Origin of the sequence: Flavisolibacter nicotianae, from assembly GCF_003628535.1 — a bacterium.
In the GTDB taxonomy this organism is placed as follows: Bacteria; Bacteroidota; Bacteroidia; order Chitinophagales; family Chitinophagaceae; genus Flavisolibacter; species Flavisolibacter nicotianae.
On record NZ_RBCI01000005.1, the window covers coordinates 230,687 to 346,029 of the forward strand.

Annotated in this window: 67 protein-coding genes (1 of these 67 cut by a window edge); 51 read left to right on the forward strand and 16 right to left on the reverse strand. The window is 50.8% G+C overall.

Annotated features, from left to right (window positions below; all coding sequences use genetic code 11):
* The first annotated feature begins 153 nt into the window (after nt 1–153).
* Both D6024_RS15720 and D6024_RS26760 read left to right on the forward strand, forming a co-directional pair.
* Complete coding sequence (locus tag D6024_RS15720) at nt 154–402, forward strand: hypothetical protein (protein WP_121355595.1); 249 nt, start codon at nt 154–156, stop codon at nt 400–402.
* Between the two features lie 22 nt (nt 403–424).
* Nucleotides 425–595 carry a hypothetical protein gene (locus D6024_RS26760; RefSeq protein WP_162944797.1) on the forward strand — a complete coding sequence of 57 codons (171 nt, stop codon included), beginning with the start codon at nt 425–427 and terminating at the stop codon, nt 593–595.
* A 351-nt stretch (nt 596–946) separates the two neighbouring features.
* On the opposite strand, the gene D6024_RS15725 is transcribed toward D6024_RS26760, so the two are convergent.
* Nucleotides 947–1,480, reverse strand: coding sequence for a hypothetical protein (locus tag D6024_RS15725; RefSeq protein ID WP_121355596.1), 534 nt, complete (start codon nt 1,478–1,480; stop codon nt 947–949).
* Nucleotides 1,481–1,803: 323 nt separating this feature from the next.
* Here D6024_RS15725 and D6024_RS15735 point away from each other — a divergent pair, with 323 nt between their 5' ends.
* The 31 genes from D6024_RS15735 to D6024_RS15890 all read left to right on the forward strand — a co-directional run bounded on the left by D6024_RS15735 (nt 1,804) and on the right by D6024_RS15890 (nt 48,930).
* Nucleotides 1,804–2,043: a two-component regulator propeller domain-containing protein gene (locus D6024_RS15735; RefSeq protein ID WP_121355598.1), complete on the forward strand. Its 240-nt coding sequence runs from the start codon at nt 1,804–1,806 to the stop codon at nt 2,041–2,043.
* Between the two features lie 210 nt (nt 2,044–2,253).
* On the forward strand, nt 2,254–2,400 hold the full coding sequence (locus D6024_RS26765) for a hypothetical protein (protein ID WP_162944798.1): 147 nt from the start codon (nt 2,254–2,256) through the stop codon (nt 2,398–2,400).
* Between the two features lie 123 nt (nt 2,401–2,523).
* Nucleotides 2,524–3,336 (forward strand): SDR family oxidoreductase, encoded by an 813-nt coding sequence (locus D6024_RS15745; protein WP_121355600.1) that lies wholly within the window; start codon nt 2,524–2,526, stop codon nt 3,334–3,336.
* A gap of 31 nt (nt 3,337–3,367) precedes the next feature.
* Entirely contained in the window at nt 3,368–4,198 is an 831-nt protein-coding gene (kduI, locus tag D6024_RS15750; RefSeq protein ID WP_121355601.1) for a 5-dehydro-4-deoxy-D-glucuronate isomerase, read from the forward strand.
* Nucleotides 4,199–4,274: 76 nt separating this feature from the next.
* Entirely contained in the window at nt 4,275–5,486 is a 1,212-nt protein-coding gene (locus D6024_RS15755; protein ID WP_162944799.1) for a DUF4861 domain-containing protein, read from the forward strand.
* 208 nt (nt 5,487–5,694) lie between these two features.
* Nucleotides 5,695–7,050: a Gfo/Idh/MocA family protein gene (locus D6024_RS15760; protein WP_121355603.1), complete on the forward strand. Its 1,356-nt coding sequence runs from the start codon at nt 5,695–5,697 to the stop codon at nt 7,048–7,050.
* Nucleotides 7,051–7,124: 74 nt separating this feature from the next.
* Nucleotides 7,125–8,192: a phosphotransferase enzyme family protein gene (locus D6024_RS15765; protein ID WP_240410053.1), complete on the forward strand. Its 1,068-nt coding sequence runs from the start codon at nt 7,125–7,127 to the stop codon at nt 8,190–8,192.
* A gap of 454 nt (nt 8,193–8,646) precedes the next feature.
* On the forward strand, nt 8,647–9,861 hold the full coding sequence (locus D6024_RS15770; protein ID WP_240410054.1) for an ROK family protein: 1,215 nt from the start codon (nt 8,647–8,649) through the stop codon (nt 9,859–9,861).
* 43 nt (nt 9,862–9,904) lie between these two features.
* Nucleotides 9,905–13,246 (forward strand): SusC/RagA family TonB-linked outer membrane protein, encoded by a 3,342-nt coding sequence (locus D6024_RS15775; RefSeq protein ID WP_205573294.1) that lies wholly within the window; start codon nt 9,905–9,907, stop codon nt 13,244–13,246.
* A gap of 33 nt (nt 13,247–13,279) precedes the next feature.
* Nucleotides 13,280–14,860, forward strand: coding sequence for a SusD/RagB family nutrient-binding outer membrane lipoprotein (locus D6024_RS15780; protein ID WP_121355606.1), 1,581 nt, complete (start codon nt 13,280–13,282; stop codon nt 14,858–14,860).
* A 245-nt stretch (nt 14,861–15,105) separates the two neighbouring features.
* On the forward strand, nt 15,106–16,587 hold the full coding sequence (locus tag D6024_RS15790) for an alpha-L-fucosidase (protein WP_121355608.1): 1,482 nt from the start codon (nt 15,106–15,108) through the stop codon (nt 16,585–16,587).
* A 134-nt stretch (nt 16,588–16,721) separates the two neighbouring features.
* Complete coding sequence (locus D6024_RS15795; RefSeq protein ID WP_240410055.1) at nt 16,722–17,750, forward strand: N(4)-(beta-N-acetylglucosaminyl)-L-asparaginase; 1,029 nt, start codon at nt 16,722–16,724, stop codon at nt 17,748–17,750.
* Nucleotides 17,751–17,903: 153 nt separating this feature from the next.
* Complete coding sequence (locus D6024_RS15800) at nt 17,904–18,635, forward strand: copper homeostasis protein CutC (RefSeq protein WP_121355609.1); 732 nt, start codon at nt 17,904–17,906, stop codon at nt 18,633–18,635.
* 103 nt (nt 18,636–18,738) lie between these two features.
* Entirely contained in the window at nt 18,739–21,687 is a 2,949-nt protein-coding gene (locus D6024_RS15805; protein ID WP_121355610.1) for a GH92 family glycosyl hydrolase, read from the forward strand.
* A 65-nt stretch (nt 21,688–21,752) separates the two neighbouring features.
* Nucleotides 21,753–23,081, forward strand: coding sequence for an alpha-L-fucosidase (locus tag D6024_RS15810; RefSeq protein WP_121355611.1), 1,329 nt, complete (start codon nt 21,753–21,755; stop codon nt 23,079–23,081).
* Between the two features lie 112 nt (nt 23,082–23,193).
* Nucleotides 23,194–24,276 (forward strand): alkaline phosphatase family protein, encoded by a 1,083-nt coding sequence (locus D6024_RS15815; protein WP_121355612.1) that lies wholly within the window; start codon nt 23,194–23,196, stop codon nt 24,274–24,276.
* 286 nt (nt 24,277–24,562) lie between these two features.
* Nucleotides 24,563–25,294 carry a glucosamine-6-phosphate deaminase gene (locus D6024_RS15820; RefSeq protein ID WP_162944800.1) on the forward strand — a complete coding sequence of 244 codons (732 nt, stop codon included), beginning with the start codon at nt 24,563–24,565 and terminating at the stop codon, nt 25,292–25,294.
* Nucleotides 25,295–25,296: 2 nt separating this feature from the next.
* Nucleotides 25,297–26,154, forward strand: coding sequence for an ROK family protein (locus D6024_RS15825; protein ID WP_240410056.1), 858 nt, complete (start codon nt 25,297–25,299; stop codon nt 26,152–26,154).
* A gap of 48 nt (nt 26,155–26,202) precedes the next feature.
* The gene (locus D6024_RS15830) at nt 26,203–27,936 is read left to right on the forward strand and encodes a GMC oxidoreductase (protein WP_121355613.1); all 1,734 of its coding nucleotides are present in this window, start codon (nt 26,203–26,205) and stop codon (nt 27,934–27,936) included.
* Nucleotides 27,937–28,009: 73 nt separating this feature from the next.
* Nucleotides 28,010–28,606: an AAA family ATPase gene (locus D6024_RS15835; protein ID WP_205573295.1), complete on the forward strand. Its 597-nt coding sequence runs from the start codon at nt 28,010–28,012 to the stop codon at nt 28,604–28,606.
* A 101-nt stretch (nt 28,607–28,707) separates the two neighbouring features.
* On the forward strand, nt 28,708–29,574 hold the full coding sequence (locus D6024_RS15840) for a restriction endonuclease (RefSeq protein ID WP_121355614.1): 867 nt from the start codon (nt 28,708–28,710) through the stop codon (nt 29,572–29,574).
* Nucleotides 29,575–29,678: 104 nt separating this feature from the next.
* Nucleotides 29,679–31,259 carry a gliding motility-associated C-terminal domain-containing protein gene (locus tag D6024_RS15845; protein WP_121355615.1) on the forward strand — a complete coding sequence of 527 codons (1,581 nt, stop codon included), beginning with the start codon at nt 29,679–29,681 and terminating at the stop codon, nt 31,257–31,259.
* A 141-nt stretch (nt 31,260–31,400) separates the two neighbouring features.
* Complete coding sequence (locus tag D6024_RS15850; protein WP_121355696.1) at nt 31,401–33,023, forward strand: carboxylesterase/lipase family protein; 1,623 nt, start codon at nt 31,401–31,403, stop codon at nt 33,021–33,023.
* Nucleotides 33,024–33,133: 110 nt separating this feature from the next.
* Nucleotides 33,134–34,786, forward strand: coding sequence for an alpha-L-rhamnosidase-related protein (locus D6024_RS15855; protein WP_121355616.1), 1,653 nt, complete (start codon nt 33,134–33,136; stop codon nt 34,784–34,786).
* Nucleotides 34,787–34,818: 32 nt separating this feature from the next.
* Nucleotides 34,819–35,694, forward strand: coding sequence for an alpha/beta hydrolase (locus tag D6024_RS15860; protein ID WP_121355697.1), 876 nt, complete (start codon nt 34,819–34,821; stop codon nt 35,692–35,694).
* 105 nt (nt 35,695–35,799) lie between these two features.
* The gene (locus D6024_RS15865) at nt 35,800–36,825 is read left to right on the forward strand and encodes a nucleoside hydrolase (protein ID WP_121355617.1); all 1,026 of its coding nucleotides are present in this window, start codon (nt 35,800–35,802) and stop codon (nt 36,823–36,825) included.
* Nucleotides 36,826–36,857: 32 nt separating this feature from the next.
* On the forward strand, nt 36,858–37,871 hold the full coding sequence (locus D6024_RS15870; protein WP_121355618.1) for an amidohydrolase family protein: 1,014 nt from the start codon (nt 36,858–36,860) through the stop codon (nt 37,869–37,871).
* A gap of 145 nt (nt 37,872–38,016) precedes the next feature.
* Nucleotides 38,017–39,957: a gliding motility-associated C-terminal domain-containing protein gene (locus D6024_RS15875; protein ID WP_121355619.1), complete on the forward strand. Its 1,941-nt coding sequence runs from the start codon at nt 38,017–38,019 to the stop codon at nt 39,955–39,957.
* Nucleotides 39,958–40,168: 211 nt separating this feature from the next.
* Nucleotides 40,169–41,017, forward strand: a complete 849-nt coding sequence (locus D6024_RS15880) for an NAD(P)-dependent oxidoreductase (RefSeq protein ID WP_121355620.1) — start codon at nt 40,169–40,171, stop codon at nt 41,015–41,017.
* Between the two features lie 325 nt (nt 41,018–41,342).
* Nucleotides 41,343–43,535 carry a glycoside hydrolase family 3 C-terminal domain-containing protein gene (locus tag D6024_RS15885; RefSeq protein ID WP_240410057.1) on the forward strand — a complete coding sequence of 731 codons (2,193 nt, stop codon included), beginning with the start codon at nt 41,343–41,345 and terminating at the stop codon, nt 43,533–43,535.
* 592 nt (nt 43,536–44,127) lie between these two features.
* Nucleotides 44,128–48,930 (forward strand): PKD domain-containing protein, encoded by a 4,803-nt coding sequence (locus D6024_RS15890; protein WP_162944801.1) that lies wholly within the window; start codon nt 44,128–44,130, stop codon nt 48,928–48,930.
* Between the two features lie 159 nt (nt 48,931–49,089).
* Here D6024_RS15890 and D6024_RS15895 read toward each other — a convergent pair whose 3' ends face one another.
* Together D6024_RS15895 and D6024_RS15900 are read right to left on the reverse strand one after the other, a co-directional pair.
* Nucleotides 49,090–49,503 carry an EamA family transporter gene (locus D6024_RS15895; RefSeq protein ID WP_121355622.1) on the reverse strand — a complete coding sequence of 138 codons (414 nt, stop codon included), beginning with the start codon at nt 49,501–49,503 and terminating at the stop codon, nt 49,090–49,092.
* A 378-nt stretch (nt 49,504–49,881) separates the two neighbouring features.
* Nucleotides 49,882–51,060: a TIGR03118 family protein gene (locus tag D6024_RS15900; RefSeq protein WP_121355623.1), complete on the reverse strand. Its 1,179-nt coding sequence runs from the start codon at nt 51,058–51,060 to the stop codon at nt 49,882–49,884.
* A 239-nt stretch (nt 51,061–51,299) separates the two neighbouring features.
* Between D6024_RS15900 and D6024_RS15905 the strand changes: the two genes are divergently transcribed.
* The 3 genes from D6024_RS15905 to D6024_RS15915 all read left to right on the forward strand — a co-directional run bounded on the left by D6024_RS15905 (nt 51,300) and on the right by D6024_RS15915 (nt 54,968).
* Nucleotides 51,300–52,121, forward strand: coding sequence for a ThuA domain-containing protein (locus tag D6024_RS15905; RefSeq protein ID WP_121355624.1), 822 nt, complete (start codon nt 51,300–51,302; stop codon nt 52,119–52,121).
* Between the two features lie 132 nt (nt 52,122–52,253).
* Nucleotides 52,254–53,486 (forward strand): MFS transporter, encoded by a 1,233-nt coding sequence (locus tag D6024_RS15910; RefSeq protein ID WP_121355625.1) that lies wholly within the window; start codon nt 52,254–52,256, stop codon nt 53,484–53,486.
* Between the two features lie 393 nt (nt 53,487–53,879).
* Nucleotides 53,880–54,968: a fatty acid desaturase family protein gene (locus D6024_RS15915; protein WP_121355626.1), complete on the forward strand. Its 1,089-nt coding sequence runs from the start codon at nt 53,880–53,882 to the stop codon at nt 54,966–54,968.
* A gap of 195 nt (nt 54,969–55,163) precedes the next feature.
* On the opposite strand, the gene D6024_RS15920 is transcribed toward D6024_RS15915, so the two are convergent.
* Entirely contained in the window at nt 55,164–55,622 is a 459-nt protein-coding gene (locus D6024_RS15920) for a molybdopterin oxidoreductase (protein ID WP_121355627.1), read from the reverse strand.
* A gap of 2 nt (nt 55,623–55,624) precedes the next feature.
* The gene (locus D6024_RS15925; protein ID WP_121355628.1) at nt 55,625–57,991 is read right to left on the reverse strand and encodes a molybdopterin oxidoreductase family protein; all 2,367 of its coding nucleotides are present in this window, start codon (nt 57,989–57,991) and stop codon (nt 55,625–55,627) included.
* A gap of 261 nt (nt 57,992–58,252) precedes the next feature.
* Between D6024_RS15925 and D6024_RS15930 the strand changes: the two genes are divergently transcribed.
* Both D6024_RS15930 and D6024_RS15935 read left to right on the forward strand, forming a co-directional pair.
* Nucleotides 58,253–58,720, forward strand: coding sequence for a hypothetical protein (locus D6024_RS15930; protein WP_121355629.1), 468 nt, complete (start codon nt 58,253–58,255; stop codon nt 58,718–58,720).
* Between the two features lie 10 nt (nt 58,721–58,730).
* Nucleotides 58,731–60,863, forward strand: coding sequence for an ATP-binding protein (locus tag D6024_RS15935; RefSeq protein ID WP_121355630.1), 2,133 nt, complete (start codon nt 58,731–58,733; stop codon nt 60,861–60,863).
* Between the two features lie 221 nt (nt 60,864–61,084).
* Here D6024_RS15935 and D6024_RS15940 read toward each other — a convergent pair whose 3' ends face one another.
* From D6024_RS15940 to D6024_RS15985, 9 genes are all read right to left on the reverse strand, one after another.
* Nucleotides 61,085–62,515: a TolC family protein gene (locus tag D6024_RS15940; RefSeq protein WP_121355631.1), complete on the reverse strand. Its 1,431-nt coding sequence runs from the start codon at nt 62,513–62,515 to the stop codon at nt 61,085–61,087.
* A complete protein-coding gene (locus tag D6024_RS15945; RefSeq protein WP_121355632.1) occupies nt 62,508–65,702 on the reverse strand; it encodes an efflux RND transporter permease subunit in 3,195 nt (1,064 codons plus the stop codon). The genes D6024_RS15940 and D6024_RS15945 overlap by 8 nt, the downstream gene beginning before the upstream one ends.
* Before the next feature lie 27 nt (nt 65,703–65,729).
* Nucleotides 65,730–66,812 carry an efflux RND transporter periplasmic adaptor subunit gene (locus tag D6024_RS15950; RefSeq protein ID WP_121355633.1) on the reverse strand — a complete coding sequence of 361 codons (1,083 nt, stop codon included), beginning with the start codon at nt 66,810–66,812 and terminating at the stop codon, nt 65,730–65,732.
* Nucleotides 66,813–66,983: 171 nt separating this feature from the next.
* The gene (locus D6024_RS26770) at nt 66,984–67,214 is read right to left on the reverse strand and encodes a hypothetical protein (RefSeq protein ID WP_162944802.1); all 231 of its coding nucleotides are present in this window, start codon (nt 67,212–67,214) and stop codon (nt 66,984–66,986) included.
* Between the two features lie 577 nt (nt 67,215–67,791).
* Nucleotides 67,792–72,060 carry a hypothetical protein gene (locus D6024_RS15965; protein WP_121355636.1) on the reverse strand — a complete coding sequence of 1,423 codons (4,269 nt, stop codon included), beginning with the start codon at nt 72,058–72,060 and terminating at the stop codon, nt 67,792–67,794.
* A 57-nt stretch (nt 72,061–72,117) separates the two neighbouring features.
* The gene (locus D6024_RS15970; RefSeq protein WP_121355637.1) at nt 72,118–77,442 is read right to left on the reverse strand and encodes a hypothetical protein; all 5,325 of its coding nucleotides are present in this window, start codon (nt 77,440–77,442) and stop codon (nt 72,118–72,120) included.
* A 281-nt stretch (nt 77,443–77,723) separates the two neighbouring features.
* Nucleotides 77,724–80,912 carry a phospholipase D-like domain-containing protein gene (locus D6024_RS15975; RefSeq protein WP_121355638.1) on the reverse strand — a complete coding sequence of 1,063 codons (3,189 nt, stop codon included), beginning with the start codon at nt 80,910–80,912 and terminating at the stop codon, nt 77,724–77,726.
* Between the two features lie 15 nt (nt 80,913–80,927).
* The gene (locus D6024_RS15980) at nt 80,928–84,758 is read right to left on the reverse strand and encodes a hypothetical protein (RefSeq protein ID WP_121355639.1); all 3,831 of its coding nucleotides are present in this window, start codon (nt 84,756–84,758) and stop codon (nt 80,928–80,930) included.
* Nucleotides 84,759–84,776: 18 nt separating this feature from the next.
* A complete protein-coding gene (locus D6024_RS15985; protein WP_121355640.1) occupies nt 84,777–91,769 on the reverse strand; it encodes an OmpA family protein in 6,993 nt (2,330 codons plus the stop codon).
* A 300-nt stretch (nt 91,770–92,069) separates the two neighbouring features.
* On the opposite strand from D6024_RS15985, the gene D6024_RS15990 reads away from it, so the two are divergent.
* The 5 genes from D6024_RS15990 to D6024_RS16010 all read left to right on the forward strand — a co-directional run bounded on the left by D6024_RS15990 (nt 92,070) and on the right by D6024_RS16010 (nt 99,639).
* The gene (locus D6024_RS15990; RefSeq protein WP_121355641.1) at nt 92,070–93,332 is read left to right on the forward strand and encodes a 3-dehydroquinate synthase; all 1,263 of its coding nucleotides are present in this window, start codon (nt 92,070–92,072) and stop codon (nt 93,330–93,332) included.
* A gap of 8 nt (nt 93,333–93,340) precedes the next feature.
* Entirely contained in the window at nt 93,341–94,582 is a 1,242-nt protein-coding gene (gene eboE, locus D6024_RS15995; RefSeq protein ID WP_121355642.1) for a metabolite traffic protein EboE, read from the forward strand.
* Nucleotides 94,575–95,927: an alkaline phosphatase family protein gene (locus D6024_RS16000; protein WP_121355643.1), complete on the forward strand. Its 1,353-nt coding sequence runs from the start codon at nt 94,575–94,577 to the stop codon at nt 95,925–95,927. The genes eboE and D6024_RS16000 overlap by 8 nt, the downstream gene beginning before the upstream one ends.
* Before the next feature lie 213 nt (nt 95,928–96,140).
* Nucleotides 96,141–97,892 carry an ABC transporter ATP-binding protein gene (locus D6024_RS16005; RefSeq protein ID WP_121355644.1) on the forward strand — a complete coding sequence of 584 codons (1,752 nt, stop codon included), beginning with the start codon at nt 96,141–96,143 and terminating at the stop codon, nt 97,890–97,892.
* Nucleotides 97,876–99,639, forward strand: coding sequence for an ABC transporter ATP-binding protein (locus D6024_RS16010; protein WP_121355645.1), 1,764 nt, complete (start codon nt 97,876–97,878; stop codon nt 99,637–99,639). Before D6024_RS16005 ends, D6024_RS16010 begins: the two co-directional genes overlap by 17 nt.
* Before the next feature lie 109 nt (nt 99,640–99,748).
* Here D6024_RS16010 and D6024_RS16015 read toward each other — a convergent pair whose 3' ends face one another.
* Nucleotides 99,749–103,504, reverse strand: a complete 3,756-nt coding sequence (locus tag D6024_RS16015; protein ID WP_121355646.1) for a ThuA domain-containing protein — start codon at nt 103,502–103,504, stop codon at nt 99,749–99,751.
* Between the two features lie 308 nt (nt 103,505–103,812).
* Here D6024_RS16015 and D6024_RS16020 point away from each other — a divergent pair, with 308 nt between their 5' ends.
* Nucleotides 103,813–106,899 carry a PVC-type heme-binding CxxCH protein gene (locus tag D6024_RS16020; RefSeq protein ID WP_121355647.1) on the forward strand — a complete coding sequence of 1,029 codons (3,087 nt, stop codon included), beginning with the start codon at nt 103,813–103,815 and terminating at the stop codon, nt 106,897–106,899.
* Between the two features lie 27 nt (nt 106,900–106,926).
* The gene (locus D6024_RS16025) at nt 106,927–107,835 is read left to right on the forward strand and encodes a TIM barrel protein (protein WP_121355648.1); all 909 of its coding nucleotides are present in this window, start codon (nt 106,927–106,929) and stop codon (nt 107,833–107,835) included.
* Between the two features lie 133 nt (nt 107,836–107,968).
* Here the strand turns inward: D6024_RS16025 and D6024_RS16030 are convergent, their stop codons facing one another.
* Nucleotides 107,969–108,346, reverse strand: a complete 378-nt coding sequence (locus D6024_RS16030) for a transmembrane 220 family protein (protein ID WP_240410058.1) — start codon at nt 108,344–108,346, stop codon at nt 107,969–107,971.
* A 172-nt stretch (nt 108,347–108,518) separates the two neighbouring features.
* On the opposite strand from D6024_RS16030, the gene D6024_RS16035 reads away from it, so the two are divergent.
* From D6024_RS16035 to D6024_RS16065, 6 genes are all read left to right on the forward strand, one after another.
* On the forward strand, nt 108,519–109,370 hold the full coding sequence (locus D6024_RS16035; protein ID WP_240410059.1) for an EboA domain-containing protein: 852 nt from the start codon (nt 108,519–108,521) through the stop codon (nt 109,368–109,370).
* A 44-nt stretch (nt 109,371–109,414) separates the two neighbouring features.
* Entirely contained in the window at nt 109,415–110,368 is a 954-nt protein-coding gene (locus D6024_RS16040; RefSeq protein WP_121355649.1) for a TatD family hydrolase, read from the forward strand.
* Between the two features lie 6 nt (nt 110,369–110,374).
* Nucleotides 110,375–111,280 (forward strand): UbiA-like protein EboC, encoded by a 906-nt coding sequence (eboC, locus tag D6024_RS16045; RefSeq protein ID WP_240410060.1) that lies wholly within the window; start codon nt 110,375–110,377, stop codon nt 111,278–111,280.
* A gap of 647 nt (nt 111,281–111,927) precedes the next feature.
* Complete coding sequence (locus tag D6024_RS16055; RefSeq protein ID WP_121355651.1) at nt 111,928–112,602, forward strand: DUF4395 domain-containing protein; 675 nt, start codon at nt 111,928–111,930, stop codon at nt 112,600–112,602.
* Nucleotides 112,603–112,866: 264 nt separating this feature from the next.
* On the forward strand, nt 112,867–115,185 hold the full coding sequence (locus tag D6024_RS16060) for a PSD1 and planctomycete cytochrome C domain-containing protein (protein ID WP_121355652.1): 2,319 nt from the start codon (nt 112,867–112,869) through the stop codon (nt 115,183–115,185).
* 2 nt (nt 115,186–115,187) lie between these two features.
* Nucleotides 115,188–115,343, forward strand: the beginning of a protein-coding gene (locus tag D6024_RS16065) for a DUF1501 domain-containing protein (RefSeq protein ID WP_121355653.1). It continues 1,293 nt past the right edge of the window; the window shows 156 of its 1,449 coding nt (coding positions 1–156); its start codon is at nt 115,188–115,190; its stop codon lies off the right edge, out of view.

Here is a 115,343-nt window from a genome sequence, read left to right on the forward strand (position 1 = left end):
ATCTTTGTATCGTCACGAAGAAAAAGAAGTAGAAGTATAAAAGAACGGACGAAGTTTCATGATTGCCTGCTATCTCGGTAGCAGGCATTTTATTTCCGGACAGGTGAAATGCCAACAGGAAAGAAAGATTCGATAACCATCAAAACAAGACCTATGAACAGTCATTTTTTTGAAAGCAGTAAACGCAGTCGCTACGATAAACATTCCGTAGGATTTACGAGTGTGCACCCGCCGGGTGGCTTTGTAGCCTGGCCGGACGGACGAACATCCAGGATCGGTAAACGACAGATGGGACATACACTCGCCATGCACGTAGCGAAAAAGCGGGAAGCCTTTGTCGCGTGGCCCGAAAACGACGCCTTTTGGCGCGGGCCTGAACAGCATCACCACGAAAAATTTTAAACGAATCAAACAAGAAATAACTATGAAACAAGTATTTGAACAAACAAGTCGCGGCCAGCGTTCCGCCACCCAAATCAGCGCAAGTCAGGAAGTTGAAAACCAATTGTATAACCTTCTCTTTGCCGGGAAAATTTCGCTGAAAGAATACCTGCAGCAATTAAAACAGGAAAGACTGCATCGGGCAGCAGCCTGAAGTTTTTGTGCATAGGAGAGGGATACCGGTAATTGCCAGGTGATTCCTCTTTTCAATTGTTCAGTAAAGTGGATTTGGTCGAATGACGAATGGCTTGCGGTTAAAAGCAAGCCATTTGTCTTTTATCACCCGGCGACGCCAAAAGAGAATGCATTGGCTGCCCTTCGCTCGAGGCAATTGATTTGTTGAATTGGCGGGAGAACGCAGCTTGCCTGGATTCGCGTCAACAAAGACCGTTAAATTCAGTTGAGCAGATCAAGGCCTTTTTAACTGCGCAAATCTAATGATAGGCTTTTGCCTTTAACAAAAACGAAGAGGAGCATCGGGTAAAAGAGAGATCATTTAATGCCGCTAAAACAGCTCTGGCTGCATCACCCGTTTTTCCAGGTTTTTGCAAACGATCGATGCGATTTCACGGTTGATGATCGCATCTGTGCGGACCGAACTGGCTTCCCATACACCCGTCCTTCGTATATCAAAATAATAATCGCCTTTGTAAAAAACGCTGTAATGATCGGCCTTGAAAACAAAGGGTACCACCCATACATTAAAGGATTCTTTTTCACTTTTCAGCCGGATACAGAGCGGGGGGCGGGAGGGAAGAAAACCGCAGAAAGCGTTGAGGTCATCAGCGATGGCTATTGCGTAGGGAGAAGCCAGGTTTTTATCCTGCCACTTGCCGCCTTGCACCGGCGCTACGAACGAAGCCGCATAGCCATCACTAAACGAAATGCGGTAAATAAACTGCTCACCGTTGTCTTCCACATGCGTGATTTTTGCCATGAGCTTTTTCCCTTCGACAATGCACTCGAAGGCAATGGAAGGTTCAATTTTGGCTATTGAATCACAATCGACGGTCAAATGACTGAGAAGTGCTGGCTGCATACTGGTTCGGTTTTGTCGGATAAAGATAAGATGAATTGCGAAATAATTTAGCAAACTGTGCTAATAATTTTGTCTGTTGATATGTATTTGTAAAAAGCGGCCGGCAGGAAATTGTATTGTCCCGTACATGTATTTCACACATAGGAAGACAACTGAATCCTTGCTTCGTAACAGTTTTAAGGAAGCGGGTTTCCCTATCTTTAGCTGGTCATGCATGTGAGGTTTCATCGGCGGTTCTGCTATGTCATGTTGAGAAGGATTATGAATACGGTTGTCAGGCCCGGCGTTCTGACTTTTTTTGCTGTCCTGCTTCATCTTTTTCCTTGTCTGCGGCGGGCCTTCCGCCACTGGGACACCTGGGAATCGAGCAAGGGCTGTCCAACAATTCAGTCAAGGCCATTTATCGCGACCATCGCGGCTTTCTTTGGTTTGGCACCTTCAATGGCCTAAACCGCTACGACGGCTGTGAGTTTAAAATTTTTCGGAACCGGCTTAATGACTCTACTTCACTTCCGCACAATTACATCTATGCCATTACCGAGGATTTGCAGAACAACCTGTAGGTCAGCACCGGCCAGTAATTTGCATCTACAATAATCTTTCTGCGAAATTTCTGCCTGCCTAGTACTGGAAGACCACGACCACCAGCTTTGGGCCACGACTTTTTCGAACGGGAAACTGTACCGCTATAACCGAAGTCTTGACAAATTTGAAATGTTTAGCACTGAGCTGAACGACATGGTAGCCTTAAATGAACACAAAGCAGGTGCCCTATGGGGAGGCAATTCACACCGACTGGCAAAGACCACATCCTGTACGAGATTGGAAAACCTGTTCGTGCCATCTTTTTGCTTTACCGAACCGGCATGTTCCTTTGCGCTATCCCGGGTCAATACGACCACCAACGCTGCCAGGATTGACAGCAAAAGCCGGTTTGGACAATCTGATTTTTTTGCTGTGATAAACTGCGGTGTGCCGACAGTTTTGACATTTTTCGGTAATGTTGCGCAGCCATCAGCCATTTTCAATTCTAAACAAGTAACATGGAAGCATTTTCACTGAAAGGGAAGACGATTATAGTCACAGGAGGCACAGGCATATTAGGCAATGCGTTTGTGGAAGGGATCGTGGAAGCCGGCGGCGCTGTTGGCATTTTGGGTCGCAATGCCGCAATAGCCGAACAACGGGCCGATGCCATCAACAAGCGTGGCGGGCAGGCCCTACCGCTCATTGCCGATGTGCTGGATGAAGCGCAGCTCCGGTCAGCCAAAGAAAAAGCGGTTGCACATTTCGGCAAGATTGATGGACTGGTAAACGCCGCAGGCGGCAATATGCCGGAAGGCGTGCTGCAACCCGAAGACGATATTTTTTCCATGAACATGGACGGTATGAAAAAAGTAATGGACGTAAACCTGTGGGGTACCCTTTTGCCGACGCAGGTTTTTGGCGAAGCCCTTGCACAAACCGGCAAGGGAAGCATCGTCAACATTTCGTCCATGAACTCCAAGCGGGCCATCACAAAAGTGCTGGGCTACAACATGGGCAAGGCAGCCGTGGATTGTTACACACAGTGGTTTGCTGTAGAACTGGCCAATCGTTATGGCGATAAAATCCGCATGAACGCACTGGCACCCGGCTTTTTTCTCACTGAACAAAACCGTTCTTTGCTCACAAGGCCAGAAGGTGGCTATACTGAAAGAGGGGAAAAGGTGATCCGCCAAACGCCGTTCAAACGGTTTGGACATGCCGACGAATTAAAAGGTGCACTGGTTTGGCTGTTGAGCGATGCCTCGCAATTTGTTACCGGCGCAATGATTACCGTTGATGGAGGCTTCTCTATTTTTGGCGGTGTCTAAACCAATTTTTAACCATTCCGAAAACAACAAAATGGACGTACGATTTGAAAGCAGTCGCAGGGAAACAAGCCGCATGAACACACAGGAGTTGCGGGAAAATTTCCTGGTGGAGCGCTTGCTGGTAAAGGACCAACTAAAGCTCGTTTATTCGCATTACGACCGCGTCATCATTGGCGGGGCACTTCCTGTTGCCGAACCCCTGACATTGGAAACACATCCCGAGCTGCGTGCTGAATATTTTCTTGAACGAAGGGAGATGGGTGTCATTAATGTTGGCGGCGATGGAGAAGTGGAAGCCGACGGGCAAAAATATCCGCTGCAAAAACTGGATTGCCTTTATCTTGGTAAAGGTGTCCGCAGTGTCCAGTTTACCTCCCAAAACAGCGATAACCCGGCTGTTTTTTATTTGCTTTCGGCACCGGCGCATCAAAGCTATCCCACACGAAAGCTCACAAAAGAAGAAGCGTCTCCGGCTGTGATGGGCAACCAGAAAACGGCCAACCGGCGAACCATCTATAAATACATCCATGCGGATGGAATTAAAAGTGCACAACTGGTTATGGGACTGACGATTTTAGAGCAGGGCAGCGTTTGGAATACCATGCCGGCACACACCCACACAAGGCGGATGGAAGCCTATTTTTATTTTGACGTACCGCAGGACCAGCGGGTCTTTCATTTCATGGGGGAGCCGCTGGAAACAAGACACCTGCTTGTGGCCAATCACGAAGCCATCGTTTCACCACCCTGGTCCATACATTCAGGTTGCGGTACCTCCAATTATGGTTTTATCTGGGGCATGGCCGGCGAAAACTATACCTACACCGACATGGATCCTGCACCCATTCACGAACTGCGTTAAGAGGAAGGGAATGCTTGGGAAAAAAATTCGGCTTTTTGTTTTTTTGTTTCTGTTCAGTGTTCAGGCAGATTTTGCGATGGCGCAAAAGCCTGTGCAATTGATCCTGTCAAATACACTCCCGCTTGCGAGGCCGGACGAGTTGGTTGTCCTGAAACGGGCTGATATAGAAAAAAAGCTTGGTTCCATCACTGGTTACCTTGGGGCGACAGTCAAAGGGAAACCAGTGGCCGTTCAGCACGACGATCTCGATCGGGATGGCCGGTGGGACGAAGCCGTACTGCTGCTTTCCTTTGCATCGAACGAAACAATTGCAATTACCATTTTAAAAAAAGCAACTGCCGGCGACGTTGCAATGGTGCAACGGGCACATGTTCGCCTGCGAAAACAAAATGGAGAGGGCGCTTGGGGACAAAGTTTACCTGTTGAAGACATGCCTTTGCGAAACCCGGCCACGGATTTCAGCAAACAGGCCTTGCCGCTTTACCTTACCGAAGGTCCTGCCTGGGAAAACGACAAGGTGGGATTTCGACTTTATTTCGATGTTCGCAACGGCAAAGATATTTGGGGCAAACGTACATCGCGGATGGTGCTCGACAGCGTGGGTACCAAAGCAAGCCCAAGCTACCATAATTTCAGTGACTGGGGCATGGACGTTTTGCACGCCGGCAAATCGCTTGGCGCTGGTTCACTTGCACTGCTGGTACAATCGGATAGTGGCGCCGATACATTAATCCGACTTGGCGGCAAGGAAGTCATGCACGAAACCTACCGGCAACTGGCAGACGGCCCGCTTCGTGCCGTTTTTCAAATGGACTATCACTGGCAAATCAACGGCAAGCCCCTGGCACTTACAGAGCAGGTTTCGATCTGTGGTGGCCAATATTTTTACGAAAGCAAGGTGTGGGTGAACAACGCACCGAAGAATGCCAAACTGGTTGTGGGCATTGCCAGCTTTTACGACAATGTTTTTCAGTCGTACCAGTCAAATAAAACAAATGTTTTGTTCAGTTATGGCAGGCAGTCGGAAAACAAGGACAACCTCGGCCTGGCCGTATTGGTTCCGTCGCGGCTTTTTGCATTTGCCGCATCGGCACTGCATACAGGGTCCGACGTGCTGGATAGTTACCTCAGTGCGCAAACGATCACAGATGAAGAGCCTTGCCGGTTTCGTTTCGTTGCCGGTTGGGAAAAGTCTGACCAGCGTTTTGCCACTTTTCATGGCTTTAAAAATTATCTCGACGGGGAAGCCGGCAAAATGGCCGAATCCATACGCGTTAAATGGCAATAGACGAAACAACCACCACGTCCATTTTTCTGCAGGTTTTATTCAAAGAAGCAGTAGTATTCCCACTTGCATTTTTGTTTTGCCCGTTCATGTTCTGAAAGGGTAAACCACTCTTACAATTTTCAGCAACAGTCGTATGCGAAAAAATGTGCAAACGGTTGCACTGGGCTCCTTTGGTTTAACAGCTTATTTTTAGTTTTCAATCCAGCACATGAACAGAAAGGAATTCATCAAAAACACCGGCCTGACCGTGGCCTCATTTGCCATCCTTCCATCGAATTCTCTTTTCGCGAAAGACGCGGATAACAGGGTGCGTATCGGCATCATCGGCGTTGGCCTGCGTGGACAAAACCACCTGGAACTCCTGCTTCGCCGATCGGATGTAGACCTGGTGGCCATCTGCGATGTCAGCGATACCATGCTGTCCTCGGCCAGGCAGATCATCTCGAAGAGCGGCAAGAAAATGCCACAGGTTTATACCGGCAGCGACTACGCCTGGAAAACCATGCTGGAGAAAGAAAAGCTCGACGGCGTGGTCATTGCCACGCCCTGGGAATGGCACAAACCCATGATCATCGGTGCGCTGGATGCGGGTGTGAAATACGTGGGCAGTGAAGTGATCCTGGGTATTTCAATGCAGGATCACTGGGATGTGGTGAAGGCCGCTGAAAAGTACAACGCCAACGTCATGATGCTGGAAAATGTTTGTTATCGCCGCGACGTCATGGCAGTGCTCAACATGGTCAGGCAGGGCCTGTTCGGTGAATTGATTCACCTGCAGGGCGGCTACCAGCACGACCTGCGCGAAGTAAAGTTCAACGACGGCGAACACCCCTATGGTCATGGCGTTGAATTTGGCGAGAAAGGTTTTTCCGAAGCCAAATGGCGTACGAACCATTCGGTTCACCGCAACGGCGACCTTTATCCAACACATGGAGTCGGTCCGCTTGCACACTACCTCAACATCAACCGGGGTAACCGTTTTGTTTCCTTAAGTTCATTTTCGACCAAGTCAAGAGGACTGCATAACTATATTGTCAAAAACGGCGGTGAAAATCATCCCAACGCCAAAGTGCGGTTTTCCCTGGGCGATATCGTGACTACGCAGATTGGTTGCGCCAACGGCGAGACGATCCTTTTGCAGCACGATACCAATCTGCCGCGGCCGTATTCGCTGGGCTTCCGTGTGCAGGGCACAGAGGGATTATGGATGGACGTGAACAAAGGTGTTTATATCCAGGAAAAATCGGCCAAGCCGCACCAGTGGGATGATGCCAATACCTGGCTGGAAAAATACGATCATCCCCTGTGGGCCCGCTGGAGCAAGGAAACGGAAGGCGCCGGGCATGGCGGGATGGACTTTTTTGTCATCCATTCCTTTATTGAATCGATAAAGCGAAAGCAACCCACGCCGATGGATGTGTATGACGCCGCAGCCTGGAGTGCCATTACACCGTTAAGCGAGCAGTCGATCGAATTGGGCCACCAGACCGTGGAGTTCCCGGACTTCACCGGGGGGCAATGGATGTACCGCAAACCGGTATTTGCACTGACCAACGACTATTGACAGGCGAACGGCCATCATTTGTATTGGCGTTACTCAAAAACGGTGAACCATTTTTCTTTACCAAACATGTTTACGTGCTAACGACATTCAGTGCTTTAGCGCCGGTGATAGAAGCGTATGGCTTTACAGCGGACGGCATTTCCATCGAATCATTCGGCACCGGTTTGATCAACCGGACCTGGAAAGTCGTTTCTGCGGGCAAGGAATATATCTTACAAAAGATCAACCAACGCGTTTTTACCCAACCCCATAACATTGCGCACAACCATCAATTGATCGCCGCTTACCTAAAAGAGCATGCTCCCGGCTATTTGTTTGTGGCCCCGCTTCCAACCTTGAACGGCGAAGCGTTGGTCTATCATGAGGGAGAGGGCTATTACCGGCTGTTTCCCTTTGTCGGTGGCTCTCATTCCAAGGAGGTGGTCACAACTCCCGGCGAGGCCTTTGAAGCTGCCCGGCAGTTTGGCCAGTTTACCCGTCTGCTCTCCGGGTTTGATGTAACCAGCCTGAAAACGACCATTCCGTCCTTTCACGACCTTTCCTTGCGCTACCGTCAGTTTTTGGATGCCCTGGCAAATGGCAACAAAACCCGAATGGCCGAAGCTAAAGAAGAAGTGGACGGTCTGCTTGCGCAGAAGGGGATCGTGGAGCAATACGAACGCCTCATCCATAACCCCGATTTTAAGCGGCGGGTGACGCATCACGACACAAAAATCAGCAACGTTCTTTTTAATTCGCAAAACAAAGGCCTGTGTGTGATAGACCTTGATACGGTGATGCCGGGTTATTTTATCAGCGATGTCGGCGACATGATGCGCACCTATCTTTCGCCGGTGAACGAGGAAGAAAAAGAATTTTCCAGGATTGAAGTCCGGGACGACTTTTATAAGGCCTTGGTGGAAGGCTATTATTCGGAAATGCAAAGCGAACTGACGGCGACAGAGAAGCGCCATTTTTTCTTTGCCGGTCAGTTTATGATTTATATGCAGGCCTTACGCTTCCTTACGGATCACCTGAATGATGATGCCTATTACGGTGCCCGCTACGAAGGGCATAACCTGGTAAGGGCGAAAAACCAACTGGTGCTTCTTCAACGGCTTCTTGAAAAAAAGGAGATCCTTCAGCAGGTCATTTCATTCTAGGGCCAAACGGTTTGCTGCAAACGCAACTCAATTGATCGAGCGATAACGTCTTTCGGGATGTTTTTTTGTCTTGCAAATTTTGGTTCTTCGCGGTACTACGAACAGAAATCCAACCGCTATCCCGATGAAAAGATCGTTGGAATTCCAAGCTCGTCTATCTGCCAACTGTCATCCGTCATCTCCACCACATAAAAGCTACCCAACCTAAATCCAGCCTTGAGGCGGGATACTAAAGCCGGCATTCGTCTCCTTCATCAATCTTCTTTTTCACGCCAATTCGAGTTAGCTACTTTTTTTACCAGACTTCAGCCAGCTTTCTCCCGGGTTTAGGTCAATTAATTCACATTTCGTCCACACTTACATAAAAATTAAAAAAACTTTTTAAAGTTTTAGTGAAAGTATTTTATCTTGTCTCAAAATTTTAGAAAGAAACTTTCTATTTTAAATACTGCCTGTGACGAAGCAAGCTGCGTATAAACGAAAATTAATCAAACAGCTCTATTTCGGCGGAATGCTGTCTTGCACGGATTTGAGTGTGCAGACAGACAAAAGCCTGCCGGTTACCACGAAAGCCCTGAACGAGTTGATTGAGCAGGGACAGGTGGTCGAAACCGGCTACGCAACGTCGACGGGTGGCCGGCGGCCGGCCATGTATTCGTTGCGTCCCGACCTGATGTACGTGGTGTCCGTAGCCATGGACCAACTGATCACCCGCATGGCTATTATGGACATGCAAAACAAGGTGGTTGGCAAGATCGAGAGCGTGGAGCTAACTCTTCCGAACAATCCCGATGCGCTGGAAGGATTGAAGCTGCACATTGAAAAATTCATTGCCGCATCGGGGATATCCAAACAAAAAATTGCCGGCATCGGCATTGCCATGCCGGGTTTTGTCGATGTCAAAAAAGGGATCAACCATTCGTTCCTGAGAACGGAAGAAGGCAGCATTGTCAGTTATATAGAAGCAGGCGTGGGTCTCCCGGTTTTGATCGACAACGACTCCAGCCTGATTGCCCTCGCCGAATTACGCCTCGGTTCTGCCCGTAGCCGGGTCAACGCCATGGTTATCAATATCAGTTGGGGTGTCGGCCTTGGAATGATCCTGAACGGCGAACTGTTTCGCGGGAACAACGGCTTTGCCGGCGAATTCAGTCACATCCCCGTTTTTACCAACAATAAAATGTGCAGTTGCGGCAAAAGTGGTTGCCTCGAAACGGAAACCTCCCTGCTTGTTGTGGTGGAAAAAGCCATGCAGGGCCTGAAAGAAGGCAAGACCACCGGCCTCAAAAACCTGTCGCTGGAGCATATTGAAGACACTGCCACGGCGATCATCAATGCGGCGGTGAAAGGCGACAAGTTCGCGGTGGAGCTTTTTTCAGGGATCGGCTACAACATCGGCCGCGGTGTGGCCATTCTCATTCACCTGCTGAATCCCGAACTGATTGTGCTGAGCGGCCGTGGATCCGGCGTAGGGAAGTTATGGCTGGCGCCCATCCAGCAGGCCATCAACGAGCACTGCATTCCCAAGATCGCGGAAAACACGGTTGTGCAAATTTCGACTCTGGGCCACCAGGCAGAGATCATTGGTGCCGCAGCGCTGGTGATGGAAAATTTTGATACGCTTGAAAACGCCCCCCATGAAATCTCCGTAAACGGATTGCTGGCTTAAAAACAAAGAAAAACTCAACTCTCAAATTTTAAAATCAACTGCAATGAAAAAAATGACCCGATGTCTGCTTGCCGTTTTGTGCTTTGTGGTATCAAGCATAGTCGTGCATGCGCAAGACAAAAAGACGGTGACCGGCTTTGTCAGGGACAATGGCGGTGCTGCGCTAACCGGAGCAACGGTAACAGAAAAAGGTACATCCAACCGGGTGATGACAAATGCCGACGGGCATTTTTCCATCAGGGTAGCGCCCCAAGCAACCCTGGTAATTACCTATGTCGGATTTGCGCCACTGGAACTGCATGCCGCTGACCAGGCCATGAACATCACGTTGAATGCGAATGAAGAATTAAGCAACGTGGTGGTCACTTCTCTTGGCATTACCCGAAAACAGAAAGCCCTGGGGTATGCCACTACCACAATCAAGGCTGAAGACATTACCCAGGCCGGCGCACCCAATTTCGCGGCGGCATTGTATGGTAAAGCACCGGGGGTGCGCATCGGCGCCACACCGGGTGGTGCCACTAGCGCCGTAAACATCACCATCCGCGGAATTAATTCCATTACTGGGAAAAACCAGCCGCTGATCGTCCTGGACGGTATTCCCATCCGCAACGAAGAAGTGAACAATGGCAATTACTGGGGCGACCAGCGTCTGCGGGGCAACGGCTTGCTGGATATCAATCCCGAAGACATTGACAACATTTCCATTTTAAAAGGAGCGTCGGCTGCTGCCCTTTACGGATCAGAGGCTGTGAACGGCGTCGTTCTCATTACAACGAAAAGCGGCCGTGGCGGAAAAAAAGGATTAGGAATTGACTTCAATGCAAACTACAGCATGGAAAATGTTGCTTTTTTACCGAGATACCAGAATGTGAGAGGACCTGGTGCCCCATTGAATGTCAGTAATGGCGGACAGGATGCTGCCGGTTTTATTTGGTACGACCTGGATGGCGACGGCGTCAAAGAAACCCGTGGAGTGCTTGGCTACAGCATCAACTTCGGACCGAAGTTCGATGGAAAACCAACACTTGGCTGGGATGGTCAAATCAGGCCCTACGAGGCGCAAATCGACAATTATAAAGCCTTGTTCCAGACGGCCCATAACTCCAACATCAACGTGGCGCTTACCAATGTTTCTGATAAGTCCAATCTGCGGCTATCCCTTACCCGCCAGCAAAACCAGGGCATCAGCATAGGTTCTGAGAATACAAAGAACATTGCCAACCTGAATACGTCTTTCAAGCTTAGCAATAAATTCTCGACAGATATATTGGTGAATTACATCAACCAGCATACGCACAACCGTCCGTATTCAATCGACCGGTTAACCAACAACTTTGGCGGGATGATAGGCCGGTTTGACAATGCTGCCTGGTATTTTAACAAGTACAAGACCAGCAAAGGTTATCGCTATGTGACCGGCACGGACCAAAGTTTGACGCCAAACGAGAATATCAAATACCCCGGTTATCGTGCTGACCTTTTGGATTATGTGTGGAGAGTGAAAGAGCATAATGAAGACGAGTACAGCAACCGTGTTATCGCCAGCCTGACCAATAACTGGCAATTGGTTCGTGACCTGAAATTGCGTGCCCGTCTCGCCACGGACTTCACGTCGCAGAGAACGGAATCTAAACAATCGACAGAAATTCCTCTTGCTTTCGGCAACTCCGGTTATTATGGGCTGCAGAATATGCTGAACACAATACTTTACGGGGATGTACTGTTGACGTACACCAAAAAAATAAACACTGACCTTGAAGTGAATGTCATGGGCGGGTATACGGCTACGAAAGAAACCGGCTCTTCATCACTTTTTGGTACGAACAGTGGCCTGAGTGTCGAAAACTGGTTCGACCTGGCTGCTTCGGTTGACAAAGTCACTTACGATCCGACGAGAAGGGATGTGAACTACCGCCGCACATTGGTGAAAGATGCTTATATCGGAACCATCAACGGAAGCTATAAAAATTTCCTTTTCCTCGAAGGCACGATTCGCAGAGACAGGTATTCAACAATGAATCCCAATCTGAACAGCTTTGTTTACCCTTCTGTCAATTCCAGTTTTATTTTTTCTGATGCCCTGCGGATGCCATCGTTCATGAGCTTTGGCAAGGTGCGTGCTTCCTGGGGTATTGTAGGTAACTACCCGGATATCTACCAGGCCAATATTGCATACGACCAGAATACACTGGGCGTACAGCAATCGGGCGGACAGCCGGTATTGTACACAACGCTTTCTTCCAATTTTGGAAATGACTTGATCAAGCCCGAAGAAAAACACGAGGTGGAGTTTGGTCTTGAAACAAAATTCTTCAAGAACCGGTTGGGCCTGGACGTGTCGTACTACAACGCACAGATCGTTGATCAAATCCTTCCGTTGACCCTGCCCGCCACGACAGGTGCTGTTTCGGTGCTGACCAATATTGGCACGCTTCGCAATAAGGGGATTGAAGTTTCTATCAACGGTACACCGGTGCAGGGCCGTAATTTCACCTGGACGGCAGGGATCAATTTTGCCCGTAACAAGAATGTCGTAGAAAAGCTGGCAACCGGTTCCAATGAATTGCTGCATGCCGACTACGATGGAAATGCCGCTCAATTGAAATCCGTTGTCGGACAGTCAATGGGTGATTTTTATTCACACCCGGTTGCACAAGACAGCAAGGGCAACCTGATCGTCGATCCCAACGGTATGTACAAAGTAGATCCCGACAGGATGGTGAAAATCGGTAATGCGATGCCCAAAGTGGTAGGGGGTATCTTCAATACATTCAACTATAAAGGTTTTAGCCTCGACGCTTTGATGGATTTCCGTATTGGCGGATATGTGATGCCAACTGCGATCAACTGGATGATCAGCCGCGGATTGTTGGAAGAAAGTACAAAATTCATGGATGCAGAACACGGTGGCCTTTCCTACTATGAGTCAGGCGGCAAGCGGATTCAAACTTCGGCAGCACAGGGACCCAATGGAGAAACAGTGTACCACGACGGTATGCTTCTCCCCGGTGTGAAAGCTGACGGTTCGCCTAACGACTACATCGCTTCTTCTGCAGATTACTACTGGACAGTTTACAACTGGGGTGGTCCGCAATACAGCCCGAACACCCGCTATGAATTGTACATCAAGGAAAATACCTATGTGAAATTTCGTGAGGTTACGCTTGGATACAAGCTCCCGGTAAAAATGGCACAAAAAGTCGGTGCGACGAACCTGCAACTGTCTGTGTTTGGACGCAACCTGTTCTATCTGTACAGAACATTAAAAGACATGGATGCAGAACAGACAACTGCCGGTTCGAGATGGTTCCAGACACTGACCAACGTAGGTACCAATCCATCAACAAGAGCCTTTGGTGTGATGCTGCGGGCAAGTTTCTAAACAAAATTTTAAAACGATCGTAAATATCATTTCATGAAAAAGATATTTTTCCTGCTCATTGCAGCCGTGGCCGTCGGTTTTACCGCTTGCAAAAAGAAGGATTTTGCCGATGCGTATACCGATCCTTCAAAGGTATCCGTGACATCTGTAGAAAAACAATTTGCCGGATTTCTGGCGTCCAACCGCTGGTATGTTTTGCCCGATTACTGGAATTATTTCGTTGTGTTGCGTACAACGGTCCTGCACTATACACAGGCGGTAGGCTATGTGAATGCCTTGAATCAATATGTTCCGGGTGCTGCTGGAATCACAGACCGCTGGAATAGTTATTACAACTTTCTGGCCCAATACCGGGAGCTCGAGAATGTCTATAACAAGCTGGCGACCGATGATCAAAAAGATCGTCGCATCTATATGATCGCTGCAGCCATCTATCTCTATGACCACACGGAAAAGGTTGTCGATCTTCACGGCGATATTCCTTTTTCCGAAGCCGGAAAGATCAGCGCCAATGGGGGAGATTATACAAAATCATTTCCCAAATACGATGGTGCCGAAGCGATCTATACAAAAATGCTGGATGACCTGAAAGCATTTTCCGACGAACTGAACACGTTGACAGTGAAGACGGCAATTCAAACGGGTTTCAAAAACCAGGATATCGTGAACAACGGAAACATTACTTTATGGAAAAAGTACTGTAATTCGCTACGTCTGCGCATGTTGGCCAGGGTATCGGGTGTGACTGCCTTTCAGGCAAGAGCCGCGGCAGAAGCCACGGCCATTCTTAACAGCCCGGCCAGCTATCCAGTCGTTGATAAGAATGAGGAGAATATTCAGATCGATGTGTACAACCTGAGTACGGAAATTCATGCAAAGAACTTCAGAAGCGGGTTAGAAGACTGGAACGGCAACCTGGCCGGCAAAGCCATGATCGATCACATGAAAACCAATATGGATCCCCGTCTTCGGGCGATGTTCGAACCCGGCGCCAATGCCAATGGCGAATATAAAGGGCTGGACCCGCTTTTGCCTTCCGGTACACAAACACCGCTGGTCGATGGAGGGATGATTTCAATTTACAACCGGTCAACGTTCAGCCGCAACCAGTATTTTCCCGGCGTTCTGATGACGGCTTCTGAGGTTAGTTTTCTGAAAGCAGAAGGTTTACTGAAAGCAGGCAGTGACGCATTGGCGAAGAATGCATACGAAGATGGCATCCGCAAATCGATTGCGTTTTATTATGGCCTCAGAGCCTTAAGCAACGATAATGTGGCCGGCCCACTGACACCCTTCACCGAAGCCGAGATTACCGCGTATCTCAACAGCCCGGGTGTAAGCTGGTCGCTTGCGGCATCCGCCGCGGAAAAGTTGAAATTGATTGCCACGCAGAAGTGGATTCATTTCAGCATCGTGCAACCACTCGAAAGCTGGGCGGAAATCAGAAGACTGGATGCACCGGTATTCAATTTCGAAGTAGACAACGCGAATGCACAAAAGCAGCCGCCTTACCGCTGGATCTACCCGAGCACCGAACAGACGTATAATACCGCGAATTACGAAGCAGTCCGGTCTAAAGACAACCTGGCGACAAAAATTTTCTGGGATAAATAAAAAAGATAGCGCAAACAAGGCAACGCATGAGGACAACCGGCACAGGGATCAAAAATGGAGTGTTTGTTTGGAGCCGGATTCTGGAATCACTTGTTTGCGCTTTTCCCAAAAGCTTTTCTCTACGCATAGCAGTCGTCTCACAAAAGCAGCCAACCCCTTTCTATGGGTTGGCTTTTTTTTAGACTGCATCTTGCCAATTTTCCTTTCTTCAAACAATTGTATTTTGCCCACCCGAAATAAAATCAATGAAACCTGTTAAACGAATCCTTCACGCGGCTCTGTTATGTCTGTTCCTTGCAGCCGGTTTCCCTGCCACAGTCCTGGCACAACACAAAGACTATTACCCAGATCCCAATCCGGCAATCCGGAACCGGCTGGAAGAATGGCAGGACCTGAAATTTGGTTTGCTCATGCACTGGGGCGCCTACAGCCAATGGGGGATCGTGGAGAGTTGGAGTATTTGTCCAGAAGACCTGAGCTGGGCAACCGGCGCACGAAAAACGGGGCTTGGCGATGACTACAATACCTACGTAAAAAAATACGAAAACCTCAAGACGACATTCAATCCCACCAAATTCAATCCGGAGCGGTGGGCGGCGGCTGCCAAAGAGGCCGGCATGAAGTACGTTGTGTTTACCACCAAGCACCACGACGGCTTTTGCATGTTCGACACGAAGTACACCGATTACAAGATCACGGACAAAGACTGCCCTTTTTCGGGCAATCCGCGAAGCAACGTGACCAAAGAAATTTTCTCTGCATTCCGCAAAGAAGCCTTTTGGATCGGTGCCTATTTTTCAAAGCCCGACTGGCACAGCGATGCCTATTGGTGGAAGAAGTTTCCGGCCAGCGATCGCAATCCCAATTATGCCATCCAGAAATATCCCGCCCAATGGAAAAAATTCGTGGACTACACGCATGGGCAGATCAACGAACTGATGTCGGACTACGGGAAGATTGACATCCTTTGGCTGGATGGGGGATGGGTGCGAAAGAAAACGGAAGCTGAAATCAATGCCGACCTGACAGACACCATGGAAGGCAGCCGGTGGGCACGTAACCCGCAAAGCCAGGACATCGACATGCCGCGACTGGTAAAGGAAGCAAGGGCAAAACAACCGAACCTAATCGTGGTGGACAGGGCCGTTCCCGGTGAGCAGCAAAATTATCTCACACCCGAACAACACATTCCGGCAGAAGGCTTGCCCTATCCCTGGGAAACCTGCATGACGATGGGCAATAGCTGGAGTTATGTTCCGAATGATGTGTACAAGCCGGCGAATGAAATCGTGGAAAAACTGGTCGACATTGTCAGCAAGGGCGGAAATTATTTGCTCAACATTGGTCCTGGTCCTGATGGCGAACTGGATCCTGTGGCTTACCAGCGACTGAAAGAGATCGGCGCCTGGATGAAAACAAACGGCGAGGCTATTTACAACACCCGCAAGTTTACACAGTTTGGTGAAGGCGATGGCATCCGGTTCACCCAATCGAAAGACGGCAATACGAAATACATTTTCCTTTTTGATTTCCCGGAGAAGACGGTCAGACTGACGAAAATGCCCTTTGCCAAAAATGCAAAGCTTTATCTGCTGGGTAGCGCAAAGCCACTCACCTGGAAAGCGTCGGCGCAAGGCGTTGACGTTTCCATTCCAACTTCCCTTAAAAAATCGGGTGACCATGTGTGGGTATTGAAACTGCAGCAGCCCGCGACCGTGAAAAACTAATGGAAGGAAGAAAAGGCAATGGATATTTCCTGTTGCTTTGTAAAAGCGGCTGGTGACACGGATGACAGATACGCAAACTGCCAGGCCGTGTCAACCGCCCATCCGAACCAGATTTATCAAATTGAAAAGAAAGTATGATCATGTTTCATCGCAGAAAATTTTTACAAGCATCGCTTCTTTCGTCCGCTTCGTTACTGGTGAAACGAACGATGGGCGCCGTGCCGGAGGTGGAAGAAGGAAAGACAGACCAGCCGATCGTGATTTCGACCTGGGATTTTGGACAGGCGGCCAACATGGAGGCCTGGAAAATATTGAGTCGTGGCGGCGACGTGCTGGATGCCGTTGAAGCCGGCGTGAAAGTTCCGGAAGCCGATGCTGACAATCACACCGTGGGACTGGGTGGCTACCCCGACCGTGATGGAAAGGTGACACTGGATGCCTGTATCATGGATGGTCACCTCAATTGCGGATCGGTGGCCTTCCTCGAGAATATCGTTCATCCGATTTCGGTTGCAAAGCTGGTGATGGAAAAAACCCCGCATGTGATGCTTGTTGGTGAAGGTGCTTTGCAGTTTGCCCTGGCCAACGGTTTCAAGAAAGAAAACCTGTTGACACCCGAATCGGAAAAGGCCTGGAAGGAATGGCTGAAAACTTCGAAATACAGCCCGGTGATCAACATCGAAAACCAGAAAAAAGATCCGAATCAATTGCCCGGCGGTCCGCTCAATCACGACACCATTGGCATGCTGGCCATTGACGCCACAGGCAAAATGGGTGGCGCCTGCACCACCAGCGGTGCTGCATGGAAGATGCGTGGCCGGGTGGGGGATTCGCCGATCATTGGCGCCGGCCTTTATGTGGATGGCGATGCCGGTGCGGCAACATCATCCGGGCTGGGCGAGGAGGTCATTCGCACCTGCGGTTCTCATGCCGTTGTTGAACTGATGCGCAGCGGTGCCAAACCCGAAGAAGCCTGCAGAAAAGTAGTTGAACGGATCGTGAAGCGGGACGTGGAAAGAGCAAAAGGTTTGCAGGTTGGCTTTTTGGCCCTTGACAAAAAAGGCCGTTTCGGCGCTTACGCAATTCACAAAGGCTTTACCTATTCAGTAAAAAACGCAGGTATCGAAAAAGTATTTCAGGCCGGCAGCTATTTCAATTCATAGATATACAAATGTCATTTGTGCGTCGTGAATCGTGAATGGTAACAGCGGTGCTTTGTTGTCACAATTGATCCTACACGATTCACCATTCACAACTAAAAACTGTCATTGGCGGAAACGCCAGGGTGAACTAAAAAAATGGCGGAAAGAAAATAAATGAAATACACGGTAGAAATCATTGCCTTTACCATCGAAAGCTGCGTCGTCATCGAACAAAGTGGTGCGGATCGAATCGAATTGTGTGATAACCCGTCGGATGGAGGAACTACGGCTTCTTATGGCCTGATCAAAGCGGCAAGAGAGAAAGTTACCATCCCCCTGTTTCCCATCATCCGTCCGCGTGGCGGTGATTTTTTGTACAGCGACGATGAGTTCAGCATCATGAAGACGGATGTGCGGTTGTGCAAGGAACTTGGCTGCGATGGCGTGGTCGTTGGCCTGCTGCATAAAGACGGCCGCATCGACGTGGAGCGGACCGCGCAACTGGTAGAACTGGCCCACCCGATGGACGTCACCTTCCACCGCGCCTTTGATCATTGCTACGATCCGTTTGAGGCGCTGGAGCAGATCATCCAGATTGGTTGCAAACGCATTTTAACCTCGGGACAAAAGCCGCTTGCCACAGAAGGTGCGGAGCGGATTGCAGAACTGGTAAAGGCAGCCGATGGCAGGATCGTCATCATGCCGGGAAGCGGTGTACGACCTGTTAATATAGGGGAACTGGCCAAACAAACCGGTGCGATGGAGTTTCATGCATCCCTGCGCAGCAACGCACGATCAAAGATGGAGTTTCGTCATCCTGCCTTTGCCGGCACGGACCAAGGCGATTCTTACATGACAACCGAAGCCTCTGCCATTAAAAGCCTGTTGCACGCCCTGAACGGTTAAAGAAGGGAATGTGCAATTGTTGGTCTTTAGGCAGCAAAGCGGTGTTGAAAGAAAGCCTGCTGGTGTTTCATTGAATTTAAAAACCCGGAATAAATCAGAAAGAATGTTTTCTCTATCTCGTTTGAAAGCTGCACTTTTTCTCCTGCCGGTCCTGTGCGGGATGAGCAGCGGGGCGCAACAAAAAAATTATGCAAAGCTGGTGAATCCGTTTATCGGCACAGGCGGTCATGGACACACCTATCCCGGTGCGACGATGCCGTTTGGAATGGTGCAGCTAAGTCCCGACACCCGACTGAAAGGCTGGGATGGATGCAGTGGTTATCACTACAGCGACAGTGCCATCTACGGCTTCTCGCACACACACCTGAACGGAACGGGTATTGAAGATTATTGCGACATTTTGTTGCAACCCACAACTGGTGCCTACCGTTGGAACAACGAGGACTACAAGTCTTCTTTTTCGCACCAGAACGAAAAAGCCTACGCCGGTTATTATGGCGTAAAGCTCGATAAATACAACATTGGTGTGGAGCTCACGGCAACCCTGCGTACAGGCTTGCACAAATATTCCTACCCGGCCGGCACGAAGGAAGGGAATGTGCTGCTTGACCTTTTGCACCGTGACATCGTGCTCGATTCCTGGCTACAGAAGGTAGACGACCACACGCTGATCGGTATGCGGCAATCACGGAGCTGGGCGCACAAACAAACCGTCTTTTTTGCCCTTCGCTTTTCAAAGCCGATCATGAAATATACCGTAGCGCTCAACGAAGAAGAAAAAGGTGCGTTGCCAAAAGCGGAAGGACGCAACATCAAAGCCTATTCATCCTTCGACGTCAGTGATGGAAAGCCGTTGCTGGTGCAGGTCGCCATCAGTGGCGTTAGTGCCGAGGGTGCGATGAAAAACCTGGAAGCCGAAGACGCAACCTTTGATTTTACCTCGACGCTTTCAAAAGCGACGGCGGCCTGGGACAAGGAACTGGGCAAGATCGACGTGGCAGGCGGTACAGCCGACGAGCGGACCGTTTTTTATACGGCCTTGTACCATGCGTCTGTTAATCCCAATCTGTATATGGACGTTGACGGGCAGTTTCGCGGAACGGATGACAAAATTCATACGGCAAACGGCTTTAGCAACTATTCCGTTTTTTCCCTTTGGGATACACACCGGGCCTATCATCCGTTGATGACCATCATTAACCAGAAGCGAACAACCGACTGGATCAACACGTTTTTGGCGCAGGACGAATACGGCGGTATGTTGCCGGTATGGGAGCTGAGTGGCAACGAAACGTTTTGCATGATCGGCTACCATTCGGTGCCTGTTATCGCCGATGCATATCAAAAAGGGATTCGCGGCTTCGACGCAAAAAAGGCGCTGGCTGCAATGCGCCGCTACGCGGAAGGGTCCCGCTTCGGGTTGCCCTTTTATCGAACCAACGGGTTTCTCAGCAACGACAAAGAATCGGAAAGTGTATCCAAAACGCTTGAATACGCCTACGACGACTGGTGCATCGGGCAAATGGCCAAATGGCTGGGTGACGAAGAAACTGCGGAGACTTACCTGAAAAGGGCGCAGCAATACAAAAACCTGTTCGATCCCGTTAGCGGCCATATGCGGGGAAAGCTGGGTGCCATGTGGTACAGTCCTTTCGACCCGCGGGAAATCAATCATTTCTTTACAGAAGGCAACTCCTGGCAATACAGCTTTACCGCGCAGCAGGACATTGCCGGTTTGATCAAGCTCTATGGCGGCAGGCAAACGTTTGCGGCGCGGTTAAATGAACTGTTCACGACCGTATCCAAAACCACGGGCCGCGACCAGGCCGATGTGACGGGATTGATTGGCCAGTACGCACAGGGGAATGAACCGAGTCACCACATGGCCTACCTGTTTAATTTTGTTGGCCGGCCCTGGCAAACGCAGTATTATCTCAACAAGATCTTTAATGGCTTTTACAAAAATGCTCCCGACGGGCTGATCGGCAACGAAGACTGCGGCCAGATGAGTGCCTGGTACATTCTCAGCGCCATGGGTTTTTATTCCGTTACTCCTGGCAGCGGGCAATACATTCTAGGCACACCGGTGTTTGATAAAGTCACGATCCACCTGGAAAACGGGAAGCAGTTTGTTATCAAAGCAAATCGTAAAAAGCCCGGTGATTTCTATGTGCAGTCGGCAACACTGAACGGCAAGCCGCACAGCCAGTCCTTTCTTCAGCATACGGCCTTGATGCAGGGCGGCGAACTGCAGTTTAACCTGGGTGCAATGCCTAATAAAAAATGGGCTACAGCGGATAGCGACATCCCGGTAACAGCGATCAATGATCACCTCATTACGCCGGTGCCATACCTGACCGGAAACGATAAAAAGTTCAAAGGCAGCACCTCGGTCGAGATCAAATCCATTGAGCCCGGCACCACTATTTTTTATGCGGTAACGCCTTTGCATGGTTCGGGCACCAATGCCTTTTTTCAACAATACAGTGCGCCGTTGCCACTGAAGCATTCAGCTACCGTGTATGCTTATGCGGTGAAAAACGGTCAGCAGAGTCAAACCATCGAACAGGATTTTTACCGGTTGCCGGAAGATAAAACCGTGCAGGTGATCAGCAAGATGAATGCAATGTACAGTGCCGGCGGACCGGAGGCTCTGATCGATAGCATTATCGGCGGTGCCAACTACCGCACCGGCGAGTGGCAAAGCTATGAGGGCAATGATTTTGAAGCGGTGGTGGATTTAAAGCAAAGCAAACCCGTACATTACGTGGGAGCGCATTTCCTGCAGGATGTGGGAAGCTGGATCTGGATGCCGCGAAGCGTCAGCTTTGAAGCTAGCAATGACGGAAAGACGTTTCAGCCACTGGGTGATGTGCAAAATACCGTCAGCGACAAGGATTACAAGGCTTCGGTAAAAGAATTTGGCCTGGCGGTGCAAACGGAAGCTCGCTATATCCGGGTAAAAGCCATGAACTATGGTAAGATACCCGACTGGCATCCCGGCAAGGGAGGCAATGCGCATATTTTTATCGACGAAATCATGGTAAGGTAAGTCTAGACATCGGAGGCCTTGAAGACCTTCGATGTCTCTGTCGATTCGAATAAACAGAAAAACGTATGAAACGATATACTTTCTCACTCCTGGTTTTCGGAATCACGATCAGCGCTTTTTCACAGGCAAATGTCAATCCCGATTCGATCCGTGGTAAAATGCAGTGGTTCGCAGATGCCAAGCTGGGCATCTTTATCCACTGGGGTATTTATTCCGTCAATGGCATCGATGAAAGCTGGAGTTTTCACAACAAAAAAATCAGTCATGCAGATTACATGAAGCAGCTGAACGGCTTTACAGCCAGCCGGTACAACCCCGAAGAATGGGCTGCACTGATAAAGGAGAGCGGTGCCCGCTACGCGGTGATGACCACCAAGCATCACGATGGTGTGGCGCTATGGGCGACGCGGCAAAACCATTTCAGCGTTGCCAAAAACTCACCGGCCAGGCGAGATGTTCTGACGACGTTTTACAAAGCGCTCGACAAACAAGGCATTAAACGCGGTGCTTATTTTTCGCTCATCGACTGGAGTCACTCCGATTATCCAGGCTTCCTGAAAGACAGCAACCACTACACCGTGGCAGGCGATCCGCAACGCTGGCAACGCTTCCGCAAATTTTTCCAGGCGCAGATCAACGAGGTGAACACCGCCTTTCAACCCGCCCTTTGGTGGTTTGATGGCGACTGGGAGCACAGTGCAGCAGAGTGGGAGAGTGCCAGCGTTCGCAACCAGATTTTGCAACAAAATCCGTCGGCCATCATTAATGGCCGCCTGCAGGGATATGGGGACTACGAAACACCGGAGCAGAATTTCCCGGTGAGCCGCCCCAAATACAATTGGTGGGAACTCTGTATGACCATTAACAACAACTGGGGATACCAGCCGCAGGACACGGCCTGGAAAACGCCTTTTGAGATCATCACCATTTTTGCCGATGTGGTGAGCAATGGCGGTAATCTTTTGCTCGACATCGGGCCGAAGGCCGATGGAACGATACCACCGCAGGAAGTCCAAGTTTTAAAAGAATTGGGCAAATGGAACAAAAAGCACGAGGAAGCGATTTTTGGATCGGTGCCGGGTCTGCCGCAAGGTCATTTTTATGGACCGACAACTCTGTCGAAAGATTCGGGCACGCTGTATTTATTTCTTCCCGGTGCCACCACCGGTGATATCATGATCAAGGGGTTGAGCAGCAAGATCAACGACATCCAGGTGCTCGGTACGCAGCAACACCTGCAGCAAAAAATTGTCGGTAAGATTTCGTGGAGCCCCGTGCCGGGACTGGTTTTTATCAATGTGCCGCAAGCGGTTAAAGATCCCTATATGACCGTGTTGAAACTGACCCTGGACGGACCGGTGAAACTGTATCGTGGGCAGGGCGGGTTGAATTAAGAATGAATAATGAACATTGAATAATGAATGGATGCTACTTTATTTGTTTTTCACTTTTCATTTTTCCCTGTTCTCTACTTTTTGAAGGCGATTTCCAGTTCAATTCAGCGATATGAAAATTTCTTTTTTACTCTTCGTTTCCTGCCTTTCGGTTTGCTGCAAGGCGCAACGGGCCGAAAACCTGGTCATCATCACAACAGACGGCTTTCGCTGGCAGGAAGTCTTCAGGGGCATGGACACAGCCATTGCCAATAACAAGACATTCAACCAGGGCGACAGTGCCTACCTGTTTCAGAAATATGGTGGGCCGCGTGAAGCAGAACGAAGAAAAAAATTGCTTCCCTTCCTTTGGTCTTCCGTTTTGGCAAAAGGACAATTGTGGGGCAACCGTGCATTTGGCAACAACGTAGATAATTCCAATCCGTATTGGTTCAGCTATCCCGGTTACAGTGAAATCATGACCGGCTTTGCCGACACAGCGATCAATTCCAACAGTTATCCGCCCAATCCCCACACAACACTGCTTGAGTTTTTTAACCGGCAGCCGGCGCTGAAAGGTAAGGTGACGGCCTTTGGTGCCTGGGAAGCCTTTAACCGGATTTTAAATGAGAAGCGAAGCGGTATACCGGTCGTGGCAGCTTTCGATCCTGTTGGCGGAATCAATCCCAACCCACGGCAAAAACTGCTCAATGCGATGCTGGCCGACTCGTACAAACCCTGGCATAACGACGAATGCCTCGACGTCTTTACTCATTATGCGGCGATGGAAGAACTGAAAAGCAGGAGACCCCGGGTTCTCTACATTGCCTATGGCGAAACCGACGAATGGGCGCACAGCGGCCGGTACCGAAACTATCTCGATGCGGCACACCAGGTAGATGCATGGATCAAACAGATTTGGGATTTTGCGCAGGGTGATCCGCAATACCGGAATAAAACAGCACTGTTCATCACAACAGATCATGGCCGCGGTGATTTGATAAAAAATGAATGGACAAGTCATGGCAGCGACATTTCCGATGCGCACCAGATTTGGTTTGCCGTGATGGGACCTGGAATTCCGGCGAAAGGTGAAGTGAAAACACAGGACCAGTATTATCAAAAACAGTTTGCGCAAACAATGGCAAAGCTGCTGGGGCAAACGTTCACTGCGGAGCACCCGGTTGCGGCACCGGTAAGCGACGTGCTGAAATAAGCTACCGGCTCAAAAGATATACCTGTAAACATCCAACGGCAACTATTAACCGTTGGATGTTTGCTTTACAATGGTTTCAGATTTACTTCTTCATCCAAAAGAGACAACGATCCTGGTGCCTTTCCCGATGAAAATTGCGAACCGGTTAATAGTTGGTTTTTGTGCGTTGATCAAACAGCTACTTAACGGTGCACTGTGTATCTTAGTAGCCAACGGGAAGAAAGCACACCAGTCACCTGTTTGTGATGTATCTTCTTCTCCGTACAGTAAAACAAAACCCCAATCAATGATGAAACTTATTGTTGCAGAAACCTATGATTCCCTTTCGCGGCAGGCTGTCGATGATTTGCTGGCGATCATTGAAAAAAAAGAACAACCCCTTCTTTGCGTTGCGTCGGGCGACAGCCCGGCCGGTTTGTACCGCGAACTGGTGCACAGGGTAAAGGAAGAAGGACTGGATGTTTCGGGCTGGTTATTTCTCAGCCTCGACGAGTGGAGCGGCATGAACGGCAAGGACGAAGGAAGCTGCCGCTTTCATCTTGACAGGGAATTGTTCGGGCCCTTGCAGGTTAGCGAAGAGCGGATTTGTTTTTTTGATGGCAGGCACAAGGATCCCGAAGCCGAGTGCAGCCGGATTGAAAATTTTATTCAGCAAAACGGCGGTATCGATCTGGCTATCGTCGGTTTGGGAATGAACGGACATATCGGTATGAATGAACCCGGCACATCTCCCTTGCTCCGTGCCCATATCGCCGAATTAGCGGAGGAGACAAAGAAGGTCGGGCAGAAATATTTCCAGGAGCCGGTTGACCTGGCCAACGGGATCACATTGGGTATTGCGGACCTGGCGGATGCCCGTAACGTTTTTCTGGTGGTTAACGGAAAGCACAAAGCCGGAATTTTGCAAAAAGCACTGGAAGAACCTGTGTCGGAAACCCTGCCTGCAAGTTGGTTGCAAAAGCATCCACGATCCACCGTCTACGCAGACAAAGAAGCCGCTGCCCTGTTAAAAAACTGACCATGAATTCTGACTGTGCCATCGGTATTGACCTGGGCGGAACCAACATCCGTGGCGGTGTCGTTTGCGGCGATGAATTGACAGGAATGCAGGCGCAGCGCATCAATCCTCATGGCACGGTTGACGAGGTGTTGCAGCAACTCTTTCAACTAACCGACCGCCTTCTTACCCCTTCCGTTAAATCGATCGGCATTGGTGTGCCGGGGTTGGTCGATGAAGCAACGGGGATAGTTTACGACGTGATCAATATCCCCTCCTGGAAAGAAGTGGCTTTGCAGCAAAAGATGCAGGAGCGGTATAATCTCCCTGCTTTGCTGAACAACGATGCCAACTGTTTCGCTCTGGGTGAATATTATTTTGGAAAGGGCCGCGGGCACGCTTCGATGATTGGGTTAACGATCGGTACGGGCCTTGGTACCGGCATCATCATTCAGGAGAAATTGTATACGGGAGCCAGTGGTGGTGCAGGTGAATTTGGCATGATTGATTACCTCGATCAATGTTACGAGTATTATGCCAGCGGACAGTTTTTCCGGAATGTTTACGGCATTGAAGGCGAAGAGGTCTTTAAACGGGCCACAGGGGGAGAGGCTGAAGCCATCGCGATGTACGGGGAACTGGGAATGCACCTGGGCAAGGCCATTAAAATGATCCAGTATGCATTGGATGTGGACCTGATCGTTCTTGGGGGCTCGGTGCGCCATGCATATCGATGGTTTCAGAAACGGATGTGGGAACAAATTGAAACCACCGCCTACCAGCGATCCGCAAAACGCCTCCAGATCGCCGTGTCGGAACAGGAAAACAGCGGCTTGCTTGGTGCTGCTGCGCTCTACCGTAATGCGCAAATCACGAAATAAGAACCCGGCTGGCCGCCGTGTTTGCAAATACAACCTAATCTCTTTTTTATGCCAAACGATTCCTTGCCTATCAACCTGAACACAAAAGGAGTACAGCAAAATTCTTTCGATGCCATTGTCATTGGTTCGGGCATCAGCGGCGGCTGGGCCGCGAAGGAACTGTGCGAACAGGGCCTGACAACACTTGTGCTGGAACGTGGCCGTAACGTGGAGCACATCAAAGACTATCCAACTGCTACCAAGGCGCCGTGGGAGTTTCCGCACCGTGGGCAAATGAGCCGGGCGTTTTTAAAAGCAAATCCGCTCATTAGCAAGGCGGCCGGCTTTGGCGAAGACACGGCACACTTTTTCATCAAAGATGCCGACCATCCCTATGTGCAGGAAAAACCGTTCGATTGGATCCGCGGCTACCAGGTAGGGGGCAAATCCCTGACATGGGGACGGGCCTGCCAGCGATGGAGCCCGTTTGAGTTTACTTCACCGGAACGACTCGACTACGGCATGAACTGGCCGATTGGATATGAAGATGTGGCCCCCTGGTATTCGCGTGTCGAAAAATTCATTGGCGTATGCGGCAACAAAGACGGCATCGAAGCCATGCCCGACGGCGAATTTCTGCCGCCTTTTGATCTGAACTGTGTGGAATCCAAAATGCAACAGGCCATTGCCGGAAATTACAAGGGACGCCACCTGGTACATGCCCGCTGGGCCCACCTGACGCAACCGACAGAACTTCATTTGCAACAAGGCCGTGGCAGGTGCCAGGCCCGCAATCTTTGCATGCGCGGCTGCCCTTTTGGTGGTTATTTCAGCACGGTTTCGTCCACCTTGCCCTGGGCAGCAAAAACAGGTCATTTGACCGTGCGGCCATTTTCAGTGGTTCACTCCATTCTTTACGACGAGTCTAAAGGCCGGGCAGTTGGTGTACGGGTAATTGATGCCAATACCCACAAGACAACGGATTATTTTGCACGGATTGTTTTTGTCAATGCCTCGGCGTTGAACAGTAACCTGATCCTGCTGAATTCCACATCGCACCGCTTTCCAAATGGTTTGGGAAATGACAGCGGTGTGCTGGGGAAATATGTTTGCTTTCACAATTACCGGGCGGCGGTCGATGCCGATGTGCCGGGCTTTGAAGACAAATATTATTTTGGTCGCAATCCCACGGAGCCGATCATCGCCAACTACCGCAACCTGCACCAGCAGGATACGGATTATGTGGGTGGCTTCACCACCTTCATGGGCGCTTACCGGGTACGGGGCGACGAGGCGGCAACAGCCGAATCGATCGGCGCTGCCTTCAAAGAATCCATGAGCCAGTTGGGTGGCTGGCGCACCTACATGTATATGCAGGGCGAAACGGTTCCGCGGGCCGAAAACCATGTTCGTTTAAGTAAGGACCAGAAAGACCAGTGGGGCATACCGCAGTTGGTGACATCGGTAGGCTACGATGACAACCACGAGCGGATGATCCGGGATTTCTTAACACAGTCGGCGGAGATGATGGAAAAGGCCGGCTGCAAAAACATTGCGCAACACGACAATGGGCAGGCACCGGGCCTGGACATCCACGAAATGGGCGGTTGCCGCATGGGAAAGGACCCGAAAACATCGATGCTGAACGAATGGAACCAGCTTCACCACTGTAAAAATGTTTTCGTTACCGACGGTGCCTGCATGACCAGCACCGGCAACCAGAGTCCGTCGATTTTGTACATGGCATTGACTGCGCGGGCCGCCAACCATGCCGTGGAAGAACTGAAGAAAGGCAATCTTTAAACCATGCGGTCCGGTTGCCTTTTGATTCACGCACAATCGATTTTTATACAAAGGCAAACCAATCGGATACCAAATGAAACGGATGTTGGCTAACAAAAAAATACAGGCAGACCAGAAATCTGCCATTGCCATCGCACCGCAAAAAAGGCCCACGAATTGGTATGTCATCACTGGCGGACCGGGGTCTGGTAAAACGACAGTGATCAACCTGCTCAAAGCAAGGGGCTATACAACCACGATTGAGCATGCCCGCCACTATATCGACACCCAACTCGTACAGGGAAAAACGGTGGAAGAAGTGCGGCAGAACCAGCAAATGTTTCAAAAAGGCGTGCTGGAAATGCAGATCCGGCAGGAAGCCGCCCTCGATCCCGGCGAAATTGTTTTTTTGGACAGGGCAATCCCGGATGCGCTGGCCTACTATCAATTTCTGCACTTAAAAAAAGACGAACCTTTACAAAAGGCGCTGGAAAAGGCATCGTATAAGAAGGTGTTTGTTTTGGATTGCCTGCCGCTGGTCAACGATTATGCCCGCAGGGAAGACGAAGTGGCGCAAAAAAAGATACAGGAACTGTTACTCGACGTGTATAGCTCGTTGCGTTTTCCGATCGTACGAGTTCCCGTTCTTCCGCCTGAAGAAAGAGTGAATTTTATTTTGGAAAACATATAAGTGTTTTTTGTGCGAGAAAGATGAATAAGGAGCCATCTCCTCTGTTCGCCATTTACTGCTCACAAACTGATTTGTGCATTGTCTTCAAATTGCCATTGCCTATGGATCGGATCAGTGTCATCAAAGCTTCGGGAAAAAAGGACGTGTTCTCAAACGAAAAACTGCACCGGTCATTAAAGCGGAGCGGTGTTTCCAACGAGATTGCCAATGAGATCGTGCAGGAAATTACGGCACACCTGACAGAAGAGATGTCGACAAAGTCGATTTATAAACAAGCCTTCCAGCTCCTGAAACAATATTCCCGTCCCGGTGCAGCCCGGTACAAACTCAAGCAAGCCATCAACGCGTTGGGACCTTCCGGTTTTCCTTTTGAATTGTTCATTGCCGAACTGCTCAAAAGCGAAGGCTACACGGTTCAAACGGATGTAATCGTCCAGGGGCATTGCGTGCGGCACGAGGTCGACGTGATAGCGCAGAAAGAAAATAAACAGTTCATGGTGGAATGCAAGTTTCACAACAGCCAGGGTATCTGCACCGATGTAAAAGTCCCGCTCTATATCCAGTCCCGCTTCCTGGATCTGACCCGAAAAGGAGAAGGATTTCCGGAACGGGAAAGTCCTTTTCACAAGGCCTGGCTGGTCACCAACACCCGTTTTTCGGAAGACGCCATTTTGTATGGTACCTGTATGAACATCGATTTGGTGAGTTGGGATTATCCCCGCCACTTTAGTCTTCGCGACCGTATCAACAAGGCGGGCCTGCACCCGCTTACCTGTTTGTTAAGTTTAACGGGTCACGAAAAACAATTGTTGCTCAACAAACGCGTTGTCTTATGCAAGCAGCTTTCTCAACAGCCGGAACTGCTGCAGGAAATCGGTATAGGAAACACGCAACGCGTAGCCGGCATCCTCACTGAAGTGGAACAGGTTTGCCAAAAAAAGATATTGCAACATAAGGCGGGTGTTTAGTGATTGGATAAGCCAACGGATAGCGCCAACTGCATATTGCCGTTTGCCTGTACCGTACGCCGGATTTTCTGTAAATTACTCGGGGCATCAATCGTCCCCTGAGTATGAAGCTTAAAAGCTGTCTTCTTTGTTGTCTGCTTTGCATTGCCGGCCTGGCCGGCTTTTGCCAGGAAGACTGCAGTAACGGAAAAGACGATGACGGTGACGGCCTGGTTGATTTGAAAGACCCCGATTGCCAGTGCCGCATAACCGTAAGGGGCAATCTCTTCCAAAATGGTTCGTTCGAGGACTTTTTGCATTGTCCCACTTACCTCTACGACAACGACAACGCCATTGCCCGTTTCTGGCGCATGGGGACCTACACCAATGGGAGTGAAGCCATCTATTATCACAACCTGGCCTGCTCGTCCGACTCAGCCATCGTGATGAAATACATTCCACCTGCGTTGCCCTTACCCGATGGCAAAGCCTTCGTTTCCATCCGGCAGGCAGTCTACCGGAAACCGGACAGCAGGGAAACGGATATCGCAAAAACTTACGTCAGCCAGTGCTTGCAAACGCCATTAAAGAAAGACGAAGACTATGTCTTTAGCTTCAGTGCAGGGCGTTTCCGGTCGAATGACGATGCCGGTTTCAAATACAGAACAGAACCTTTTACTGTTGCCCTGTTTGGGCATTTAGATTGTAATGCCGTTCCCTTCGGAGGGATTGCGGCCAACAGCAACGGCTGCCCGGCCAATTATGCGGGATGGGTGCTGCTGGGCAAAACGGTGATGCGAAGCACGGGAAACTGGGTGCAGGGTCGTGTAAAATTTACGGCGCCATTTGGTGTGAATGTCGTGGCTATCGGGCCGGATTGTTCCTTCTTGGTTCCGGAACTCGAACTGGCCGACAGTACAACCCGTGCAGATTTTTATGTGTACTATCTCGATGATGTGCATTTGCTGCCGGCAGCCCGATTTCCATCTTCAGTTGTTCAAACTCTGGGAGGGAATGTTTGCCAGCCTGATTCCGTGTTAAGGGCACCGTCTTTTCCCAATGCCGTTTACCAATGGTACAGGGACAGCATCGCGATCGCTGGTGCAACGCAACAACCCTACCGGGTTCCGAAAAATATTTCGGGGTTTTTCAGCGTCAGGGTTTCGACTGCGGATACCTGCTTTGTGACCGATCCGTATTATGCAGGTGCCGATCCGTTTGCACATCTGCATCTTGCAAATGATACGACCGTTTGTAAAGATGAACCGCTGGTTATTGCTCCCGCTTCGGACAATATCACCTATTTATGGGACAATCTTTCGCTGACCGAAGTGAAAATTGACCGGGGAGGTGTTTATGAGATAAAAGCAATTGGCGTGAATGGTTGTTCCAAAACGTTCACCATTCGCGTCGGGGAACAAGCCTGTGATGAAAGCACACTGCACATGCCCAATGCGTTTACACCAAATGGCGATGGCCGAAACGATGTGTTCCGCATACCAGCTACGCGTCAGTTTCAGCTCAGGGAATTTTCGGTTTTTGACCGGTGGGGGAAGAACCTTTTCAGCACCCGGAACCTTGGCGCCGGCTGGAACGGTACGGCTGGCGGCCGGCAAAGTCCGCCAGGGACTTATGTTTATCTTGTCAGGGGGCGTTTTCATAACAAGCCGGTGGAAGTAAAAGGAACAGTTTCCCTGATCCGGTAAGGTGGCGCCCGGCTCCTGACTTTATTTACAGGACAGAAGACCGCCGGCACCTGCGTTAGTTTCTTTTGAAAAAAAATGGTCACATTGGAAATGTGTTTTATATTGTGTCAAGTTGACAAAAACTAAAACGCTTTGTTTGCCATGAAAAAAAATGCTTTCCGTTTGTTCGTAGCATCAGTTTTCTCGCTGGTCTTTTTTCCCGCGATTGCGCAAAAACCAGCTTCCGCAGATCCCATTGTTGCGGGAAAATCCTATGCCGTTGTACCCACAGCCTATGGTAAGGTGAGAGGATACAGCAGCAGTGCCATCTTTACGTTCAAGGGTATTCCTTATGCAAAGGCGGAACGCTTTCAGCCGGCACAAAAACCGGACGCCTGGCAAACTGTTCGCAGCTCGATGAGCTACGGGCCCGTTTGTCCCACCGACGCCACCACCACGGTGATGGATGAAGGTGAATTTCCTTTCCAGCACAACTGGGGATACACCAATGAAAAATGCCAGAGCCTGAATGTGTGGACACCGGAGATCAACGGGACTGCCAAACGTCCGGTAATGGTCTGGTTTCATGGCGGAGGCTTTACGGCTGGTTCATCGGTGGAACTGCCGTCCTATGATGGTGAAAACCTGAGTCGCAAAGGCGACGTGGTTGTGGTGACGGTCAACCACCGGCTCAATGTACTCGGCTTTCTCGACATGTCGGCCTATGGCGAAAAATACAAGTCTTCCGGGAATGCCGGTCTTACAGATCTGGTGGCAGCCTTGCAATGGGTGAAAGAAAATATTGCCGCTTTTGGAGGCGATCCAAATAACGTGACCATCTTCGGCCAGTCGGGTGGCGGCGGAAAAGTGACATCGCTTATGTATGCACCGTCGGCCAAAGGCCTTTTTCACAAAGCCATTGTGCAAAGCGGCAGTTATCTTTCGGGTTTTATGGAGCCGGCAGTTTCGCGGCGCATTACGGCGGCGACGCTGGAAGAATTAAACATCGCACCCACGCAGGCTGATTCCCTGCAAAAAATTCCCTACGACCAGTTATATGCCGCGGCGAAAAAAGCCATGACCAAAGTGAGCCAGGCGTTACGGGCAGAAGGAAAACAAGCTGGTTTTTTTGGCTGGGGGCCTATATTGGACGGCGATTTTCTGCCCTACCAACCGACTGATGCCGCCGGTATTGCCATCGCCAAAGACGTTCCGCTGCTGGTCGGCACAACCAAGAATGAATTCACGCCATTCAATCCCACGCTCCGCAACCTGTCGATGGAGCAGGTGAAAGAAAACCTGCAAAAGCAATACAAAGACAAGGCCGACGCATACATGACAGCCGTGAGCAAAGCCTATCCCGGAAACCTGGAACCGGGTAATTATGTCGATCTCGATATCAATTTCAGGGCTGGTGCCATTCGCCAGGCCGATCTGAAATCATCAACGGGTACGGCTCCTGTTTATATGTACCTATTCAGTTGGCAGTCGCCGGTAATGGATGGCCAGTTCAAGGCGATGCATTGCATGGAATTGCCCTTTGTTTTCGACAACATCGACCGATGCCGTGAAATGACGGGGGGTGGAAAAGACGCAAAAGTTCTGGCCGACAAAATGAGCCAGGCCTGGATCAATTTTGCCCGCACGGGCGACCCCAATGCGAAAGCCTTGCAGGCATGGCCAAAATACACGGCCGAAAATGGGGCGACCATGTTTTTCGATAACAAGTGTGAAGTGCGGTATCACCACGACAAAGAATTGCTCCAGGTTGCAACAGCCAAATAAAATTGCAGAATCACCATGCAGCTTTCCTCTGACAAAAAGAAGCATTTGGTACCAACCGGCTACTTGCAGGAACGCAATGGGAATTTCGTAACCATCTACATCAAAAACGCATGCTGATCGCCAGGTATGTTTGTTATCTTTTTGCCTTTGTTGTTTTTGCCAGGGGAGTGAAAGCACAGGATGTATTTGCCGCACAGCGAAAAGACTGGTTGCAAAAGGCGGAGCAAAACAAGCCAGTCCTCAACGAAACGGTCAGAAAACCAACGGCGCTTGTCACATTGGTGAGAGACTCGAACGCTTTCCAGGGATGGAAAACAGTGCCGGCAAAACCGCTGGATTCGCTTTACCAGCAATCGTTCAAAAAACAATCGGGTGTCGTGCTTGATTTCGGCGATCACCTGACAGGATTTTATTCCTTTACCCTGAAAGCTCGCCGCGGCACACCGGATGGGCCGTTGCGCTTTCGCTTTACGTTTGGCGAAGTGCCGGCCGAAATGGCTACACCGTTCGATCCCTATCCCGGCAGCTTAAGCCGCGCCTGGCTGCAGGACGAAGTGGTGACGGTGATGGAACTTCCGGCCACCGTCACCATTCCGAGACGACTTGCGTTTCGCTATGTCAAAATCGATTTGCTTGGCAGTTCACCTTATTTCGACTTTGGGTTCGATGGGATGGAGGCCCGGGCAACTACCGCCGCCACGAAACTGCCGGCTGCTTTGCCGGCGAATACCGACCCAATAATTCGGGAAATTGACCGCGTCGGACAGGCTACATTGAAAGAGTGCATGCAAACCGTTTTTGAGGACGGGCCCAAACGCGACCGCCGCTTGTGGACCGGCGATCTTTACCTTCAGTCGATAACGAATGCTTATTCGTTTCAAAATTTTGCACTCACCAGGCGATGCCTCTACCTGCTGGCCGGTGTTAGCGGCGAAAACGGTTATCTTAACTCCAACGTTTTTGAAACGCCGCAACCGCATGCACAGGTGGGGGCACCATTTCTTTTTGAATATTCGCTGCTGTATAATGCCGCTTTAAAGGAGTACCTGGCGGCAACCGGTGACAGGCAAACAGCCATGGAGCTTTGGCCGGTGGCAAAAAAACAACTTGAAAATATCAGCCGGTTTTTATTGCCGAATGGAATGTTCGATTATGCCGCTGCGGCAAAAGCGGGGTGGTGGCTGTTTGTTGACTGGAGCAATACCCTCGACAAGCAGGCTTCCATTCAGGGGCTTTGCATTTTTGCCCTGCAGGAAACTTTGGCTCTTGCGGCACTGCTGGGAAAACAGAACGACATCAGTGCGGTACCCGGTTTGATCGGTCGAATGACCGCAGCTGCCAGGAAAACATTGTACGACAAACAGCGTGGTGTATTTGTGAGCGGACCGGAAAAGCAGGTTTCTTATGCCTCGCAGGCCTGGATGATCTTAAGTAGTGTGGCAACAAATACAGAGGCGCAGCGGGCCATCAAGAATCTGCAGGCTTTGTCGTCTGTTGTTCGCCCGGGCGGTCCTTACCTGTATCACTATTACATCGAAGCGATGTTGAAATGCGGCATGCAGCAGGAAGCCAGGAATGAGCTGGAGAAATACTGGGGTGGTATGGTGAAAAAAGGCGCCGATACATTTTGGGAGGTGTACGATCCCGCAAATGATTTTTTGTCGCCTTATAATTTTTACCCGGTCAACAGTTATTGCCATGCCTGGAGCTGCACGCCGGTTTATTTTATCCGGAAATATGCAAACGTGTTTCAAAAAGATTGAGCTGTTTGTTAATCCAATTCAATTCAACTGTCATGAAGAAAACCGTCCAACTCTTCGCGTTTTGTTTTTTGTGCTCCCTTGCAACGAAGGCGGCAACTGTCGATACCATTGAGGTGTATAGCCGTGCCATGGGCAGGGCGCTGAAAACGGCTGTCGTACTGCCGGATAGTTACCAAAAATCAAAGGCCGAATTCCCTGTTTTATACCTTTTGCATGGCGGTCAGGGAAGTTTCCGCGATTGGTTAACCCTGCCACCGGACAAATCCTTACTGCATAAATTGGCCGATCAATACAACATCGTGATCGTGACGCCGGAAGGTGGCGCAACGAGCTATTATTTCGACAGCCCTTTGCAAAAGGAGAGCCAGTTTGAAACTTTTGTTTCCAGCGAAGTGCTGGCAAAAATTGAAAGCAACTACCGTGTCATCAAAGAAAAAAAGGGCCGGGTGATTGCCGGTCTTTCGATGGGAGGGCATGGGGCAATGTACATTGCGGCCCGCCACCCGGACCTTTATTCCGCTGCCGGCAGCATGAGCGGCGTGATGAATATCAACACCAAAACATGGAAGGTGCCGGAGGCCTTTGCCAAGTCGAGAACAGAAAATTTTGCGAGGCTGCTTGGTGCGCCGAAGGATACGTTGAATCCTTATATCGATTACACCATTATTGGTATGGCCGACAAACTGAAAGCAAACGATGTAAAACTCATTTTTGACATTGGCGTGGACGATTTTTTAATAGAACCCAACCGCGAGCTTCACCGTCGCCTCCTGGCCAACGGAACACCGCATGACTACGCCGAGCGGCCGGGCAAGCACGAATGGGCTTACTGGGAAAATGCCTTGCCGTTTCAGGTCCTTTTCTTCAGCAAGGTATTCGCCGCAAATGGCGTGATGCAAGGGAAATAATGGTTTCCTGCACTAGCGAATTGCGACTATAAAAAACTTTTTTGTTGAAGACAGCCGTCATTGGATAGCGGTAAAAAATGGTAACACAAGTCACAGAAAAGCCACATGAAAAAAATATCGACCATCGCGTTTATTTTTCTTTGCCTGCTTTCAACTGGTGGCTTTATGGCCCGTGCGCAGCCCGGTCAGACCGGGACGCTGGTTGCGCCGCGTATGCGGGTGATTGTTGACAACGATTTTGGTGGTGATCCCGACGGTCTGTTTCAGCTTGCACATTTGTTGCTGTCGCCTTCAGTGGAAACAAGGGCCGTTATCGGATCGCACCTGAAACCCGGTGAAGGATGGAATGGTTCGAAGGACCAGGCGCTATCGGCAGTTAAAAAAGCAAGGGAGGTCATAGAGGCCCTGGAACTGAAAACCGGTATCCCGGTAATTGCCGGTTCCAACACGGCCATGCTCAATGACAGTACTCCCGTTAAGAGCGACGCAGTTGATATGATTATCAAAGAAGCGATGCGTACTGATACGAAGCTGCCGCTGTATGTGCTCTGCGGCGCCAGCCTCACGGAGATCGCATCGGCACTGCTAACCGCCCCGCAAATCGCCAACAGGCTCACCCTCGTCTGGATCGGTGGTCCCGAGTACGCCGACCTGGCCGTTCCGCCGCCCAACTATTCCAATCCCGAATACAATCTCAATTTGGATATGGGTGCTGCAAGAGCGGTCTTCAACCGGACGGCCGTACCGATTTGGCAGGTGCCACGTAATGCGTATAGACAGGCCATTCTTTCCTATGCTCAATTGCTCACGAAAATAAAGCCACGGGGGAATGTGGGAACCTACCTCACCGGTGTGCTGGAAAACACGATGAAATGGTTAAATCCTTACGTGAACATTGGTGAAGTTTACATTCTTGGCGACAGTCCTTTGGTTTTGCTGACGGCATTGCAATCCTCCTTCGAAGCCGATCCGTCGTCGAGTGAATATGTAACCAGGCCGGCGCCGCTGATCAATGCGCAGGGAGGCTATGAATACAACCATCGCGGCCGTTCGATCCGCGTGTATACCCGGCTTGATACCAGCCTGCTCTTCGAAGATTTTTTTGCCAAGCTCGAATTACGCTACAAGTAAATCTCCATTAATTCATTTACAAATCATCCTTCATGAAAAAAAAGACATCGTTTGCTTTCGTCCGGGAACGTATTTGTTTGCTGTTCATCTTCGCGCTTACTGCGTCGTGCTTTGCCCAGCAACAGCCTGCTAAAAAACACCTGCCCATCATCGATGTACACGTGCATGCAATGAAGGTGAACCCGGCGTTTGCCACGGATATGTGTCCCTGGTTTTTGAGCAATATGCCGGGTGGTGATCCGACCCAGCCGGCACCGGCTTTTCTGGCGACCGATTGTGCCGAGCCGTTGAAAGCAGCCAAAACGGACAAAGAATTCCAGGACGCTTTGCTTGGCACCATGAACCGGTTGAACATCACGGCCGTTGCCAGTGGCGATGCCGGCATTCTTCATACCTGGCAAAAAGCATCACCATCCCGTTTTATACCCAGCCTTTCCTTTTCGTCTGCTTCGGATATGAGTGTAAAAGCGTTTGAAGATTCGCTTTCGACGGGTTTCTATAAAGTGGTGGGTGAAATAGCGCCGCAGTACCAGGGCATGTCGCCGAGTGATCCTTCGCTTGACCCGTATTTTGCCGTTGCCGAAAAGCTTAATATCCCTGTCGCCATTCACATGGGAACCGGTGGCAACGGGATGGCCAACCTTACTTCGCCGAAATACCGAGCCTCGATGGGCAACCCGCTTTTGCTGGAAGACCTCCTGGCCCGACATCCCAAACTGAAGCTTTGGGTGATGCATGCCGGCTACCCAATGTTGGATGAAATGATTGCCCTGATGGGAGCCAATGCCTATGTGTATGTCGACATTGCCGGGATGATCTGGAGCTACCCATTGGCAGAAGTAAACGAATACATCCGGCGCATGGTGCAGGCTGGCTTTGGCAAACGCATCATGTATGGTACGGACCTGATGATCTGGCCCAAACTCCTGGAAACCTCGCTCGGCGTAATAGAAAACGCCAATTATCTTTCGACCGATCAAAAGCGGGATATCCTGTTCAACAATGCCGTTCGTTTTTTCCGGTTGGATGAAAAACAGTTTTACTAGGCAACAGCGAAGGGTGGCGCTCTGCCGGCACAGGAAATGCGGCGATGTTTTGCAAATCACCAAATCACCAGGCGGCGATTGCCCGGTTCTGGTTATATTTATAGGCATCTGTCACTGCTTTGAATAAACGATAGTTGGTCAGTACATGAAAATTGCTTTGCTGTTGATTGCTTTTTTGTTTTGCCTGCCGCCCGGCAGCGACGCCCAGATTTGCAGCGGCAGCCTGGGCGATCCCATCATCAACATCACGTTTGGTAAAAACCGTGGACAATTGCCGCCGCGGTCTACCGAATTTGAACCCGGGCAGGGATGTCCGAAAAAAGGACAATACGCTCTTGCCAACCTGCTCTTTGGCTGTGGCGAAGACCGCACCTGGCTGATGCTGGCCGGCGATCATACCCTCGATGGCAACGGCAATTACATGCTGGTAAATGCGCAGAGCAGCGATGGCATCACGGCGCCAACCGTTGTGTACAGGGACACAGCCCGTGGATTGTGCACCAATGTGCGCTATGTGTTTTCCGCCTGGGTCACCAATGCCTTGCAACCCATCAGCTGCGGCGGCAGTGCCGTTCCCGCCAGCCTCTATTTTAAAGTGTTTACCTTATCAGGTGTTCTTATCGATAGTATTTACACGGGGAACATTCCCATCATCGACGAAAAAAAATGGATCCAGTTCGGCCTGTCGTTTACGGTTCCGGCCAATGAAAACGATGTAGTCCTGGTCGTGTCCACCAATAAAAAAGCCGGGTGTGGCCAGGCCTTTGCCATCGACGACATCACCTTGCGGCCCTGCGGACCGTCTGTTTCAGCTACGGTCAACGGCTCTGCAGAACCATTGACCGTGTGTGCCGATTACAATAAGGACTTTGTTTTGAAAGGCGCCTACGTGAACGGTTTTATCAATCCTGCCGTGCAATGGCAAAGCAGTGTCGATACCGGCAGGTCATGGACGGATATACCCGCGGCCGTATCGGTTGTTTATACTGTTGCACAAAAGTCCAGCGGTGTGGTTCTTTACCGTATGGTCGCTGCCGAAGCAGGAAACATCCATACACCGCAATGCCGGTTCGTCTCCAATGTTTTAACCACTACTGTGCGGCCCTTGCCCCCGCACAACAAACCGCAAAACCTGCTTGGTTGCCTGGGAAAGGATTTGTTTTTGCCGGCAAAAGATCCCTTTGCCGATGCGCTGGTTTGGTCGGGTCCGAATGGTTATTCGTCGACGCAGGAAAAGGCAGTAGTGCCGCAAATCGCTTACCGCGATACTGGCCTGTACCGCCGCATGCAGGACTTTCGGTTTGGCTGTACCGATGTGGATAGTTTTTATGTTAATGTATTTCCTTCAACAACGATAATGGTGCCAGCGGAATATGCCATTTGCGAAGGACAGCGGGTGACGTTGACCGCTTTGGGTGATGGACGGTTTTTGTGGGAACCGGCTACGGGACTTTCCAATCCGCAGGCGTCTAATCCTGTCGCCTCGCCCCGCGACTCTACGCAATACAAAGTTGTTCTGACCAATTCGTATGGTTGCAAAGATTCGGCACTCGTGTCGGTCAATGTCTATCGCAATCCCGAGGTGCATGTCGGCGGCGACAAAACCATTGTGCGCGGCGATTCCGTGCTTCTGCAGGGTGATGTAAAAGGGACAGCCGTTCGCTACCTGTGGACGCCTCCACTCTATATGGATAACAACGCCGTATTCACACCACTTGTCTTTCCGCCTGTGGATACCCGTTACACGCTGACGGCCGAGTCGACGGTCGGGTGCGGCAGGGCGGAAGCCTCGGTAATGGTGAGGGTATTCAATGACATCTACGTTGTCAACAGCTTTACGCCGAACAACGACGGGAAGAACGACCGCTTTCGGGTCGTAGCCGCCGATGGGTACCAACTCCTGAAATTCCAGGTTTTCAACAGGTGGGGTCAATTACTCTATTCGGCCCGGGACCTTAGTGGTGGCTGGGATGGCAAAGCCAACGGCAATCCGCAGCCGGAAGGTTCCTATGTGTATTTCCTGCAAATTAGGTCTTCCGCCGGCAGGATCATCACGAAAAAAGGCACGGTCACATTGATCCGCTAAACCAACCGTATCGCCATGCGCTTTGCGTAGCAGAATAGAAATCGGGCTTCTGTTTTCACAAAATTACTCCTGAGCAAAAACGGATAGCCGTTTTTACGTTACGCATTTTCCGTTAACAATTGCTGCTTTTTTCAAAACCTGAAACGTTGAATGAAGGGGTTGGGATGAACCTGTTTTTTCCAGACCTTGCAAGTCCTTAAAACAAACGGATATGAAAGCATTTTTAGGAATGGGTTTGCTTGGATCAAATTTTGTCAGGGCGATGCTGAACAGGGGAGAAAGCGTGCAGGTCTGGAACCGGACGACTGAAAAAGCTCTTGCGCTGGAGAAGGCCGGGGCCAAGGCTTTTGCAAATGTAGCCGACGCTGTGAAAGGTGCCGGGCGCATACATCTTACACTCAAAGACGATGCTTCGGTGGACGAAGTACTGGAAGCGGCAAGTGCCGGCTTTGCACCGGGTACCATACTTATCGATCATACGACGACGTCGAAAGAAGGCGCCATTCGCCGGACCGAAAAATGGGCAGAGCGGGGCTATCGCTACCAGCACGCACCTGTTTTCATGGGACCGGCCAATGCATTGGAAGCAACCGGTTTTATGCTGCTCTCGGGTGCGGAGGACCTGGTTAAAATACTGGAGCCTGAGCTTTCGGTCATGACCGGCCGTGTGCTCAATTTTGGCAACGAGCCAGGAAAGGCCGCGGCCATGAAACTGGTTGGGAACAACTTCCTGGTTTGCCTGACAGCAGGTTTAAGGGACACACTCACGTTAGCCAAGGCTTTACAAATCCCGGCATCGGACGTAGCCCTGCTTTTCAATTCGTGGAACCCGGCTTTGCAACTGGCCGCACGCCTGCAGCGAATGACGGGAGGAGAATACAACTCGCCATCGTGGGAGCTGAACATGGCCCGCAAGGACGTGCAGCTCTTTCTCGACGCGGCACAGAACGGAGGAGAGAAATTGGCCCTTATCCCCGGTGCCGCTGCTTTAATGGACGAGTGGATTGAAAAAGGAGTTGGCGATCAGGACTGGACCGTGATTGCGAAAGACGTTGTGTGACGGGAAGACCTGTTTCACCAATGGTCGTCTTCAATTTCTTTGCTGATGAAGTTGGCCGGCTCTTGTGGCTGGTCAATGTAAAAATGGCATGTAAAGACGTTGCAGCAAGCCGGAATGCGGTGTGCGTACTTACAAACTGACTTCACACTAAACTGCCACCAGTTAAAAGAATGGGATACAAAAAGGGGACGGCCTTCCCGATACTTTCAAACGTCCTTGCCATTGAACGTACCATTCCGCGTTCCCTTGCCTGCCGTTAAATTTACACGCTGGCAACACCAATTCCCAGAGCACGGCAAAGCCGGAGCTGCACAACTTAATTTTTATGAAGAAGGACTCTTGTCATCGTCTGCCTGTGGTCGCCAAAACGATCGTTCTTGCTTTTTTTATCTTCCAGGGACATTGGTCGATGCAGGCATCTGCCCAGAAAAAAGAACCGTTCCGAAACTCGAAGCTACCGGTTGAAACGAGGGTAAAGGACCTGCTTTCCCGCTTGCGTCTCGAAGAAAAAGCAGGATTGCTCGGTTACAATAGCAAGCCTGTTTCCTCGCTGGCCATCCCGGCCTATAATTGGTGGAACGAAGGGCTTCATGGCGTGGCAAGAGCGGGAAAGGCCACGGTCTTTCCGCAGGCCATTGCACTGGCAGCCACCTTCAACGACAGTCTTATAAAAGCAGTGGGTGACGTGATCTCTACGGAAGCCAGGGCCAAGTATAACGAAGCCATCAAGCGCAACAGCCGCACACAGTACATGGGCCTTACGTTTTGGTCGCCCAACATCAATATCTTTCGCGATCCGCGATGGGGTCGCGGCCAGGAGACCTATGGTGAGGACCCGTTTCTCACGGCCAAAATCGGGAGCGCTTTTGTACAGGGCATGCAAGGCAACGATCCGCACTACCTCAAAGCAGCCGCCTGCGCCAAGCACTTTGCCGTACACAGTGGTCCCGAAGCAACGCGTCATTCGTTCAACGCGATCGTGGATGAAAAAGACCTGCGGGAAACCTATCTCTATGCGTTTCACAAACTGGTTGATGCAAAAGTGGAAGCCGTGATGTGTGCCTACAACCGGCTGAATGGACAGCCCTGTTGCACCAACGAAAACCTGCTCCATACCATTCTCCGCCAGGAGTGGAAATTCCAGGGGCACATCCTGTCCGACTGCTGGGCGCTGGACGATATTTTCAAGGGCCACAAAACAATGACGGATCCTGTTGCCACCACAGCCGCGGCCATCAAAGCCGGGTTGAACCTTGATTGTTCGGACCTGTTGCAGCGGACCGTACTGAAAGCCGTGCAGCAAGGTTTGTTGACGGAGGCTGATGTTGACAATGCGTTGTTGCCAACGCTTCGCACACAAATGAAGCTGGGGATGTACGATGCGCCGTCTGACGTACCGTTCAGCAAGCTGAATGAAGCGGATGTGCATACAACTGGGAACGTGCAACTGGCGAGGAAAGCAGCGCAGCAAAGTATGGTGCTGCTGAAAAACGACAACAATATTTTGCCCATCGATAAAAACCGGTACAAATCCCTGATGGTCATCGGTCCGAATGCAGCGTCCATCCCAGCCCTGGTCGCCAACTACCACGGCCTGTCAGGCGATATGGTCACGTTCGTGGAAGGAATCACCGAAGCGGCAGGAGCCGGTTTGGGTGTACAATACGACCAGGGCAGCGACTATACCGATACGGTGCATTTTGGCGGGATCTGGGCAGCCAGCACTGCCGACCTGACCATCGCCGTTATTGGCCTGACACCGTTGTTGGAAGGAGAGGAGGGCGATGCGTTTCTTTCGGCAAGCGGTGGCGACAAAACCTCGCTTGACCTTCCGGCACCTCACCTCAAACTGCTGCAAAAGCTAAAGGCCAATAACAAGCCGACAGTCGTGGTTGTGAATGCCGGCAGCGACGTCGACATCCGGTCGATCGAGCCCTATGCCGATGCCATCATTCTTGCCTGGTACCCGGGCGAACAAGGGGGCAATGCGCTGGCCGATCTGCTGTTTGGAAAAATTTCGCCGTCGGGACGATTGCCCGTCACGTTTTATTCGTCGCTTTCCGACTTGCCGGCTTATGATAACTATGCCATGAAGGGCCGCACCTACCGCTACTATGATGGTAAGGTGCAATATCCTTTCGGGTTTGGATTGAGCTATACCACCTTTGCCTATGCGTGGAAGAAAAAGCCTGCAGAAAACCCAAAAGCAGGCGATACACTCCACTTTTCCGTTGAGGTAAAAAACACCGGTAAAATGAAAGGCGATGAAGTGGTGCAGGTTTATGTGCAGTATCCCTCCATTGAGCGGATGCCGCTGAAAGAACTAAAAGCTTTTCGGCGTGTGACGGTGGAGAAGAACGGCAGCCGCCTTGTGTCGATGGCCATCCCTGTCAGCGAACTGCAAAAATGGGATCTGGAACAAAACCGGTGGCGGTCTTATCCCGGTATGTACAAGCTGCTGGTCGGCCCGAATTCGGCCGAGGCCAAACTTACGGCTCCGTTTCGCCTGGAACCATAGTAGGAAAAAAGGCTAGAGCTAACCCTGGTTTCTGTGTTAACAACAAAGGAACCCGGGTCGGGTTATTTTTTACTTTGCCTTCACGCGGTCGCCTTCCACGTCGAATTTAAACTATTGTGCAATCCAGGTCTGCACCAATTTCCTGATGACAATTTTAGGGTAGCCATAACAGTTTTCTTGCTTTACTCGAAACTGATAGACCACATGTTTTGCGAAATAATACAAATTGATTAGACGATATGAAAGTGAAGGGATGAATATTTGTTACCCGGAAAAAACTTTAGTCACGGTCGGTCCGGAAACTTGTGCTGACAGTTTGAACGGGCGATAAATCGTACGTCTTCAGTCCGCCAGCTCTAATTGAATCAATTTGTCTGTAAACCTAAAACGAACCTTTATGAAAATGAAATTTACCCCGATAACAGGCTAACAACACGCCGTGTACCCAACGGCCTTTCCATGTTGATTTGTCTTATATGATCTGCGGCTATACTGCCGTGCCAAATTTTGTTTTGTCCCATTTCTACACACTTTCCCAACTGCGTTTAACCGTCCAAAAATGAAACACAACCGGAAAAGATTTATCCGACTCATGTCTTTGTTTGCACTGCTGTTTATTGTTACTGCCAGCACAAAGGCGCAAACGGAAATCGAAGCAAACAACGATTTTACCAGCGCAAACAACCTGGCGATTAACACCCAATCCACTGGTGCAATGTGCCCAGATGGCGACATGGACTATTTCAAAACCACGATTCCGTACAATGGGATGGTCAGGGTATATGCTGAGGTAACCAATACCGGAAGCAGTAACGGGTATGCCTACCTTTCCGTTTACGACAACCGGCAGGCGAGCGGCAGTCTTACAAGCAAAGGAATTGGCGGCTACCTGAACGTGGGTGAGACGGCTGTTGACAGCATCGATCTTTACTGCGTTGCCGCGGGAGAAACTCTCTACTTCAGGCTTAACCAGCTATACCAGTGTTTTTCTTACAAGCTTCGGTATGTGATGCTCAACACAAGCGGCGATGTAGACCTCGAACCAAACAATAGTTTTACCGATGCCGTGGCGATGAACATTGACCAATCGATTGGTGGACATATCGGTTATACAACGGGGGGCAATGTTGCAGATCCTGAAGATTACTTCAAATTCACGCTGCCGGCCAACGGGATCGTACGTGTTTACATGGACGCGACAAACACCGGGAGCAGTAACGGCTATTTTTCCGTTTCCGGCTACGACAACCGGCAAACAAACGGCTCACTGTTTTCAAAAACGGTTGGTGGATACTTAAATGCTGGTGCGTCGGCCACTGACAGCGTTGATTTGTACTGTACCTCGGCAGGCGAAACAATTTATCTCAGAACCTCGCAGCAATACCAGTGTTTTAGCTATCATTTACGCTACACCATTCTAAATGCGTCCGGAGATGTGGACGCAGAACCCAACAATAGCTTTGCGGATGCGATCGGTTTTCCCATAACCGACACAGCTAGCGGGCACCTGGGCTATCTTTCCGGTGGAGCTGTGGCTGATGATGTGGACTTTTTCAAAACAGTACTTCCTACCAGTGGCGTTCTTCGCATTTACGCGGTGGCCACCAACACGGGTAACAGCAACGGCTATTTTAACATCAATGGTTACGACCAGCGCCAGTCAAACGGAAGCCTGTTTAGTAAATCCATTGGCGGTTACCTCAATGCAGGCCAAACCGCCATCGATAGCGTGGACCTTTATTGCCAGGGCCAGGGCGACACCCTTTATTTTCGTCTGTCGCAACAATACCAGTGTTTCAATTACAAACTTTATTATACTGTTCTCAATGCAGTTGGCGAAGTGGATGCAGAACCGAATAATTCATTTGCCGAGGCAACACAATTTAGCACGGCGGACACGATCCACGGACGTATCGGTTATATTGTTGGTGGAACTGTAAACGATGCTGAAGATTATTTTAAAACCGTTCTCCCAGCCAACGGTATTTTGCGGGTGTACATGCAAGCCACGAACACCGGTAATAGCAACGGCTATTTGTATATCAACGGTTACGACCAGCGCCAGGCAAACGGAAGCCTGTTCACCAGGTCTGTCGGTGGTTACCTCGCTGCGGGTCAATCCGCTATAGACAGCGTGGATCTTTATTGTAGTGCAGCCGGAGATACAATATATTTCCGTGCTACGCAGCAATACCAGTGTTTTAATTACATTTTGCGGTATGCCATCATCAATCCTTCGTCCGATGTGGATTTGGAACCCAACAACGATTTTGCGCATGCCGTTTCACTGAATGAAGGGGATTCTGCCGCCGGTCATGTCGGGTATGTGTCAGCAGGGACAGTTGCCGATCCGTACGATTATTACAAAACCGTGTTACCCAGTGACGGTGCCGTACGTATTTATGTAGAAGCCACCAACACCGGTAATAGCAACGGCTATTTGTATATCAACGGTTACGACCAGCGCCAGGCAAACGGAAGCCTGTTTAGTAAATCCATTGGCGGTTACCTCGCTGCCGGTCAATCCGCTATAGACAGTGTGGATGTGTACTGCCGTTCGGCAAACGATACATTTTATTTTCAACTGAGCCAGCAGTACCAGTGTTTTGGATACAAGATCTCGTATAAAATGATTCATGTTGACAATACGCTGGCCATTACCGATCTGGAGCCAAACAATACGCAGGCAACAGCCATCAGTTTTGCAGAAAAAGACACGGTGAAAGCCAACATCGGGTACTCTCTTGGCGGCAACACAGACAACGCCGATTATTACAAGACGGCAGTGCCGCACAATGGCACCATGCGGGTATATGTTCAGGCAACCAACACATCGGGATTGGGATACGGCTATTTCTACCTTTCAGGATATGACAAAAATGGTTCTCAGGTCTTTTACAAGAATATCGGTGGCTATTCTGCACCGGGTGTTACCAGCTACGACACACTGAACCTGTATTGCCAGTCGGCCGGCGCCTTCACATTCCAGGTCACGAACGCGAATGCCTGTTTCAGCTACACTATCCGGTACGAAACAACTTTAGGCGCTGACACGACCGTCTATGTGTGTCCCGGTTATACGACCAATATCGGTGGCTTGTACAATGTGAAGCCGTTTACAACTGTTCATTACGAGAACATGGCCTCGCCAGGCAACGACATCAGCCCTGATAATGTTGGCGCCGGCACGTATCGACTGATGGTCTACAATGGAACAGACGAGTGCAGCCGCGATACGGCGATTATCACGGTCGCCAATCACCCGCAACCGCAGCCCGGGTATACGGTGAATACGGCCAATCAGTGCCAAAGCGGGAACAGTTTTGCTTTTACCAATACCTCTACCATCGCTGCGGGTACAATGCAGTACCAATGGAATTTTGGCGACGGCAGTGCCACAGTCACGACAACCAATCCAACACATAGTTACACAACTCCCGGCAGCTATATCGTTCATTTGATTGCAACGAGCAACAATGGCTGCATCGATAGTACACAGTCTACGATTACCGTGTATCCGCAACCGGCGGCCGGGTTCACCCTGGGCAACAGCGCCCAATGCCAGGGCGGGAACAGCTTTGCCTTTGTCAACACATCAACAATCAGCAGCGGAACCCTCACCTACCAGTGGGAGTTTGGCGATGGCACCACGGCAACGGCCGCCAATCCGTCGCACACGTATACATCCGCAGGTCTCTTCTCCGTCAAACTGCTTGTGACAAGCAACAACGGGTGTAAAGACAGCTCGGTACAGACAGTGGCCGTTTATGCACAGCCTTCAGCGTCATTTACGATCAATTCCGCCACACAGTGTGAAAAAGGAAATCAGTATGTCTTTACGAATACCAGCACAGGTGCCAGCAGTTATGCCTGGCAGCTCGGCGACGGCAGTACGGCAACGGTGACGAACGTATCGCACAGTTATGCGACGACAGGCTCCTACACCGTGAAGCTGGTTGTCGGTACGGCAAACGGATGTGCAGACAGTGTGCAGCAAACCATCACGGTAAATACTTCACCATCGCTGGGAGCCGATAAGACGGTGACCGTTGGCTGTGCCGGCGGCACCACCGATATCACGACTCTTTTCAACACCGCCGGGTATAACTCGGTTGTTTACAGCACCAGCAATCCGCAGAATGCACCGGCTGGCACGTATACACTGGTTGTATCATATGCAAGCGGATGTGCCGACACGGCGCAGATAACAGTGCTGGATGCAACCGTAACTACAGTGTCTGCAACAGCCAACAACACCAAGGTTGCAAGCCGCGAATGCACGGATGCACAAGGATGGACGCACTATTATTACGACAACGGTACACCGGCTGATTTCAGCGATGACATTCGTCTGCTTTCCATCCAAAAAAATGGAAACGATATCGGCAGTCTCGGTGACGGCACCTTCCAGGTAGAAGTAAAGGCAACTGCCGGCGCAGGTTCCGGGCATGCCGTAAATGTGAGCAGCTCGTTCATTCCGCAAGGTGCAAGCTATTATAGCATGAACCGCTACTGGAATGTTATGCCGACACAGCAACCATCCACGCCGGTCAACGTTCGATTCTACTACAACACACAGGATCTCACCGATGTCAATGGCGATTACCCCGCAGGGCCAATCAATCATTCCCAGCTCACCGTCTACAAGGTAGATACCGGGAATCCCGATCCTACGACCAACTGGGCGGGTGCCACTGCTGTTCATTTTTACCAGAACAGTAACCTTGCGACGTTAAGCAACTGGGTTTACACGAATCTTGGTAGCAACAATCACCAGGCCGAGCTCCAGGTTAGCAGCTTTAGTGGCGGAGGTGCAGGTGCCCTTTCGGCTTCAACATTGCCGGTTTCCTTTACCCGCTTTGATGCCGTGGCTGAAAACGAAACTGTAAAACTGAATTGGATGACAGCGTCTGAAAGCAATTCGAAAAACTTCACCGTGATGCGGAGCCTGGACGGCAGAAATTTTGAAAGTGTTGGAACGGTAGCAGCTGCAGGCACTAGTAATTCGATGCGCAATTACAGCTTCACAGATGGAAACGCCGGCAAATTCATGGGCCAAACCCTGTACTACAAACTGGCGCAAGCAGACAGGAACGGCCAGGTGACGTTTACCGACATACGGAAAGTGAAGATGGCTGCATTCGCAAATCTTCTTACGCTTTATACGAACCCTGTTCACAGCGAGGCAGTGCTGAAGTACCGGTCGCTCCTCCAGGAAACAGTGCAGGTAAGCATCGTCGATCAAAACGGCCGTACGGTTTTTGCCCAGAAACGCTCTGTGGAGAGAGGTGTCAACCAGATCCGTTTGTCAACAGCACATTTGGCGCCGGGTATTTACGAAGTTGTGGTCACGAGTTCAACTGACCGGCAACAGGTCAAATTGCTCAAACAGTAAATAGACCGTTGCATTTTGAAAAAGGAGGACTCTAGTCCTCCTTTTTTATTTCCTATCTAAGCTTTTGAATTAAAGTGTGCTTTAATAGCTCCCCCTGACCAGCATTGGGAAAGACTGCCCCTTTTGAGAGGCATTGGAATTTCCTTGCCTGTCGTTTGCTTACAGGATCAGCACGACCGTTCCGGAAATGATGAGGCCTGCGCCGAGAGCGGTTTTCCAGGTAAGGGCTTCGCCCAAAAAAAGCACCGACAACACGATGGCAAGGGCAACGCTTAGTTTATCGACCGGCGCCACCTGCGATACCTTGCCCAGTTGCAGTGCTTTGAAATAAAAGACCCACGACAAGCCGGTGGCAAGACCCGAGAGGCAAAGAAAGAGAAGATTGTGTTTCGTGAGACTGCCAAGCGTGGCCGTGCCTCCGCGGAAAAAAGCAATGGCCCAGGCAATAATCAAGATCACCACGGTGCGGACAGCCGTGGCGAGGTCGCTGTCGACGCCTTTCACGCCAACTTTGGCAAAGATGGCCGTAAGGGCTGCAAAAAAAGCGGAGAGCAAAGCATAGATCCACCACATAGTTGTAAAGTTGACGAGGTAAACAGGAAGGTGTCCTGTTGACGAAGGCTGCTAAAAAATGTGTACCATGCCAGTGGTGAGGACTGGATAGCTTTAGCAAAAACGCCAATTCTTTTTGGAATTCTTACATGAACGTACCATCGTGGTTCCGGATCGGGTGATAAAAAATCGTTGCAGTTGTGTTTTTGTTTGCTGTTTTGTCAGGCCTTATATCGATCGCCCTGCAAGGACAAGAGTGAAATTGGCTCCATCAAACATTTTTTGGTAGGATAAATACTCCATCGCAAACTGGTACAGAAGGGCCCCCGTAAAAACAGGGGCCGTAACCAAAGCTAACTGTAAGAACAGTGAGCATGTCTGTTTATCAGTGGGTTTTTATTAATCATCCGTCCTTGCTTTCAGGTAACCGAAAAGGCCGTGTGTTTCATCATCGGGGCCGGCCGTGAAATAAAGCCTGTGCTGGTCAATTGTGGACGTAGATGGTGGAAAGACCAGCGCCCAGAGACCTTCGATCTCAATCGGCTCTTTCTTGCCGCGCAACTGGCCCGCAAATTTGCCATCCATGCGGTAGGCATTGATTCGACCGTCTCCAAAGTTGCCGACCAGCAGGTAGCTTTGCTCGTGCTGGTCCGCGTCCTCAATGTCGTCCATTTCGTCCTCAAAAAATGAACGCGGAGCCATGGTCACACCCCAGGGCGCATTCAATGTTCCCATCGACGCAAAGCGTTTGACGAAGGAGCCATCCGTGCGATAAATGTCAACAAATCCTTTTCCAACTCCGGCTTCGCTTTCGTGCGTTGTTGGGTCAACCTTGGCATAGGTAACAAAAAGATTTCCGCCAATGTTTTGAATGTTGAAGGGAGCGTAGCCTTGGGGCAAACCCGGATCGGTAAAGGGCATGCTCACCATCATCCAACTGCTGTTCCAGACATCGATATGACGGGTGGCAAAATTGGCTGCGTACAAATATTGTTTGCCGCCGTTACTGCCGATCGCCAGGCCGGTGTACGCACCCTGGCCAACCGTGATTCGGGCGGCCTGTTTCCCGAGGCTGCCGTTCCAGGCCGAAATGACCCCGTCTACGCCATCAAAAATGAAAGCGGCAGGCCCGTGATTTGGAATGATAAAATCAGTGCTAACACCATTAAAGACAATGCCGGTTGGATTGCCTCCTGTCAGCGATGCCGGTGAAGGGATATTCACCGGGTTGATCGCACGGGGAACCCCTTCGCTGTTGTACACATTGCTCACATGTCCTTCCTGCGAAGAAATCCATGGCGTTCCGGTCGGATTAAAAACGAGGCCCCAGGCATTTACCAGCGTCGGATCGATATTCGGTGCGCCATACTCTTCATTGTTGGCAGTGAGATTGAACTGGTCGAAATGCCCGATTTTTTTGTTGAGATTTTGCTGTGCTTTTTTTGCCTGCAGTGCCGCCGGACCGTTGTCCTGTGAAAGCGGTTCGACTGCCTTCTGGCATCCCGCTGCAAGGATGGCCAGAACGGCCAGGAAAAAGGCGCACTGGAGAGGAGCGGAGGAGAAGTACTTCTTTTTCATTGTTTTTTATTTTGGTTTGTGAATGACACGAAGTCTTCATTTTGAGGGGCCGGAAGCGGGTGGCAGAACGAAAAATTCAGAGGAGGACGGAGTATGGCATGCGTTCCGGTATGAGTAAATACCCGGCCTCGAAATGTAACCGGTACCTGTCGATCCTTTTTCCATTTTGGTTTTGCCGAATGCCCGTGTCTATTTACTAGGAATGCGACAACTGCAGGAAAAACTGCAGTTTTGTTTCCATGAAAACGATGTTGTTCGCCTTGTTTATCCTGGTTGGCACCGGCTCTGCCGTAGAGGCCCAGAAGGGCAAGCCTTTGTTTAAGGTTTTGGGGTTTTACACAGCCCGGGAAGACCCCGCCCACATCAGCTTTGTTCACGAGGCCAATACGTGGTTTGCAAAAATGGCCGCCCAACACCGGTTTCAATATGATTCAACAAAGGATTGGAGTCGGCTAAACAGCAAGGTTCTTGCATCGTACCAGGTCGTCGTTTTTCTGGACACCCGTCCTGATTCGCTGCCGCAAAGAGAGGCTTTTGAAAACTACATGAAAGCAGGCGGCGCCTGGATGGGATTTCATTTTTCGGCCTTTGCGCTGACGCCATCAGCCTATCCGCAAAACTGGTCCTGGTACCACGAAACATTTTTGGGCTCCGGTGAATACCGCAGCAACACCTGGCGCCCCACGGCGGCACAGCTGCGGGTGGAACGAAAGCGGCATCCTGCGACAAAAGGACTACCCGCCCTGTTTGCCTCTTCTCCCAACGAATGGTACCGGTGGAAAATCGACCTGCGTAAGAACAAAGACATCGACGTGCTTCTTTCGATCGATGCTTCCAGTTTTCCGCTGGGCACGGGACCGAAACCATCCGAAATCTGGCAAGGCGGGGATTATCCCGTGGTGTGGACAAACAAGCGCTTTCACATGGTTTATTTCAATATGGGACACAACGATATGGACTACGAAAACAAAACCAACCGCGAGTTGTCGCACACCTTCCATAACCACTGGCAGGACAGGCTGGTGCTGAATGCATTGTTATGGTTGGGAAAAGACAGATAAAAATTGCAGCACAGCCATAACAGAATCTAATTCTTCTTCTAGCCAGGCCGGAAACAACCGGTTGGCCGCGGGTTAAAAATCCTTTCGATTTGCCAGCGGTGAGGGTCTATTTTTGCCATCTGAAAAAAAACTATGACAAAGATTGCGAAAGACGAGGTTCTGCAAATGACAACCAGTGGCACAGGGGGAACTGTTTTTCCCATCCTGCTCACCATTAGCTTTTCGCATCTGCTCAACGATACGATCCAGTCGCTGATCCCTTCGATTTATCCCCTGGTAAAAGACTCGTTTCATTTATCTTTTGCCCAAGTGGGCCTTATTACGCTGGTGTTTCAGTTGGCGGCTTCGCTGCTGCAACCCTTCGTCGGTTATTATACCGATAAAAAACCACAGCCGTTTTCATTGGCATCGGGTATGGGCTTTACGTTACTGGGTTTGGTGTGCCTCGCATTTGCCGGCAGGTTTGCCTTTGTCCTGCTTTCTGTCGGGATGATTGGAATTGGCTCTTCGGTTTTCCACCCGGAAGCATCGAAAGTTGCCTACATGGCATCCGGTGGCCGTCGTGGGCTGGCCCAATCCATTTTCCAGGTTGGCGGTAATGCAGGCAGTGCTATCGGCCCCCTGCTGGCGGCTCTCATCATTGTACCCTTTGGCCAATCGAGTATTGCCTGGTTTTCGGTGCTGGCACTTTTGGCCATCTCTATTTTGATCGGTGTTGGCAAATGGTACCAGCAGAACATGCACCGGATACGGCCTAAAAAAGCAGTGTCGTCTATTGATCAAGCTGGCAATCTTCCGCGGGGACGGGTTGCACTTTCCATTGGCATATTGCTGGTGCTGATTTTCTCCAAATATTTCTACCTCGCCAGCATGAGCTCCTACTTTACGTTTTACCTCATTGATAAATTTCACCTTTCCGTACAAAACTCGCAACTGCACCTGTTTGCCTTTTTGTTTGCGACGGCAGTCGGTACATTTTTAGGCGGCCCGCTGGGCGATCGTTTCGGCCGTAAATACGTGATTTGGTTTTCCATCCTGGGTGCTGCCCCCTTTACACTCTTGCTTCCGCATGCAAACCTTCTCTGGACAACCGTTCTAAGTGTCATTATCGGTTTTGTGCTGGCATCCGCCTTCTCGGCCATTCTGGTGTATGCACAGGAACTGCTGCCGGGAAAAGTCGGAATGGTATCGGGTTTGTTCTTTGGTTTTGCATTTGGAATGGGTGGCCTGGGATCGGCGCTCCTGGGTGCGCTGGCCGATCGAACCAGCATTGGATTTGTTTACCAGGTTTGCGCTTACCTGCCTTTGATCGGTTTGTTAACGGCGTTTCTGCCCAACATCGGGGTCAAAAAAGATGTCGGGTAGATGGGGTTATCCGGAAACGATCGCATCTGTCGATTGGCTGCAACTAAAATTGTCTACGGACTGAAAACTGAACGTTATGCTCTTGCTGTAACGGTGGCACATTGGCTCGATTGCATTTCTTCTTTGCAGATCCGATCACCTCACAGGATAAAATTAAATCGGTGGAAAAACCGATGATGCCGCCTCCCGTTTTCTGTTAATGTTCGGCAGCGACAGGTTGCTTCTCTTTAGAATAACCTACCTTCAATGAACACGGGAAGACTGCCGAAATTGGTGTTTGAATACATGGGCTAAATCAATTGTTTTGGTGTCGGAGTTCAAATAGAAAGTCTGTTTCCCTCATAGTTTCCATTTTTGCAGCGTTTTTCCTGCAGTCTCGAATTCAACTTATGTATGTCAGCGAAAATAAAATTTAACAACAACAACCCTATTTTCTTCCAATCCTTAAAAAAGGCCGTTGACTCCTACTTCGAAAACAGGGGAATCAGAAAATCGGGGAATTGGAAGCTGTATAGCAAAGCAATTATCGTCATTTCCTTATCGATTGCCGTGTACCTGTTTCTCCTGTTGGGGACGTACGCATGGTGGCTCGGCATCCTGCTTTCAGTTTTGCTCGGGCTTGCGCTGATCAGCACAGCGTTCAACGTTATGCATGATGCCTGCCATAAAAGCTTTTCCAGTAAAAAATGGGTTAACAACCTCATGGGCCTAACGATGAATGCATTGGGCGGCAATGCGTTTCTCTGGAAGATCAAACACAATATCATTCACCACACCTATACGAATATCGACGGCGTGGATGATGATTTGGCGAATGGTTCACTGCTTCGCCTTTGTGTGACGCAGAAGTGGCGGCCGCTTCACCGGTTTCAACACCACTATATGTTCTTTCTTTATGCGGTCAGTTCCATTGCATGGATGCTGGTGTTCGACTTCGTCAAGTACTTTTCCCTAAAGATCCACACCACTTCTATCAGCCGGATAGAACTAAAAGAACATATCATTTTCTGGGTCAGCAAACTGTTGTATGTTTTCTTTTACGGACTCGTGCCGATCTATTTTGTGGGCTGGCAGGCCTGGCTTACCGGCTTCCTGCTCGTTCATATCACTATGGGTCTTGTGATGTCTGTTATTTTTCAATTGGCACATGTGGTGGAAAAAACTAGTTTTTATACCACGGAAGAACAAGCGGGTTTGCCCAGTGCAGCCTGGGCCGAACACGAAATCATGACGACAACAGACTTTGCCCAAAAAAACAAATGGCTTTCCTGGTTCATCGGCGGCCTTAACTTCCAGGTGGAGCATCATCTATTTCCAACCGTTTCACATATTCATTATCCGGCACTGAGCGAAATCGTAAGGGAACAGTGTCAAAAATTTTCACTTCCCTATCACTGTTATCCCACTATGCGACAGGCCATTGCTTCGCATGTACGACTGATGAAACAGTTGGGGAAAAACGTCTTTCAGCTGTCGGCCTGAGTGGTCATCCTGACATTGTTTATCAGAAAGGCCAGGCCTCGTTTTGTTCATCCCGTTAGCAGGTTGCGGAAATATATGAAGGTAGTCGCCCCGTTCGCGGTCAAAAACAGTGAACAGATTTTCCTCCTGTATGATATGCTCCGGCGGATTCGGGTTTTTGAAGACAAGCGAATAAACACCGCTGCGTACTCTTCCTTACTCTGCCACAACCAGGGCTTGCGGCGCGGCCTGTTTTATGCGGGTCATCAGCCATTCCAGTTGCTTTTGTGTTTGCGCATCAAACTGCTCACAGGCAAGTTCCAACTCCTTGTCGCGCAAAGACCGGGCAGCCTGCAATAAAACCACCCAGCACAATTGCACCTCGTTGGCCAGTAACCAGAGGTCATGAAGGTCCCTGACAAGAGCCAAACTTCCCGACCTTGGCTGGCTGAACAAGCTTCGTTTCAGGTTGTCCGGTTCTTTGCTTTTGTCCTCGGAATACCGTTTGATGAACGGCTGAAGATTCAAAACATGATTTGCCGACCATGAGCTTAATTTTTGGCACATCTGGTAAACGTCGGGTTCCGCAGCATGGTGCTTGCTGACCTTTTCAAATGCTTCCGCCAGGTCTTTTTCACTTTCGTGAACCAGTCCGATGTAGTTTCCAATATGCATGTTTAGTGAATTATTTTTTCTTTGATGGATTCAAGGAGAGTACCGGCTTTTTCCAGAAGCGATGGCTTGCCTTCGCCGGTTATCCTGGAAATTTTGACAGCCGCGTATTTGTAGTGCGGTTGTTTGCTCACGGGGTCCCATTCGGAAAGGGTCAGTTCATTGGCAGCCCTTGCCCTTTCAGAATCATCCCAATAACCATAGTGGAAAGGAATGAATGCCGTACCGGGTGATATTCCACCCAGGCGTGCTACCACCTCGATGTGTCCACGCCGGGATTCTACTTTTACCAATTCCCCGTCGCTGATCCCGAGTTGAGCCGCATCTTCATGGGCCATTTGCACATAGGCGTCGGGAGCGGCATCCTGCAAGGCCTTCGACCGACCGGTTTTTGTTCGTGTATGAAAATGGTAAACCACGCGACCTGTCGTTAACCAAAACGGATAGTCATCATCGGGCTGTTCGTGTGGCGGCTCGTAGGCAGCCGGCCGCAAAAAAGCCCTGCCTTGCGGGTCGGCGGCCTTGTATTGTTCCGGTGTGTATTCGGCCCCGGTTGTCATGTCATGGCCGAAGGTTTCGCAGTCGTCTGCCGATGTATGAAACACGCCGTCCGTATACAATCTTTCGCAACCCTCCGGGTAGTTGTCGTTGCAAGGCCACTGGATGCCATTTTTGCTAAGAAGCTTCTCATAGCTCATTCCGGAATAATCGCAAGGTCGTCCCTTTGAACATTGTTTCCAGCCTTCAAAAGCTTCTTCGGGTTTCGTCCACTTGACGAGGGGTGCGCCATCCTTGTCTTTAAATTCCATGCGCCGGGCATAGTCCACCCAAATGTCAAAGTCAGACTTTGCCTCCCCGGGCGGTTCCACGGCCTTTTGCGTGATGTGCACCGTGCGATCGACATTGGTGAAACAACCCGTCTTTTCACCCCAAATGGCTGTGGGCAAAACGACATCGGCCAGCGCCGCCGTTTCAGTCAGGAATGCATCCTGCACCACGACAAATAAATCTTCTTTGGAAAGGATCTTTCGCACCTGTGCCAGGTCCGGCAGGGACACAGCCGGGTTTGTGGCACTAATCCACAACAGCTTTATAGAACCTTGTTCTGCATACCGCCAGATCTGCATGGCATGTGTTGGCGGCGCCCAGTGCGGAATGATATACGGGTCAACGTTCCATAGTTTCGCCAGCTCCTCGATATGCTCCCGGTTATCCCAGTTGCGGAATCCCGGTAAATCCCCGTCCGCGCCGGTCTCTCTTGTATTTTGAGCAGTCGGCTGCCCGTTCATCTGGTAAATGCCGCAGCCCGGCTTGCCAATCAGACCGCGGATCAGGTGCAAATTGTTGATCTGAACCGCAGCTGCCGTTGCCTGCATGGACTGATAAACGCCCTGCAAGGCGGTTGATAAAAGAGTGGAGGACGAACCCACTATTTTTGCTGCCTTTCGTAAATCGCCAGCCGGAATGCCGGCTACATTTTCGACCAGTTCGGGAGTCCATTCCGACACAACTTTTTTCAGTTCTTCGTATCCAACGGTGTGTTTGTCGATAAAGTCCTTGTCAATCGTACCGCCTTCGATCACCAGGTGTAAAAGCCCGTTAAGCACAGGCACGTTTGTGCCCAGCCGTGGTTGCAGGTGAACCGTCGCTTTTTCAGCGGTGTACGTTTTGCGCGGATCAATCACAACCAACTGGGGTGGATTGGGCCCGGCGAGCCGGTCTAAAATCCGTGTCCACAAAACCGTTTGGGTGGACGCCATGTTGTGGCCAACAAGAAGAATGGCTTCCGTGGTATCAATATCCGTATAACTGCCGGGTTGCCCGTCGCTGCCAAATGACAATTTTAATGCTGCGGCCGACGTTGCCGTGCACAGCCGGGTATTTCCATCCATATGCGGTGTTCCCAAACCGGCCTTCCCGATGATGCCAAGCGTATAGTATTCTTCCAGTAACAACTGTCCGCTTGTGTAAAATCCAATGGCACCAGCCGTGTGTTTTCTTTTGATCTCTTTTGTTTTGGCAACGATAAGCGACATGGCTTCATCCCAGGAAGATTCTACCAACACGCCTTTTTTTCGGATCAGTGGTTTTGTCAGGCGATCCGCACTGTTATTGGCCACCCATCCGTGAAGGCCTTTGGGTCCCAGCCGCCCGTGATTCACACGGTCGTCCGCCCGTCCGCGAACCCCGACAATACGTCCTTCTTTCACACCAATTTCAAGTCCACAACCATTCGAACAAAGCACACAGGCCGACTGTACCCAGGTGTCGGGTTGCTCTGCCAGTTGCATATCGATGCGTTCGGGCCAAGTACCTATGTAGGGAGTCCGCGGGCCCCAAATGTCTACAATGCTGTTTCGACTTTGTTCCATATTGCTTTGCGTGTTTGAAGACGGTGAACGAATGAGGTGGCGTGCTAACGATTCATTTCCTCAAAACACGGGCCAGCCGGAAACCATAAAAATGGCATGGCAGAGTTGGACACTACTGTTTTTCCTGTTTGCTTCCTCTCGGACTGATTCACCAAATCTGTTCATGATGTCAGGTAATGCGATTGTTTAATATGATAATTATTTTATGTATTTTAACCGACAGTCTGCTTATTTATCGTTTCACCTTTTAAATTCTACAAGATGCTGAAAATTGAAATCATTGGGATCGATGATCAAACAGGTAATTTATTGATCGAAGTGGATGATAAACCAAACAATGGGAACAGCCAGGTCGTAAAAGGTGATATTGTTCAGTGGAAAGTGAGGCCGGGCTGCGGCGTGAATTCGATCGTGAACATCACACGGAAATCAATTATTGGAAGCACCGATATTTTTTCATCGAATCCTCCCCGCTCGCAGAATGCCCAGAATACATTTTGGAAAGCAACGGCAAATGTTCATTCCAGTGATTACGATGTTTATATCTATGAAATCGATTGGCTGAAAGATGGCAGTTCGGAAGTGAAAAAATTCGATCCGATTATTTCAATCAAACCGACAACGCTGGGGCTGTTTTATTTCCTGCTTTTACCGGTGACAGCTTTTTGCGCGTTTTCTGCAATGCATTTAATGTTGAGAAAAAAGAAAAAAAAAGGATGGCCTTTTTAACCTGTCGGGTATGCAACCTTCTGCCGCCGCAGCACTTTATTTCTTCTATCAAATCACCTTCATGGTTTGTAAAAAACGCCGCCTTTTATTGCAAGCCTGCTTTGTTCTCCTGATCAATTTTTCTTTTGCGCAGGAACAAAAAATAGCGGATAGTCTCGCTATCGTTTACCAGCAAAATCAACTAACCGGAACAGCGAAATTTGAGCTGTTAAGGGACCTCTCATTTAACGAACTGAAAGATTTAAAAAAAGGCCTGCGTTATGCGCAGGAGCTGATTCGTTTAGCCGAACAAACAAACAACAGCTCCTTTTTACGGGTTGGTTATTTCCTTCTCGGAACAAAAAAAAGAATGCTTGGCCAGTTGGACGAAGCGCTGGCTGCCTATTTTAAAAGTGCGGAAATTGCCAGGAAGACACAAAACCTGAAAGCGGAAGCCGAATCCTACAGTGCCATCGCTGATACCTATATCACCGCAAACAACCCCGCGAATGCCAGTGAATATTATAAGAAAGCCATTGTTGTTTTGCAACAGGTGAGGCAGCAGTCAAAAGACGATTCCATCACGCTGGCCTCCGTATTCTCCAATGCAGGCGATGCCTTTCGATTGACGGGAAACGCTGATTCTGCATTCTTCTACCTGAATACAGCAAAGGCGATTTTTGACAAGGTCAATTATCCTAGTGGGAAGGCCTATAGTCTTGGGAACATCGGTATGGTCCATGCATCGACCGGTAATAAAAAGCTTGCGGAAAAATACATCAACGAGGCTATACAGATGCTGGAAAAAAACCAGGATTACTACCCGATTTGTGTATACCTGGTTTCCATGGCCGATGTTTACCTTGATAAAGGCGATACAGCAACGGCGGTGGCGTATACGGCAAGAAGTCTTCACCTCGCAGAGCAATACGGATTGAAAGAACAGATCCGGGATGCCAGTCTCAAACTATCGGAATTGTCGGAGCATACCGGAAAGACAGCCGATGCCTTCAGGCACTACAAAAGATACGTTGCTTACCGCGATAGCATCAACAACCTCATGTCGGAGCGGAACATGGCAAACCAGCGGTATAATTACGAAATGTCGCAAAAGCAGATCGAAGTAAATGCGCTAAACAGGCAAAGGGACAGTGAGAAAAAATTGACAATCCTGCTGGGCATTATCCTCGGGCTGGCCATCATCATAGCGGCTGTTTTATCAAAGAACAACCAGAACAAGCAAAAGGCCTATAAAATTCTGACAGCGCAGAAACACGAGACCGACCGCCAGCGGTCGAAGGCCGAAGAAGCGCTGAATGAATTGCAGCTGACACAAAAACAATTGATCCAGTCTGCTAAAATGGCTTCATTGGGCGAGCTGACGGCAGGCATTGCACACGAGATTCAAAACCCGTTGAACTTCGTGAATAACTTCTCCGAATTGAGTTGCGAGATGTTGGGTGAGCTAAAGGATGCAACGGCTGATAAACTAACGGGTTCTGACAAGGCAAAGGCGGACGACATCATCGGTGAGCTGGCCGGCAACCTGAAAAAAATATGCGAGCACGGAAAACGTGCCGATTCCATTGTAAAAGGAATGTTGCAGCACTCGAGGACAAGCGAAGGCAAAAAAGAACCAACCGACATCAATGCACTGGTGGACGAATATCTGCGCCTGAGTTACCATGGATTGCGGGCAAAGGACAAAGCTTTTTGCGCAACTTTTAAAACACAGTTCGACCAGGCTATCGGAACCGTTGAAATAATACCGCAGGAAATCGGGAGAGTCCTGTTGAACGTGTTCAATAATGCTTTTTATGCCGTCAATGAAAAAAGCAAGCAAGGCAATAGCGATTTCAAGCCGCTTGTAACGGTAATCACAAGAAAGGTTGAAAACAATGCATTGATTTCGGTAACAGACAATGGAATCGGTATTCCCCATAAACTGCTTGATAAAATCTTTCAGCCTTTCTTCACAACAAAGCCCGCAGGGCAGGGAACGGGCCTCGGCCTGTCCTTAAGCTACGACATAATCAAAGCACATGGCGGCGAGTTTAAAGTGGAAACAACGGAAGGAGAAAGCACGGAGTTCCTGATACAGTTACCACTCGGCAACAACAATCACAAAACGATCAGCAAAGCGCCTGCTGTTGATATGAAATGATTGTCGAAAATATCAGGAAACCTTCATCAACGACAGCCTTACTTCATTTCCATAAACAGTATTAGCCGGCTTCGTTTTACAATTTGCTGAAAGAAATGGTATTCATCAAATAGAAAGGCGTTGCAGAAAAAGCCGACCATCATTTGAAAGTTTTTGCATCGGTAACATCCAGTAAACAAAAGAGCCGGCAGGTGCGCCGGCTCTTGTATTTTCCTGTGATTTTATTTCCAGCCACCGCCCAGGTCACGGTACACCGTGATCACAGAGGTTAATTGCTCTTTCTTGGTTTCCACCAATTCCAGCTTCGCTTCCAGGGCATCCCGCTGTGTCATCAGCACTTCAAAATAATCGGCCCGCGCCGACTTGAAAAGATCATTCGCGATATCGATAGACCGTGTCAGTGCATCGACCTGCTTTGCTTTTAGTTCATAGCTTTTGCGCAGGTTATCGATTTTGGATAGCTGCGTAGCTACTTCGAGGTAAGCATTCAGAATGCTTTTTTCGTACGTGTACATTGCCTGTACCTGTCTTGCATTGGCACTGTAAAACTCCGCTTTGATCGCGTTGCGGTTGATCAGCGGGCCTGCCAGGTCGCCGGCCAGTGAATACAGCATCGACTCCGGGAACTTGACCAGGTAAGCCGGTTTGAACGCCTGGAAACCCAGTGCGGCCGTGATCCCAAACGAAGGATAAAATTCGGCCCTTGCCACTTTTACATCCAGTTTCGCAGCCGCCAATTCCAGTTCCGCCTGCCGGATATCGGGGCGGTTGGCGAGCAGGTGCGAAGGAAGTCCCGATTGAACCGCCGAAGGCGCCATCGCCAAAAAGTTGCTCCTGTTCCGTGGAATTTCCTGCGGGTAGCGGGCGAGCAGCAGGTTGATGCGATTCTCGGTTTCCTTTATCTGCTGCCGGATGTCGAACTCAAGACTTTGTGATTTCAGCACTTCGGCCTGGAACTTCTGCACCGCCAGTTCCGTGGCCCTTGCCGCTTCCTTTTGAATCCTGACAACCTCCAGGGCATTTTTTTGCAGTGCAATGTTCTGCGACACGATCTCCAACTGGTTGTCCAGCGCCAATAATTCGTAGTAGGAATTGGCGACTTCCGCAACGAGGTTGGTCAGCACAAAATTCTTTCCTTCCACTGTCGATAGGTACCGGGTGATCGCCGCCTGCTTGGCGGTACGCAGCTTTTTCCAGATATCAACTTCCCATTTGGCATAAACCGATGCGGTGATATCTGTTAATGGATCCGGTACTTCTTTCCCTGGTGCAATCTCGGTAGAGGCATCACCCGCACCCTGGCTGGTGTAGCGTCCCACTTTATCAACACCGAGGCCCAGCCTCGCACCAACACTTGGCCGCAACGCTCCCTGCCGGAAAAGAATGTCATTCTTGGCGATTTCTATTTCCTGGAGCATGATGTTCAGTTCCTGGTTGCGCTTCAGCGCCGTGTCGATCAGGCTGACAAGATTCGGGTCGGTAAAAAAGGCTCGCCAGGGCAGGGCCGCCATATTTGTTGTATCGCGGCTGTCAGTGAAGTATTCGGGTACGGACCGGTTTTCCGCCTGCTGCACAATCGACGGCACTTTGCAGCTTGCCACCGCCAGGCTGATGGCAAGCAGGGTAGGGATATATCGTTTGCGATTAAACATAGTGCTCAATTTTTTCTCTCTCGTTATGATGATCGATTTCTTCTGTCAATGGATTTTCGTCTTCGTTTCTCACCAGGACAAACCGTTCTGAAATCCGGCCGAATATGTAGTATAACCCCGGAACGACGATGACTCCGAATACAGTTCCGAACAACATGCCGCCCAATGCCGCTGTTCCGATGGTGCGGTTACCCAAAGCACCGGGGCCATGGGCGAAAACCAATGGGATCAAACCTGCAATAAAAGCGAAAGATGTCATCAGGATGGGGCGGAAACGAATGACCGCTCCCTGCATCGCTGCTTTGAGGACGGATTCTCCCGAACGGTGTCGTTGGACGGCAAATTCCACGATCAGTACGGCATTTTTACCCAGTAGCCCAATCAGCATTACCAGGGCGACCTGCGCATAGATGTTATTCTCTAGTCCCAGGATCTTCAAGAGGAAGAACGAACCAAATATACCGGCCGGCAGCGACAGAATGACTGCCAACGGCAGGATAAAGCTCTCGTACTGCGCGGCAAGGATCAGGTATACAAAACCCAAACAAATCAAAAAGATATAGACAGCTTCGTTTCCACGTGCCACCTCGTCTGCCGAAATACCGGCCCAGTCAATCCCAAATCCCCTTGGCAGTTTTTTCTCCGCCACTTCTTTGATGGCGGCGATGGCGGCGCCGCTACTGTAGCCGGGTGCTGCTGCACCACTAATTTCCGAGGCATTGTACATGTTGTGCCGCGTAATCTCGGATAAGCCGTATACTTTCTCCATCTTCATAAAGGCGGAAAAAGGCACCATCTCTTCGCGATCATTTTTTACATACAGTTTCAGGATGTCTTCGGGCAAGGCACGGTATTCCGGCGAAGCCTGCACGATCACTTTGTACTGGTGGTCGTACTTGATAAAACTGGTTTCGTAGTTACTCCCCACCAGGGTAGAAAGTGTGTTCATGGCATTATCAATGCTGACGCCTTTTTGCTGGGCAATATCATTGTCGATGCGCAGCATGTATTGCGGAAAGCTGGCGCTGTAAAAGGAAAACACTGATGATAATTCCGGTCGTTTATTCAACTCCCTGACGAAGTCGTTGCTCACCGTTTCCATTTTCTTGTAGTCGCCGCTACCCGCTTTATCCAAAAGACGCAACTCAAAACCACCGGCTGCGCCATAACCCGGCACGGCTGGCGGCTGGAAGAATTCAATGTTGGCGCCTTCGATATCTTTTGATTTTTCTTCCAGTTCCTGGATGATCTCCTGGCAACTGTGTTTCCGGTCTTCCCAACTTTTTAGGTTCACCAGACAGGTTCCCGTGTTGGAACCGGTGCCTTCCGATAGAATCTCATAGCCGGCCATCGAAGAAACGGATTGAACACCTTCCACACCTTCGGCAATTTTCTGCAGTCGCCCTGCAATCTGGTTCGTGCGTTCCAGGGACGAACCCGGCGGCGTTTGAATAATGGCGTAAAACATGCCCTGGTCCTCGTTTGGAATAAAACCGGTTGGGAGGCTTTTGCTGACGAAAAATGTCCCGGCACAAAACCCAACCAGGATCAGAAACGTCACCGCTCTCCGGTTCACGACCCGGCGAAGGAGCTTTTGGTAGCGTCCGGTAAGGCGGTTGAAGCCGTTGTTGAAACCGTCGAGAAAGCGAACGATGATGGTTCTTTTTCTTGGTTTACCATGCGTATTCTTCAGCATCATGGCGCATAGTGCCGGAGTTAATGTCAGGGCCACAATACCGGACAGGATGATAGAGGTTGCCATGGTGATCGAAAACTGCCGGTAGAAAATTCCCACGGGTCCCGACATGAAAGCAACCGGTATGAACACGGCCGCCATCAGGAAAGTAATGGCAATGATCGCCCCGCTGATCTCGTGCATCGCTTCTTTGGTAGCCTTGTAGGCCGACAAATGCTTTTGTTCCATCTTGGCATGCACGGCTTCAATCACCACAATGGCATCGTCCACGACAATACCAATGGCGAGCACCAGTGCAAACAGGGTGATGAGATTCAGCGTGATTCCGAAAAATTGCATGAATACGAATGTACCGACCAGCGATACCGGTACGGCAATGGCAGGGATCAGCGTGGAACGCCAGTCGCCCAGGAATAAAAAGACCACCAGGCCTACCAGGATAAACGCCTCCACCAGGGTGTGGATCACTTTTTCAATCGACGCATCGAGGAATTTCGAAACATCGTAGCTGATTTCGTAATCCACTCCTTTGGGAAAAGAGTTGGCTTTGATCTCTTTCAGCTTCGCTTTCACGGCTTCGATCACCTGGCTGGCGTTGCTGCCATACGACTGCTTTACCACAATCGCCGCCGATGAACGGCCATTGAGGGTGGAATAGATATCGTACATCGAGCTTCCAAGTTCGATTGTCGCAACATCCTTCAGGCGCAGTAATTCCCCGTTCGGGCTGGATCGAAGAACAATGTTTTCATACCCTTCTTTTGAGCTGAATCGGCCGGGATATTTCAGAACGTATTCAAAAGACTGCGATCGCTTGCCCGAGCTTTCGCCTGTTTTCCCCGGCGATGCTTCCAGGCTTTGTTCGTCCAGAGCCTTCATCACTTCGTCTGCAGAGATCTTATACGCCAGCATGCGGTCGGGTTTCAGCCAGATCCGCATCGCATATTCACGGTTGCCAAGGATGTCGGCGAAGCCAACGCCATTGACCCGCTTCAGTTCAGAAAGCACGTTGATATCGGCGAAGTTGAACAGGAATTTCTGGTCCATGTGCGGATCAGTGCTGTACAGGTTAATGTACATGAGCATGTTCGACTCCTCACGGGTAATTTTTACACCCTCCCGCACTACCAGTGGCGGCAGCTTGTTTACTACAGAAGCCACGCGGTTCTGCACATTCACGGCCGCCAGGTTCGGATCGGTGCCGAGGTTGAAGACAACCTGGATACTGGCCTCACCGTCATTGCCGGCGTCGGAGGCCATGTATTTCATTCCCGGAACGCCGTTGATCGCTCTTTCCAGCGGAATGAGTACGGCTTTTGTCATCAGCTCGCCGTTGGCACCAGGGTAATCGGCGGTTACGTTCACCTTGGGCGGTGAGATAGAAGGGAACTGTGTTACCGGCAAATGGGTGATTGCCAGAACTCCCAAAAAAACAATGATTAAGGATATGACTATCGACAGGACGGGCCTGTGTATAAACTTGTTAAACATGGATAGATTCTTTACAGGGGTGAGCCACTATTCAGCGTACAATTTCAGGTGTGTGATCACCTCTTTTGGCGTGACAAAATCCGTATCGATCTTTTCATCGTCTTTTACTTTTTGCACGCCTTCAAGAAGGATTTTGTCATTTTCTTCCAGGCCGCTTCCGACAACATACAAATCAGGCATTTGATTGCTGATGGTGATGTTCCGGGATTTGACCACCCCATTCTTGTCGACCACGAATACATAGGTTTTTTCCTGGATTTCGTAAGTCGCTTTCTGCGGGATGATCAGGGCGTTCCGAACGGGAACTGTCATTTGCACTTTACCTGTTTCGCCGTTGCGCAACAACCGATCCGGGTTGGGAAATTTGGCACGGAAGGCAATGTTGCCGGTTTCGTGGTCGAATTCGCTTTCGATCGTTTCCACCTCGCCCTGGTATTTCAGTGGCTGGTTATTGGCCAGCAGCAGGTTCACCTTGTTGCTTCCGCGATTTTGAACATTGGTTTGATAATCGAGGTATTCCGGTTCCGAAACGTTGAAATAGGCAAACATCTGGCTGTTGTCGGAAAGGCTGGTCAGCAACTGACCTTCATCCACCAGGCTTCCCAGTTTTAAGGGAAGGCGGTCGATAGTGCCTGAAAAAGGCGCCCTGATCTCGGTGAACGACAGGTGAAGTTTGGCCAGTGCCACTTCGGCTTTGGCATGATCGAGTTTGGCTTTTGCCAGCGCGAACTCGTTTTTCGAGATCACGGCTTTATCGGAGAGGACCTTTGTATTTTGCAATTCAATGTCTGCAGCCCTGGCTTCCGCTTCTGATTTCAGCAGTTCTGCCTCGTAGATCTTCGGCATGATCCGGAACAGGAGCTGCCCGGCTTTTACGAACTGGCCTTCGTCCACATAAATGTTTTGGAGATAGCCTTTTTCCTGCGCCCTGATCTCGATGTTCCGGACCGACTTGATCTGCGAAACATATTCTTTGGCAAACGTGGTGTCTACTCGTAAAGGCGTCGTCACTTTGTATTTGCCGACTTCCTCCTTTACTTCTTTTTTGGAGGTACAGCTTGTGCCGCATAAAAGGGCGCCCAGGCCCATTAGCATTACGATTCTGTTCATGATTGATGTGGATATTAAAAATGGTATAGGTTGCTTCAGCGATTTGTTTGACCATAGCGGGTCAGGCAATTGCCTTGGAGAAGGCACGTTAACCGGAAGGCTGGTAACATATGTATCGATCCAATAAGTATCGATCGACGGTCAGATCCGGTTACTAAAAGATAGAAAGGGCTATATAAGCAAGCTTCGCTGTTCGATGTATTTCGGAGAGCCGATGGCGGAAACGTGCACCGGTAAAGGGAAAAGATCGGCCCGCACGTCGTCGCTGTCATCCGAAATGAAAGCATGGGAAAGGAAGAGGATGTACTTCGTCAGCAAGACCTGCTTCCTGGTAAACATCTCCTCATCTTCGTCGTCAACGTCGATAAGTGAAGGCGTTTCTTCGGTTACGCCACTGTCCACACATACGGTATGGAATGGTGTTGCTTCTGCTTTTTTGGCCTGTCGTGATTTCTGAAACCCAGGAGTTGAGTTTAACCCTGGCTGCGAAAATGCCTGCGCATGAAGACTTTTGCCAGGAAGGCAATAGCCCAGGATCAGGAAAAATATGAAAGCAATAATTCGCATTCGAGGACGCAAAAATAACCGATTGGCCTAAAAAGCCTAAAATCTCATCTAAAAACTTAGCCAATTTACAGCATCAATTTGCCAGGCAAAAAGCCCCTTTCCCGGGTTGAATAAATTTGCATTTAGGCCGGTTGTTCGCCGGTACGGTTTCATGAATAGTTCAATCGGCAAAAAGTGGCGGCATTTCCTGTTTTGCCATGATCATTACATCAGGGTTGGCGTCCGGGTTGCCGGGACAGCGAAACCTGTTTTGATGGGAAAATATTTTTTTTGGGCAGGCTCATTTTGCTCTATTCCTCAGGCCGGATCTGGTACATCGGCCCGGTTCAAACTTCGTTAATGGGCCCATTGACCCTTTACCGGTTTGTTGTCAGCATCCACTCTTCAAGATATTTTATACCCCGGAAATAACTCAGATGCAGTCCGTGCAGCAGACAAACGGAACTTCTGTCAAGGGCGAGGTTCGCAGGATGCGAAAATTACCAAGGTCGTTGCTTAGCGAGCGCCGGCCGGTAACCATCATCGCCTGTTGTATATCGGCTGCCTCGTTTGTGTGCTGGTTTAACTGGGCCAGGTGTTCCCCGGCAAAACCCTGTGCGCTGAACGTTTCGGAAATCCTTGTTTTGACACCCGGTGTTTCGAGATCAGTCAGGTGTTGCCGGAAGCTGGTGATGTTTCCAAAGACTTCCACGACCAGTACACTCAACGGTCCGTCGGTGGGCAAGCCTAATAAATACAGGAGCTGGTTGATTTCATCGTTTTCCCACACCGCAAGGCCATACGGTTGTTCATCTTTGGCAATGGCCTTAACGGCGCCGGAAAGCAGCATCGATTTGTCGATGGCCAGCACCGGGTCTTTGATGAAGTCGCTGTATTTGGTGGTAATGCCAATTCGTTCTTTGAAAAGCGCAAACGGGTAAGTTTGTTCCGTCGTGGGTGGAAATAATTTTCGACCCTGCTCCAATGGTTTTTCGTCGAGTAAAATGTTGCGGTAGGCCTTGCCGTCGGCCTGCATGACCTGTGTGTACAGCAGGCACCACAACTGTGTACGCGGCGGTTTGGATGTAACGTTCCTGCCGTTGCTGACCGCTTTTGCATACGGCGCATTCACATACAAGATTTTTTCATTCCGGTTTACCGTGCACAACAAACTGGGCGCAGGGTGTTGAATGCCGGTCACCCGCAGGGGCCTGCCAAAACGGGCCTGGGCCGTGCTCCACAGATTCTCCTCCCTGTCGTTCCAGTGGCCGTGACCAATCCGAAATTCATAGGTAAAGAATCCGAACAGTTCGGGACTTTCTGCATGCATGCCAGGCGGAATTGGCAGGAGGTAATGGACGTCGCTGTCCGTTGCTTTTTCCATGGGCTGCATCGCACTCAAACCGGCCATGTCGTCACTTTGTCCCGGTGTGATTTTCCGGGTAAATTCCGGATCGATCGGCAGGGGAGGTTCGGCTGGCGCCAGCAGGAGTTCCGGGTGGTTGTTGCTAATGAGCTGGTCGGGGCTGTATGCAAGCATCCGGCAAAACAGCGTGTCGTTGGGATCGTGGACAGGTTCCTCAAACTCAAGCCACAGGTATTTTTTGCGGGCTTCCGTCGAACTGTATTTTTCCGATTTTACATACGTCGAAAATGCAATGCCGGCGCTGACCAGTTTCGGGATTTGGACGGGATTGACGGTGGTTGGCAGCCGCAGTTCATCGGGCTTTTCCATCGAACTGTCTTCTGCCCGGCCATGTCCTTTTTTGAACTGCGGTGTCACGCCATAGGTAACTACCAGTTCGTCGGGAAATTTTAAATTGCCGGCAGCGTCTTTTGCCAACCCTGTTTTGGGTTCGATGGCATCAATAAAAATCAGGGTAGTGTGGTCACGGTTCACGATGCCGAAGTTGTCGGGTTGCAAGGCTTCAAACGAAACCGTGTGTTTGATTTCAATGTCACCGGCATACGAATACGCATTCTTTACTTCGGTAAAGTTGAGGTCTTCGGCGTCTGCTTCGCTGTCGTGTAAAAACTTCTTGTGCCGGCTGATGAGAAAGCTGACGTCCTGCAACGCATCCCAGGTCCAGTCGCGGTTTAGCTTGAATGATAGCACGCCGATCCAGTGATTGATCAAATCCGCTTTGGAGGCAAAGGTGATCGAAGAATGATCGGGTGCCAGCGTGTGTTTGATGCGGTTGCTGCAACCAAACACCACCCGTTCTCCTTTTTTACCAACCAGGGTTAAGCTTTTACACTCCACGCCAAACTGCGCTGCCAGTCGCTGTACAATGTCGGGTTGCACGGCGTTCAGCTCCCGTTGAATAAGGAAGGTGGCAGGATTACCGTCGTTGACTGGCGGCGGGTCCGGTTGAAGGAACAGAGCCTGGACAACGGGGACATTTTCTTTCGGCACCAGGAGCTGACCTTCTTCTTTTGACTCTTTGTAAAACAACAATTGCGAGGGAGCACCATAGCGGGTATCCAGGTAATTTTCTTCTTCTTTGTCCGATACAAAACCAAAATAATTTTCATCCCCATCGCAAAAGGCTCGAACTGTTACCCTGACCTTTCTCGCCGTGGGAAGCACAATTTCTTCCATCGAATCCAACTGTGCTTTTTTCAAACCGGCATCATTAAACGGATTCGTGCTATCGTCAACATTCAAAACCGGCGCATCAACAAAGCGAACGGGGATGGTTTTGACCTCGTCGAAAGCGGTAGCAAAGTTTCGATGCGTGGTATAAAGCGTTGCGTAATTTTCTTTTCCCGTCCGGCTTTTTTGGTTGTCCATTTTTAGCGTTTCCACTTCCACACGCAGTTCAATCTTTGTGACATCCGGGTCGGGAATGCCAAATGCCGATTTTCCGGTAAACGCAACGCTTGCTGCTTTTAAAAGCGCAATGGGATCAAGTCCCGCCGTCTGGTATTTGTTGGTGTAAACAACCGCCGGGTAACCCAGCAAGGGTCTGGCGATGGAAAGATTCGGCTCTTCTTCAAAGACGTCGGTTCCGGGTTGTTGGTTGAAATAGTCGATGATGTTTTTATCGTAGGCTTCCGGCTTGGTGATCTGGAGTATCCCGGGTGCGACATAGCGCCTGAAATGTACCGTTGCATTGGGTGAAGGTGAGTCGTTCAGCTTTGATTCACCGGTTGCAATATCCGGTGCACCGCCGCTGATGTCCATCAGGCGTACGCGAAATTGATAGGTGTGTCCATAGATCAATGTTGCTTTGGCTGGTACTTCTTCAAAAAGCTGGCTAAGGCTAACATTTTTCGGTGTCGCGTCTTTTTTTGAAACGACGGATTTGTCGTTCTGAAAAATTTCCGCCGCTTCCGAGTCCTTCAGCACAAGACTTTTTCCCATCCAGTTGCTGTAATACATCGGCAGCCAGTAGGCAGAACCTGGCGTGCCGTCGGGTTGTGTTGGGTAAACCTGGAAAGGTAGCTCGAGTTCCTGGCCAATGGCATTCCCGATAGCCTGGTCGTTTAGGATATATTCTTTTGTGCACTTCACTTTATTCAGGCTTTGCCAATCGTCTCCTTCATCTTCCTTCACATCGACGCAGTAGCCAAATACACCCAACGGCGCATCGATGCGTTTTTTGCTGCCAGAGTCATTGGGGTTTTCGGTTAGTTGCCGGATGTACCAAATCAAAATTTGTTCATCGTCCCAACCCATTCGTACGCCTGCATCGTGCTGGGGATGCAGGCCATCTTGTTTCTCCTGCAAAAGATTATGACTGACCGGTTGATTGGCGTGGACAATTTTTGCAAAGCCGTCGTTGTATTCACTGACCTCGGGAAAAATCTGGTCCCAGGGAGCATTTTGTGGCTCCGGATCTGTTAGATCCGTTGCCTTTCGGTGCAAGACGGGGAAAAGGATGGGTGCAAACACCGGCCTGTCTTTTCCCAGGGTTAATTTAGGTATCCTTGCTGCATACCGCTTGATGAAAGGTCCACCTGCCGCTTCCAGGCTTTGAGATTGGATGGCAGCATAATCATCGTTGACAAGATTGATGAAAATATAACCGCCTTTTTCAAACCAGTCGCTGTCCTCAATGGGTAACGCTGTTGCATACACCAGTCCGCAGGCTTTTGCCAGCAATGGCTGGCGCAGAATGTGGGCATACAATTCACCCCAGCTTACATCCATGCGTGGCGGAGCCACAACTGGTTTTTTATCGGCCCGCAAAAGACAATGGTAGCTGTCGTCGGTCTTTGCATTTTCGTGCCTGGGACCCGTAAAATTGAAGGAGCTTCTATATGACTCCGGTAAGTATTTTTTGACACTGATTCCTACTTCGGCCGAGGTGAGTGCGGTTTCTGCTTTGTCGGAAGCTGTCAGCGTAATCCGGCCTTCGAAATCTTTCGCAATCGCCTGCAACACGGCTTTTTTATTGCCTGCTGCCAGCACTGTTACGGCAACGGGGATGGGCTTGCGAGCCGGTGCCGTGGCATTGTCCATCGGGAACTCATCCAGCCCTTTCACAATCGCTGCTTCAAACTTTGGTTGAAAATCTGCAAAGGCCATCGCTTCGTTCAACGGCGTTGCAGGCGGCGGGGCGGGGAGAAGACCGGTAACAATCTTCTCGAAAGGATTCATGTTTCTTGGGATCAACACAATGTTCAACCTGAGCGTTGCACCGTCGAAGCCTTGCGGAAAGGCCATCAATGTATACCAGCGGTTTTTTTCCATCATACGTTTGTTTTTATCCTTTCACGTTTTTAGCTGTTGTTTTCCGGGTGGATTCGTTCCTTAGGCAATCTGCCTTGATTCGCTCCATGTTTTGCTGAAGCTGATGTCGATGACAAGGAAAATGCTGATGTCGAGGGCAAATGTCACCGAGGCGGTGCAACTGGTTTCGTCGTCCGTCCGCTCTACCATGCCCTTCGCTTCGATGGTAATCGTTACACAAACAAGACCGCCAATCAGGTTGGCCTGTCCTCTGAACAGCAGGAAGCCGGCCAAGGTGATTTTATCGGTGCCGGCATACATTTCCACACCGATCATGTAAAGCACACTGACATTGCCCACCACCGGGAGGCCGACAACGATTTGCGCTCCAAAACCAAATTTGAGCAGGAGGCTGGGGCCTTTTTGCGTGTCGCAGGCAATCTGTACGTTCACCGATCCAACCGCGTAAATGGTCGCCACAGACAGCGACACGCACATCACGCTCAGGCTGCCGTAAAACTGGAGAAAGGCACCTGCCGTCGGCAAAAGTTGTTTGGGATCCTTGGTGACTTTCAGCGCGGCATTAAAATAAACGCCAATGTCCATCGAGGCTTCCAGCTTCAGCGGGCAATTGGGATCGTTGTATAAAAGGTCGGTTGGCGGAAAGCGTAGGACAGGAATTTTCTTGGCGGCTTCAAACTTGTATTGCCAGATTTCGCCGCTGTTGCTCATGGCGATCTTCATGCCGCGTTTAAGCGTTTCGGCATAATTGCCCGTGCTCAGGTCCGCCAGCATTTGCAGCAGGTCAATCAGCGGCTGCAGCTTCTCGTTAAATTCAATTTCAGGAACAGGCAGGCCGCCAAAACCACCACTGTCGCCTTCGTAACCGCTTTCTTTTCCCTTGCGTGATTCGAAGTTTCCTTTGATGATCATCAGCCGTTTAATGGAACCCAGGTCAACCACCATGGAGAGGTTGTTCATCCGTCCCTTCCACTGCTCTTCCATTTTGCCGGCAAAGCTGTTTACATCAAAGTTGACTTTGCTGCCCGCCAGCGCTGCCCCGCTTTTCTCTTTTTTTGTTTTGTAGTCGATGTAAATTCTAAGTCCGTCCATCTCTACCAGCGGCACATCGAAGTCGGGTACGTCAAACTGCAAGGCTTTGTTGACAAGTCCGTCCACGCCTTTTTGCAAAAGGCTCATTCCCTGCTTGACGACTTCAGCGCCTTTTTTTTCGGCCTCCACCTGCAACAAGTCAAACACCTTGGTGCCGTCGCCCATCAGCGTCTGCGTAAAGGCCGCCGCGCCATTGCTGTTCAACAGGGAGATTGCTTTTCCAAAATTGTCTACCGCGTTGCCAATGTTGGGAAAGATGCTATTGCCGCTCATCAGCCGGTAGGCATCGGCAAAAATGGGTGGTGTTTTGCTCAGCAACATGGCTGTTCCCTGTTTGTATGAAGGGCCAAGGAACAGGGCTTTTTGCGTGGCTGTACTTTGCAGGAATCCAAAATTGATCGTGGCGGTACCAGGAGCCCGCAAAAGGTCGATGGGATGGGTGATTTGAGCAAGGCTGTTGGTGGTGGCTGCGGGCGGAATGACTTGGTCCTTTACCCATTTTCCTTTCCTGATCAGGGGGACCGTTACCGACTCGGCCAGTTGGGTTACTTCGCCGGTGCCTGCAGCGTGTTGCACCATGCTCCAGCTTCCGTCTTTTGGCAGAAACACATTTCCCCTTACTGCGGCAACAAAGGCAATGTTGCCTGTTTCATCCACCGAGTCATTGACATCAAAGCGGTTGAGCCGCATTTGCTGGCCGCTCTTGTTGATGTCAATCGTCGCACTGATTGGTCCGCCAATGCTGCCGAATTGTGTGTTGAGCAAGGCCCTGAACTGGACATCTGTCAACGGTTTGCCGGTCGGTGCCAGTTGCACATAGCCCAGAACTTTTTTGGCCGGTGTCCGTCCATTGGTTTGGCCCATCACCAGGTTCTCAACTTCTACGTCGCAGTCAAACCATACGGGCCGGCAAAGCACCTGTTCGACAAACGCCGCTCCGGTATTTACGGTTTCTTCTCTCGTGATGCCATTGATATATTTCTCTCCCGTGTTGACAGTGACCGACGAAGAAAAATCGGCCACATTCTTGTCTTCTTTGATGTTTTGAACATTGAACAAGCCGCTGACCAGGCCGGGGTGTATTTGGTAAGGCGTGACCTCGACGGTCGGATAAGGATCGCCGGGAGGAGGCGGTGGCGTGCCGAGTTTGATGTATTTGTACCGGAAATCAAATTTTCCATCACTTTCTGCTTTCCAGCCGCTGTCGATCCGGTAGATATAACCGCTGCTAACACGAAAAAGAGTGATGGTTCGCACAACGCGAATTCCCCAGGGGTACAAAATACTTTTCACCTGGATCACCTCGTGTGCGGTGCGGCCCATCATCACATCAAACCGTGCCTGGCTGGTGGCCGCAAATTCCGCTGACGGACTTAGCCAGTTGCTAAACATGTTGGCCCCATAACCGCTAAAATCAATGCGGGTGACCGGTACGCCTCTTCCGTCTTTTGGTTTGCTGTATGTCAGCGGCGATTCGAAGAATTCGCCGTTAAAGATTCGTGTGACACTGTCGCCCAGTGTGCTGGCAAAGGTTGGCGTGCCGTCAAGTCCAAGGATATTATTGATCTGCAATACATAGCCTGGAAACATCCGGCTGTCCTTGTGTTGTGCATCCTCTGCCGGCTTTACATCGTAATTCCCTGCCCACGCCTTGATCTGAATCCCTCCCACCAGGTCGTTCTTGAATTTTGGCTGCAGGTTGTCTAAAACGGGCTTCGTGGTTTCGGTGTGGTTGCCGCTGATTTGTGCGAGGGCACGGATGCCAAACGGTAGGGTCAAAGAAGCGACCGTTTGATTTTTCGGGTTGACCTTGTACTGTTGGAGAATAAACTCAACCAGTGGGATGGGAGCGAGTGGAACCGGTGTCGTACTGTTGTTGAAAATTCGCGTCGGCCCGCCATCGTCCGGGTAATAATTCCAAAGCAAGGGCGGATCCATGATTTGTACACGTTCGCTCAGGTTGAACACAGGTTCCCAGGAGACGATTGGCAATAAGAAAGCCCGCACATTGATCCCTCTTGAAACCACCTGCATATGTTGTACCTGCAAGGGAAACTCGTTGGTTGAAGCATCAATGGCGGTTGCCGTTTTCAGCATTGCCATACGGGTGCTGCCAAAAATGCCAAAGCTTATACCCAACTGGTTGGCATTGCTGCTCACATCCAGCAGGGCAAAGGAGTCGGTGTGTAGCTGGCCAAACCGGTCGTCCCATTTTTTCTGGTAATCCGGCGGGGCATTGTAGACCATGGCACTCACTGCTTCAGTCCCAATAGTATTGAAAGCAGCTACCGGCATCGCAGGATCTTCGTTTGCTTCCACTGCAATGGCGTTGTTCGTTGCCAAAAAGTTGGCAGGACCTGCATTTGGGGGGGCAGCGTTAAAGGTGGAGCTGTTCGTTTGTCCCGTCTGCGGCAGGCCCAGGTGGAAAGAAACGGTAACATCATCCTTTCCTTCCGCCAGAGGCTGAAATTGGATCTGGCAGGTAAGCCAAAGCCACATGCTGTTCCCACCTGCCAACGCTGTCCGGCTACCTCTGAAGAATTGTCTCCGCAAAACGCCAAGGTCGGCGAGGTAGGGGTCGGGCAAGGTTGGCAGGTAACTGAATACGCCAAATGAAAGCAACAGGTTGCCACGGTTCATTTTTGTAAAAGCATCGTTGCAAAAGCCAAACAGCAAAAGACCGTTTGGTGGGCTGACGGTAAACAATGCATTTTCCAGCGCAAGTGAAAAGGGCTTTATCGTCGGAACGTTTTCAAATGGTGTTTTGCTGTCCCATAGCAGGTTGTCGTCGAGCAGGTAGAAAATGCGTTGGTTTTGACCGGCAGCAAAAATGACCAGGCTTTCTTTGGAATGCACACCAACCGGCTCACCGGTTACTTTTACCGGCCGGTCAATGTTCACGTCCGCATTACAGGCCGTCAGCAAAATTTCATTTCCTGCAGAAAGAGAATTATACTGGTAAACAGCCGCCTTGTAATAACGAAGGTCTACCGAGGTGCCGTGAACGTTTTGATCATCCTTCCACAGGTCCATGTGTTGCGTTGCACCGTTGGTGACAGCTGCCAGGTCGGTGATGGCAATCCGGCCCGGTTCGCCGAAAATGACTGGGGAAGATAATAATGCTTCATTGCCATCCAGTGTTTTCCACGAACTATGGAGCCCTTTGCCGCATTGAACCAGCATTGCACCACTGCCCTCGGCAGCTAATGGGTTGCCAATGTCGAGAGTTGCGGCCGACAGGGCCCAAAAGGATTGTTGAATGGCGGCGCTGCCTGCCAGCGATAGAAAAGGCGATTGGCAATTCTGTACGTTAAAATCGACCTGCTCTGTTTGTAGGGGAATAAGTACCCTGCTGATAAACGGGTTGTAAAGCACTGCCTGGCTGCCTGCATACGCAAACCGCATGTCATTGTCATAAACTTTCCAACTCGCCTCACCGATACGCTCCAGGGTTTTGGTCATCCCTGTAAAGCTGAACGAAAAAAGCGCAGGCAAGTTGTATTCGGCCGTCCTTGCATCGATTCCTTCCTCGCCTGTGGCTGTAGAAGCGGGGTCTTTTTGTTGAACAAGGTTGACGCTAACCTGAACCTTGTTGTTGTTTTTAATAACAAGCCTGTTGCCAATCAGATCCGGAGCGGCATCAAGGGCAATCTCACCGTCTTTTACACGCAATCCGCAATACCTGTCGGCAGGTGCTGCTGGCGAAAAAAGAGAGACACGTATCCACACGCTTCCTTCCACAACATTGTATTGCTTTTGTGCGGTGATATTCGTTGCTGTGATCAGGTCGAACAGACCTCTGCGCAAACTTGCTTTGAATAAAATTGTGGGAAGGGCTTGTCCTTCCGTAAAGATTGCTATCAGCTTTTCCGTACGGTAAAAATCAAACCAGGTCAGTCTGCCATCTGCTGCGATGAACGGACCGAAACTTTGTTCAAGCTGGGCACCAGCCGCCCAGGACGGAACGCTGCCGGCAACCTGCGTGGTACGGACGGGAACTTCCCTGACAAACAATCGGAAGCTGTCTTCCTCCGCCGGTTCCTCTTTTGCCAAAACAGTTTTTGCAATTTCCTCGATCGCGGAAAGCCGCACGGGTTCTATTTTTTCTTTCGAAAAAAGATCGGTGGCCTGGAAGGAAAGCTGTTGGTTGCGCAGCGATTCCTGTTCTTGTTGTAAAAGCGTTCCGGCTGCCACCTGCTGCAATTTGCTTAATTGCTGTTCTTCGTTTTCGTTGCTGGTTTGTAAATGCCCGGTTAGCGATGCAAGGAGTGCAGTGAGTTGTTCCTGGTTCATGGCAATTGTTTAGGACTTCTTCTTTAAAGTTAGCAGGGAAACCTGAGATATAGTACGATTTCTATTTATTCATATTTATTCTAATTATCCTGTCTGGCTTTATCGGGTATTCCTGCCAGTTTGTGAATGGAAGTTTTTCACAACGGTGGAGATCACACAGTGCACGAGATTGTTTTTGGACCGTTTGCCTGGTAATTGGAAAAGTTCGAGGTGAGTTTCCAATTTAGCATCACCACACTGCTGTCGATTGAAATGAGCCTGCAAGCGAACGAATAAAATTTTTATTCAGGAACAGTGCTTAGTGCCGCGAGCCAGGTGTTGAGTACCGCCTGTGTCTGGAAAAATGTGTCACCGTTGGGATCTGCAAGGTTGTTGAGTGCTGTCGTTTCCGCCGGCGATAGATCGCTCAGGTCTTCGGGAACAAATGGCTTGATCATGCTTCCCCCGCCGCCTCTCAATAATTCTTTGAGCATCTCGAAAGCCCGGGTGCCATCCTGGAGGAAAACTTTATTGGAGGAGGGTAGATTGGTTTGTTCATTGTCCAAACGCAGGTAGTGCAGCATCAGGTTGCGGCGCAGGTTGGTGATGACCGTGCTTTTGCCGCGGCGTAGTTGTTTGTCGCAAAAAACAACATCTGTGCTGCCGTCAAAAAACAAGCCGCGCTGACTAATACTGCCTGTGCCGGAAAGGGCCCACACATCATCCACAATGATCGTTTGTGTGTTCAACTTCAGCGGTCGGCCGGGAAAGGCAAGCGGATGGAAAGCCACCACCTGGTTGTCCCGCTCAAATAAATGGGTTGTGCTATCCTGCGTACCCAGTAAACGCTTTAGCGAATCGTTCCGGTTCTTGTGGTGAAAACGTGCGATGTTTTCGTAACCGCGGTTAAACGGTACGTCCTGGGCCAGGCAAACAAGCAGCTTGAGTCCCGGTTTCGCCTTAAGTTGGCTGACCAGCACTTCAATTAAATCATCGTCAGGCTTTGGATCACCGGGATTGGAAGCGTATTTCGTGGGACCGAAAAATGCGGTCTCGATGTAAATAAATTGCCTGGCGTTTTCAAACGCTTTTTTTGTTGCATAAAAACTGTCTCTGCGTCCAAATAAAGAAGCTGCGTATTCCCGTTTCAATTCTTCCAGCGCAAGCTGGTGATTGGCGGTAGCCTGTGTACCCGCCATAGCCGTGCGCATCTGGTCTTTGATGGCTTCGGGCAGCCACGGCGGACGGGTATTGGATGCGCCAATGAGCTGTTGCAGTTGGGAGGCCAGTGTGGCCGCATCGGCTGGCAGATTGCCGGTGTTATCCTGGTGCTGCGCCAGCGTAGGCGATTCCGTTTTCTTTCCAATGGTCTGCAACACGGCAGCGATGAACGTTCGACCTGCTGCTCCCGGTAATCCCGGCAATGCATAATCCGCATCGTTCACGAGCCGCGCCATTCGAATCGAAATATTTTGCGTGCGCCGCAATGCCATTCTTGCCAGGTCGTACGCCAACCGGCCGTTGCTCGTTGTTAAGCCGGTCGTGTGCATATCCACGCCACCCGGGCTTCCGGGATTGCCAATTGTGACCAGGTTTTCGCGGCTTTCTTTCAGGAGACGCAATCCACCGAGGTAGGCACTCCAGGCTGCGCCGGTTTTGCTTGCCGCGAGTCCTTCCAGTCTTGACTGCGTCGGTAACATCGGGGCAGATCGTGGCTGCGAACCATCCTGCGTGCCTGAGGCAAGGATAAAGGCGGTGATGTTGGTGATGGCAGAAATGGCATTGGACGATGTTCGCACACCGAGGAAGCCGGTGGTTGCTATGCCCCTGTTGGCAACCGTTACCAGTGTATTATTTCCCGGCAACAGCTTTGCCTGCTCGGCGGCACTCAGGGCTGCCGCTGCGCCAATGGTGGTCGCGATGTTCCCGAACCGGCGGCTTTGCACAGGGTTTGCGCTATTCACAATGACCATGTCGACAATCAGCGTGGCATTGGCCGGAGGAGTTACCGTACTGAAAGGCCGGTTGATGCCCAGCGGATCTTTCAGCCGGAAGGCGGCCGTGCCGTTGCGTACAATGGTGCCGGCGCCGTCGCCCCGTGTTTCCGTGCCGTCGTTGTGAAATACCCGGTGAAAAACACGCACCGCCCATCCGTCTTTCAGGAAGGTTTTGCCGGAAATATTCGCGATCTCGAAATAGACGTCGGTGTTGTTTGCAGCGGAATCGGCAATGTAGTGAGCCGCTTTGGTTATGTTCTGCTCAAGGCTGGCCGAAATCGCTTCATTGTTGCCGGCAATGCCCTGCGAAAACTGCGGCCAGAGATGGTTGCCGCTGCCATTGGGCACAGGCGGTAAATTGAAATCGTTTTGAATATCTGTTGACACGATCATCTGCTCCACGGAACCTGCCGAAAGCACCCGGGCTACTTCGCCAAGACATTCGTTGCCGGTAAAACAAAAGTTGAGGACTTCGTTGTCGCGGATGGGTGGCAACACATTTTCTGTTTTTGTTTTCTCCTCGTCCGGTATGTCGCCCAGCAAATGTTTGTTCCAGTTCACGGCTTTGATTCGGACGAAATCGCGTTGCAGTGTGATACCACTGGCGAGGGATGGATAGCTTGCCGTGTTTGCGAACAGGCCATTGCGTGAAAGGGCAAGCTGCAGCAAAGCATCGGCGCCGGTGTCTTTGGCCACTGGGTTGGCTTCATTTTGAAGCGTGAACAATCCCTGTGCAGCGCCGCCAACATTGGCAAGGTTGACAAATGGAAAAGGTGTGTCGGCAAACGGCCTATTATAAATATCCGTCAGGTAGATTCGCTTCTGGTTACCGTCTGCTTGAGCAATCTGGTGGATCTGGCGATTAGCCGGTTGCGAGAACGGCGGCGCCGTGCTGCCTGATGGCTGGGCGGACCCGATTGATTTGCTTTCGAGGCTCCAGTGTGTTTGCAAAAAGGTGTCCAGTGCATTGGCAACAGCCAGCGGATCGATCACGATGCCCTCTTCATCGTGAATGGTCAGGTTGCCTTTCATAAACAGCCGGTCGCCCGGGTTGAAAATTCCGGGCTGGGGTCCGTGCACGGTGTCGCTGCCTTCCGTATGGTCTATTTTGCCAGAACTGGCATAAAAAAAATACCGGGGCACCGGCCTGTCAGGCTGGTCGCTGTTGGTTTTCCCTTCCAGTACAGACGCATAGAGCCTGCACAACGAGAGGTAAACCTGTGGTGTGGGTTGCAAAACAATGCCACCTGCAGGTGTAGTACCATCGTGAAGTTGCAGGAAAGACGCATGCAGGTTGTCCTGTGGGTTTGTGTGTTCGTCAACAGTCACAAGGCCAGCAAAGGGTGCTACCCATTCGTCCGTATCAACAGAAAGGGTGAAGCCGTCCGCGGCGACTGTTGGCAGGGTATTCGGTGTGCTCTGTCCGTTAACCGTCCAGGATTTTGAAAGCTGGGGACAGGCGATGCCGAGAAGTTGAATGATATCGTTGATCATGATGGTCTGCTTCGTTTAGATGATGGGCTGTTCTTTTTCAACGACGTTTCCATTAACATCGGTGAGGCGGATAATCACTGACTTCGCCGCAGTAAACGCGTTCAGGTTAGCAACTCCCCTGAACACGGCTTCGTAGGTAAAGAATCCGTCTGCATCCTGCAGTCTTCCGCCTGCGATAGCTGCGTTACTGTTAGGGAAGAAGGGGAAATTGTCCGGTATCTGGTGCATTGCGATGGCGAATAATTGCTTGACAACGTTGTGGACCTTTGCCCGTAACAAAATGCTCAGCGTGTATTGTCCTGCAGGCGGTTTGGTTTTGCCCAACTTCGTTTTGAAATTGAGGTTAACCGCACCGGCCGTGCGTTTTACGGCAATCTTGCCAATGACGATATTCTGTACAGGCCTGGTGAATGTGACGATGCTTTCTGTCTTCCTGCCAAACGGGTCTGCCACTGCTACTTTTAGCGTGACCTTTTCTACGAGCGGAAAGTTCAAGGCATAAGTGGAGAAGCCGGTTGCATCAATGCCCGGTAGCCGTACCAATGTATTCGGGGGTTCCACTACGCCTGCTTCCAGTTTTTTGATCGCGGGAAGATCACCGCCGGCCATTGGTTCAAACAAGCCACTGGCAGCCTGTTTGAACACCAATGCCGTATGGTTACCGTGCGGGCTTTTACCGACATATGCATTGGAACGAAACGAGAGACGAAGTTGTGTCTGCGCACTGTTTGCAACCAGCGTTACGGCGTTTAATGCCGGCGGTGCAGCGGGTGGTGGCGGCAATAACTCCAACAGGTTGGAAGCCGGCGAACGACCCGGCAATTTGCCGTTCGCCGGCTCGTTGATGCCCTGGCTAACGGCCCGGTAGTACAGGGGTGCCCAGCCTGCAGGGATGTTTTCTTCCACTTTAAAATAGTCAAAGGGTTTTGCCGGATCGGTCACCACTTCATCGTTCACGCCATCGGTGATCCTGAATTTTGTCCAGCCGGCGGTTGGTCCCACACTAACGGGTAAGCCCATCATGTTCACGTCAGCGCCAAGGTATTCTTTGGTTGTACGGTACAATTCGATGGTGGCAGTGTTGTTTCCCGCACCGACATTTAGTTTCAGCACAGCCTTGGGTGTAACAAGTTTTTTATTGACGAAACCCAGTAGCGACGGCGGGCCGGGTGTGATCTTTTCGGGAATGGCCACGTAGATCCAGTCACTCAGTTTGCTTTCCGCCCCCTGGTCCGTAAACGATGAAACGGCATAGATAAACAAGCCTTGCGTATCGCCATTCAGTTCCAGTTCTATGTCCGGTGTAAACAGGGGTTTTTTATTGACACGGGTAAATGCATCGATGGCGCGGTTCCTGTCGGCCGCATTGGTGCTGGGAAGGTTTAGCGCATCGCGCCGTTTAAAGATCGATTCGTCTTTGGGGTAGTTGACAATGCTGAGCAGACGGTCTTTCAAACTCATCTCTGTCGCGAGGTAAACAGCATAGCTGACCGCGCCGGGCACGGGGTTGAATGTCAAATGGAACCGGCTGATATTGTTTGCATCGGGGAGGGTAGCAAACTTAATATCGGGAACAAAGAGCGGCGGATTGCGTGGTACCGGGTCAGCCGCCGTAATGACAACCGGTTTGGAAAAAGGTGAGAAGGCGCCAGGGTTTTTTGCTTCTGCTGCACGGGCATAAACCGTGAAATAAAGTTTGGTTGTCGAACTGAAATCGAGGTTGAAATTTTTTAATGTGACGCGGTAAGTGCGCAGATCGGTGTTGGAGACGGAAGGCAATCCGTTGCTGCTGCCGGCCGATGCGCTTGGGTCTTCTTTTACATCGCCTTCTGTTGACGGCACGGGCACCAGATTGTTGGCTGCATCGAGTTTGAAAAGTTGTGACACATTCCCGCTGAATCGAATACGGTATCGTTCCGTTGATCCACCGCTGTTGCCAACCACGACGCCCTGCACGGTCACAGGCGGGTTCGGGTTGGGTGGCGACACAAAATAGCCTGCAAGCTGTATTTCGAAAGGCGTTCGGTCTTCCCAGTCCCATGCCAGCACGATTTCCAGTTGTGAGCCGGGATAAATATGGTTGTTCACACCTTCGTGCCTGCCGGTGAGCTGGGCCGAAATCACCCGTGGCGTTTGCGGCGGACGGGCCACCAAAACGTGTGAAGCGACCGACCAGTTACTCCAGGTGCCGAATACGTTTTGTGCGGCGGTATAATACTGCTGTGTGAGGCTGCCCACAAACGGAACGGCGGAACGGTCGTGGTGAAAACGCTCAAACCCGCTGCCGTCGCGGCCGGGCGGGTCAACGGCATTTTCATCGGCACGAAGTGCGGGTACATAGGGCATGTTCTTGCCGGCTATAAACGGACGTTCCTGGTTAAGAAATTTGATGTTGGTGCCAGGCCCGGTGTTGTTCTTAAAAGCAATCGCGTAACAAAGCGGACTCCTGTCCTGGATGGGCGGCCGTTGCCAGCTTAGGCGCACATGTTCGTAGTCGTTATCGTCCCGCACAAGCGGCCTGTTTTGCCCAATGGTATCGGCCTGCAGCGCAGAAGGCGGAAGCGGATTTTGAATATCAAAATGGCTGATCGTGGCATACTCGGTTTCTACAAAGTTTTTGAATTTCAACTTGTAGGAGATCGCAAAGCCTTCCTGCTCGGGTACCAGTTGCAGAACCGGTGTACGGAACGTTGCACTGATCATGTAATCGAAGGCATGGATGTTACCCGGCAATGCAATGGCAGCAATGCCTGGAACGGCGGCGCCCAGGGGTAAGAAATCTATCGTTCCAAAACCCAGGCCCAACGCATGCCAGCAGTCGGTTGCCGCGGTCAAAATGGTCGCTGCACAAACGGGGTGTTGAAAAGTGCCATCTTCCTGCGGAGCGGGATTGGCGGGATCGACAACCCCCAGTGTCTGCATTTCTTTCACATAGTTTTCCTGTAGCCCTAATAACAAGTCTGGTGCTGTCTTGTACACTTGAGTTAGCATCTCTTTGATGTCGTTCAGCGTACCAGTAATACAGTTTTTCAAGGCCACCGTTTGTTGATACGATTTTACCAGCTCGGTACCGGTTGGCACCTTCCAAAGCGGGATCGCAACACCATCGGGTGCCGTGGGTGGCGGGTCTTTGTAAAACAATTTATAAATATCGGCCCGTTGCCTGCACGCCACATCCGGCGTTTGCAGAGCATTGATATAGCCCTGCGGCGTGGTGCTGTACAAAGTCTCGTCTATACTGCCAGCGGTGAAGGGCAAACCAACAATCTGAATACGCTTCCAGGCCGGGTCGTTCACGTAATTCAACATCGTGATGCCTGTAGCTGCCGTAATTTGAAATCCACCGCCGTTGATACGCAAACCACCGAGATAGGGCTGGTCGACCAGGAAAGAAAAACTGTTGCCGGCCGCGATGCTGTTGAAGAATTGCTTCTTCCCGTTGTAGTCCTGGAATTCGGCATCCAGCGGGGCAATGGTGTAATTGGCAGGAGAGCTTTGACTGTTTTTCACCGTGATCATCACGCGGAAAAAAGGTCCGTTCTGAAAAGCCACGCCGTTTGTCATTCCTGCCAGTACAATGGCTTCCGGTACAAGCGAGGTTTTCTTTTCTTTCCGGTATAGCGTAAAGGGTGTAATGGGCAGGCCGAGACCGGGGGATACACGCCAGCGTAAACCAATGGGAACCGTGGCTGCGGGAAATTCGGTTTTGATATCAAAGCCCAACGCATCGATCAGCCGTTTAACTTCTTCCGCCTTGAAGGTGCGCATGCCGCCATCCTGGTTGTAGGCTGCCGGCGCAAAAGCCGCTTCACACTCGATTTTCATGGGCGCAATCTTTCTTGCCATGTTGAATTTTTTCGGTGATTAATCTTCTTCCTCCCAGGGTGCCAGTTTGGGCAATGTCATGTTGATCGCGTCGTGCAGCGCAAAATGTCCTGCCTGTCCGTATTCTTCTTCCACATGGGTGAAGATGTGTTTTTTCAGTTGCAGGTGGATTTGCCTGCCCCGCGCATCGGGCTTTAGGTAAACAATAGTCCGCGTGCCGCCCTGCGTACGGGAAATCTTCTGCACAACGCTTGTATCCGGAGCTTCCAGCAGTTCCAGTTCAAGTTTGTCTTTCATCACCCAGTGCTTCACATCGCCGCTGTCGGCCACGATGGTTTCCGTTGCGGGGTAGGGCCGTTTGCGCCAATGGGGTTCCGGTGTATCGATGTATACGGCCTCCAGCGTCGTGACCAGAACGCTGCTCACCACCTTGCTGCTCCACAGCAACGAAACAACAATATTGTCCGCTGCGGCCAGTGCTGGCAGGCCTGCATCCAGCAAGGCTGTTTGCATCTCCGCATCCGTGCATTCATCCGGCAGGGCGGCAAGGTTGTCTTTTAACAGCCGGGTAGTGCTGTAGGTGGCCTTGATCAGCTTTCCAAATTCTTCGGCGCTGGCATAGCGGCTGGTACGGAAGGCCATTTTGTACAAAGGTGTGCGGTACGTGTTGCTGTTGGGATCAATTACGTCGCCCTGCCTGGCAATTTCAACTGTGTATTCTGTGTTCAACAGGAGGTCAACGCCAATCGTGAACACAACATGTTCTTCCCGTTGCCCGCTGTCGTTGATGCAGGGAAGCTTGTCTCGCTGTACTTCTTCCAAGGTGTGCAGGTAAGGTGTTTTGACGGCGGCACGGATCTTTTTAAACTGCGAAACGTTTGCCGGGTCAATCTGCATCTTTGGCGGGTCAACTGCCGGGTGGGCGCCGTTTGCCTTCAGCACTTTTGCAAGAAGATTAATGCCGTAGGCCTTGAAGAGCTGGATGACACTTTCGTCGTTGAGGTAAATCTGCACAGGCTCATTCTTAAAATGATAGCGCATGTCATTTTGCGGTGTGGTAAACAGCACCCATGGGTCGAGGCGCTGCGGCGCATTGGCATCGGTTTTAAAGACAAAGGTTTTGGCCGGGGCTGCGACAAAGTTGGCGTCGACCAATCCTTTCTCGTCCTTGCGCTGGAACTGGTAGTTCACCGTCAACTCGTAGGTTGTGTTGGGCTTGAGCAAGGCGCGGAGCGGTTCTCCCTGTAAAGCATCTGTCAACTGGTCCTTGTCGCTTTGCTGGGTGTGCGTATCGTGTTCTTCCCGCTGAAATTCAGCTGCGGTGAGGCTCTCAATAGCACACAAGAGCGCCGACGGCGGCTCGGTCATGGGTTTGGTGCGCCGGGTGACGATCATGATGTAACGCATGCCCGGCATGCCTTTGTAATGGACCAGCATGCGCCGCAAACGGCTTTGGCTTTTGTCCAGTTGCTCCAGGAGCAGCCAGATTTTAGCCACGCCCTGTGTCCACGGACCGGATGGCAGGAGCCAGTTTGGCGGCAGGTCGGTTGGCAGCTTAACGTCGGTAAAGCCGGTGTCTGTAATGGTTTTTTCCGAGAGGACATTGAAATCTTTGTCCAGGGTGCGGATCAGCGTTTTTTCGGGCAGTACCAGTTTTTGCGCAAGGGCGAGAAACAGTTCTGCGCCAACCAACTCGCCTGCATCGATGAGGATATTCTCGGCTTCGAATTTTGCAATGGCTTCTTTCGTTTCCGGAGGCAGGTCCGGTTGCGTGTCAACAGGATTTGTGATAGCAGCTTCAAACGGAAGTTGGAGCACCCGGCCAAATCGTGCCGCACCTTCCTGCACGTTTGCGCCAATTACTTTGGCATGGGTCAGGATGGTTTTGCGAATGGAGAGCCAGGCTTCCAAAATACCCGGCAAATCAGTGGGAAAACGGTTTTCAAAAACAAACAGTTCGGTGTCGGCCGGTTTACTGCGAACGGTGCCTGGCGGATCGGGAAAGGCAACACCGGCTAGTTTCCACCCCGCATCACTTAAGCCCAACGGTTTTTGATTAAACGTATACAGTACGCTGGTAGCCGGTGCTATTTGTTTGCACACGATTTCCCACCGGTCCGTGACAGTATCCGTCAACTCTTTGCTGCGTTGCACGGCCCGGGGCGTTGGATCGGGGCTCCAGCTAAGCAAGGCAAGATCCACGCTGCTTTCGTCGTCACCCGGCTTGTCGGTGGGCTTTTTCCAGAAATTAACGGGCTTTGGCTTGCTGTTCTCCAGCAAGGGTTGACTGAGTGAAAGACTGGTTAGCTTGTAGCGCACAAAACGTTTGGCGCCGACGCTTACCCATCCATCCTGTGTAAGGGTGCCCGATTGCGGGATGGCATCGGTAAAGGTGGTGCATCCCTGCACATCAGGCGTGGCAAAAAGATTAAGAACCGGGATGCTGTCAATAGGAACCGTTGGCACCGGATCGCTGGTATTCTTTACCGCCGCTTTTCCTAGAGCGCAGTCGATCGGCCGGTCCACACCCTGTCCTTCCATCAGGGCCGAACTCCGGCTTACCAGGGTCAGGGAAGTCAGCAGGTCGGGTGGCGGCTGAACCGAAACCGGGCTGTTGATTTCAATGTTTACGCAACCCTTCACGCTAAAGAAGAAAAAGCTCACCTTGCCACAGGCCTTGCCGTGGATATAGGTATGCGGAGTGGGTCCTTCTACTTCGAGATCTGCTTCGGCTGAAATTGAAACAATCCACAGGTGTAACTGTCCCTTCAATTCCAGCAATCCAAAAAAATGCAGGGGTGAGAAGGAAACACCGGCCGCAAGGTCGCCGCGGACTTCCAGGTAAAGACCGCTGCTCTTTTTACCAAAGACCAGCGAGGCGCCGATGCCCAGTGCAATTGAGAAGCCCGTTAACTTGTGGTCACCCGGCTTGGGCCAGTCCTGGATCCCGTTGCCGTGAATCATCAGGTAAGCATACCCGCGGGCAATACCGAGGATCAGTGCCTCGGCTGGCAACACGTTGTTTCCCAGGTCAACAAACCAGTCTTTCGAATTGGTAAAACTGAATCCTGACACAACGGGAATGCGTAGACTTAGTACTTTCTCGATATTGTATTCGATAATAAAGCCGATGGTCAGCCGTTGCAGGTTGAAATCCAGGTCGACAACGGCAAGGATGCCTGCACTTTTATTTTGGCCTGCTGCTTTTACGTCAGCGGGCTTGGGAAACAGAAGGCTTGCTTTGACCAAAATCAGAATGCGGGGTCCCGGCAGTTCCAGGATAAACATGCCTTTCATGTTCAGCACAAAGCCGCCTTCCATCGTGCCGAGTACCACGCCAAGGCCAAAACTCCATTTGTCCAGTTTGGGCTGCCAGCCGTTTTGTATGTCGATCACGTTGCCGTGCACCGTATCGTAAAACCAGCCCAGCGCCGGTGGCAATTGACCCGGTACCTGTGCGGACTCTTTTCGTTCGTAGTGCATGGCAAACAAGCCGAGGAATCCATAAATCCCAAGGCCTGTATTCAAAAGCGGAATCGCTGCAGGTAATTCCACGACCAGGCCAAGGAAAAATGCCGTCGCTTCCCGCCCGTTTTCATTGATCGGCTTAATGCCCAAAGCGGCCGCGATACGCAGTTTCACAGGGATGACCGTGACGTCCACGAATCCCTGGAATCCGCCGCTGGCACCCGGTACAGTGCCGGTACTGCTGCTATTGCCAAAATCAAGATAACCGGTACCGGAAAGGGCGGCCGGAATGTTGACCGTTACCCTGGTCGGAATGATTTCCGGAACCACTTTTACGGGCTGCAGTTCCCGGAAGATCCGCAGTCGTACCCGCAGGGTGTCCACGGTGATGATACCAAGATTGACATTCAGTGCAAGGTCGGCTTCAAAGGTCAGTGGGTTTTCCCGGCTGAGCCTTGCCGTTAAAATGCGAAGGAGGTTATTCAGGCTCGTACTGCCAACCAAAACTTCCAGCGCCCCCGGGTCGCCAAGGCTTAGCTCGTAGCCTTTGCTGGTATCAAATATGGGTTGGTAAGAAACCTCCCTTGTTGCCTCGTCCACGTGGAGGTTGAAGCCAATTGCTTTGTACCGGGCTCTCGGCGGATTGAGCGGCTTCCCGTTGGCATCGGCGTCTTTGGTTTTTATGGTGAGCAGGTTGAAAAGGTTCATGTTGATTTTAAAGTCAACACCGTAATCGGCCAGCAAGCCGAGGTCTGTCAACTGCTCTGCCCGGAAAATATTGATGCTGGGCGATATTTCAGAAAACGAAAGATCGGCGCCAAAAAGGGTAAACCTGTCCATCCTGATGGCAACCAGTCCAAGAGTCGTTGCCACGCCGATTTCTGCGCCGGCAATGATCATCGCCTTTGTTTTGTCTTCATCGTTTTGTGCCTGCTGTACGGCCTCAATGCCGCCCTGGATCAGGGGGGCAAACAGCAGCAGGCTGGCCATCGTATTGGCCAGCGACGTTTCTGTAGCCGGTCGAATGAAAACAAAGCCGTCTTTTACATTGTTTTTATCAAAGCCAACGGAAAGCGTTTGGCTAAGCCGGTCGGTTGCTTCGTCGTAGAGAATGCTGATCTTAAAATCAAGCACGCCCTGGTTTTCGGGTGTGATGGTACCGGTCGTGTCCTTGTCTTTTTTTGCTGCCGCCGATGCGTCGGGGGTCGATGTCACACTGTTGGCCAGCGCTGCAATGTCGCTATCCGTGCCATTCCCCGATGCGCTGTTCTGAATCAGCTTGCCGCTTTCCTTGGTTTCATCCCGTACATCAAATTCGCCGGCAACTTCAATCAGCACCAATTTGTTGCGTTGAAAACGGACTTTGGTACTAAGCCGGCGGAAGGCAGACGGCCGTTTCGGTTCCGTCGGTGAAGGCGAGGGGTCGGCTGGTGAAGGCTTGGTGATTTCATCATCTGCGGGGCGGAATACTTCGGCGTGCGCCGACTTGACCGGCGGGGGCAGCGGGTCTACATAAGTGGCCACAGCCGTGAAGTAGTCCCTGTCTTTGGGTGGCCTGTCAAATTTTTTGGCGACGCTTGTTCCGAAGAAATCCTGGACCGTAACCGGAACAGATGCAGGTGCACCGACATCTTCAATTAGCTTTTTAAAAACATCCGCACGCCGTTGGGACAAGTCCCTGTTCAGGTCTTCGTGTTCGGTATCGTCTTTTTTTTCGTAGCTGGCATAGCCAAAGATTTGAATGCCACGGTTGGCCCGCCTGTCCAAAAATTGCTTGATGCGTGCCCTGAGCGTAGCATTTCCCTTGAAGCCCTCCAAATATTTATCCGCTTCTTTCTGGTCCACCGGGTGCTTGAATTCAAACTGGAGCGAAATGGTGTTTTCTCCAGGGGTGGCACGCTGTTCGGACACTTCCTCCTGCGGCTTGTATTCTTTAAACAGTTCGGGTTGCGTACCCGTCCAGGTAGCCTGCAGGTTTTGGTGTGCGCCGCCCTTTTCGACAGGTATACGGTAGGTGCCGTCGCTCCGGCGCGGGATTTCGTTGCCGCCAATGGAAAGCTTGCCAAAATCGGGTTGGGTTTGCACCAGTACGGCATCGGGGTCTTTCTGTTGAGGAGCAAGTTCAATAGCATAACCCTCGTCGCCTGCTTTTGGCACCAGTTGCGCATCTTGTGGGATCTTTTCTTTGGTGCCGCGTGCCTGCAGGGAATCGAGGAACCTGACCTCGATATCTTCCTGCCAGAAACGTTTCGTAGGGGTAAGGCTGTCCTCTACATGAACGGAGACATTTGCCAAACCTGCACCGGTTGCACCGAGTGGATAGCGAAGCCTGTTCTGATCGCCATTGAAAGGCACTGGCGTAATGGTGGAGCCATCCCGTTTTACAACGATAGCGTAAGGCGCTTTACCACCACGAATACGCAGCTGCATTTCGGCATCGTTAAGCGTAAAAATGAAACTCTTGCGGGTAGTATTGTTGTTGACCACCTTGTCGGTTTCCTTTTTTGTCGGCGCTTTACGGGTTTTGCCTTCGTAAAAAACAATGTCAACTTCCAGCGGCGCACGGTTGGTGTTGTTGACAAGTTCCGCACCAATTTCGCCACTAAGTCCCTGGTCAAAATCAATCAGCAGGTTTTCGCCCCAGGTGTCAAACGCCATTCCTTTCAGCCCGTGCGGTGCCAAAAAGAACCGCACCTGTGGCATCCACAACCCTTTGAATTCATCGCCCACGCCAAAATTTGCTTCCAGTATTTCCGTCGGTGTAAAATCCTTGCTTAGGTCCAGCACGATCTTCTCTAACCCAAAGCCAACCGTATTGCTTTTGTGCAGGCAGAGTGCCGGTTTCATGGTGATGAGTTCACCTGCTGCCTTGTCAAACTGGTCGTCCATGCTGCTGATTCCCCAGCCGTCGAAGCTCACGTCTGTTTGCCAGTAATCATCTGCGTTCTGTGTGATGATCATCGCGATTTTGGGCAGGCTGATGGTGACCTCGTCAAAGGTATTATCACGCTCCAGCCAGCCATCCGCGGCAAGTTTTGCAGGCAGGAACTTATCATTGGGTAAATGAAGAATGATGGAATTAAAAAGCAGTTCTATCCGGAAATTTTTATTCGGGAAATCGCTGGGAATGCTGCTTGGGCCGGTACCGCCGAGACGGTTGAGCAGGTTCTTTAGATCGTTGGCGTCGGCGTTGTTGGAAAGCGAGGCAAGATGACCGGAAATACCGGCGGAGCCGATGCGGGGAAAAGTGATGCGGAATTGAAAGCCAAGATCACCCGGCTCGATGAAATGTCCCGAAGGCGCTTTGTACACCGGCGCATTTTCCAGCAGGCCGTCGCCTAGCAACTGAACCCTGCCGAAGTAAACGATAGCCTGGTCATCATGCGCCATGTGCAATTCTTCTACGCTAAGCGCCGCAAGAAGATTGCGAACGGATGAAGGGATCGACGGCAACAAGCTGTTGGGAACATTGGGCAACTGGCTGATTCCTGCGGCAGGCACGTTATCTATAAACAAACCGAAGCCGAAGGCAGGTTGGAGCAAGTCAACGATACTGAGCTTCATTGTGTAGAGCGGTTTTAGCAATCCTTGCACAAGGAACTATACTAGCAGCACAAGTCGAAGCTGTTGGCTTGCCTCATTTCAACAATCACATATAGTGCTTTGGTGCCTGAGAGCAGTTATAAAAGTATAGATAAAAAAGAATATTATTTATTCATAAACTAAAGCGGTTTCTACCGGTAGCCAACATCCGCTCGTTTGCACGTTGCGCTGGTGCATCCGGGCTGCGACCAGTTATCGGGCTGGTGTTTGGATACGCAGCACCTTTCCGTTTTCGGCCTTGCATGGGAAAAAGGTTAATGCATGACAGAAATAAAAATAAAGTTGTACAATTGGACCTCTAAAAAATGGAATTTTCCACTACGTCATTTTACAACCGATTTTGTGCACAACAGTCGAACGGAAGCCAGGAGCGCTATGGATTATTTACAGCAATCATTTAGTGTGCGATTTGAATACAAGGTGTTTTTTACGGAACAGTTGTTTGCCGCTGAAAACCCCCTTTTCAGAAACTTTTTGAACAGCCAGGCAAGCGATGCTGCTAAAAAACTGCTGTTTGTTATAGATGAAGGCGTGGCCAACGCACACCCGGGTTTGCAGGATCAGATCCAAGCCTATTTCAAGGAAGAGTCATTATTTACATTGGCTGAAGATATCCTGGTGATACCGGGCGGCGAGGGTGCCAAAAACAATGAGTTGCTTTTTGACAAAATTGTCGAAGCCGTGAATGACTACGGGATCGACCGTCATTCCTACATTGTGGCGATTGGCGGCGGATCGGTGTTGGACCTGGTGGGCTATGCGGCGGCGGTTTCGCACCGCGGCATTCGCCACATCCGTATCCCCACGACCGTACTGGCCCAAAATGATTCGGGTGTCGGCGTGAAAAACGGGATTAATTACCGCGGCAAGAAAAATTTCCTCGGGACCTTTGCCCCACCGGTTGCGGTTTTCAATGATGCCCATTTCCTGACAACTCTATCAACAGAAGAATGGCGGTCGGGAATGTCGGAAGCCGCGAAGGTGGCCCTCATTAAGGATAAGGAGTTCTTTTATTGGTTGGAAGAAAATGCGGCTGCACTGGCCGGCCGTACTATGGAAGCAATGCAGTACCTGATCAGGCGCTGCGCACAATTGCACCTGGAGCATATTGCCAGCGGCGACCCGTTTGAAATGGGCTCTTCCCGTCCGCTGGACTTTGGCCACTGGAGTGCCCACAAAACGGAGCAGCTTTCCCATTTTACCATCCGGCATGGCGAAGCGGTGGCCATGGGCATTGCACTCGACAGCGTGTATTCCGCCCTTTCCGGCCGGCTGACGGAAGACGAGGCCAGGCGAATTGTCGACCTCCTGCAAAATCTTGGTTTTGCCGTCACGCATCCACTGATGCAGATCAGCAATGACGAAAGCCCGGTACTGAAAGGCTTGAATGAATTCCGGGAACACCTGGGCGGAAAGCTCACCATCATGCTGCTGACGGCCATTGGCACCGGCGAAGAAGTGCACGAACTGGATGTACAGCTCTTGCACCAGGCCAGCGACTGGCTGAAAGCCTATTCAAAATAGCGTTGAGTATGCAAACACCTTACGGACATTTAACCTATTGCAGCAATATCCATCCCGGCGAAAGCTGGAGTGATCATTTTGCGCAGTTGCAGCAACATATTCCATTCATTAAGGAAAAAATAGCGCCGGGCCAGGCGTTCGGGATCGGTTTACGGTTATCCAACACCGCAAGCCTGGAACTGCGCAAGGAAGAAAACCTCCGTTCGTTTCAGCAGTGGCTGACACAACACCATTGTTACGTGTTTACGATGAACGGGTTTCCTTACGGTGGATTTCATCATACCGTGGTGAAAGACCAGGTGCATGCGCCGGATTGGACCACAGCCGATCGGGTGCAGTATACCATTCGCCTGGCGCAGACCCTGGCGGCTTTGCTTCCGGACGGCATGGAAGGAGGGATTTCGACCTCACCGTTGTCGTATTGCTTTTGGCACAGAGATGAAGAAGTAAATGCGGTGTATGAAAAAGCGACGTTCCACCTGTTGCAGGTGGTGGAGCAATTGGTTGCGATTGAAAAATCCACCGGCAAACGCATTCACCTGGACATTGAGCCCGAACCCGACGGCCTGTTAGGCGACGGCAAAGCGTTCTTCGAGTGGTACACACAGTACCTGTTGCCAATGGGTGTTCTTTACCTGCAGGAGAAGTTTGGCTTTGATAACGAACAGGCGACTGCTGCTGTAAAAGACCATGTGCAATTGTGCTATGATGTGTGTCATTTTGCCGTGGGCTACGAAAGCCACGAAGCCACGGTGCAGCAGTTGCGGGATCTGGGAATCAACGTTGGCAAGATCCAGATCAGTGCAGCCCTGAAGGCAGTTCTGCCAAAAGATCGCGAAAGAAGAACAGCGGTGATAGAAGCCTTTCAACAATTCAACGAACCGGTATACCTGCACCAGGTGGTAGCCAGGCAGGAAGACGAAACGCTGAAACGTTATGCCGATCTTCCCGATGCTCTCGCTGATGCGAACAATGCAGCCACTACCGAATGGCGGGCTCATTTTCATGTGCCCCTGTTCATCGAAAATTATGGCGTGCTGCAATCAACCCAAAAGGATATTGAACAAGTGCTGGCGCTGCAGAAACAGCAGCCGTTCACTGCGCACCTGGAGGTGGAAACGTACACATGGGAAGTATTGCCAAAGGAAATGCAGCTTCCGGTGAATGAATCCATTGTCCGTGAACTGGAATTTGTATTAAACCTGTTACAACAAGAACCTGTCGCTACGACGCAAACAAACCATGCATAAAACGGTTGTCATCGATATTGTCGGCCTGTCGTCTTCCCTGATCGGGGAACACACGCCGTTTTTAAAAAGCTACGCAGCAAAAAAAAGCCTGAAAACCGTTGCACCTATGCTGCCGGCTGTGACCACGTCGGTACAGTCCACTTACCTTACCGGCACATGGCCCGGTGAGCACGGTATTGTTGGCAACGGCTGGTACGACCGTATCGATTGCGAGATCAAATTCTGGAAGCAGTCGAACAAACTGGTGCAGGGCGAAAAGATCTGGGAGCGGGCAAAAAAGCTCGATCCTTCGTTCACCACTGCGAAAATGTTCTGGTGGTACAACATGTATTCAAGTGCGGAATTCTCCGTGACGCCGCGTCCCAATTACCTGGCGGATGGCCGCAAGATGCCCGATTGTTATTCGGAACCTGCGGGTCTGCGGGATGAACTGCAAAAAGAACTGGGGCAGTTCCCGTTGTTCAAGTTCTGGGGGCCGGGTGCCGATATCACGTCGACGCAATGGATTGCCGATGCATCCATCTATACCGATAAAAAATACGACCCGACCCTGACGCTGATCTACCTGCCGCACCTCGATTACGGGCTGCAAAAATACGGGCAGGATATGGCCGCGATCAGCAAAGACCTTGGTGAAATTGACAGGGTGGTGGAACAACTGGTGACACATTACGAAGCAAAAAATGCCCGGATCATTTTGCTGTCGGAATACGGGATTACCAATGTCAACCGGCCTATCCACATCAACCGCCTGTTGCGGGAAAACGGCTTGCTGGGCATCCGTGTCGAACGCGGGTTGGAATTGCTGGATGCTGGTGCGTCGAAAGCCTTTGCCGTGGCCGATCACCAGGTGGCGCATATTTACCTGAACGATCATTCTGTTGCCCCGCAGGTGCGCCGGTTAGTGGAAGGACTTCCGGGAGTCGCGTTGGTGTTGGACCGCGATGCACAAAAGCAGTATCACATCGACCACGAACGGGCAGGCGACCTGGTGTTGATGGCAGATCAAAACAGTTGGTTCACCTATTATTTCTGGCTCGACGATGACAAGGCACCGGATTATGCGAGGGTGGTGGATATTCATAAAAAGCCGGGCTACGACCCGGTGGAACTGTTCATGACTTCCAAGGCCCGTGCCGCGTACAAACTGCTGCGCAAAAAAGCCGGCTTTCGTTATGTGATGGATGTCATTCCACTGGATGCCACGTTGGTGAAGGGTTCGCACGGTAGCCTGGTGGAAGACAAAGCCTTTCATCCCGTACTCATGGCAGATCTTCCTGTTACGCAGAATGATCTTGTTGCAACAGATGTTTACGATATTATCTGGCAACACATCACGACCTGATCGTCTTTACAATTCGCCTGCTTATTTTGCGGAAGAAGCGTTTGTCAAACGAAGCATGAAATGTTTGACACCATGACATTTTGTTGCGTAGACAGTTTTCGTCAGCCGTATTTTCTATTGCATGCAAGCAGATTTTGAGTAAGGTTTGGTCCGTGCTGTAGCAAAATCACCTTTCTTCCAATAACTTCATAGGCTTATTCCGCAACAATTTTCATGGAAAAAAAGAACGATAAACGGCCTTCTCCCAAAGGCAAACCCGGCCTGTTCGGTTTACTGAAACCGTACAAAGGCATGGCGAGCCTCTTGCTGCTTTTTGCCCTTTTGAGCAACGGCATCAACCTCTGGGTGCCCAAGATCATTGCGCAGGCCATCGATGATTATGCCAGCGGCAGCTTTGTGCTCAAAGCGGTGATCTTCCGGTTTTTGGCCGCAGCGCTTTGCATTTTTGTTTTTACCAGTTTGCAAACGCTTCTGCAAACCTATGCATCGGAAAAAGTGGCGAGAGATTTGCGCAGCCGCCTCTCGGAAAAGATCTCCCGGCAGAGTTATGCGTCGGTGCAGCAGGCCAACCCGGCCAAACTCCTGACCAACCTGACCTCGGATGTAGACTCCATCAAGCTGTTTGTGTCGCAGGCCATCGTTTCCCTTTTTTCCTCTCTGTTCATCATTATTGGTGCCAGCGTTTTGCTGGTCAGCATCAACTGGAAACTTGGGCTGGCCGTTCTTTCGATCATCCCCATCCTGGGCGGAACTTTTTTTGTCGTGCTTCGAAAAGTGCGGGTGCTGTTCAAAAAGGGCCGCGAGATCATTGACTGGCTGAACAGGATCATCACGGAAAATATTTTCGGCGCCGCGCTGATCCGCGTCTTCAATTCCCAGCAACTGGAGTACACGAAATTTCTTTCGGCCAGCAGTGATGCAAAAGAAGTGGGCATCGGCATCTTGAAATTGTTTGCGGCACTGATCCCGGTCATCAACCTGGTGGCCAACCTTTCCATAGTGACAATCCTGGCACTGGGTGGTCATTTTGTGATCAACGGAACCATGACACTGGGTGAACTGGCCGCTTTCAACAACTATATTTTCATTCTCATTTTTCCCATCATCATCATTGGCTTTATGAGCAGCGTGATGGCGCAGGCATCGGCATCGTACCAGCGAATCCGGTTTGTGCTGGAGGCACCGGACGTAGAAGAAAAAGGTGTGGTGAAGGACCTGTTGAAAGGAAACATCGACGTGCAAAACCTGGCGCTAACCTTTGGTGAAAAGCAGGCGCTGAAAAATATTTCCTTCTCTGTAAAAGCCGGGACAAAAACGGCGATCATCGGCCCGACGGCGGCCGGGAAAACGCAGTTGCTTTATTTGCTCACGGGACTAATCCAGCCAACGTCCGGCATCATTGCCTACGATGGTATCAACATCAACAGTTATGAAAAAGAATCCCTGCACAACCAGGTCGGATTCGTTTTTCAGGACAGTGTTCTGTTTAACCTGAGCATACGGGAAAACATCGCGTTCAGCAACACCGTAACGGATGACCTGTTGCAAAAAGCCATTGCCACCTCGGAACTGGCTGACCTGATCGAACGCCTGCCGCAAGGACTGGATACGGTGGTGGCCGAAAGAGGCACGTCGCTATCCGGCGGACAAAAGCAGCGGCTGATGCTGGCCCGGGCCCTGGCTGTCAACCCGAAAATTTTGTTGCTGGATGATTTTACCGCAAGGGTAGATACCCGTACCGAGCAAAAAATCCTGGAAAATGTGCAGGCGAATTACGAAGGCATCACGCTGGTTTCCGTGACGCAGAAAATCGCGTCGGTGGAACATTTCGACCAGATCATCCTGCTCATGGAAGGTGAGCTGATCGCTGCCGGCACACACGAAACCCTGCTGAATACCTGCCCCGAATACGTTCAGCTTTATCAATCCCAAAGAAGCACCAGTCAGTATGAATTACAATCTTAATCAACCCGGCGAAAAACAACCGGCAAAGCCATCCACGGCTGCCCAGGTCAAAAAGCTGCTGGCCCTGATGTCGGGGGAACGAAAGGTTTTCATTTTTGCCCTGCTGGCCGTTTTGCTCAATTCCACCCTGAACCTGGCCGGTCCGCTGGTGGTTGGTTATACCATCGATCACCATGTGCAATCCAAACAATATCATATGGTACTGGTGTTTGCCGGCATTTTGTGCGCCATGTACCTGGTGGCCTTTGTCACCAGTTACCTGCAAACACGATTGATGGGCGGCATCGGTCAACGCATCCTGTTCAACACCCGCAACGCCCTGTTTCAGAAATTGCAGGAACTGCCTGTAGCGTTTTTTAACCAGAACAAAGCCGGCGATCTTATTTCACGCATCAACAACGACACGGATAAATTGAACCTGTTTTTATCGCAGTCACTGATGCAGTTTGTCAGCAGTATTTTTTTGATGACAGGTGCCAGCATCTTTTTGTTGTCCATCAATTTCCGGCTGGGCACAACAGCCCTGGCGCCGGCGGTTTTGCTGTTTATACTGACTAGGGCTGTTTCGCCGTGGATCAGGAAACGGAATGCCGTGAACCTGCAAACTGTGGGCGGCATGAGTGCGGAGATCCAGGAGAGCCTGAATAATTTCAAAGTGATCGTTGCTTTCAACCGGAAGGATTATTTCCGCCAGCGCTTTGAGGAGGTGAACCAGCAAAACTATACGACTGCGATCCGTGCCGGTGTGGCCAATACCATCTTTATCCCGGTTTATGGATTGATGGCGCACATGGGCCAGTTGCTGGTACTGGCATTTGGTATCTACTTCATCACAACCGGCGCTTTTACCGTTGGCCTGCTGATTAGTTTTCTTTCGTATGTCAACAGTTTCTACAACCCCTTGCGGCAGCTGGCTGCCGTGTGGACCAATTTTCAACTGGCCATGGCAGGGTGGGACAGGATCTCGCAAATCCTCTCCCTGGAAACCGATTTGGTGACGATTGGTGAGGCAGTGGAAACGACGTCTCCTGCGGTCATTTCATTTCAGAACGTATCCTTCGGTTATCCCAATGGAAAAGAGGTGTTGCATCATGTCAGTTTTACATTGGAAAAGGGCAAGACCTATGCCCTGGTGGGACCCACCGGCGGTGGCAAAACCACGACGGCTTCCCTGATCGCACGCCTCTACGATCCGATAACAGGTGTGGTGTTACTCGATGGAAAAGATATCCGCTCTTACGGCGCTGCAGAGCGAACAAAAAAGATCGGCTTTATTTTGCAGGATCCGTTTTTGTTCACCGGCACCGTGCGGGAAAATATTTTGTACGGCAATGAACAATACCGTAATTTTTCCAATGAACAATTAACGCAACTGTTGAAGGAAGAAAACCTTGGTGGATTGCTGCAGCAATTTGAAGCAGGGCTTGACACCGCCGTGCAATCGGGCGGCGAATCCATCAGCCTAGGGCAAAAGCAATTGGTGGCTTTTATTCGCGCCGTTTTGCGAAAACCGGACCTGCTTATCCTGGACGAGGCCTCTGCTAACATTGATACGATGACGGAACAGCTTTTAGAAGGCATACTGAAAAAGCTTCCCGGGGAAACCACCCGTGTCATCATCGCACACCGGCTGAATACCATCGAGAATGCGGACGAAATTTTCTTTGTGAATTCCGGCGAGATTACCCGGGCTGGCTCGTTTCAGCATGCGATGGATCTGCTGTTACACGGCAAGCGGGAGAGTTAACTGCACAGGTCTTTGAAGAATGGCATGACTATAATCTTCAATAAACGAGAAAGCCTCCGTTAGTCGGAGGCTTTCTCGTTTTGAAAACGAACGTGTTTGTTACAGATAATTACCGTTTGACCGAAAGAATATACTTCGCCATTTCCGTTGCCTCTTTTTTTGATAATTGCGGGTGCGGCGTCATGGGTACCTGGCCCCAGTTGCCAGCGCCGCCTTTGATGACCTTGTCGGCAAGGCGGCTGGCCGCCGCCTGCGTTTTGTACCGTTTGGCAATTTCCGTAAACGAAGGACCAACGAGCTTTTGGTTAACGCGGTGACAGGTGTTGCAGTCACTCCTGGCAATCAAAGCGGCACCCAGCGATTTAGTTGCTTTCTTTTCCGGTCCTGTTATAGTAGCTGCAGTGCTACCTGTTTCCTTGTTTTTAACAGAGGCGGCCTGCTTTCTTTTTGCAGAAGCAACCGGCGCCGGGATTTTTACTTCTTTCCCGCCGTCGAATTTGATCCAGTCGAGCGACGCCAAATTGCGGTTGGGTTCCTCGTTCTTCACAAACACAAAATAAAGATCGTGCTTGCCTCCGGGGTCGGTCACAGTCGCACTCACTTCCGCAAACTGGTTCCAGGCGCCGGTTGCCTTGTACGCAGCGGTGCTGATCAGCGGTCCATTGGCGGCATCGGTGTGTACCTCGATTGCGGCATCGTAATCCTTCGACGAGTAGCGATAGGTAAGCTGGTTGACGTCTTTCAGGTCGATGTTCTTTAAAACGAAATACGACTTGTTGTTGATGCGGCCAAGCCCCCGTTCATTTTTTTGCAGGTTGCTCACGGCATCGGCACTCTCGGCCTGCACTTTCGACGGACGCAGAACCAGGACATCTTTACCGGTCAGCGGGGTAATGGCGCCGCCTTTGTCGGTATAGGAAGCGGTCAGCAAATAACGGCCTTCCTCACTGGTACCGATATGCTCTTTTAAAACGACCGACCCCTGTTGCGGCAGCTTGACGTCTGCTTTCTGGTTTGAAACCGAGAGCACATATTTTACAATTTCCGTTGCATCGTCTCTTGACAATTGCGGGTGGGCACTCATGGCGTGTTCGCCCCATACGCCGTTACCGCCGGTAATGATTTTGTTGGCCAGGTAACTGATGGCGGCTTTGTTGCCAAAGTATTTCTGCGAGACCTGCATGAAGGAGGGGCCCACCGACTTGCCGTTCAGCTGGTGACAGGCCTTGCAATCGCTGGTGGCAATTAAATTTTTGCCGTAGTTGTAGTTCTCGATCTGCTGGTGACCAACAAGCGCAACATCGCTGGCAACCTTGGGAATGTATTTCAGCGATACGCTGATTTTCTTTTTGTCGATCGCCTTGTCCTCGTTGTCCTGCACATCCACGGCGTATTTCAGTGCTGTTGGCTTGTCAAAGAAGAACGTGCTGTTGTCTGTCGCATGGATGGCCACTTTGGGCAGGGTGTTTCCAACTTTGATCGTCACCGTATCCGTACTACTTTTCCCGGGGGCATCGATTACTTTCAACACCGTGTGGTAAATGCCGTTGTTTTGAAACGTATAGCGTGGGTTGGCTTCCGTAGAGATGACCTGGTTGTTCAGCGTCCACTGGTATGAGAGTTTGTCGTTCTCGTCGTAATCATAACTTTTCTTGCTGCTCAGCGATGCGGTGAAGGGCGCCAGGCCAATGGTGTCGTTGGTCGAAATCTTTGCCACCGGTGCACGGTTGCCGCCGTTGTAATCGATGCGGACAAGACGAGCATCCACGTTGTCGATGCCGTAAACAGAGCCGTATTCCAGCATGTAAATGGCGCCGTCGGGACCGAATTCCATATCGATTGGGCGGCGGAAGTCACCGTTCGTCAGCATGAACGGTTCCATACGCTGGTAGTTGTTGTTTTCGTCGAAGCGAAGGGCAAACACCCAGTTGCGCATCCAGTCGTACACAAAAAGGGCTTTGTCGTAATAGGCCGGCAGTTTCCGGGCCGATTGCAGGCTGGCATTGTAGTGATACACCGGGCCGCCCATGGCGCAGCGGCCACCTTCACCCAGGTCGGGGAACTCGGCCGAACGGGCATAAGGATACCAGATCATCGGTTTTTGTGGGGCTGGTAATTTTTTCGCGCCAGTATTGTTGGGTGAATTGTTTTCCGGCCCATTCACGTCAAACAGTTGACCAACGGTTTTGGCAGCAAAATCAGAATCGTGGTAGGCTTTGCTGTCGCCGACAAAGTAAGGCCAGCCAAAATTGCCGGCTTTTTTTGCCTGGTTAAATTCATCGTAACCGCGTGGGCCGTGACGGCTGTCGTTGCCGGCATCAGGACCTACTTCGCCCCAATACACGATGGAGGTAGCCGTGTCTACGGAAATGCGGTAGGGATTGCGGCAGCCCATCACATAAATTTCAGGACGTGTGCCCGGCGTGCCTTTAGCAAACAAGTTTCCTTCGGGGATGGTGTACGTACCGTTGGGTTCGGGGTGGATGCGCAGGATTTTTCCCCGAAGGTCATTCGGGTTTCCCGCAGAGCGTTGAGCATCGTACACCAGCCGTCCAGCCCTCTCATCGATCGGGGCATAGCCGTCCGATTCAAAGGGAACCGTGTTGTCGCCGGTCGAGATGTAAAGGTTCTTGTTTTTGTCCCAGGCCAATGAGCCGCCGGTGTGTGCGCTGACCTCGGCGTCAATCGGAACGGTGATGATGACCTTTTCTGACGTCGTGTCCAGGTTGTTGTCCTTCGTCAGCGTGAACCGCGAAATATTTTGATGCAGTTTCTCACCAGTAGAAGAGGAGTAGAAAAAGTAGATGTAATTATTTTGTTTGAAATCGGGATCCAGCGTAATGCCGATTAAGCCGTTCAGGTATTTATCAACGGCTTTCACCGGGAAGTCACGCAGCAGCCGCGTTTTGCCGGAGACAGGATCATACATGTAAAACTTGCCGGCCCGTTCGGTAAAAAACACCCGTCCGTCCGGCGCCACGGTCAGTTCCATGGGTTCGTTCAAATCATCGGTCAGGATGGTTTTGGTAAAGCGGTTGTCGTCCGGTGATCGCACGGCGTACGCTTTTGAATAATCCAGTTTGGCCTCGCCGATGGCGTATTGGATGCCGCTCAGCAGGTGCCGCAAAAACAGCGTGTCGGAGGTGTAGCTTTCTTTGGTGTGTCCCAGCCCGGTGTAAAAAGCACGGCCGCCGTCCACCTCGTGGTACCAGGCAATGGGATGGTTATCGCCGTTCTGGCCACCTTCATAGGTTTTTTCATCCAGCGTTGCCAGCACGTGCAGGTCGGGCAGGATGCTCTTATAGTTGTACCACTCGTCAAACCGCTCCCAGCGATCGGGCAGGAAGGAGGTGGAAATGTGGCTTTTATCTTTTACATCGATCACGGCTTTTTGCTGGCGGGGATGACTGAGAAAATAAGCGCCGACCAACTTATTGTACCAGGGCCAGTCGTACTCCGTGTCAGCGGCCGCATGCACGCCGGCAAAGCCACCGCCTGCCTGGATAAAGCGCTGGAAAGCCACCTGCTGGTCGGCATTCAGCACATCCTGGGTGGTGCTCAAAAAGATAACAGCTGCATAGTGTTTCAGGCTGTCTTCTGTGAAGTAGCCGGCATTCGTGGTGGTGTCAACAAAAAAATTGTTTTCTGTTCCCAATTTCTGGATGGCTACCAAACCTTCTGCAATTGACTCGTGGTGATAACCTGCCGTCTTCGCAAAGACAAGCACTCTCGGTTTTGGACCCGATGGTTCAGCAAGGACCGGTGCGGCTGTAACGGGTGGCTTGACGGTTTTGCAAGCAAAGAAAATACTCACTGTACAAAGGCCTGCGAGGAGGGCAAGCAAAAACTTTTTTCCTGGTAACATGGATCGTTTATTTCCTGGTAATGAAGTGTAAAAAAGACGTTTAAATATAAAGAGGTTTTCCATTTCTCTGCGTAATTAGCCAAAAGAAGCAGCAGGATAAGGATGTATGATAAGATATGTCAATGCACAAGGCCTTTACAGGGCCACCCGTTCCTATGCTAATGGATTCCTGTTGAAAATTTCTGCGAAAAAAACAAAGACAGGTTTTTATAAGTGTCAAAAAAACAATTAATTTTCACCATTGCTCTTCTGTTAAAGACGATTGCCTGTAACCAATTCTGCCTTTATTTCTTAAATACATCAAACGTATGCGAAACACGAAACTGACGATTGCCTGCTGTTTGTGGCTGCTTGCGATGGCCGCCTGTAAAAATCAATCCGGTACAACACGGGCCGAAAGAGACAGCGCCTATGCCAAATTATCCGACGATGACAAGCGCCTTCCCAAAAATGCGGTGGCCGGCCTGGAAACGGCAGAGGGACTGGAAACCACCCTGTTTGCTTCAGAACCCATGATGGGCAACCCCACTAACATAGACGTGGACGCGAAAGGTCGTGTGTGGGTTTGCGAGGCGTTTAACTATCGTCCGCAACTCAACCCCGACAACCCGCAGCGGGAGCAGGGCGACCGCATCCTGATCCTGGAAGACACCAACGGCGACGGCAAAGCCGATACGTCGAAAGTGTTTTACCAGGGGACCGATGTCAATGCGGCCCTGGGCATTGCTGTTTTTGGAAACAAGGTGATCGTTTCGTGCAGTCCCAATGTTTTTGTATTTACCGACACCAACGGCGATGACAAACCCGATAAGAAGGAACTGCTCTTTTCCCATGTGGGCGGCGAACAGCACGACCATGCCGTGCATTCCTTCACCTTCGGTCCTGATGGAAAGCTCTATTTCAATTTTGGCAACGCCGGCGAGCAACTGATGGACAAGGATGGAAAGCCGCTTACCGATAAAGACGGCAACGTGGTGAACTCGAAAGGCTATCCCTATCGCCAGGGAATGGTGTTTCGCATGAACCAGGACGGAACGGGCCTTGAAGTGCTGGCCCACAACTTCCGCAACAATTACGAAGCCTTTGTGGATTCGTACGGCACCATCTGGCAAACGGACAACGATGACGACGGTAACCAAAGCACCCGGGTGAATTACATCATGCAGTATGGCAACTATGGCTACACCGACGAGATGACCGGCGCCGGCTGGCGTGCCCGCCGCACCAATTTCGAGGCGGAAATCCCCAAGCGCCACTGGCACCAGAACGACCCGGGTTCGATACCCAATCTGCTGATCAACGGCGCCGGTTCGCCTGCAGGCCTGACGGTTTACGAAGGCAGCCTGCTGCCCGCTGCGTTTCAAAACCAGATGATCCATTGCGATCCGGGTACCAACGTAGTGCGGGCCTATCCCGTGACACCCGTCGGCGCCGGCTACAAGGCGGAAATAAAGCCGCTGGTAGAAGGCGTTCGCGACCAGTGGTTTCGTCCCGTGGACGTTTGCGTGGCACCCGATGGATCTTTGTTCGTAGCTGACTGGTACGATCCGGGTGTGGGTGGCCACCAGATGGGCGACATGAACCGCGGACGCATTTTTCGCATAGCACCCAAAGGCGCCGCCTACAAGGTGCCATCCTTTAATGTAAGCACAACCGACGGCGCTGTGCAAGCCCTGCAAAGCCCGAACATGGCAACCCGCTACTTAGCCTGGCAGCGCCTGCAGACAGCCGGTGTGCAGGCCGAAACAGCCTTGCAAAAATTATGGAACGGCGATAACCAGCGCTTCCGGGCCCGGGCCCTTTGGCTGCTTGCCAATATTCCGGGAAAGGGGACAACCTATATTCAAAAAGCGTTGCAGGATAAAAATCCTGATATCCGCATCGCCGCCATTCGTGCAGCCGTCGAAACACAGGCGGATGTTATACCGTTTATCAAAGCCGTGGTGAAGGATCAAAATGCACAGGTGCGCCGCGAAGCCGCTCTTGCCCTGCATCACAATCACTCGCCGGAAGCGGCCGGCCTGTGGGCGGAACTGGCCATGCAATACGACGGCAATGATCGCTGGTACCTGGAGGCGCTGGGCATTGGTGCCGACCGGCAATGGGATCAATTCTTTGCCGCGTACCAGGCAAAGGCCGGCAACCAGTTGACAACAAAGGCTGGTCGCGATATCGTGTGGCGCTCCCGGACCGGTTTGGCGCTGCCCCTCCTGGCCGGCAGCATCAGCGATGATGCCACCGCCAGCGCCGACCGGTTGAAATATTTCAGGGCCTTTGATTTTATCAGTGATCCGGCAAAAGAAAAGACGCTGATCGCCCTGCTCGACAACAACGGAGCACACAAAGATGAGATCATCGTTACTGTTTTAAACCAACTGGATTCGTCCAGCATTACACGGTCGCCAAAGGTGAAAGCGATGCTGGACAAAACACTGCCAACAATCAAAGGCATGCAGCAGATTGTTGACCTGGTCGGACGCTACCGGATCCGCAACCAGAACGACGCGTTGTACCAACTTGCCCTGTCGCAACCCGACAGCAGCATCGGGGCACAGGCGGCCACGCTCTTGTTAAACCTGGGCGGTGCGGACTTGCTGAAGCAGGCCATCAACAGCACCAACACACAAACGGCATCGGCAACCCTGAAAGTGCTGGGCAAAGCCGGCAACACAGAAGCGATGAATTTAATTGAGAGCGTTATTGCCGATAAAAAATCCAGCCTCGCCGTACGGGAAAATGCGGTAAAGACACTCGGTGCCGGCTGGAGCGGTTCTGAACGGTTGCTGAACGTGGTGAAAGCTGGCAGGCTGCCAAAAGAGCTGGAACCAGCCGCTGCGATGACGCTTTCTTCTTCTTTCCGCAAAGACGTTCGCCAGGAAGCGCTCAAGTACATCAGCACGGCTAGTGCCAATGGCGCTCCGTTGCCGCCGATTAGTGCACTCGTGAAGCAGAACGGTAATGTGGCCGTCGGCAAACAGGTCTTTGCAAAGACCTGCGTGACCTGTCACCAGGTGGGAGCCGAAGGAGCCAATTTTGGTCCCGACCTTTCGCAAATCGGCAGCAAGCTGACGAAGGACGCCCTGTACATGGCCATCCTTCACCCGGATGCAGGCATCAGCTTTGGCTACGAGGGCTATGTGTTTAAACTAAAAGACGGCAGCGATGTCGGTGGCATTATCGCCAGCGAAACGGACGATGCGCTGGAAGTCACGGTTCCCGGCGGCATTAAAAAACAGTTCAACAAAACGGAGATCGTCTCGCGAAAAAAAATGGAAAATTCGATGATGCCATCCAACCTCCACCAGACCATGACACAGCAGGAACTAGTCAGCTTAGTCGAGTTTTTATCGGCCCAGAAAGGCGCCGCCAAACAGCCACAAACCGTCAGCCGCTAATTGATCCACCATTTAAAATACACGTGTATGAACCAACAATATTCCCGCCGCAACGTTTTGAAAAATCTCGCCGGCAGCGCCGCGCTGCTGTCAACCGGTGTGTTGTTGCCCGGAGTCGTTCGTGCCGAAATCGCCAAAGAGCAACTGAAAGAAGATGTCAAGCGTTTGCAACTGAAAGGAAATGTCAACCACTCGGTTTGCAAATGGTGTTATCCCAAAATTGAACTGGAAGATTTGTGCAAGGCGGCCAAAGACATCGGTCTCTCTTCCATCGAACTGTTAGGCCCGGAAGAGTGGCCGACACTGAAAAAGTACGGCCTCACCTGCGCCATGCCCTGGGGTGCCGGCAAAGGCATCGTGGACGGATGGAACGATCCAAAGCTCCACGATGAATTGCTGGCTAGTTTTGAAGACGTCATTCCAAAGGCAGCCAACGCCGGTCTGGACAAGATCATTACCTTCTCCGGCAACCGGAAAGGACTGAGTGACGAGCAGGGTTTGGAGAATTGCGCAAAGGGTTTAAAGCGCTTGATGAAAACGGCCGAAAAGCACAACGTAACCGTGACGATGGAACTGCTGAACAGCAAGGTCAATCACAAAGACTATCAGTGCGATCATACCAAATGGGGTGTTGAACTGGTGAAGATGGTTGGCTCCGACCGGTTTAAATTGCTTTATGATATTTATCACATGCAGATCATGGAAGGCGACGTGATTGCTACCATCAAAGAGTATCATCCGTACTTTTCACACTATCATACCGGCGGTGTTCCGGGCCGCAACGAGATCGATGACACGCAGGAGCTGAATTACCCGGCCATCATGAAAGCCATCCTGGAAACCGGTTACAAAGGCTTCGTAGGCCAGGAGTTCATTCCCAAACACGCAGAGCCGCTGGTGTCGCTGAAAAACAGTGTGAAGATTTGTGATGTGTGATGCCAGACTGCCTTCAGGCAGCCATGAAAAGTGAGACGTCAAACCGTAGAGTCTTTTCGTTTGATGTTCACTGCAGTCTCACGTTTCAACTTTCACGTCTCACCAAAACAGCACCGCTGAATAGCGGAAGATATCAGTTGTACTGGCTTACCAGGAAATTGATGAGAAGAGCACCGGTGATGATCAGCAGGCCAAAAAATTCCCTCGTCTTTTCGATATAGGGTTTGGTCGCCTGCATGGTCTGGGCGATGTGTTGCATTTTGTACTTCATGATCCAGTCCCGCACACCGTCCTTGGCGAAAAAAAGCACGCCGGCATACACCAGGTAAAAGATCATCACCGGAATATAAACGGCAGGGTAAAACAGGTTGAAGGCAGCCAGGCCGCACAGCACGGCCGCCACCATGTAGATGGGCACCCACAGCCAGGAGTCTCTGTCATTGAGGTTCACATAGGCAAAGCCGGTAAAGGCAATACAGAAAATGATATTTAAAATCGATAGCAGCACCATAAAAAAATCTTGCTGTAAATAAAAGAAAAATGTCGATCCGACTTGGAGCGAAAATATTGCAAGGCAATTTATGCTTACTTTGTCGCAACAATTCCTTTCATCATTGCAAAATAGTTTGTTCAGAAAGCAAGAACAGTTTATGTTTCATTACCCGGTTGAAAAAGTAACGTCGGTGCTTGCAGATATAATCCGGCAAAACGTTTCTGCAGACGTGTGGCAATGGATGGAGGAGAGAACAGTGTCGTTCACCACTGCACAATTCAATACAGCATTTGCCCTGTTGCCCCGCAAAACCGGTAAGGCCATCGTCCGGTTCACAGATGAACAGGACAGGTCTTTGCAATCGGCCCGCCCGGGTTTCGTCATCCGGGGTTGGACAATCGACCGGCTGGCAAGGGTATGGCTCCTGCTGCAGTTGGATGCAAGCGAAAAAGAATCCTATTTCCAAACGATCGAGAATTTATTCCCGGCGGCCGAAATGCAGGAGCTGGTAGCACTTTATTCGGCCCTGCCGGTGTTGGCTTATCCGGAGATGTGGACGAAGCGTTGCGCCGAGGGAATCCGCAGCAATATCGGCGATGTGCTGCAAGCGATCATGTGCAACAATCCTTACCCCTCGGAGAACCTGAGCGAAGCGGCCTGGAATCAACTCGTGCTGAAAGCTTTTTTTACGGAGAAGCCGATTCACCAAATCAACGGATTAGACAAAAGATGCAATGCCGAACTGGCTGGTGTTTTATCCGACTATGCGCATGAGCGGTGGGCAGCCGGCCGTCCCGTCAACCCGCAGCTATGGCGCTGCGCTGGAAAATTCATTAATGAAAAAAACTTCCCGGACATTGAACGGATTGCTTTCTCGGAAAATGCCGTTGAACGGGAAGCGGCCGCGCTGGCCTGTTGGGATAGCAACTATTCCCCGGCAAAGGATTTACTCAACCAAAACAAGGAACTGAAAGCGGCCATTGAGACCGGCGAACTGACCTGGCAAACAGTGGCCGGGAAAGCCACCCTTGTTCATCCATAATATTTTATTTTATGTGTTGCAGTCACGATATCGCAAACGACAAAATGCAGGAACGCACGGCGGTGCCCTTTAACCGGGAAAGCATCAAAGGCATGACGTTCTTTGACCCGCATGTGCACATGACCTCCCGCACCACGGACGATTACCAGGCCATGGCCGATGCCGGCGTTGTCGGCCTTATTGAGCCGGCCTTTTGGCTGGGCCAGCCCCGCACCGGCGTAGCCAGCTTCCGTGATTATTACAGCAGCCTGGTTGGCTGGGAACGTTTTCGTTCATCGCAGTTTGGCATCAAGCATTATTGTACCATTGGCCTCAATTCCCGCGAAGCTAATAACGAAGCGCTGGCCGAGCAGGTAATGGAGATCCTGCCCCTGTTTATTTACAAAGAAGGCGTGGTGGGAGTGGGAGAAATCGGCTTCGACGACCAGACGGCCGCCGAAGAAAAATACTACCGCCTGCAACTGGACCTGGCAAAAGAAGCATCCCTGCCGGTGCAAATCCATACGCCGCACCGCGATAAAAAACGGGGCACCACCCGCAGCATGGACATTGCCCTTGAACAGGGCCTGGATCCCTACATGGTGATCGTAGACCACAACAACGAAGAAACGGTGAAAGAGGTGCTGGACCGGGGTTTTTGGGCGGCGTTCACAATTTACCCGTTTACCAAAATGGGCAATGAACGCATGGTGGAGATCGTCAAGCACTACGGTACCGAACGTATCATGATCAACTCCGCCGCCGACTGGGGCATCAGCGATCCGCTGGCCGTTCCCAAAACAGCCGCGTTGATGAAGGAGCGGGGTATCCCTGAGGAAGCTATTCGCCTGGTGACCTATCAAAACGCGATCACGGCCTTTGCGCAAAGCGGGCAAATCAACGAAGCGGATTTTGCCGCCGTGACGCAAATTGACCAAAGCCAGAAGTTTGAAGGCAACACGGTTTTGCGTGGCGGACAGCAGCCCAGGGTAGATAAAGATTCAATGATCATACGATAAACGAACGTGCAGAAATTCATCGGTTTCCTCCGCCTGATGCGGCTGGCAAATATTGTAACCGCCGTGTCGGATATTCTCGCCGGGATTGCCATTGCAGGATACATCACCAATACGAACTGGGGCCAACTTGACTGGCGGCCCGTTATCCTGCTGGTCCTTTCGACCATCGGCCTCTATGGCGGCGGCGTTGTTTTCAATGATGTGTTTGATGCCGAACTGGACAAAGTTGAACGCCCAGAACGGCCCATTCCCAGTGGCCTGATCAGGAAAGAAGCAGCGGCATCGTTTGCGATGTTGCTCTTACTGCTCGGAATTCAGCAGGCTTATTTTGTACACCCGGAAGGCTTTGCTTCGCCCACCACTTTGCTGGCCATTGCCACGGCCCTGGCGGCTGTGGTGTATGACAAATGGGGAAAGCACCATGGATTTCTGGGACCGCTGAATATGGGTCTTTGCAGGGGACTGAACCTGCTTTTAGGCATCAGCATTTTGCCGGCATCCCTGCCGCTGTATTGGTACCTGAGCTTTGTTCCTATTGTTTATATCGCGGCCATCACGATGGTGAGCAGGGGAGAAGTGCACGGGGGCAAACGAACGACCTTATACGGTGCAGCGGCTTTGTATAGCCTCGTCATCGCCGCAATCCTGGTGGTTGCCATCAGCAGGAACAATGGCTTGTATGCAGCTTGCTTTTTGCTGCTGCTTGCCCTGATGATCTTTCCGCCGCTGCGAAAAGCGGTGAAAAATCCCATCGGTCCGCTGATTGGAAAAGCGGTGAAGGCCGGCGTGATTGCCCTCATCCTGATGAACGCAGCCTGGGCGGCGGCGTTTGGAAGCTTTTACCTGGCCCTGGTGATCGTGCTGTTGCTGCCGCTTTCACTCTGGTTGGCCAGGTTGTTTGCCGTGACATGATGACACCGTTCATACCGGCAGGTGCAGAACTGCACGTTAAACTATCTCCCGTTAACAAGGATTGTTTTTCCGCCTTTTTTCATTCGCAAATATCTTCTTCACGAACGCCTATTTTGACCCATTTCAAAAAGCTGCATGGGCCAGGCGCTGCTGTTTGTTTACGATAAGCTGCCGTCCGTTGACACAGTGCCTTTCCGCTGTTTTTAATTGATTAATCTTACGAAAGAAATCAAAAAAACACCTTTCAAATTCACAAATTCAGCAATCCGGCTCTTTCATTTTCTGTACTCGTGGAATGAAACTGCTCCTGTTTCTTTTGCGGTCTATACTGACTGGAAAACGAAAAAGTTGGAAACCCAAAACGATAAAAAAACAAAACAACAAACATTCACCACCAAACAAACAACATGAAACAGATCATTTTTGCCATTACGATTATCATGACAGTCCTGCAATGCTGTTAACGGCGACGGCTCATGCTGAAAACATGGGCCGTCTTTTACTACTACACAGCCGACGTTTTGCAAACAGGCCGTGTTGCAGGTAGTTAGAAACGTGTTTGATGCCCGGACGACTGGTGTGCCTGGATTGCCGGCCGGCGCTCCTATCAATCGCTTCTCCTTTTGGTCAATCAATAAAAGCAGGAAATGAAAAAAGAAAAGAAACTTCTCCAATTTGGAGAGGAAGTAGAGGGCTACGATGCCCCTGTCTTGAACGAGCGAGAAATAAGGGCCGCAGCCGGCATTTTGTTCCTGGTGATGGCTGTTTCACTGAGCTTTGTCCTGTTTAAAGGGAATTTTTTGCTGATCAAATACGTGATCATCGGTTTTTTCACAGACTTTCTTATCCGTGTGATCATCAACCCAAAATTTTCGCCCACACTGATTATGGGACGCATGATCGTCAGCCGGCAGGTTCCCGAATATGTGGGTGCGCCGCAGAAAAAGTTTGCCTGGACGATCGGGCTGGCTCTTTCGGGCCTGATGTTTTTCCTGCTCGTAATCGTCAATTCGTACAGCGTTATTACCGGATCCATTTGCCTGGTCTGCCTGGTCTTTTTGTTTTTCGAAACCGCCTTCGGAATTTGCTTGGGATGTCTTTTTTACCCGTTCTTTTACAAAACGCAGATGCGTTATTGTACCGGCGACTCCTGTGACCAGGCCAAAGAAAAGCCGGTGCAAAACACAACATGGGCGCAACGGTTGATCGTTCTTGGTTTCGTCGTTTCCATTGGGCTGGCCGCCTTTTTCTTCAACGACCGTTTCCGGGAAGCACCCAGGAAACTATGGACTATCCTTCAGTCCGAAGAGCACAGACACTAGTTTTTCAATTTCCATCGCCAGTACATAGGTGCAGGAAGGAGGCAACCTGTCGCTATTCAAATTTTTCAATTCGCCTCAATGCTAAGCGATGGACCACAGCTTTATGTCGTTTGCTTAATTTCCCGTTTTTCCAAAAAGGTTTACCGGGCTGCTGAAGAATGCAAGCCATATTTTCCGGTGAGCCCTGAGGAGGCTGTTTATTAACTGGCTTCCCTTGTGTCAATGGAAAATAGTATCTTCTGCCCGCTAAATGAAATACTGCCTATGGCCTTAAGGCAATTTTTTATCCTTGCTTGCTTGTTGCTTGCCGCCCTTACCTGGAATGCCTGCCTGCACAAAACCGACGACTCGCCATCGCTGCCCGATGTCGTCAGTTACAATTTCCACATCCGCCCGATCCTTTCCGACAAATGTTTCAAGTGTCATGGTCCTGATGCGGCCAAACGGGAGGCCAGCCTGCGGCTCGACAGTGCGCAATATGCCTATGCGCCCCTGAAAGAAACGAAGGGCGCTTTTGCCATCATTCCCGGTAAGCCCGAAGAATCGGAGTTGTTCAAGCGGATCTCGTCAACCGATACCTCGTACATGATGCCGCAGGTGGATTCGCATTTGGGCGCTTTATCGCCGTATGAAATAAAGCTGTTTGAAAAGTGGATCAAACAGGGCGCTAAATACGAGCCGCACTGGGCGTTTACAAAACCGGTAAAAGCACCGTTGCCGGAGGTGAAGAACAAAGAATGGGCAAAAAATGAGATTGATGATTTCGTTGAAAAAAAGCTGGAGGACATCGGTCTTGCACCCAACGAAGAGGCAACAAAAGAACACCTGTTGAAACGGCTTTCCTTCGACCTGACAGGCCTGCCACCAACAGAAGAAATGATGGACCGTTTTTTAACCGACAACAGCAGGAATGCGTACGAAAAAATGGTGGATGCGTTGCTGCAGTCGAATCGCTACGGCGAAAAGATGGCGGTGCACTGGCTGGATATTGCCCGTTACTCCGACAGCTATGGTTACCAGGATGACAACGTTCGTACACAGTGGCCCTGGCGTGATTGGGTAATCCATGCCTTTAATGAAAATCTTCCCTACGACAAGTTCCTGACCTGGCAAATTGCCGGCGACATGCTGCCGAATGCCACCAAGGAACAAATCCTGGCTACGGCTTTTTTCCGCAATCACAAATACACAGAAGAAGGCGGTGTGGTGGCGGAAGAATACCGCGTGGAATACATCATTGACAAAACAAAGACCTATGCAAAAGGCATCCTGGGACTCACCGCCGAATGTGCCCAGTGCCACGACCACAAATACGATCCCATCACGCAAAAAGATTACTACCAGCTATTTGCTTTTTTCAACAACACAAAAGAAGTGGGCTACGAAGGCGATGTCACTGCATCCAAGCCTGCCAAACAGCCCATACTCGCCATCAGCCCGGAGGAAATAAAGAATGTGCTCACATTTATCAACCGGAAAGACACCGGGAGCATGATGGTATCGGTCATGGGGGAGCGGGATACGGTACGGAAAACATTTGTACTCGAACGCGGTGCTTACGATCGCCCGGCAACAGAAGTGCAGCCCTCGCCGCTCCGGGCTGTGCTGAAATTTGATACGACCCGCGGAAAACGCAACCGGCTGGGCCTTGCAGAATGGACCGTGAGTCGCGACAACCCGTTAACCGCTCGTGTATTTGTGAACCAGGTGTGGCAGGAAATATTTGGCAGGGGCCTGGTGAAAACGACGGGTGATTTCGGCATGCAGGGTGAACTTCCGTCCCATCCCGAACTGCTGGATTGGCTGGCCGTAGATTTCATGGAGCATGGCTGGAATATCAAACGGCTGATAAAACAAATCGTGCTTTCGGCCACGTACAGGCAGTCGGCGAAAGTCCCGGCACAGAGCCTGAAAAAAGACCCGGAGAACAAATATTTGTCCCATGCACCACGGCTTCGCCTGCAGGCCGAAGCCGTTCGCGATATGGTACTGGCCAGCAGCGGCTTGCTGGTTGGCACCATCGGCGGACCCAGTGTGAAGCCTTATCAGCCAAAAGGCCTTTGGGAAGCGGCAACATCGGGCCGTGGCGAACTGGCAACCTACAAACAGGACAAAGGCGAGGCCTTGTATAGACGCGGGATGTACACGTTCATCAAGCTGACGGTTCCGCCTCCCGGCATGATCATGTTCGACGCGAGTAACCGAGATCAGTGCGAGGTAAAGCGCCTGCAAACCAATACACCGCTGCAAGCACTGGTGATGATGAACGATCCAACTGTGCTGGAAGCATCCCGTGTGCTGGCGCAAAAGCTGCTGGAAGAAAAAAGTTCTGCCGACGACAAACTCCGGAAGGCGTTTCGCCGGATCCTATGCAGGAATGCCAACGAGAAAGAATTTGCGATTCTGAAACAATACCACGACGAGCAGTTGGTTGCATTCCGGCAGCGAAAAATGGATGCTGCAAAAACCCTGGATGTGGGTGAATATCCATTGAACGAAAGCCTGGACAAGCCTGCGACGGCCGCCCTGATGAAAGCAATTGATCTTTTATACAACATGGAAGAAGCCATTATAAAATCCTGATCATGGAAAAAGAATTTCTCGAGCATCGTCTCACTATGAATCGCCGGCGATTCCTTTCCAAACTGAGCCTGGGCGTTGGGAGCGTGGCATTGGGTTCGTTGCTGATCCCGGATCTCTTCGGCGGAAAGGCCGACGAAGACGCCTTACTTACAGGATTG

Bases quoted from the DNA above. Each gene is read 5' to 3' on its own strand.
- D6024_RS15720 (WP_121355595.1), top strand. From the start codon at position 154: ATGAACAGTCATTTTTTTGAAAGCAGTAAACGCAGTCGCTACGATAAA.
- D6024_RS26760 (WP_162944797.1), top strand. From the start codon at position 425: ATGAAACAAGTATTTGAACAAACAAGTCGCGGCCAGCGTTCCGCCACC.
- D6024_RS15725 (WP_121355596.1), bottom strand. From the start codon at position 1,480: ATGCAGCCAGCACTTCTCAGTCATTTGACCGTCGATTGTGATTCAATA.
- D6024_RS26765 (WP_162944798.1), top strand. From the start codon at position 2,254: ATGGGGAGGCAATTCACACCGACTGGCAAAGACCACATCCTGTACGAG.
- D6024_RS15745 (WP_121355600.1), top strand. From the start codon at position 2,524: ATGGAAGCATTTTCACTGAAAGGGAAGACGATTATAGTCACAGGAGGC.
- kduI (WP_121355601.1), top strand. From the start codon at position 3,368: ATGGACGTACGATTTGAAAGCAGTCGCAGGGAAACAAGCCGCATGAAC.
- D6024_RS15755 (WP_162944799.1), top strand. From the start codon at position 4,275: ATGGCGCAAAAGCCTGTGCAATTGATCCTGTCAAATACACTCCCGCTT.
- D6024_RS15760 (WP_121355603.1), top strand. From the start codon at position 5,695: ATGAACAGAAAGGAATTCATCAAAAACACCGGCCTGACCGTGGCCTCA.
- D6024_RS15775 (WP_205573294.1), top strand. From the start codon at position 9,905: ATGAAAAAAATGACCCGATGTCTGCTTGCCGTTTTGTGCTTTGTGGTA.
- D6024_RS15780 (WP_121355606.1), top strand. From the start codon at position 13,280: ATGAAAAAGATATTTTTCCTGCTCATTGCAGCCGTGGCCGTCGGTTTT.
- D6024_RS15790 (WP_121355608.1), top strand. From the start codon at position 15,106: ATGAAACCTGTTAAACGAATCCTTCACGCGGCTCTGTTATGTCTGTTC.
- D6024_RS15795 (WP_240410055.1), top strand. From the start codon at position 16,722: ATGATCATGTTTCATCGCAGAAAATTTTTACAAGCATCGCTTCTTTCG.
- D6024_RS15800 (WP_121355609.1), top strand. From the start codon at position 17,904: ATGAAATACACGGTAGAAATCATTGCCTTTACCATCGAAAGCTGCGTC.
- D6024_RS15805 (WP_121355610.1), top strand. From the start codon at position 18,739: ATGTTTTCTCTATCTCGTTTGAAAGCTGCACTTTTTCTCCTGCCGGTC.
- D6024_RS15810 (WP_121355611.1), top strand. From the start codon at position 21,753: ATGAAACGATATACTTTCTCACTCCTGGTTTTCGGAATCACGATCAGC.
- D6024_RS15815 (WP_121355612.1), top strand. From the start codon at position 23,194: ATGAAAATTTCTTTTTTACTCTTCGTTTCCTGCCTTTCGGTTTGCTGC.
- D6024_RS15820 (WP_162944800.1), top strand. From the start codon at position 24,563: ATGATGAAACTTATTGTTGCAGAAACCTATGATTCCCTTTCGCGGCAG.
- D6024_RS15825 (WP_240410056.1), top strand. From the start codon at position 25,297: ATGAATTCTGACTGTGCCATCGGTATTGACCTGGGCGGAACCAACATC.
- D6024_RS15830 (WP_121355613.1), top strand. From the start codon at position 26,203: ATGCCAAACGATTCCTTGCCTATCAACCTGAACACAAAAGGAGTACAG.
- D6024_RS15835 (WP_205573295.1), top strand. From the start codon at position 28,010: ATGAAACGGATGTTGGCTAACAAAAAAATACAGGCAGACCAGAAATCT.
- D6024_RS15840 (WP_121355614.1), top strand. From the start codon at position 28,708: ATGGATCGGATCAGTGTCATCAAAGCTTCGGGAAAAAAGGACGTGTTC.
- D6024_RS15845 (WP_121355615.1), top strand. From the start codon at position 29,679: ATGAAGCTTAAAAGCTGTCTTCTTTGTTGTCTGCTTTGCATTGCCGGC.
- D6024_RS15850 (WP_121355696.1), top strand. From the start codon at position 31,401: ATGAAAAAAAATGCTTTCCGTTTGTTCGTAGCATCAGTTTTCTCGCTG.
- D6024_RS15855 (WP_121355616.1), top strand. From the start codon at position 33,134: ATGCTGATCGCCAGGTATGTTTGTTATCTTTTTGCCTTTGTTGTTTTT.
- D6024_RS15860 (WP_121355697.1), top strand. From the start codon at position 34,819: ATGAAGAAAACCGTCCAACTCTTCGCGTTTTGTTTTTTGTGCTCCCTT.
- D6024_RS15865 (WP_121355617.1), top strand. From the start codon at position 35,800: ATGAAAAAAATATCGACCATCGCGTTTATTTTTCTTTGCCTGCTTTCA.
- D6024_RS15870 (WP_121355618.1), top strand. From the start codon at position 36,858: ATGAAAAAAAAGACATCGTTTGCTTTCGTCCGGGAACGTATTTGTTTG.
- D6024_RS15875 (WP_121355619.1), top strand. From the start codon at position 38,017: ATGAAAATTGCTTTGCTGTTGATTGCTTTTTTGTTTTGCCTGCCGCCC.
- D6024_RS15880 (WP_121355620.1), top strand. From the start codon at position 40,169: ATGAAAGCATTTTTAGGAATGGGTTTGCTTGGATCAAATTTTGTCAGG.
- D6024_RS15885 (WP_240410057.1), top strand. From the start codon at position 41,343: ATGAAGAAGGACTCTTGTCATCGTCTGCCTGTGGTCGCCAAAACGATC.
- D6024_RS15890 (WP_162944801.1), top strand. From the start codon at position 44,128: ATGTCTTTGTTTGCACTGCTGTTTATTGTTACTGCCAGCACAAAGGCG.
- D6024_RS15895 (WP_121355622.1), bottom strand. From the start codon at position 49,503: ATGTGGTGGATCTATGCTTTGCTCTCCGCTTTTTTTGCAGCCCTTACG.
- D6024_RS15900 (WP_121355623.1), bottom strand. From the start codon at position 51,060: ATGAAAAAGAAGTACTTCTCCTCCGCTCCTCTCCAGTGCGCCTTTTTC.
- D6024_RS15905 (WP_121355624.1), top strand. From the start codon at position 51,300: ATGAAAACGATGTTGTTCGCCTTGTTTATCCTGGTTGGCACCGGCTCT.
- D6024_RS15910 (WP_121355625.1), top strand. From the start codon at position 52,254: ATGACAAAGATTGCGAAAGACGAGGTTCTGCAAATGACAACCAGTGGC.
- D6024_RS15915 (WP_121355626.1), top strand. From the start codon at position 53,880: ATGTCAGCGAAAATAAAATTTAACAACAACAACCCTATTTTCTTCCAA.
- D6024_RS15920 (WP_121355627.1), bottom strand. From the start codon at position 55,622: ATGCATATTGGAAACTACATCGGACTGGTTCACGAAAGTGAAAAAGAC.
- D6024_RS15925 (WP_121355628.1), bottom strand. From the start codon at position 57,991: ATGGAACAAAGTCGAAACAGCATTGTAGACATTTGGGGCCCGCGGACT.
- D6024_RS15930 (WP_121355629.1), top strand. From the start codon at position 58,253: ATGCTGAAAATTGAAATCATTGGGATCGATGATCAAACAGGTAATTTA.
- D6024_RS15935 (WP_121355630.1), top strand. From the start codon at position 58,731: ATGCAACCTTCTGCCGCCGCAGCACTTTATTTCTTCTATCAAATCACC.
- D6024_RS15940 (WP_121355631.1), bottom strand. From the start codon at position 62,515: ATGTTTAATCGCAAACGATATATCCCTACCCTGCTTGCCATCAGCCTG.
- D6024_RS15945 (WP_121355632.1), bottom strand. From the start codon at position 65,702: ATGTTTAACAAGTTTATACACAGGCCCGTCCTGTCGATAGTCATATCC.
- D6024_RS15950 (WP_121355633.1), bottom strand. From the start codon at position 66,812: ATGAACAGAATCGTAATGCTAATGGGCCTGGGCGCCCTTTTATGCGGC.
- D6024_RS15965 (WP_121355636.1), bottom strand. From the start codon at position 72,060: ATGATGGAAAAAAACCGCTGGTATACATTGATGGCCTTTCCGCAAGGC.
- D6024_RS15970 (WP_121355637.1), bottom strand. From the start codon at position 77,442: ATGAACCAGGAACAACTCACTGCACTCCTTGCATCGCTAACCGGGCAT.
- D6024_RS15975 (WP_121355638.1), bottom strand. From the start codon at position 80,912: ATGATCAACGATATCATTCAACTTCTCGGCATCGCCTGTCCCCAGCTT.
- D6024_RS15980 (WP_121355639.1), bottom strand. From the start codon at position 84,758: ATGGCAAGAAAGATTGCGCCCATGAAAATCGAGTGTGAAGCGGCTTTT.
- D6024_RS15985 (WP_121355640.1), bottom strand. From the start codon at position 91,769: ATGAAGCTCAGTATCGTTGACTTGCTCCAACCTGCCTTCGGCTTCGGT.
- D6024_RS15990 (WP_121355641.1), top strand. From the start codon at position 92,070: ATGACAGAAATAAAAATAAAGTTGTACAATTGGACCTCTAAAAAATGG.
- eboE (WP_121355642.1), top strand. From the start codon at position 93,341: ATGCAAACACCTTACGGACATTTAACCTATTGCAGCAATATCCATCCC.
- D6024_RS16000 (WP_121355643.1), top strand. From the start codon at position 94,575: ATGCATAAAACGGTTGTCATCGATATTGTCGGCCTGTCGTCTTCCCTG.
- D6024_RS16005 (WP_121355644.1), top strand. From the start codon at position 96,141: ATGGAAAAAAAGAACGATAAACGGCCTTCTCCCAAAGGCAAACCCGGC.
- D6024_RS16010 (WP_121355645.1), top strand. From the start codon at position 97,876: ATGAATTACAATCTTAATCAACCCGGCGAAAAACAACCGGCAAAGCCA.
- D6024_RS16015 (WP_121355646.1), bottom strand. From the start codon at position 103,504: ATGTTACCAGGAAAAAAGTTTTTGCTTGCCCTCCTCGCAGGCCTTTGT.
- D6024_RS16020 (WP_121355647.1), top strand. From the start codon at position 103,813: ATGCGAAACACGAAACTGACGATTGCCTGCTGTTTGTGGCTGCTTGCG.
- D6024_RS16025 (WP_121355648.1), top strand. From the start codon at position 106,927: ATGAACCAACAATATTCCCGCCGCAACGTTTTGAAAAATCTCGCCGGC.
- D6024_RS16030 (WP_240410058.1), bottom strand. From the start codon at position 108,346: ATGGTGCTGCTATCGATTTTAAATATCATTTTCTGTATTGCCTTTACC.
- D6024_RS16040 (WP_121355649.1), top strand. From the start codon at position 109,415: ATGCAGGAACGCACGGCGGTGCCCTTTAACCGGGAAAGCATCAAAGGC.
- D6024_RS16055 (WP_121355651.1), top strand. From the start codon at position 111,928: ATGAAAAAAGAAAAGAAACTTCTCCAATTTGGAGAGGAAGTAGAGGGC.
- D6024_RS16060 (WP_121355652.1), top strand. From the start codon at position 112,867: ATGGCCTTAAGGCAATTTTTTATCCTTGCTTGCTTGTTGCTTGCCGCC.